Source organism: Vibrio comitans, from assembly GCA_024346835.1.
Lineage (GTDB): Bacteria > Pseudomonadota > Gammaproteobacteria > Enterobacterales > Vibrionaceae > Vibrio > Vibrio comitans.
This window is the reverse complement of record AP024867.1, coordinates 115,343-230,685: the sequence shown is the minus strand read 5'-3', so window position 1 is coordinate 230,685 and position 115,343 is coordinate 115,343. Positions and strand designations below refer to the sequence as shown.

Annotated in this window: 98 protein-coding genes, 1 pseudogene and 1 riboswitch (2 of these 100 running past the window's edge); of the genes and pseudogenes, 57 read left to right on the top strand and 42 right to left on the bottom strand. The window is 43.5% G+C overall.

What is annotated here, in order from left to right:
• The 10 genes from OCU46_RS14865 to OCU46_RS14820 all read left to right on the top strand — a co-directional run.
• On the top strand, nt 1-2,800 hold the 3' portion of the coding sequence (locus tag OCU46_RS14865; RefSeq protein WP_141272841.1) for an efflux RND transporter permease subunit. Its footprint begins 293 nt before the window's first position; the window shows 2,800 of its 3,093 coding nt (coding positions 294-3,093); the start codon falls outside the window, past its left edge; the stop codon is at nt 2,798-2,800.
• Between the two features lie 138 nt (nt 2,801-2,938).
• Complete coding sequence (locus OCU46_RS14860; protein ID WP_141272843.1) at nt 2,939-4,486, top strand: arylsulfatase; 1,548 nt, start codon at nt 2,939-2,941, stop codon at nt 4,484-4,486.
• Between the two features lie 103 nt (nt 4,487-4,589).
• Nucleotides 4,590-6,857 (top strand): tetratricopeptide repeat protein, encoded by a 2,268-nt coding sequence (locus tag OCU46_RS14855; protein WP_141272845.1) that lies wholly within the window; start codon nt 4,590-4,592, stop codon nt 6,855-6,857.
• Between the two features lie 73 nt (nt 6,858-6,930).
• A complete protein-coding gene (locus OCU46_RS14850; RefSeq protein ID WP_141272847.1) occupies nt 6,931-7,929 on the top strand; it encodes an AAA family ATPase in 999 nt (332 codons plus the stop codon).
• Between the two features lie 21 nt (nt 7,930-7,950).
• Nucleotides 7,951-8,895, top strand: coding sequence for a DUF58 domain-containing protein (locus OCU46_RS14845; RefSeq protein WP_141272849.1), 945 nt, complete (start codon nt 7,951-7,953; stop codon nt 8,893-8,895).
• Nucleotides 8,892-9,440: a DUF4381 domain-containing protein gene (locus OCU46_RS14840; RefSeq protein ID WP_141272851.1), complete on the top strand. Its 549-nt coding sequence runs from the start codon at nt 8,892-8,894 to the stop codon at nt 9,438-9,440. The genes OCU46_RS14845 and OCU46_RS14840 overlap by 4 nt, the downstream gene beginning before the upstream one ends.
• Nucleotides 9,433-10,476 carry a vWA domain-containing protein gene (locus OCU46_RS14835; protein ID WP_141272853.1) on the top strand — a complete coding sequence of 348 codons (1,044 nt, stop codon included), beginning with the start codon at nt 9,433-9,435 and terminating at the stop codon, nt 10,474-10,476. The genes OCU46_RS14840 and OCU46_RS14835 overlap by 8 nt, the downstream gene beginning before the upstream one ends.
• Entirely contained in the window at nt 10,469-12,163 is a 1,695-nt protein-coding gene (locus OCU46_RS14830; RefSeq protein WP_141272855.1) for a VWA domain-containing protein, read from the top strand. The genes OCU46_RS14835 and OCU46_RS14830 overlap by 8 nt, the downstream gene beginning before the upstream one ends.
• Nucleotides 12,153-13,448 (top strand): BatD family protein, encoded by a 1,296-nt coding sequence (locus OCU46_RS14825; RefSeq protein WP_141272857.1) that lies wholly within the window; start codon nt 12,153-12,155, stop codon nt 13,446-13,448. Before OCU46_RS14830 ends, OCU46_RS14825 begins: the two co-directional genes overlap by 11 nt.
• Before the next feature lie 15 nt (nt 13,449-13,463).
• On the top strand, nt 13,464-14,372 hold the full coding sequence (locus OCU46_RS14820; protein ID WP_141272859.1) for a LysR family transcriptional regulator: 909 nt from the start codon (nt 13,464-13,466) through the stop codon (nt 14,370-14,372).
• A 76-nt stretch (nt 14,373-14,448) separates the two neighbouring features.
• Here the strand turns inward: OCU46_RS14820 and OCU46_RS14815 are convergent, their stop codons facing one another.
• Complete coding sequence (locus OCU46_RS14815; protein WP_141272861.1) at nt 14,449-14,769, bottom strand: hypothetical protein; 321 nt, start codon at nt 14,767-14,769, stop codon at nt 14,449-14,451.
• 202 nt (nt 14,770-14,971) lie between these two features.
• Nucleotides 14,972-15,070: riboswitch (TPP riboswitch) on the top strand.
• A 109-nt stretch (nt 15,071-15,179) separates the two neighbouring features.
• Between OCU46_RS14815 and thiC the strand changes: the two genes are divergently transcribed.
• Nucleotides 15,180-17,108, top strand: coding sequence for a phosphomethylpyrimidine synthase ThiC (thiC, locus tag OCU46_RS14810; RefSeq protein WP_141272863.1), 1,929 nt, complete (start codon nt 15,180-15,182; stop codon nt 17,106-17,108).
• Between the two features lie 65 nt (nt 17,109-17,173).
• On the opposite strand, the gene OCU46_RS14805 is transcribed toward thiC, so the two are convergent.
• Nucleotides 17,174-18,868 carry an alkaline phosphatase family protein gene (locus OCU46_RS14805; RefSeq protein ID WP_141272865.1) on the bottom strand — a complete coding sequence of 565 codons (1,695 nt, stop codon included), beginning with the start codon at nt 18,866-18,868 and terminating at the stop codon, nt 17,174-17,176.
• A 24-nt stretch (nt 18,869-18,892) separates the two neighbouring features.
• Entirely contained in the window at nt 18,893-19,678 is a 786-nt protein-coding gene (locus OCU46_RS14800) for a formylglycine-generating enzyme family protein (protein ID WP_141272867.1), read from the bottom strand.
• Between the two features lie 139 nt (nt 19,679-19,817).
• On the opposite strand from OCU46_RS14800, the gene OCU46_RS14795 reads away from it, so the two are divergent.
• Nucleotides 19,818-21,149, top strand: a complete 1,332-nt coding sequence (locus tag OCU46_RS14795; RefSeq protein WP_141272869.1) for an anaerobic sulfatase maturase — start codon at nt 19,818-19,820, stop codon at nt 21,147-21,149.
• The gene (locus tag OCU46_RS14790; RefSeq protein ID WP_141272871.1) at nt 21,149-22,147 is read left to right on the top strand and encodes a tetratricopeptide repeat protein; all 999 of its coding nucleotides are present in this window, start codon (nt 21,149-21,151) and stop codon (nt 22,145-22,147) included. Before OCU46_RS14795 ends, OCU46_RS14790 begins: the two co-directional genes overlap by 1 nt.
• On the opposite strand, the gene OCU46_RS14785 is transcribed toward OCU46_RS14790, so the two are convergent.
• The 4 genes from OCU46_RS14785 to OCU46_RS14770 form a co-directional block, all read right to left on the bottom strand.
• On the bottom strand, nt 22,106-22,402 hold the full coding sequence (locus OCU46_RS14785) for a hypothetical protein (RefSeq protein ID WP_141272872.1): 297 nt from the start codon (nt 22,400-22,402) through the stop codon (nt 22,106-22,108). The two genes, OCU46_RS14790 and OCU46_RS14785, sit on opposite strands and share 42 nt — an antisense overlap.
• Nucleotides 22,403-22,537: 135 nt before the next feature.
• Nucleotides 22,538-23,740, bottom strand: a complete 1,203-nt coding sequence (locus OCU46_RS14780) for an MFS transporter (RefSeq protein ID WP_141272874.1) — start codon at nt 23,738-23,740, stop codon at nt 22,538-22,540.
• Between the two features lie 272 nt (nt 23,741-24,012).
• Complete coding sequence (locus OCU46_RS14775) at nt 24,013-24,627, bottom strand: hypothetical protein (protein ID WP_141272876.1); 615 nt, start codon at nt 24,625-24,627, stop codon at nt 24,013-24,015.
• A 195-nt stretch (nt 24,628-24,822) separates the two neighbouring features.
• Nucleotides 24,823-25,542 carry an SDR family oxidoreductase gene (locus OCU46_RS14770; protein ID WP_141272878.1) on the bottom strand — a complete coding sequence of 240 codons (720 nt, stop codon included), beginning with the start codon at nt 25,540-25,542 and terminating at the stop codon, nt 24,823-24,825.
• A gap of 143 nt (nt 25,543-25,685) precedes the next feature.
• On the opposite strand from OCU46_RS14770, the gene OCU46_RS14765 reads away from it, so the two are divergent.
• Genes OCU46_RS14765 through OCU46_RS14755 form a run of 3 tightly spaced genes read left to right on the top strand, consistent with a single transcriptional unit; the run spans nt 25,686 to nt 27,611 of the window.
• Nucleotides 25,686-26,132, top strand: coding sequence for a methyltransferase family protein (locus OCU46_RS14765; protein WP_141272880.1), 447 nt, complete (start codon nt 25,686-25,688; stop codon nt 26,130-26,132).
• A gap of 3 nt (nt 26,133-26,135) precedes the next feature.
• Complete coding sequence (locus tag OCU46_RS14760) at nt 26,136-27,059, top strand: LysR family transcriptional regulator (RefSeq protein ID WP_141272882.1); 924 nt, start codon at nt 26,136-26,138, stop codon at nt 27,057-27,059.
• Nucleotides 27,060-27,611: a DUF805 domain-containing protein gene (locus tag OCU46_RS14755; protein WP_141272884.1), complete on the top strand. Its 552-nt coding sequence runs from the start codon at nt 27,060-27,062 to the stop codon at nt 27,609-27,611.
• A 54-nt stretch (nt 27,612-27,665) separates the two neighbouring features.
• Here the strand turns inward: OCU46_RS14755 and OCU46_RS14750 are convergent, their stop codons facing one another.
• The 3 genes from OCU46_RS14750 to OCU46_RS14740 form a co-directional block, all read right to left on the bottom strand.
• Nucleotides 27,666-27,902, bottom strand: coding sequence for a hypothetical protein (locus tag OCU46_RS14750; RefSeq protein WP_141272886.1), 237 nt, complete (start codon nt 27,900-27,902; stop codon nt 27,666-27,668).
• Nucleotides 27,903-28,133: 231 nt separating this feature from the next.
• Nucleotides 28,134-29,162: an acyltransferase gene (locus OCU46_RS14745; protein ID WP_141272888.1), complete on the bottom strand. Its 1,029-nt coding sequence runs from the start codon at nt 29,160-29,162 to the stop codon at nt 28,134-28,136.
• 181 nt (nt 29,163-29,343) lie between these two features.
• On the bottom strand, nt 29,344-30,576 hold the full coding sequence (locus OCU46_RS14740; protein ID WP_141272889.1) for an L-lactate MFS transporter: 1,233 nt from the start codon (nt 30,574-30,576) through the stop codon (nt 29,344-29,346).
• A 548-nt stretch (nt 30,577-31,124) separates the two neighbouring features.
• On the opposite strand from OCU46_RS14740, the gene OCU46_RS14735 reads away from it, so the two are divergent.
• On the top strand, nt 31,125-31,481 hold the full coding sequence (locus OCU46_RS14735) for an NADH:ubiquinone oxidoreductase (protein ID WP_141272891.1): 357 nt from the start codon (nt 31,125-31,127) through the stop codon (nt 31,479-31,481).
• Nucleotides 31,482-31,616: 135 nt separating this feature from the next.
• Nucleotides 31,617-33,098: an NAD(P)H-hydrate dehydratase gene (locus OCU46_RS14730; RefSeq protein WP_141272893.1), complete on the top strand. Its 1,482-nt coding sequence runs from the start codon at nt 31,617-31,619 to the stop codon at nt 33,096-33,098.
• 54 nt (nt 33,099-33,152) lie between these two features.
• Here the strand turns inward: OCU46_RS14730 and ggt are convergent, their stop codons facing one another.
• The gene (ggt, locus tag OCU46_RS14725) at nt 33,153-34,889 is read right to left on the bottom strand and encodes a gamma-glutamyltransferase (protein ID WP_141272895.1); all 1,737 of its coding nucleotides are present in this window, start codon (nt 34,887-34,889) and stop codon (nt 33,153-33,155) included.
• A gap of 674 nt (nt 34,890-35,563) precedes the next feature.
• On the opposite strand from ggt, the gene OCU46_RS14720 reads away from it, so the two are divergent.
• Nucleotides 35,564-36,607: a GMP reductase gene (locus OCU46_RS14720; RefSeq protein WP_141272897.1), complete on the top strand. Its 1,044-nt coding sequence runs from the start codon at nt 35,564-35,566 to the stop codon at nt 36,605-36,607.
• 115 nt (nt 36,608-36,722) lie between these two features.
• Here OCU46_RS14720 and OCU46_RS14715 read toward each other — a convergent pair whose 3' ends face one another.
• The 3 genes from OCU46_RS14715 to OCU46_RS14705 form a co-directional block, all read right to left on the bottom strand.
• The gene (locus tag OCU46_RS14715) at nt 36,723-37,787 is read right to left on the bottom strand and encodes a phage integrase (RefSeq protein ID WP_141272899.1); all 1,065 of its coding nucleotides are present in this window, start codon (nt 37,785-37,787) and stop codon (nt 36,723-36,725) included.
• 128 nt (nt 37,788-37,915) lie between these two features.
• Nucleotides 37,916-38,128 carry a hypothetical protein gene (locus OCU46_RS14710; RefSeq protein ID WP_141272901.1) on the bottom strand — a complete coding sequence of 71 codons (213 nt, stop codon included), beginning with the start codon at nt 38,126-38,128 and terminating at the stop codon, nt 37,916-37,918.
• 1,411 nt (nt 38,129-39,539) lie between these two features.
• Complete coding sequence (locus OCU46_RS14705; RefSeq protein ID WP_141272903.1) at nt 39,540-40,457, bottom strand: helix-turn-helix domain-containing protein; 918 nt, start codon at nt 40,455-40,457, stop codon at nt 39,540-39,542.
• A 352-nt stretch (nt 40,458-40,809) separates the two neighbouring features.
• Between OCU46_RS14705 and OCU46_RS14700 the strand changes: the two genes are divergently transcribed.
• Together OCU46_RS14700 and OCU46_RS14695 are read left to right on the top strand one after the other, a co-directional pair.
• The gene (locus OCU46_RS14700) at nt 40,810-41,640 is read left to right on the top strand and encodes an oxidoreductase (protein WP_244311452.1); all 831 of its coding nucleotides are present in this window, start codon (nt 40,810-40,812) and stop codon (nt 41,638-41,640) included.
• Between the two features lie 44 nt (nt 41,641-41,684).
• On the top strand, nt 41,685-42,050 hold the full coding sequence (locus tag OCU46_RS14695) for a hypothetical protein (protein ID WP_141272907.1): 366 nt from the start codon (nt 41,685-41,687) through the stop codon (nt 42,048-42,050).
• A 388-nt stretch (nt 42,051-42,438) separates the two neighbouring features.
• Here the strand turns inward: OCU46_RS14695 and OCU46_RS14690 are convergent, their stop codons facing one another.
• A complete protein-coding gene (locus tag OCU46_RS14690) occupies nt 42,439-44,157 on the bottom strand; it encodes an amidohydrolase (RefSeq protein ID WP_141272909.1) in 1,719 nt (572 codons plus the stop codon).
• Nucleotides 44,158-44,482: 325 nt separating this feature from the next.
• On the opposite strand from OCU46_RS14690, the gene OCU46_RS14685 reads away from it, so the two are divergent.
• Complete coding sequence (locus tag OCU46_RS14685) at nt 44,483-45,298, top strand: hypothetical protein (protein ID WP_141272911.1); 816 nt, start codon at nt 44,483-44,485, stop codon at nt 45,296-45,298.
• A 127-nt stretch (nt 45,299-45,425) separates the two neighbouring features.
• On the opposite strand, the gene OCU46_RS14680 is transcribed toward OCU46_RS14685, so the two are convergent.
• The 3 genes from OCU46_RS14680 to OCU46_RS14670 all read right to left on the bottom strand — a co-directional run bounded on the left by OCU46_RS14680 (nt 45,426) and on the right by OCU46_RS14670 (nt 48,639).
• Nucleotides 45,426-46,763 carry an MATE family efflux transporter gene (locus OCU46_RS14680; protein WP_141272913.1) on the bottom strand — a complete coding sequence of 446 codons (1,338 nt, stop codon included), beginning with the start codon at nt 46,761-46,763 and terminating at the stop codon, nt 45,426-45,428.
• A gap of 849 nt (nt 46,764-47,612) precedes the next feature.
• The gene (locus tag OCU46_RS14675) at nt 47,613-48,053 is read right to left on the bottom strand and encodes a hypothetical protein (RefSeq protein ID WP_141272915.1); all 441 of its coding nucleotides are present in this window, start codon (nt 48,051-48,053) and stop codon (nt 47,613-47,615) included.
• A 16-nt stretch (nt 48,054-48,069) separates the two neighbouring features.
• Nucleotides 48,070-48,639 carry a hypothetical protein gene (locus OCU46_RS14670; protein WP_141272917.1) on the bottom strand — a complete coding sequence of 190 codons (570 nt, stop codon included), beginning with the start codon at nt 48,637-48,639 and terminating at the stop codon, nt 48,070-48,072.
• A 713-nt stretch (nt 48,640-49,352) separates the two neighbouring features.
• Between OCU46_RS14670 and OCU46_RS14665 the strand changes: the two genes are divergently transcribed.
• The 10 genes from OCU46_RS14665 to OCU46_RS14625 all read left to right on the top strand — a co-directional run bounded on the left by OCU46_RS14665 (nt 49,353) and on the right by OCU46_RS14625 (nt 56,801).
• On the top strand, nt 49,353-49,715 hold the full coding sequence (locus OCU46_RS14665) for a hypothetical protein (RefSeq protein WP_141272919.1): 363 nt from the start codon (nt 49,353-49,355) through the stop codon (nt 49,713-49,715).
• A 103-nt stretch (nt 49,716-49,818) separates the two neighbouring features.
• Nucleotides 49,819-50,142 carry a hypothetical protein gene (locus tag OCU46_RS14660; protein ID WP_141272921.1) on the top strand — a complete coding sequence of 108 codons (324 nt, stop codon included), beginning with the start codon at nt 49,819-49,821 and terminating at the stop codon, nt 50,140-50,142.
• A 721-nt stretch (nt 50,143-50,863) separates the two neighbouring features.
• Nucleotides 50,864-51,022, top strand: a complete 159-nt coding sequence (locus tag OCU46_RS20260) for a TRADD-N-associated membrane domain-containing protein (RefSeq protein WP_371858853.1) — start codon at nt 50,864-50,866, stop codon at nt 51,020-51,022.
• 2 nt (nt 51,023-51,024) lie between these two features.
• A complete protein-coding gene (locus tag OCU46_RS20255) occupies nt 51,025-51,177 on the top strand; it encodes a hypothetical protein (RefSeq protein ID WP_420918553.1) in 153 nt (50 codons plus the stop codon).
• A 589-nt stretch (nt 51,178-51,766) separates the two neighbouring features.
• A complete protein-coding gene (locus OCU46_RS14650) occupies nt 51,767-52,822 on the top strand; it encodes a lipase family protein (RefSeq protein WP_141272925.1) in 1,056 nt (351 codons plus the stop codon).
• A gap of 55 nt (nt 52,823-52,877) precedes the next feature.
• Nucleotides 52,878-53,531, top strand: coding sequence for a hypothetical protein (locus tag OCU46_RS14645; protein WP_141272926.1), 654 nt, complete (start codon nt 52,878-52,880; stop codon nt 53,529-53,531).
• Between the two features lies 1 nt (nt 53,532).
• Entirely contained in the window at nt 53,533-53,808 is a 276-nt protein-coding gene (locus OCU46_RS14640; RefSeq protein ID WP_141272928.1) for a hypothetical protein, read from the top strand.
• Between the two features lie 167 nt (nt 53,809-53,975).
• Nucleotides 53,976-54,719, top strand: a complete 744-nt coding sequence (locus tag OCU46_RS14635) for a hypothetical protein (RefSeq protein ID WP_141272930.1) — start codon at nt 53,976-53,978, stop codon at nt 54,717-54,719.
• Complete coding sequence (locus tag OCU46_RS14630; protein ID WP_141272932.1) at nt 54,716-55,726, top strand: hypothetical protein; 1,011 nt, start codon at nt 54,716-54,718, stop codon at nt 55,724-55,726. The genes OCU46_RS14635 and OCU46_RS14630 overlap by 4 nt, the downstream gene beginning before the upstream one ends.
• The gene (locus tag OCU46_RS14625) at nt 55,719-56,801 is read left to right on the top strand and encodes a S1 family peptidase (RefSeq protein ID WP_141272934.1); all 1,083 of its coding nucleotides are present in this window, start codon (nt 55,719-55,721) and stop codon (nt 56,799-56,801) included. The genes OCU46_RS14630 and OCU46_RS14625 overlap by 8 nt, the downstream gene beginning before the upstream one ends.
• A gap of 498 nt (nt 56,802-57,299) precedes the next feature.
• On the opposite strand, the gene OCU46_RS14620 is transcribed toward OCU46_RS14625, so the two are convergent.
• Together OCU46_RS14620 and OCU46_RS14615 are read right to left on the bottom strand one after the other, a co-directional pair.
• Entirely contained in the window at nt 57,300-57,758 is a 459-nt protein-coding gene (locus OCU46_RS14620) for a hypothetical protein (RefSeq protein ID WP_208733573.1), read from the bottom strand.
• 9 nt (nt 57,759-57,767) lie between these two features.
• Nucleotides 57,768-58,130: a hypothetical protein gene (locus tag OCU46_RS14615; RefSeq protein WP_141272936.1), complete on the bottom strand. Its 363-nt coding sequence runs from the start codon at nt 58,128-58,130 to the stop codon at nt 57,768-57,770.
• 518 nt (nt 58,131-58,648) lie between these two features.
• Between OCU46_RS14615 and OCU46_RS14610 the strand changes: the two genes are divergently transcribed.
• The 9 genes from OCU46_RS14610 (at nt 58,649) to OCU46_RS14570 (ending at nt 70,571) form a co-directional block, all read left to right on the top strand.
• Entirely contained in the window at nt 58,649-59,548 is a 900-nt protein-coding gene (locus OCU46_RS14610; RefSeq protein ID WP_141272938.1) for a LysR family transcriptional regulator, read from the top strand.
• 84 nt (nt 59,549-59,632) lie between these two features.
• The gene (locus OCU46_RS14605) at nt 59,633-60,712 is read left to right on the top strand and encodes an efflux RND transporter periplasmic adaptor subunit (protein WP_141272940.1); all 1,080 of its coding nucleotides are present in this window, start codon (nt 59,633-59,635) and stop codon (nt 60,710-60,712) included.
• Nucleotides 60,709-63,798: an efflux RND transporter permease subunit gene (locus OCU46_RS14600; RefSeq protein ID WP_141272942.1), complete on the top strand. Its 3,090-nt coding sequence runs from the start codon at nt 60,709-60,711 to the stop codon at nt 63,796-63,798. The genes OCU46_RS14605 and OCU46_RS14600 overlap by 4 nt, the downstream gene beginning before the upstream one ends.
• Nucleotides 63,785-65,233, top strand: coding sequence for an efflux transporter outer membrane subunit (locus tag OCU46_RS14595; protein ID WP_141272944.1), 1,449 nt, complete (start codon nt 63,785-63,787; stop codon nt 65,231-65,233). The genes OCU46_RS14600 and OCU46_RS14595 overlap by 14 nt, the downstream gene beginning before the upstream one ends.
• A gap of 113 nt (nt 65,234-65,346) precedes the next feature.
• Nucleotides 65,347-66,576, top strand: a complete 1,230-nt coding sequence (gene gltS / locus OCU46_RS14590) for a sodium/glutamate symporter (protein ID WP_141272946.1) — start codon at nt 65,347-65,349, stop codon at nt 66,574-66,576.
• Complete coding sequence (locus tag OCU46_RS14585) at nt 66,576-67,739, top strand: patatin-like phospholipase family protein (RefSeq protein WP_244311453.1); 1,164 nt, start codon at nt 66,576-66,578, stop codon at nt 67,737-67,739. Before gltS ends, OCU46_RS14585 begins: the two co-directional genes overlap by 1 nt.
• A gap of 723 nt (nt 67,740-68,462) precedes the next feature.
• On the top strand, nt 68,463-68,687 hold the full coding sequence (locus OCU46_RS14580) for a hypothetical protein (RefSeq protein ID WP_141272948.1): 225 nt from the start codon (nt 68,463-68,465) through the stop codon (nt 68,685-68,687).
• A gap of 276 nt (nt 68,688-68,963) precedes the next feature.
• Nucleotides 68,964-69,962, top strand: a complete 999-nt coding sequence (locus tag OCU46_RS14575) for a hypothetical protein (protein ID WP_141272950.1) — start codon at nt 68,964-68,966, stop codon at nt 69,960-69,962.
• Between the two features lie 417 nt (nt 69,963-70,379).
• Nucleotides 70,380-70,571 (top strand): hypothetical protein, encoded by a 192-nt coding sequence (locus OCU46_RS14570; protein ID WP_141272952.1) that lies wholly within the window; start codon nt 70,380-70,382, stop codon nt 70,569-70,571.
• Nucleotides 70,572-70,833: 262 nt separating this feature from the next.
• On the opposite strand, the gene OCU46_RS14565 is transcribed toward OCU46_RS14570, so the two are convergent.
• Nucleotides 70,834-71,610 carry a DeoR/GlpR family DNA-binding transcription regulator gene (locus OCU46_RS14565; RefSeq protein ID WP_141272954.1) on the bottom strand — a complete coding sequence of 259 codons (777 nt, stop codon included), beginning with the start codon at nt 71,608-71,610 and terminating at the stop codon, nt 70,834-70,836.
• 280 nt (nt 71,611-71,890) lie between these two features.
• On the opposite strand from OCU46_RS14565, the gene ltnD reads away from it, so the two are divergent.
• The 6 genes from ltnD (at nt 71,891) to OCU46_RS14535 (ending at nt 77,982) form a co-directional block, all read left to right on the top strand.
• Complete coding sequence (gene ltnD / locus OCU46_RS14560; RefSeq protein ID WP_141272956.1) at nt 71,891-72,799, top strand: L-threonate dehydrogenase; 909 nt, start codon at nt 71,891-71,893, stop codon at nt 72,797-72,799.
• Between the two features lie 25 nt (nt 72,800-72,824).
• Nucleotides 72,825-74,081, top strand: a complete 1,257-nt coding sequence (otnK, locus tag OCU46_RS14555; RefSeq protein ID WP_141272958.1) for a 3-oxo-tetronate kinase — start codon at nt 72,825-72,827, stop codon at nt 74,079-74,081.
• 11 nt (nt 74,082-74,092) lie between these two features.
• Complete coding sequence (gene otnC, locus OCU46_RS14550) at nt 74,093-74,740, top strand: 3-oxo-tetronate 4-phosphate decarboxylase (RefSeq protein ID WP_371858854.1); 648 nt, start codon at nt 74,093-74,095, stop codon at nt 74,738-74,740.
• Nucleotides 74,740-75,516: a 2-oxo-tetronate isomerase gene (otnI, locus tag OCU46_RS14545; protein WP_141272960.1), complete on the top strand. Its 777-nt coding sequence runs from the start codon at nt 74,740-74,742 to the stop codon at nt 75,514-75,516. Before otnC ends, otnI begins: the two co-directional genes overlap by 1 nt.
• Before the next feature lie 153 nt (nt 75,517-75,669).
• A complete protein-coding gene (locus OCU46_RS14540) occupies nt 75,670-77,124 on the top strand; it encodes a GntP family permease (protein ID WP_141272962.1) in 1,455 nt (484 codons plus the stop codon).
• A gap of 261 nt (nt 77,125-77,385) precedes the next feature.
• Nucleotides 77,386-77,982 carry a tyrosine-type recombinase/integrase gene (locus OCU46_RS14535; RefSeq protein ID WP_141272964.1) on the top strand — a complete coding sequence of 199 codons (597 nt, stop codon included), beginning with the start codon at nt 77,386-77,388 and terminating at the stop codon, nt 77,980-77,982.
• A gap of 260 nt (nt 77,983-78,242) precedes the next feature.
• Here the strand turns inward: OCU46_RS14535 and OCU46_RS14530 are convergent, their stop codons facing one another.
• Entirely contained in the window at nt 78,243-80,306 is a 2,064-nt protein-coding gene (locus OCU46_RS14530) for an autotransporter-associated beta strand repeat-containing protein (RefSeq protein ID WP_141272966.1), read from the bottom strand.
• 621 nt (nt 80,307-80,927) lie between these two features.
• Between OCU46_RS14530 and OCU46_RS14525 the strand changes: the two genes are divergently transcribed.
• Nucleotides 80,928-81,308: a hypothetical protein gene (locus OCU46_RS14525; RefSeq protein WP_337972465.1), complete on the top strand. Its 381-nt coding sequence runs from the start codon at nt 80,928-80,930 to the stop codon at nt 81,306-81,308.
• Between the two features lie 177 nt (nt 81,309-81,485).
• On the opposite strand, the gene OCU46_RS14520 is transcribed toward OCU46_RS14525, so the two are convergent.
• On the bottom strand, nt 81,486-81,662 hold the full coding sequence (locus OCU46_RS14520; RefSeq protein ID WP_167495433.1) for a hypothetical protein: 177 nt from the start codon (nt 81,660-81,662) through the stop codon (nt 81,486-81,488).
• 234 nt (nt 81,663-81,896) lie between these two features.
• Nucleotides 81,897-82,190, bottom strand: coding sequence for a hypothetical protein (locus tag OCU46_RS14515; protein ID WP_141272969.1), 294 nt, complete (start codon nt 82,188-82,190; stop codon nt 81,897-81,899).
• 1,144 nt (nt 82,191-83,334) lie between these two features.
• On the opposite strand from OCU46_RS14515, the gene OCU46_RS14510 reads away from it, so the two are divergent.
• Together OCU46_RS14510 and OCU46_RS14505 are read left to right on the top strand one after the other, a co-directional pair.
• Nucleotides 83,335-84,351, top strand: coding sequence for an integrase domain-containing protein (locus OCU46_RS14510; protein WP_337972464.1), 1,017 nt, complete (start codon nt 83,335-83,337; stop codon nt 84,349-84,351).
• A gap of 87 nt (nt 84,352-84,438) precedes the next feature.
• Nucleotides 84,439-84,759: a hypothetical protein gene (locus OCU46_RS14505; RefSeq protein WP_141268803.1), complete on the top strand. Its 321-nt coding sequence runs from the start codon at nt 84,439-84,441 to the stop codon at nt 84,757-84,759.
• A gap of 133 nt (nt 84,760-84,892) precedes the next feature.
• Here OCU46_RS14505 and OCU46_RS14500 read toward each other — a convergent pair whose 3' ends face one another.
• Complete coding sequence (locus tag OCU46_RS14500) at nt 84,893-85,231, bottom strand: hypothetical protein (protein ID WP_141268805.1); 339 nt, start codon at nt 85,229-85,231, stop codon at nt 84,893-84,895.
• Nucleotides 85,232-85,505: 274 nt separating this feature from the next.
• Here OCU46_RS14500 and OCU46_RS14495 point away from each other — a divergent pair.
• Nucleotides 85,506-85,754: pseudogene (locus tag OCU46_RS14495) on the top strand (IMP dehydrogenase); the annotation flags it as partial.
• Nucleotides 85,755-85,842: 88 nt separating this feature from the next.
• On the opposite strand, the gene OCU46_RS14490 reads toward OCU46_RS14495, so the two are convergent.
• Nucleotides 85,843-86,751, bottom strand: a complete 909-nt coding sequence (locus tag OCU46_RS14490) for a LysR family transcriptional regulator (RefSeq protein ID WP_141268807.1) — start codon at nt 86,749-86,751, stop codon at nt 85,843-85,845.
• 213 nt (nt 86,752-86,964) lie between these two features.
• Here OCU46_RS14490 and OCU46_RS14485 point away from each other — a divergent pair, with 213 nt between their 5' ends.
• Together OCU46_RS14485 and OCU46_RS14480 are read left to right on the top strand one after the other, a co-directional pair.
• Nucleotides 86,965-87,708 (top strand): hypothetical protein, encoded by a 744-nt coding sequence (locus OCU46_RS14485; RefSeq protein ID WP_141268809.1) that lies wholly within the window; start codon nt 86,965-86,967, stop codon nt 87,706-87,708.
• 220 nt (nt 87,709-87,928) lie between these two features.
• Nucleotides 87,929-89,479, top strand: coding sequence for an amidohydrolase family protein (locus OCU46_RS14480; RefSeq protein ID WP_141268811.1), 1,551 nt, complete (start codon nt 87,929-87,931; stop codon nt 89,477-89,479).
• A 63-nt stretch (nt 89,480-89,542) separates the two neighbouring features.
• Here OCU46_RS14480 and OCU46_RS14475 read toward each other — a convergent pair whose 3' ends face one another.
• The 5 genes from OCU46_RS14475 to OCU46_RS14455 form a co-directional block, all read right to left on the bottom strand.
• On the bottom strand, nt 89,543-90,460 hold the full coding sequence (locus OCU46_RS14475; RefSeq protein WP_141268813.1) for an amino acid ABC transporter permease: 918 nt from the start codon (nt 90,458-90,460) through the stop codon (nt 89,543-89,545).
• Nucleotides 90,461-90,528: 68 nt separating this feature from the next.
• Nucleotides 90,529-91,338, bottom strand: a complete 810-nt coding sequence (locus tag OCU46_RS14470) for a transporter substrate-binding domain-containing protein (protein ID WP_141268815.1) — start codon at nt 91,336-91,338, stop codon at nt 90,529-90,531.
• 12 nt (nt 91,339-91,350) lie between these two features.
• A complete protein-coding gene (locus OCU46_RS14465) occupies nt 91,351-92,148 on the bottom strand; it encodes an amino acid ABC transporter permease (RefSeq protein ID WP_141268817.1) in 798 nt (265 codons plus the stop codon).
• Nucleotides 92,148-92,894 (bottom strand): amino acid ABC transporter ATP-binding protein, encoded by a 747-nt coding sequence (locus OCU46_RS14460; protein WP_141268819.1) that lies wholly within the window; start codon nt 92,892-92,894, stop codon nt 92,148-92,150. The genes OCU46_RS14465 and OCU46_RS14460 overlap by 1 nt, the downstream gene beginning before the upstream one ends.
• A 101-nt stretch (nt 92,895-92,995) precedes the next feature.
• On the bottom strand, nt 92,996-93,934 hold the full coding sequence (locus OCU46_RS14455) for a LysR family transcriptional regulator (protein ID WP_141268821.1): 939 nt from the start codon (nt 93,932-93,934) through the stop codon (nt 92,996-92,998).
• Nucleotides 93,935-94,047: 113 nt separating this feature from the next.
• Between OCU46_RS14455 and OCU46_RS14450 the strand changes: the two genes are divergently transcribed.
• Complete coding sequence (locus OCU46_RS14450; RefSeq protein WP_141268823.1) at nt 94,048-95,541, top strand: DUF1254 domain-containing protein; 1,494 nt, start codon at nt 94,048-94,050, stop codon at nt 95,539-95,541.
• Between the two features lie 154 nt (nt 95,542-95,695).
• Nucleotides 95,696-97,402 (top strand): autotransporter assembly complex protein TamA, encoded by a 1,707-nt coding sequence (locus OCU46_RS14445; protein WP_141268825.1) that lies wholly within the window; start codon nt 95,696-95,698, stop codon nt 97,400-97,402.
• 76 nt (nt 97,403-97,478) lie between these two features.
• On the opposite strand, the gene OCU46_RS14440 is transcribed toward OCU46_RS14445, so the two are convergent.
• From OCU46_RS14440 to OCU46_RS14415, 6 genes are all read right to left on the bottom strand, one after another.
• Nucleotides 97,479-98,633 carry a winged helix-turn-helix domain-containing protein gene (locus OCU46_RS14440; RefSeq protein ID WP_141268827.1) on the bottom strand — a complete coding sequence of 385 codons (1,155 nt, stop codon included), beginning with the start codon at nt 98,631-98,633 and terminating at the stop codon, nt 97,479-97,481.
• A gap of 69 nt (nt 98,634-98,702) precedes the next feature.
• Complete coding sequence (locus OCU46_RS14435; RefSeq protein WP_141268829.1) at nt 98,703-99,146, bottom strand: hypothetical protein; 444 nt, start codon at nt 99,144-99,146, stop codon at nt 98,703-98,705.
• Nucleotides 99,147-99,215: 69 nt separating this feature from the next.
• Complete coding sequence (locus OCU46_RS14430; RefSeq protein ID WP_141268831.1) at nt 99,216-100,064, bottom strand: hypothetical protein; 849 nt, start codon at nt 100,062-100,064, stop codon at nt 99,216-99,218.
• Between the two features lie 110 nt (nt 100,065-100,174).
• Nucleotides 100,175-101,632 (bottom strand): phospholipase D family protein, encoded by a 1,458-nt coding sequence (locus OCU46_RS14425; protein WP_141268833.1) that lies wholly within the window; start codon nt 101,630-101,632, stop codon nt 100,175-100,177.
• Nucleotides 101,633-101,717: 85 nt separating this feature from the next.
• On the bottom strand, nt 101,718-103,835 hold the full coding sequence (locus OCU46_RS14420) for a carboxylesterase family protein (RefSeq protein ID WP_141268835.1): 2,118 nt from the start codon (nt 103,833-103,835) through the stop codon (nt 101,718-101,720).
• Nucleotides 103,836-104,053: 218 nt separating this feature from the next.
• The gene (locus OCU46_RS14415) at nt 104,054-105,697 is read right to left on the bottom strand and encodes a hypothetical protein (protein WP_141268837.1); all 1,644 of its coding nucleotides are present in this window, start codon (nt 105,695-105,697) and stop codon (nt 104,054-104,056) included.
• Between the two features lie 462 nt (nt 105,698-106,159).
• Here OCU46_RS14415 and OCU46_RS14410 point away from each other — a divergent pair, with 462 nt between their 5' ends.
• Nucleotides 106,160-107,335, top strand: a complete 1,176-nt coding sequence (locus OCU46_RS14410) for a patatin-like phospholipase family protein (protein ID WP_141268839.1) — start codon at nt 106,160-106,162, stop codon at nt 107,333-107,335.
• 83 nt (nt 107,336-107,418) lie between these two features.
• Here the strand turns inward: OCU46_RS14410 and OCU46_RS14405 are convergent, their stop codons facing one another.
• The 5 genes from OCU46_RS14405 to OCU46_RS14385 form a co-directional block, all read right to left on the bottom strand.
• Nucleotides 107,419-108,621 carry an ammonium transporter gene (locus tag OCU46_RS14405; protein WP_141268841.1) on the bottom strand — a complete coding sequence of 401 codons (1,203 nt, stop codon included), beginning with the start codon at nt 108,619-108,621 and terminating at the stop codon, nt 107,419-107,421.
• A 421-nt stretch (nt 108,622-109,042) separates the two neighbouring features.
• Nucleotides 109,043-110,797: a sodium:solute symporter family transporter gene (locus OCU46_RS14400; protein ID WP_141268843.1), complete on the bottom strand. Its 1,755-nt coding sequence runs from the start codon at nt 110,795-110,797 to the stop codon at nt 109,043-109,045.
• Between the two features lie 2,142 nt (nt 110,798-112,939).
• Nucleotides 112,940-113,563 (bottom strand): bifunctional 4-hydroxy-2-oxoglutarate aldolase/2-dehydro-3-deoxy-phosphogluconate aldolase, encoded by a 624-nt coding sequence (locus OCU46_RS14395; protein ID WP_141268845.1) that lies wholly within the window; start codon nt 113,561-113,563, stop codon nt 112,940-112,942.
• 47 nt (nt 113,564-113,610) lie between these two features.
• On the bottom strand, nt 113,611-114,534 hold the full coding sequence (gene kdgK / locus OCU46_RS14390) for a 2-dehydro-3-deoxygluconokinase (RefSeq protein ID WP_017027884.1): 924 nt from the start codon (nt 114,532-114,534) through the stop codon (nt 113,611-113,613).
• Nucleotides 114,535-114,566: 32 nt separating this feature from the next.
• Nucleotides 114,567-114,902: a cupin domain-containing protein gene (locus tag OCU46_RS14385; protein ID WP_102550128.1), complete on the bottom strand. Its 336-nt coding sequence runs from the start codon at nt 114,900-114,902 to the stop codon at nt 114,567-114,569.
• 318 nt (nt 114,903-115,220) lie between these two features.
• On the opposite strand from OCU46_RS14385, the gene OCU46_RS14380 reads away from it, so the two are divergent.
• Nucleotides 115,221-115,343: the start of a heparinase II/III domain-containing protein gene (locus tag OCU46_RS14380; protein WP_141268847.1), read on the top strand. The gene runs 2,034 nt beyond the window's last position; 123 of the gene's 2,157 nt are visible here — the first part of the coding sequence; it begins with the start codon at nt 115,221-115,223; its stop codon lies beyond the right edge, outside the window.

Genomic DNA, 115,343 nt, shown 5'->3' with positions numbered 1-115,343 from the left:
CTATGACATGATCCAGGCGGTCAGCGATGTGCGTGATGCTGTCAGTCGAGCGCGAGGCAGTTTACCCGATGATGTGGATGAACCGATTGTGCGTAAAAACAGCAGTGAGGGTGACCCCTTCATGTGGCTTAACCTTACAAGCACCAAACACGATCGCATTGAGCTGAGTGATTATGCTCAGCGAATACTAATCGAGCGCCTAAGCTTGGTGCCGGGTGTCAGTTCCATTAACACCTCTGGCGTAATAGAACGTGTGTTGTATGTGGAGATCAACCCAGAAGACCTTGCTGCACGCCAGTTAACTACGACAGATGTAGCGCAAGCATTGCGTGCGGAGAACCTACAGCTCCCTGCTGGATACGTGAAAAATGAATCATTGAATGTGGTGGTTCGCTTAGAACGTTTGTATCAAAAAGCCGAAGATTTTGAGCAACTGCAAATTGTCGAGAAAGACGGGCAGTCCGTATTGCTAAAGGACATTGCCAATGTCTACATTGGCGCGAAAAAAGAGACCACGACCTTTAAAGCCAACAATGTTGATAGCATGGGCTTAGGTATTGTGGCCATGTCTCAAGCAAATCCTTTAACGGTATCAGAGTCTGTTCTAGATGAACTTAAATCATTACAGCACTTTTTACCTGAAGGTGTGGAGCTACACGTTGACTACGATAGTACTGTTTTTATTCGTGAGGCCATTAAAGAAGTCTACATCACACTAGGGATCACGGCTGTATTGGTCACGGCAGTGCTTTACCTCTTTTTAGGTCGGCTATCGACGACGATTGTTCCAGCGATAACCGTACCGGTTTCTCTTATCTCTGCGTTTTCTGTGGCCTATTTGTGCGGTTACTCTATTAATCTAGTCACACTGATGGCCTTGATTCTGGCGATAGGTTTGGTGGTGGATGATGCCATCGTTGTCGTAGAGAACATAGTACGACATAGGCGAAACGGCGCGCCTGCTATGGTAGCGGCGTTTAAAGGAACCAAAGAGCTTAACTTTGCTGTAATTGCCACCACACTTGTGCTGATCATGACCTTCTTGCCTTTGATTTTCCTCGAAGGGAAGCTGGGCAACATGTTCGCAGAGTTTGCGGTAATCTTGTCTGCCGCAGTGGGCTTCTCATCTATCGCGGCACTGACTCTTGGACCTGTTCTCAGTGAGCTTTTATTCCGGAAAGAACTGGAAGAGCCGAATCGAGTGTGCTTGGCCGTAGACAAGGGTGTAAGTCGTATTCAAGTTACGTATCGCAACAGCTTAGAGTCGGTTCTAAAGTGGAAGACCTTCTCGTTGTTCGTGCTTCTTGTTTGCTCTGTGGGGCTCTATTTCGTCTATCAACAGCAACAACGAGCATTTGCTCCAGTAGAAGACCGAGGGGCGGTGAACGTTTATGTTGGCGGCATAGAAGCAACCAGCTATGAGCGGATGCTAAAAAGCATGGAGCAAATTAACGACCGCCTTATGCCACTTGCCTCAGAAGATGGCCCTGTGGCTTCGCTTAACTATTCGACCCCCGCTTTTGGCACATGGGCTGATCACCAAGGCTTCTTTATTATCAGGCTAAAACACTGGAATGATAGAGATGTGAATGCTACTGAGGTGGTCAATCATATTAAAGAGCTGACCCGTGATGTGACCGATGTTCAGGTGTTTCCCTACCAACCTGGTTTTGGCGGCGGAATGGGCGAGCCTGTGCAGTTTGTGTTGCAGGGGGAGGAGTATGATGTCATCTATGAGATAGCCAAAGAGCTAGAAAAATCTGCAGAATCCAGTGGCAAGATGGATGGTATTAAGCTTGATTATAACCCGACCACTCCAGAAATTTTACTGTCAGTAAACCGAGAAGTAGCTCGCGATCTGGGCGTCAGTGTGAACGAGATTGCATCCACTCTGGAAGTGTTACTTGGCGGCGCAACAGAAACCCGCTTTGAAGAGGCGGGTGAAGAATACGACGTCTACCTTAAGGCCAATGAAGCTCAATTTAACTCCGCAGCCGATTTGAGCAAGGTGTATCTTCGCTCAAACAGTGGAGAGCTAATCTCATTAGATATACTAGTGTCTGTTAATGATGTGGCTTCTGCGCGCGGCTTATTCCATTACCAACGTAAGAAATCTATTACCCTCAAAGCAAACTTAATAGATGGAGTGACACTCGGTGGCGCTCTGAATTATCTAGAGCAGCAAGCATCATCGTTATTACCGCCGGGCTATACCTACGATTACGCGGGAGAGTCAAAAGACTATTACGATAATCAACGTGAAGTATGGCTTATCTTTGCTCTTTCTTTGTTTGTCTCTTATTTAGTACTTGCTGCTCAATTCGAAAGCTTTGTGAGCCCTACGATTGTGATGTTAACGGTACCGATAGGCCTTTTGGGCGGGTTGATTGGTATTTTGCTGGCAGGGGATAGCTTTAACCTCTATTCCCAGTTGGGAATGCTCATGCTCATCGGCATGGCAACTAAAAACGGTATCTTGATTGTCGAGTTTGCCAATCAGTTAAGAGATCGTGGTCAAGACATTAAACAAGCGATTCTTAATGCTTCAGAGCAGCGTCTTCGCCCAATTGTAATGACAGCCATGACAACACTTCTAGGCTCTATTCCCATGCTTGTTGCTACAGGTGCAGGCTCAGAGACACGCTTTTCTGTGGGTATTGTTATCTTTAGCGGCATGTTGCTCACTACAGTAGTGACATTGTTTGTTATACCGAGTCTCTATCTTTGGATTGGAGGCTATAGTCACTCTCCAGAAGCTCGTGTTACTCAGGTTAACAATTTATTGGCGGAGCATACTTAAAAGAAAGATGCATCTTGTCGCATATGGTTGTTTTTTAGTCTATAACTCAATGGCTAAGCGTATAACTGATGTTGCTTACAGAACTCACTTTCGATCTTTACGATATTGAGTTCTAGGAATACACGACAAGGAGTTTCTATGAAGTCTTTTAAGGGTGCTAAATGCAGGTTAGCTATCTTAGCATCGGTACTGATGGGGGTATCAACGGCCACGGTTGCTGCTGAAAAACCCAATATTCTGGTTATTTGGGGGGACGATATTGGGCAATCCAATCTCAGTGCTTATACCTTTGGTTTAATGGGCTACAAAACACCAAATATTGACCGAATTGCCAAAGAGGGGATGATGTTCACCGATTATTACGGTGAGCAATCGTGCACCGCAGGTCGATCAACCTTCATTACTGGACAAAGCGTTCTTCGCACTGGGCTGAGTAAGGTGGGGTTGCCTGGGGCTGAACTCGGTTTACAAGCAGAAGACGTGACCATAGCCGAAGTGCTCAAACCTATGGGCTATGCCACAGGGCAATTTGGTAAGAATCACCTTGGCGATAAAGATGAGCATTTGCCAACAGCGCATGGTTTTGACGAATTCTTTGGCAATCTATACCACCTGAATGCCGAAGAAGAGCCTGAGAATATCGATTACCCTAAAGACCCTGAGTTTCGTAAGAAATTTGGCCCTCGTGGTGTTATTAAGTCTTATGCCGATGGCAAGATTGAAGATACTGGTCCACTAACCCGTAAGCGCATGGAAACGGTCGATGAGGAGACCCTTGCTGCCGCTATTGACTTCATGGGGCGCTCAGTTAAAGCCGATAAACCCTTCTTTGTATGGTGGAACGCCACCCGAATGCACTTTAGAACTCACGTGAAGCCAGAACTCGCTGGTTCTACCGGAATCAGTAACTATGCCGATGGTATGGTCGAGCATGATAACCATGTTGGGGAACTGCTTAAAGCGGTCGATGATCTTGGCATCACAGATAACACTATTGTGTTTTATTCAACGGATAATGGTCCACACATGAATACGTGGCCAGATGCGGGCTTAACGCCGTTCCGCGGAGAGAAAAACACCAACTGGGAAGGTGCTTATCGTGTTCCAGCAATGGTTCGCTGGCCAGGCAAGATAGAGCCCGGAAGTGTATCTAATGAAATTATGCACCACATGGACTGGCTGCCCACCTTCGCTGCCGCCGCAGGTGATGATGAAATCAAAGAGAAACTAGTTAAAGGGACTACTGTAGGTAGCACCAAGTACAAGGTTCATCTTGATGGCTATAACTTTTTGCCACACCTAACGGGTAAAGAAGAGCAAGGTCGCCGAGAAGAGATCTTCTACTTTACCGATGACGGTGACCTTGCCGCATTGCGTTACAACAAGTGGAAAGTGGTGTTCCTAGAGCAGCGTTCAACAGGAACCTTGAACATTTGGGCTGAACCGTTCACACCACTTCGAGTGCCAAAAATCTTCAATCTAAGAATGGACCCTTATGAGGTTGCGGATAGAACGTCGAACACCTACTACGACTGGATGCTGGATCGCGCCTTTATGTTGGTGCCTGCACAGGCCTATGTTGGCAAGTATTTGGCTACCTTCGAGGAATTCCCGCCTAGACAAAAAGCCGCAAGCTTTAGTTTGGATCAGGTAATGGAAAAACTGCAAACCCCTCAAAATAAGTAGATAGCTACAGCAATAATTGAAGACCAGAGCCAATTATTTGGTTCTGGTCTTTCTTTTTAAGCTATTGTTGTTACAAGGAAAATCCATTCTCTGTAAGGCGAATATGTTGCAACTATTTGGCAGGAAGCTAATTTTGTTCATCGCAATGATGGGAGGAGGTCTGGCTCTACCATCTGCGCAAGCTGTAGATTCAGGTTTTGTGGGAAGCAAGGCCTGCCTTGATTGTCATCAGCAAGAGTATCAACAGTGGCTAGGTTCTGATCATGAAATGGCAATGAAGCACGCGGATGAAGCGAGTGTATTGGGAGACTTCAATAATGCACGCTTTGAATTTGCTGGGGTAGAAAATCGCTTCTTCAAAAAGGACAAACAGTATTGGGTCAATATTCAAGGTGAGGATGGTCAATACCGTGACTATCAGATCAAATATACCTTCGGCCATGATCCTCTTCAGCAATACATGGTCGAGTTTGAGGATGGCCGCGTTCAGCTAATCCCATTTGCTTGGGACTCTCGCTCTAAGGAAGAGGGCGGTCAGCGCTGGTTTCATCTCTATCCAGACCTTACACCAACCGATGAGTTTTACTGGACGAACTCTGGGCAGAATTGGAATTTCATGTGTGCCGACTGTCATTCAACGAATCTAGAAAAGAACTACGATTCTCAGAAAGACACCTATGCTACCACTTGGTCTGAAATCAACGTTGGTTGTGAGGCTTGCCACGGGAAAGGTCAGGATCATATGACGTGGACAAATGGCGATAAATCCAGTCAGGCAGCGCATTTTGGCTTTGACCGCGACCTTTCAAAAGCAGTTAAGGAGTGGGTGTTTGAAGAAAACATGCCAGCACTGCAACCTAAGAGCATTCACCCTACCGATCAAATGACAATGTGTGCTCAATGCCACAGTCGTCGTACGCAACTGACAGAAAAAGAAGACCATGTACAGAGCACCTTACTCGATCGTTATCGATTGAGCCTGATTACTCCAGAGCTCTACCATGCTGACGGACAAATCTTTGATGAAGATTATGTCTATGGTTCGTTTCTTCAATCGAAGATGGCAGACAAAGGTGTGAGCTGTACTGACTGTCACAACCCACACACGGCGAAGCTTGAAATAGCAGAAGAGGCGGTGTGTAGCCAGTGTCATTTGCCAACGCAATTTTCGCCGAAAAATCATACTTTCCACGATAAAGACTCTGAAGCGTCTCAGTGTACGACCTGTCATATGCCAGAGACGACCTACATGCAGGTTGATCCAAGACGAGATCATAGCTGGCAGATCCCAAGACCAGATCTCAGCATTCACTTAGGTACGCCAAATGTGTGTACCTCCTGTCATGAAGACCAAAGCAATGAATGGGCATCAGAGTCTCTAGAAAAATGGTTCCCCAACTCTAAACATCGAAATCAGCAACACTTCGCTGTGGCATTTTATGCTGCAGAGATCGGTTATCAAGGCGCAGAGGATGCACTGGCTTATACAGCGCAAGATAGCACGCAAAGAGACATTATCCGCGCCTCCGCCACTAGTCGTTTAGCTCCATACCAAGGTAAAAATACCACTGTTGCGTTAGCAAGAGCGGTGAAACATGACAGTGAGTTAATTCGAGTCTCTGCGGTACAGGGATCGGCAGGCTTTGAGCCGAAGGATCGTTGGCAAATACTCGTGCCATTATTGGAAGATAAAGTGCTAGGGGTACGCACTGAAGCGGCAAGTGCGTTGGTGGTCTATTGGGCAGAGTTAAATCAGCAGCAAAAACAAGCGTTAGCTAAACCCCTACAAGAGTATATGGAGATACAAGAATTTAACTCTGACAGAGGGTTTGGGCGTACCAACTTAGGAAATGTCTATCGAGCACAGGGCAATTATGAACAGGCGATTAAAGCGTATAAGGGCGCAATAGCGGTTGAACCTTACTTTGCAAATAGCTATGTGAATCTTGCTGACCTTTATCGCGTACAAGGGCAAGAGCAGAAAGTGTTTTCGACCCTTGAGCAGGGCATAAAGGCACAACCAAAATCTGGTGCACTGCGCTACAGTGCAGCCTTATCGCTTCTGCGCCAAGGCAAGAATAGTCAAGCAACTCAGTACTTGCAGCAAGCCACAGAGGTTGAGCCTGAGAATGCGCAATATTGGTACCTGTACGGTTTGTCGTTGGAATCTACAAGTGTGCCACAAGCATCTCAAGCAATTGATAAGGCGTTTAGAATCAGTGGAAACCCGCAGCAGCTTTATGCTCGATGTGAAATGTTAGTGAAATACAGTAAAGAGCCAAGTATCGAGTTCCAAGCACGTCAGTGTATAGCTGAGCTTGAGAAATACGCGCCTGCACAGGTGATAAAAGGATTGCGAGCTAAGCTATAACGATGAATCAGTATAACCATTAGTTATGTTTATCTTGCGTAGAATAGAGATATTCGATGTTTGAGGATGATTTATGAGTGCGTCACAAGAAGCGGTTGCAGCGTTAATATCTCAGGTAGAGCAGTCTGTTGTTGGACAGCAACATGTTGTTGAATCTTTAGTCTTAGGCCTTTTAACTAATGGTCATGTATTACTAGAGGGGCTTCCCGGAACAGCAAAAACCCGCTCCGTAAAAGCGCTAGCAGATGCTCTTCATTCCTCCTTTGGTCGCATTCAATTTACACCCGATTTATTGCCTTCAGATGTCACTGGTACAGAAGTCTATCAAGATGTTGCAGATGGCACTGGAATGAGTAAGCCACAGCTTCACTTCCAGCCGGGCCCAATCTTCAACAGTATTGTACTGGCTGATGAAATTAACCGTGCTCCCGCCAAGGTTCAGGCAGCGCTCTTAGAAGCTATGGCTGAGGGGACGATTACGGTTGGTGATGAAACGCACCAATTACCTGATCTTTTCATGGTATTAGCGACCCAAAACCCAATCGAGCAAGAAGGCACTTACCCTTTGCCTGAGGCGCAAATGGATAGATTTATCTTAAAAGTCACCGTCGATTATCCTGACGATGATGCTGAGATGGACATCATGCGATTGGTACGCTCTGAAGAAACCTCAAGTAATACTGATTCACAGCAACAAGCTGTCACTTCTATTGACCCAATCCATGTGCTTAGGGCAAGAGAAGAAATAGCAAAGGTCGAGGTATCAGAGATAGCGGAGCGTTATATTGTTGCTCTTGTTATGGCTACGCGCCATCCTGACCGTTACCCTGAATCAAATCTATCGCGCTGGATTCAAGTAGGCTCAAGCCCTCGCGCAACTATAGCGCTGGATAAATGCTCGCGAGCTTATGCTTGGCTCAAAGGAAGAGACTATGTGCAGCCGGACGATGTTCGAGCTGTGGCTCATGGTGTGCTTGGGCATAGACATACTCAAAGTTACGACGCATTAGCAGAAGGGATTTCTGCACAGCAGATCATTGATGAGCTTCTTGATACCGTAGCCATTGGCTAATCGCTTTGCGGAGGTAAGGTTATGAAATCAGCTCAACGTGATGCCGATGATCCTCGAATCTATTGCCAATATGCGCGCTTAGTCCAACTGCAAGGGCAGGTCGGTTCGTTCTCTTTTTTGCCCCAACTAAAGGCTGGCACTATTTTATCTGGCCGTCACCAATCCCTGTTTCGAGGGCGCGGTTTAAATTTTGAAGAGTTGCGTCACTATCAAAAAGGCGATGACATTCGCAATCTTGATTGGAAGGTCACAATGCGCACCGGTAAGCCACACGTTAGGGCTTACACAGAAGAGAAAGATCGCAATGTTATCTTGTGTGTTGACCAGCGCTCCAGTTTGTTCTTTTCCTCTATCGAAGTAATGAAATCAGTGGTTGCTGCCGAGATTGCGGCTCTAAGTGCTTGGCGAGTGCTGAAAGACAGTGATCGTGTGGGCTTTATCATAGCTAGACCTGCGCACATTGATTGGTATAAGCCGCAGCGCAGTCGCTCACATTTACTACACCGCTTGAATTGCCTTGCCGAGGCCAATCAGTCTCTTAATGTTTCGTCGAAAGACGGCGAGTCTGCATCATTTAGTCAGTTGATTTCATTTGTTACCCGCGTCGCAACCAAAGGTTCGACGGTCATAGTACTCAGTGACTGGCATGGGGCTAAGGAGTCAGACTTAGATAGGCTTCAGCAACTTCAGATGCACAATGACGTGCTTACGGTGCTGATCTCTGATCAACTGGAACAAGAGCTTCCTTCTCGTTCTAGCTGGGTGATGGGAGATGGCACCCATCAGCTTAATATCAGTGAATCAGCAAAGCTTAAAAAAGCCAATCTCGGATTGAAGCAGCATCAAGAACTCAAGAAGAGCCAACTGGTGCGTTTGATGGCAGCAAGAGGATTACCTTTAATTCAGTTGGATACATCGGGCAATCACCTAGAGCAATTTAAGCGTGGTATGGGGGCACATCGATGACAGTTCATACCCCGCCGCAAAGCTACATGCTGCGAGATATTGTCGAGGTATCAGCAGCCCCGTCAGTCAGTTGGATGCCTCAAACTATCGGTTGGAAAGTTGTTGGCGTCATTGCGCTTGTCTGCATACTCGTTTGGGCATACAAAAGCTTTACGGTTTGGTGGAGCAACCGGTATCGAAGAGAAGCCATGGCGAGTCTAAATTTGATATTTGAGGCATGTAAAAGCGTGGAGTCGACGGATAGTGCCTATCGGCAACAGATCTCTCAAGATGTGTATGGCGTATTGAAGTTGGTGTTATCGGCGGTGAATCCGCAAACACCTTCGTTGTATGGACTGCCTTTTCTCCAATCTCTTGATGCTCAGACTCAGCCAATACACGATATTTTCGAAAGCAAATGGTCACACTGGCCAGATTCCCTGCTTGTGAAGCAAAATGCTCTTACTAAGGCGGAGCTACTTGATCTGATTGCTGATAGCCAAGGGTGGGTGAAGCAACACGCTGCATTAGCGAAAAACGTCCAAGGAGAGATGAGCGATGCTTGATTCATCTCTGGAGTTAGTGCATCCCTATTGGTTGTTGGCCTTGCCACTGCCACTGCTCGTGCACTGGTTAATACCTGCCTATCGTACTAAGCAGTCAGCGATTAAGGTGCCTTTTTTTGATGTTTTGTTAAAGGCCCTAGGAGAGTTACCCAGTGAGGGGGCAAGCCAACTACGCCCTTCATTGTGGCAGCGATGTATCCTGGTAATGTCATGGTGCTTGGTGATCTTTGCCTTGTGTAAACCGACGATTCTCGGTGAGCCTCAAACACGTGAACGCTTAGGGCGTGACGTAATGGTGGTGGTTGATTTGTCAGGCTCCATGGCTGAACAAGACTTTACCTCGCAAAGTGGGGACAAAATTTCTAGGCTCGATGCCGTCAAAGAGGTACTTGCAACATTCGTCGAATCGAGAAAAGGCGACCGACTGGGGCTTATCTTGTTTGGGGATGCCGCTTTTATTCAAACACCATTTACGGCAGATCAAGCGGTATGGCTTAACCTGCTTGTGCAAACTGACGTGGGTATGGCAGGGGCAAGTACCTATTTAGGTGATGCCATTGGTTTAGCTATCAAGGTATTTGAAAACAGCGCCAAAACTAGCACAGAACAAGCACGAGAGAAGGTGGCGATTGTACTGACCGATGGCAATGACACAGGAAGCTTTGTCGAGCCAATAGATGCTGCCAAGGTTGCCAGTGCGAAGGGGGTGAAGATCCATGTAATTGCCATTGGCGACCCTGCGACTGTGGGTGAACAGGCCCTTGATATGAAAACTATTGCCCGTATTGCCTCAGAAACCGGTGGTGAAGCTTTTGAGGCGTTAGATAGAGAAGCTTTAAACCGAGCTTATGAACAAATTGGAGAGCTTGAGCCGCAACTCTATGAAAGCTCGACCTATCGACCGAAAACCAGCGTACATGCTTATCCAATTATGCTGGTGGTAGTGCTGTACTTGATTGCCTTCATTGTCAGCACCGTTAAGCGAATGACGAGAGCGAGTACTAATGAGAATTCCAAGGAGAGAAGCGATGTTTGATTCTCTTTTGTGGCAACAAGTATTCACTCAATTCCACTTTATTAGACCGCTGTGGTTGCTTGCCCTTATTCCTTTAATGGCAGTGGTTTATCTGCGTTGGAAGCATGAGACAGTCGGCAGTTGGCAAAGCTTGTTGCCAAATCACCTAAGAAAGTCGTTGACGATTGGGGATATGGGGTGGCGAAAGCAACTGCCTCTGAAGTTGCTATTTATCTCTATGTTACTCGCCATTATTGTTTGCGCTGGACCCACTTGGCAAAGAGCACCATCCCCTTTTGGCGAAGATAAGGCTTCGTTACTGATTGCTTTGGATAATAGCGCCTCGATGCTAAATGAAGACTTGCCGCCAAGCCGGTTAGAACGCTCAAAGCAGAAGGTGCAGGATCTATTAACACTTCGTGGTGGCGGGCAAACGGGTTTAGTCGTGTTTTCAGGCACCGCTCATCTCGCCATGCCCTTAACCAAAGATAGCTCTGTATTTGCTCCTTTCTTAGCGGCGATAGAGCCCAGCATAATGCCTGTTGAGGGAAAAAAAGCAGACAGCATCATAGCGCTTATCGAAGAGCAATTAGCCACGGATAAAGCGGGAACCGTGCTACTGATTAGTGATGGTATTACGCCAAACAGTCTTGAGCCACTTGCTCAGTACTTTAATCAAAGCCGTCATCAATTGCTTGTACTGGCAGCGGGTAACCCGCAGGTGCAAAGCAGTAATCCAATGGATCTTAACTCGTTAAAGCAACTAGCGAGTGATAGTGGCGGGAGCGTAGAGGTGATATCCATTGATGATGCCGATATTCGTGCATTAAACCAGAAGATTGAACGGCACATGCAGCTTAACAATGAGTCAGCAATGCCTTGGCAAGACATGGGTTATTACTTGTTGGTGCCAATCTCTTTATTGCTGCTATTTTGGTTCAGAAAAGGATGGCTCGTTCAATGGACGCTACTGTTTTGTATCCTAACGCCGACTCTGATGATTAATGATGCTAATGCGTCTCTTGAGATGCACAAAGCAGAATCCACGGAAACTAACGCCGAAATAACGCGGTGGGACAGGGTTTCTCAAATGTGGGCTGATCTTTGGCTGACCCCAGATCAGCAAGGGCAGTGGCACTTTAATCGGCAAGATTACCTTGAGGCTGCGATTCATTTTCAAGATCCTCTTCGTAAGGGGATTGCTTATTACTATGCTGGTGAGTTTCAACTGGCGCATGCTCAATTCTTAAATGCAGATTCAGCGCAGGCACTGTTCTATGCAGGCAATGCGCTAGCTCGGCAGCGAGAGTACCTTAAAGCCAGAGATTTATTCGCTTATTTGCTAGAGCAAGATAAGTGGACGTTATCGGCAAAATTTTCCGAGGATGTGGAGCACAACTTGCAAGCAATGCAGGCTATCGTTGATGAGGTCAATCGACTTAGCGAGAGCCAAGCAGGTACCACAGATGGCCCTGAAGACTCAATGGAGTTGGGCGATAAACCACAAACAGGGGATGGCGCAGAAGACCAAGCTGTAGCGGCAATGATGTTGAAAGAGACGCTGAATGCAAATGAGATATTGGGCAGTGATGAACTTGCGGACAAATGGCTACGCAAAGTGGAGTCTGATCCTAAGTTTTTTCTAAGAGCCAAGTTTCAAATTGAGTTAATTAATCGTCAAAGCGAGGAGGTAAGTAATGCCAAGTAACTTATGGCGATTTATCCTGACCGCTTTTGCCTTCATCGTGTTTTCGGCAAGCAGTGTTGCCAATGAAATAACTCAGTTGCAGCGCAGTGGCGGCGTGCAGATAAAAAGTTGGCTCAGCAATCATCAAGATGAGAAACAAACGGAACAGGTCAGTATCAATGAGCAACTCACCCTGTATATCGAGGTATCGACACCTCGCTGGTTTACAGGAGGAACTCGAATTGGGGCCATTGAAATACCGGATGTAATCGCCAAGCAACGCTCGCAACTTGCGGTAAATTACGCAGAGAAGCGAAAGGGAACGACGTGGTCAGTGCAGTTGTGGGAGGTCAATCTATACCCGCAAAAGAGCGGAGAGTTTGTTATTCCGCCTCTTGCTGTGCAAGTTCAAGTGTCCGTTGAAAGTGGCGTGAATGTAAAAGGTAATCTCTACACAGACCCTCTGCGATTTACCGCTAGTCTGCCAAGCGGGCTGCTGACGGAAGAGACACCGTGGATCAATAGCCCGCAAGCCCAAATAAGCCAGCAATGGCAACAGTCTAATCAAGACTTGAAGGCAGGGGATACTATTACCCGCACCATCACCGTTCAGGCAACAGATACATTATCGGTGTTATTACCCCCAATAATGGCGTCTGACAGCGAAAATACGCGTAACCGCTATCAAGCGTATTCAAAGCCAGTGAGGTTATCGGACACGCAAAATCGCGGCCAATATCGGGCACAAAGGGTTGAGGAAGAGGTCTATGTATTGCAAACCGGAGGTGAGCTCACCTTCCCAGGTTATGTAATTTCTTGGTGGGATCCAAATCAACGCGAATTGCGCGAATTACAAATTGAGGGGCAGTCTTTCAAGGTATCTCACACCTTCTCGTCAATGTTACGCTACTATAAAGATAACTTGCTGATTACTCTGATTCTTTTCACTGTAATTCTCGGATTGTATTTAGGGTTAAAACGTTACTATAAGAGGCAACCCAAGCCTGCGTGGTGGCTGTTTATGCAAGAATTGCTCGGAGGAAATGAGCAACGAATCAGAGCCAGTTTATATGCTCGGTTGCGGTCTGAATCGGGTTATCTACAACTGAGTCAGTTGTCGCAGTCCGATGAATGGCAAATTCTGGCAACACAAATTCAAAATGAAAAGATCTTCTTTATTAAGGGATGTTTTCTATGGCGAAAAATAGCAAGCCTAGCTGCTCAACAAAATAAACAAAAGCCATCGCATTATCGCGCCTTACCGCAACTGGCAAGGTTAAATGAGCGCTATAAAGCACCTAAATAAACACTATAGGAACCTATGAAAAGTACGGAGCTTAATTTAATTCCTTTCTTTGTCGCGGTGTATGAAGAAAACAGTATGTCTAAAGCGGCGAGTCGTCTTGGAGTGAGCCAACCGGCCGTCAGTAAGGCGCTTAAACGTCTTAGGGAGATCTATGACGATCCTCTATTTCATAGAAGTCCATCAGGTGTTAAGCCCACGACCTTTGCTGAGGACATTTACCCAGCGTTATCAGCGTCATTTAAAAACTTTACATCGACGCTATCGGCAACTCGAGATTTTGATCCAAGGGTTTCTGAACGTATTTTTTCCATTGCCTGTATCACGACCATTGCTTATCAATTGATGCCTGAGCTTTTGATAAAGATTAAGTCAAAAGCGCCAAATATTGACCTTGAGGTACACCCGCTCTTTACTGAGGATCATGAAGCTGATTTGCGTTTGCAACGATACGATTTGGTGATTGATATGAGGCCTATAGAGAGAACTTCTCTCAAAATGGCAAAATTGGGTAGAGAGTCGATTACAGTGATCGCTCGAGAAGATCACCCTAGGTTATCAGGTGAAATAACATCTGAAGAATTTTTGAATGAGGGACACATCGCGGTATCACGCTGGAAAAGCAGAAGCGCGCTGTTGTCTAATCACCATTTTCAAGATTTGAACAAACGAAAGATAGTATATCGCTCACCGGGTGTGTTAGAGATGTTACCTGTTGTGTGTCAATCGGACTACGTTGCACTTTTTCCAGAGTCGGCAGTGGATACGATGGCAAAGCATTACCCAATTCAGAGGTTAGAAACCCCATTTCTAGATATTTCTGAAGATATTTGCATGCTGTGGCATCCAAGTAGGACAACCGAAAATGGCCATAAATGGCTGAGAAGCCAAGTGCAGTCAGTTTCAAAGGTGATTTTTAAAGAATAGGGCTAGGCTTAGCCTAGTATGGCCCGCTTGGTATTATCACTCCTTAACAATACCAAGAGAGTCATTAGTCTATGTGTTATAGGCTATGCCAGCGTTTACCCGCTTCGAATCCGACGAGCGACGACATACGTTCTAGGTATATCGATGGAGTGCACTGGGTATTTGCTTGTGTTTCTGTGAACTGATTGAAAAACGATTTATAAATCGTGAACATATCTTCGTTCGTACCAGAAAGACTTTCTTCTCTTGCGATCTTCCTTGCTTTTTGTGTCAGGTAGCTCTCAATTACGCTTGATTCGCCACGAAGCAAAGCGTGCTTGTTGATCCAGCCTAGTTCGCCATTAGCGATGTCAGCGTTAATAGAGCTTTTAAGCAATGATAGTTTGGATGTATCCATTGATGCATTCCTACTTAGTAGTTATCAAAAGAGCACTTTTTCAGCAATAGCGACTGAAAAAGAACGGCGCATCCTAAATCCAGAATGGTCAGTCGTCTACAAAATTCACACTAATTTACATTTATACCCATAAAGTAGTATGTAATTGATTGTGCTCGCGATTGTGTGACTTTTCTTAATTGGAAAGGGGTTGTATACTCGCAAACACTTGTCGGAGTGCCATAAGGCTGAGACCGTTAACTCGGGATCCGTTGAACCTGATCAGGCTAATACCTGCGAAGGGAACAAGAGTAGAGATCATACCACCACAGATCTCTATCCCCAGATCATAGCTCTATCTGAGTTATGGTCTTTCTTGTTGCATCCATCCGCCAAGCATTTGATAACCCTTAATTAATAGGAAAAATGCTATGTCGACACGTAAACAAGCTAGGCTAGACGCGAAACACTTTATCGATTCATTGTCTGTTGAGCCGTACCCTAACTCTACTAAGTCATATATTCAGGGAACTCGCCAAGATATTCAGGTGCCAGTCCGCGAAATTGCCCTTGCAGATAGTCTGGTAGGTGGCACTAAAGAAGCCCCTATATTTCAACCCAATGATCCCATTCATGTCTATGACACCTCAGGTGTTTATACTGACCCAAAGCACACCATTGACCTTTATAGCGGCTTGCCAAAGCTGAGAGAGCAATGGATAGAAGAGCGTTGTGATACTCAGTTACTAGACGATGTTAGCTCGGTTTACACCAAATCCCGCCTAGAAGATGACACTCTCGATGACTTACGTTACGGAAATCTTCCGCGTATTCGTCGAGCTAAAGATAACCAGTGTGTCACCCAGCTTCACTATGCACGACAAGGCATTATTACTCCTGAGATGGAGTACATCGCTATTCGAGAGAATATGGGTAGACAGAAGTTTGCCGATGAGCAATTAAACCATCAGCATCCGGGTCATAACTTCGGCGCCAACCTGCCTAAAGAAATTACCCCTGAATTTGTTCGCAAAGAAGTTGCCGAAGGTCGCGCGATTATCCCTTCTAATATTAACCACCCAGAAGCTGAGCCTATGATCATCGGGCGTAACTTTTTAGTGAAGGTGAACGCCAATATAGGAAACTCGTCGGTCAGTTCCTCTATTGAAGAGGAGGTTGAGAAGCTGGTGTGGTCTACACGCTGGGGCGCAGATACGGTGATGGACCTATCCACAGGACGAAACATCCATGAAACTCGCGAGTGGATACTACGAAATAGCCCAGTGCCTATTGGTACAGTCCCTATGTATCAAGCATTAGAAAAAGTGAATGGTATTGCAGAGAATCTTAACTGGGAGGTAATGAGAGATACCTTGATAGAGCAAGCTGAGCAAGGTGTGGATTACTTCACCATACATGCAGGCTTGTTGCTTCGTTACGTGCCGATGACGGCAAAACGCGTTACTGGTATTGTCTCTCGAGGTGGTTCAATTATTGCCAAATGGTGCTTAGCACACCATCAAGAAAGCTTTTTGTACACTCACTTTAGAGAGATCTGTGAAATTTGTGCCAAGTATGACGTGGCACTATCTCTAGGTGATGGACTGCGTCCGGGCTCGATTGCCGATGCCAACGATGAGGCTCAATTTGCTGAATTGCGCACACTTGGAGAGCTTACTAAGGTGGCTTGGGAATACGATGTTCAGGTAATCATCGAAGGTCCAGGACATGTGCCTATGCATATGATTCAAGAGAATATGCAGGAGCAACTTGAGCATTGTCATGAAGCGCCATTTTACACCCTAGGTCCACTGACTACCGATATTGCACCAGGCTATGATCATATTACATCTGGTATCGGAGCCGCTTTGATTGGCTGGTATGGCTGTGCAATGCTTTGTTATGTCACACCCAAAGAGCACTTGGGCTTGCCAAACAAGGAAGATGTGAAAACTGGTCTTATTACGTATAAACTTGCCGCTCACGCTGCCGATCTTGCAAAGGGACATCCTGGAGCGCAAATACGTGATAACGCCTTGTCTAAAGCGCGTTTTGAGTTCCGCTGGGAAGATCAGTTTAATCTTTCACTAGACCCTGATACCGCACGTGCTTTTCATGATGAAACCTTGCCACAAGAGTCAGGTAAGGTAGCTCACTTCTGCTCAATGTGCGGACCTAAGTTTTGTTCAATGAAGATCTCTCAGGAAGTTCGAGAGTACGCTAAGGATACAAAGCAGGTAGCCGAAGACCAAATGCTAGAAATAAAGATGCTGGATAACCCACTAGAGGGGATGCGCCAGAAATCGAAAGAGTTCCTAGATACGGGTGCAGAGCTATACCATCCTAAAGAAACCGTTTAATAAACAAAGGCTACTCCGCGTTATTTAGCTTGGAGTAGCCTGAACTCTTGTTTGCTAGTTTTAGGTTAGTCAGCGCTAACCACTTCTTTTAATACGTTACCTGTTGTGCCACTTGGAGGGGTAATACCTAATACATTCGATAACGTTGGCGCGATATCGTAGGGTGTAATGGCACGCTCAACTTTTTGTGCCTTGGTATTATATCCTGCAAAAATTACCGGAACATAAGTGTCGTAGCTCCAAGGAGAGCCGTGAGTTGAAGCTACGGTCAGGCCATCCATATCATTGATGTAGGTGCGAGGTGCAAATACAAGGTAGATATCTCCAGAGCGGTTAGGTTGATAATTGTTGCTCACTAACTGGTTAATGTGAGTGTTTGCCAAGCGACCTGCAGCCACATCTGAGCTCGTCACAGCATAAGCTACCCCTTCAATCTTCATCGCTTCTTCTGCAATCGCGGTTTGCAGATCAGAAAGGTTGATCTTGTTTTGTTTTACCACTTCGTGGTTTAGATAAACATAGGGCTGTGCATACAGCCTAAAGATCTCTTCACCCACACCAAACTCATCCTTAAGGCGTTGCTTTAGAGCGTCGGTAAGCAAAGTTTTCTTATCGAAGTAATTTGCACGTTTCAGACCTAAAGATGCCGCCACTGGGGAGGCTTCAGGAGCACCATGGTCTGCCGACAATACAACCAGAGTGTTGTCCAAGCCAACGTGATGGTCGATGTCTTCCAACAAGGCTTTTAAGGTGCGATCTAAACGGATCAGGTTATCTTCTGCCTCTAAACTTGATGGGCCGTACAGATGCAAAACGTAGTCATTGGAAGAGAAGCTGACCGCTAAGTAGTCGGTCACATCTCCAGAGCCTAACTTTTCTTGTTGAAGTAGGGTTCTAGCAAAGTCCGCAGTCAGTTCATCCCCGGCAGGGCTTACAGTTAACATGGTTGAGTAATACTTAAAGCTTGCAGGCCCATATGGGTGAGGGAAGGTTCTTTGGAAGCCTGCTAAATCAAACTTTTGCTCCTGCGATACTTCTTCTAACGTGTATTTGTCTCTGTCTAATGCCAGTTCCCAGCGCTTGCCAGAGTACTGTGCGGGAATATTCTTTTCGTTCCAACGTTCCACCCAAGCAGGATAAGAGTCGTAATAGTAGTCACTGGTTACAAAGTCAGAAGTCGCCTTTGAAAACCAAAATGCTTTGCCAGTATGTCCCGCTAACGAGATCGCGCCGCGATCTTTAATTGAAACGCCAAACACCTTAGATTTACCGCTATTTGAGATAGTGAGTTCATCGCTGAAGGTAGAGACCAGAATCGGGGTTGGAGAGCGGCCATCTTTAGTTGCAGCACGCTGAGTGGGGTCGATTTCTGTAGATTTATTCACATCAGCGCCACTGGTCAGCAGGCTGTAATCGCCATCTTCTACGTTATAGATCAAACGTTCGAGGCCTCGGTCATACCACACATTGCCGACCATGCCATGCACAGAAGGCGGCGCACCGGTAGCAAGAGATACGTGGCCTACAATAGTTTCTGTATTACCGTGTTGATAGTGAGCATTGGTGTAATACACACCTTGATCCATAAGGTAACGAAAACCGCCCTCCCCAAAGTTGTGTTTATATCTTTCTAATAAATCCCCACGTAAACCATCTACGGTGATCTGCAGCACAAGTTTCGGTTTGCTCTCAGCCGAAAAAGCAGGAGAGCTGATAAGGCCAAGACTGATAAGGCTTATCGCGCAGTAGCGTTTTATCATTAGGGTATTTGTCCTTGAGTTAAATTAGCGAGCGTCTCTAACTAGACGCAGTCCCATATCCGACATAATTATAGACTGGCTAGCAAAGTCTCTTCGGTAGTTTTCAGATTCATTGGCGGCATAGGAAAAACTACCCCCGCGAACAGACTTATGGGCAAGCCCAATATCGGTATCTTGTGCGTTGTTTGGGTTGAGTATTGGTGAATTGCGATAAAATGTGGCTTCATAGGCATCGATGGTAAATTCACCTACGTTGCCGGTCATGTCATATAGCCCCAACTCATTAGGTTTTTTCTGTCCTACACGATGCGCTCGGTTGTTGGCATTGCCTGCATGCCATGCGACATCATCGATGTTGTTGGAGCCACTATAAGTATATCCCTTCGAGTTATTGCCCCCACGCGCCGCAAATTCCCACTCCGCCTCGGTAGGCAGTCGGTACTTTTGACCTGTAATTTTATTGAGTTTTTCGATGAAGTAATTAGCTTGCTGCCAACTTAAGTTATTGACTGGGATTTGAGGGTCTTTGAAGAAGCTTCTTGAATGCCCCATGACCTCTTCAAACAAAGACTGTGTGACCTCGAATTTAGAAATATAAAAGCTATCTACACTCACTTGGTGCGCAGGTTGTTCTGAGGCATTGGCCTCATCGGAATCAGAACCCATGAGATAAGCGCCCCCAGCAACGAACACCATGTCGGCTTCGATCTGATTGGTGAGAGGGTGAGGTTCAAATAGTGAGCATCCTGTCATTGTTAACACTAGCGTCCATGCTAATAAAGGGCGAAAAGTCGTCAAACGCAGGTTCATATTTGGTCTCTGTCAAAAAATGAGACATTAGTTTAACAATGCGTCATTTTCCAAATGGTTATATGCGCAATAACAAGCCTTTGATATAACCAAAAGTTAAAATAGAGCTGTTTTTGGCATCCAAGATAACGGTATCGATATGTTGTTGACTCAAGGCCCACAATTTAACGGCAAACCTTCTAAGCGAATGCATGTAATGGCTAAGCCCATTGGTGCTGCGTGCAATATTGATTGCAACTACTGCTATTACCTAAGCAAGCAAGACCTGCTGGACTATAAAAAGGGCTGCTCCCCAGAGATGAGTGAGCACGATCTTGAGCAATATATTAAGCAGTATATCGAAGCTCAAAATACACCAGAGATCATTTTTTCATGGCAGGGTGGAGAACCGACATTATTGGGGCTCCCTTACTTTGAAAAGATCGTTGAACTGCAAAAAAAGTATCAGCCTGTTGGCGTAAGCATCTCAAACGATCTGCAAACCAATGGTACCTTGCTAACTGCTAAGTGGTGTCAGTTCTTAAAAGAGAATAACTTTTTGGTGGGCCTCAGTATTGATGGCCCAGCCATGTATCACGATGCCTACCGAACCAATAAAGCAGGGCGCGGTACGCACAAACAAGTTATGGAAGCGGTTAAACTGCTTCATGAATATCAGGTGAGCTTTGCTACGTTAACCTGTATCAACAACCTTACCAGTCGTAATCCTTTAGAGGTTTATCGATTCTTGCGCGACGAAGTAAAGTCGCCACAAATGCAGTTCATCCCGATTGTGGAACAAAAATCCTTTCGTGATACCGCCCCACAAACATGGCAAGACGATCTACAACCGCGTCAGGGTGATAAACGCCTTATCCCCGGTTCAAAAAACTCTGTTATGGAGTCTTGGTGCGTGTCGGATGAGGCATGGGGTAATTTTCTTATCGCTGTGTTTGATGAGTGGGCGAGTCGTGATGTCGGCAAGGTATTTGTTCAATATTTTGAAGCCTTTGTCGAGACCTGGATGGGACGCAGAAATCCACTATGCACACTAGGAGAGTTCTGTGGTAAAGGTTTGGCGATGGAGCCAACAGGCGATGTATTTGCTTGTGACCATTACGTTTATCCAGAATACAAAATTGGCAATATCCATGTTGATAAATTGGATGACCTAGCATTCTCGAGTAAACAACAGAGCTTTGGGTTTAATAAAACCAAGAGCCTGACAGAACAATGCAACAAGTGTGATTATAAGTTTGCTTGCTTTGGTGAGTGCCCAAAGAATCGCTTCATTCGCACCCGTTCAGGTGAGCCAGGATTGAATTATCTATGTGCTGGCTGGCACAAATTCTATAAGCATGCTGATCGCTCCATAGCACACATATTAAGGGTGATGGGTTACCCCGTAGCGCATGGCAAGTTTAGCGATAAAATAGTGCGAGAGGCGCTGTCTCAACCACAGCCAAACAATACTTTTGGTGCCAAATTTTGATGAGTAGAAGACTGAATATCCTAGTTGCTACAACCGCTATGGTAGTTTCTCTGCTGCTAGCTGCACCTTCTAGTGCTGCCAATCAAACAGCGGAGCAGTTGTCGTATATAGCGCAGGATAAAAGCAATAGCCGTTCTGAACGTATTGAGGCACTAGAGCAACTTGCTAGCTTTCCAAGTCAGAGTGCCCTTATCGCTGTTGCTCGGGGGCTCAAGGACAATCACCATGACATTCGGGAAGCCTCCGTTAGAGCAACGGCGCCATATCAATTGACTCATCGCTGGCGTCTACTATCGCCTTTGATGGACGATTTGGTGCTAGATGTAAGAATGGCGGTCGCTGAAAACCTAGTTGTTGATTACGTTGAAATGAATGCGGTTCAAAGGCGACAGTTTGATCCTTTATTCGATGACTGGGCTTCTACCTTGATTCTTGAAGATAGCGAAGCGTCTATGATGGCATTAGCCCAAGGCTATCTGTACATTCGTGACTATGACGTTGCGAGAAATGTCTATGGTAAATTGATAGAAGGTTCAGAGGGGGGAGTGGATGCATGGATTGGGATTGCTGAAAGCTATCGTCTTAATCAGCAAGATGAACAGGCATTAGCGGTTATCAATGAGGCGTTAATTGCTTACCCTAACGAGCCAAGCCTGTTGTACGCAAAGTCTTTGACGTTGGTGAGGCTGAACAAGCCACATCAGGCAGCACAGAGCATGAATAGTGCCGCTAAGATCGCAAAAACCAATAGCCAGTATTGGTATGTCAATGGCGTGCTTCAGGAGGCTTATGATAAACAACTGGCCTTGTCTTCATTAAAAAAGGCTTATCAAATATCAGGTCAGCCAGAGCAACTTTATGCAGTATGCGATTTTAAGATTCGTCACTCGGATAATAAAGCGGAGGTATGCCTGATGCAGTTAGAAAAAATCGCACCACCGCATGTTGTTGCCAACCTACGAAGCCGAATTGAGCAAAGGGACGTTGTTACGAATTAATGCTCGTTTAACGTTTTTGCACAGTTTCCCAAAGCGTCTAATGTCATCGAAGTTAGGCGCAGTGCCATCGGAGATATAGTGTTCCCAGTAGCTTAGCTCGGTATCGACTAGTTCCATGAGTTTTTTAGGGCAGCCAACACAATCAGTCCCCGTACCACAGACAAAGGTTTCATCTTCGTACAGAGGCAACTCGAGCTTCACTTGTTCGATAAGGTTATGCATTGCAGTGTGGCGATCAGGTTTGCGAGGGAGCATGGCTAATATTTGCGCGACTTAAAAGCTTATAATAATACAAATAACTAAGTTGTGTAGCGATATTTGCATAAAAAGGCCTGTACCCTCAGTTTGAAAGCACAGGCCTACAAGGCTAATTTCTGTTAAAGGTGGAAATTAAGCAGCTTCCGCTTGCGCAGCGCAATTATCATGTTCAACACGCTTGTCCAGTGCGCCGCTAAAGCGAGTTAACAGTAGAGCCACAATGACTACTGCACCGCCAATCCAAGGCGTATGCATCAAGCCAAGGCTTTCGTGAGCAACGATCATACCGCCGCCCCATGAACCCAGTGCAATACCTACGTTAAAAGCAGCAATATTAAGACCTGATGCTACATCAACAGCTTCTGGTGTATGTTTCTCTGCAAGGCTTACCACGTAAACTTGTAGACCAGGTACATTACCAAAAGCAAATGCTCCCCAAACCAAAATTGTCGCAACAGCCGCAATTGAGTTGTATGCGGTAAAGTTAAATACAAACAATACAGTGGCTAATCCCGAAAAGATCACGGTTAGCGCTTTTACAGGCCCCATCTTGTCAGCCATTTTACCGCCCCAGATGTTACCAATCGCCACTGATACGCCGTACACCAACATGATGATGCCGATGGCACTTGGGTTAAAGCCGGATACATCTTGCAAGATAGGAGCAAGGAAGGTAAACGCGGTAAACGTACCGCCGTAACCTAGCGCTGTAATCGCATACACCAGCAGTAGGCGGGGCTGAGTTAATACCTTTAACTGCGCTGATAGTTTTGCCGCTGGTGGTTGTTTTAGGTTGTTTGGTACAAGTAGAGCACTACCAATTAATGCGATAAGACCTAGTATTGCTACAATCAAAAACGTTGCCTGCCAGCCAAATGTTTGACCAATATAGGTTCCGAGAGGCACACCCGTCACCAGAGCAACGGTTAAACCCGTAAACATGATTGCGATAGCACTTGCGGCTTTCTCTTTAGAGACCAAACCTGTTGCGATAGTCGAACCGATGGAGAAGAACACCCCATGAGCAAGGCCCGTTAAGATGCGAGCAAGTATTAAGGTGTTGTAGCTCGGCGCCTGCCATGCCAAAAGGTTACCCGCGACAAAAAGGCTCATTACGGCAAGCAGTACTTTTTTGCGGTTCCACTTACCCGTAAGCGCGGTTAGCACTGGAGCACCAATCGCCACGCCAAGAGCGTAAAGACTAACAAGAAGTCCTGCGGAAGGAACCGACACGTTGAGGTCAGCAGCCATAGTAGGAATCAGCCCTACAATTACGAATTCTGTTGTTCCGATTGCGAACGCGCTTAGCGTTAACGCGAGTAATGCTAAAGGCATAATTCTTCTCTCTCTATGCTGATACGGTGTGTATCAATCGATGGAGTGGATTATTCAGCAAAACTGATTTGTGAAAAATAGTGTCTTTGACAAATTACTTTTGTGATTTTTGAAATAATCTTGAAGGGTAGAGCTTAGCGAGCCCAAACTTTGAGAGTTTTGGGCTCAATGAGAGTAACGGTCGAGATTGGAATTATGTAGCGAAAATGTGCGACTTTCTCGCATAGCAATAGCATTGCTAATAAAGTGGATTTTGTGAGTTGCCTAATTATTTAGAAATAAAATCTGGCTTGTGCAAAATAAGAGTGTCGATCTTGGTCAAATAGGTTTTGATAACGATACTCAAGTCCTAATCCCAAATTATGGCTAACTTTATACACGGCATTGATCTTTGCCTCGTGCATGCCTTCGTCTTCAAAGCCTAGGTAGTAACCATAGTTAGCTATTAGATCCCAGTTACCAAAGTTGTCAACAAAGGTGACACTTGGGCCATAGATGACGTCTTCTAAATGGCTTTTGCCTTCGTCTGATTTGTACTCTGCATACCAGTAGCCTATTTTTCCGCCAATATAGAAGTCGTAGTCTTTATTTTTCGTTAGGTTATAGTCTAAGCCTATTCTTGCTATATGTTCTTGATATTCATAGGTATCATTCTTGTCTTCAACCAGATTTCCATCGTATTGACCCGAATAAATTAGCCCATTCGCAATAGACTTCTGTGCATAAACACCCATGGTGGTACCTCGCTCTCTAACATCATCTACCTTGGTATGCTCTATGGTAGATCCTCCAATTGAAAGCGTTAAAAAGTCGGTGTTTGTCTTAGCATAGGCGTGGGAAGCAAGCAGTATGCTTGAACTAATAACAATCAGAATTTTGGTGCTCAAACTAATATCCTTGTGTACAAAATACGATGAATTTATCGCAAGAATATCGAATAAATAATAGAAATCTAGAACAAAAAATATAGGGGAAACAAGCGATTAGGAGAGGATGTTAACGGTGGGTGTCGGTAAGGAATGATAAGAATAAGCCCGAGAGGGTTAGCTAACAGAGCGCTAACATCTCGGGCTGGCTTTTCACTATGGCTGCTGTTTAGTCGGCGCTAGCGCAATCTCGCGAATACAGACGTTTTGAGGCTGTTGGAATGCGAACAGAACTGCGCGAGCTACGTCATCAGCGGCTAGTACGCCACCCATGTCTTCTTTCCATGAGTCGTAGCCGTCTTTGATCTCTTGAGACGAGGTGTGAGATAGAAGCTCAGTTTCTACAGCTCCAGGCGCGATAGTAGTGACACGAACGTTGTCGGCAGCCACTTCTTCACGAACATTCTCAGAAATCGCGTGTACAGCGAATTTAGTACCGCAGTATGCTGCGTGGTTAGGGAACGTTTTCTTACCTGCAATTGAACTTATATTGATGATAGTGCCGCTGTTGCGAGACTTCATTGGTGCAAGCACAGATTGCATACCGTTAAGTAGGCCTAGTACATTCACATCGAACATACGCTTCCATTCTTGTGCATCTTGGGTGTCGATTTGACCAAGAAGCATAGTACCTGCGTTGTTAACTAATCCGTCTACAGGGCCAAACTGCGCTTCTGCTTTTGCAATAGCAGCTTCAAATGAACCTTGGTTGGTAACATCCACTTTTTCACATAGTGTGTTTGGAAGTTGAAGGGCTTCAAGTTTCTCCACGCGACGTGCAAGAAGAAGAAGAGGGTGCCCTTCATCACTTAGACGACGTGCAATCGCTTCACCGATACCTGAACTTGCGCCAGTAACAACAATAAGTTTTTTCATCACTCTTCTCCGAATAGGGTTTGCAACACACATTGTGTCGATGGAGGCCATTTTAGTGGAGAACCTTTTGTTGATATATATCCCTTTAGGTAAAACACTGTTGCTATACTGCAACAATAAACTTGTTAACCGCAGAGGGTAGAATGCTGAATAATAAAATACCGCCACCGATAGTTATGCTGGTATGCGGAGGGGTGGGGGGCTACGTTGATAATTTTACTTTTACATCGAACCTATTGGTATGGCTGTTAGGAGTGGTTATTTTTGCTTCGGGCATATGGCTAGCTGTGGTTTCTATTGTGTCTTTTAAGCAGGCTAAGACGACTATCAACCCATTAGACCCTTCTCAAGCAAGCCTACTGGTTTCTCATGGCGTATTTAGATATAGCCGAAACCCAATGTATGTATCACTCGCTTTATTTTTAGTAGCTTGGTCGTGTGTATTGCTATCTATAGCCGCACTGGCTCTTTGTTTGGTGTTTGTAATGTACATAACGCAGTTTCAGATCAAGCCTGAAGAGCAGGTTTTGCAGGCGAAATTTGGTAAGCCGTATGACGAATATTGCCGCAAAGTAAAAAGATGGGTGTAGCCTATGTTAAATAAGATAAACCTAGCGGAGATTCGTTCTTTTGTATTAATTGCACAGTTAGGCAATTTCACGCGGGCTGCAGAGGCGCTTAAAGTATCACGCTCTCATATATCACGTCAGATGACACAGCTAGAGTCCGATCTTGGGGTTACCTTGCTAGTCAGAACCACTCGTACCTTAAAGCTGACTCTAGCCGGTCAAAAGCTTTTTGAGCAGTGCCAGACCTCCTTGAGTCATATTAACCAAGCATTGCTGTCGGCAATAGATGATGTGGAAGAGGTGAGAGGACACATTGCCATCAACTGTGTTGGTGGTGTACTTGGTGAAGATATATTGGTCCCTATGATCAACGAGTTTATGTCTCTCTACCCTGATGTACATGTGACTTTGGATTTTAGTAGTCATAGAGTTGATCTGATACAAGACGATTTTGATATCGCCTTTCGAATGGGAACATTGCAAGATGCTGGTTTTGTCGCTCGCAAGTTACTCGATATTGATATGGTTACGTTAGCCAGCCCCGTTTATTTAGAAAAACTCGACACTATTACTCATCCTAAAGAGCTGGAAAAACATCGCTGCTTGACGGGATCTGTGAATCGTTGGAGCTTCGTTCACAACGACAGTGCGGAAACCGTTGAGGTAAATATTAGTGGCAATTTACAGTGTAAAAATGGCCGTGCTTTGGTGAATGGGGCTCTGCTGGGTAATGGTGTTATTCGTGTGCCTTTGCTGTATTGCCAAACTGAAGTAGAAGACAAAAGATTACAACAAGTATTTTCCGATTGGCATATACCTAGTGTAGAATTTTCAATGATTTACCATAAAGACAGATTCAGACCCGCACGTTTGGTTAGGCTGATAGAATTTATTTACCATAAATTTGAATCACTGAGATCAGAACGTAGTGCTCGAAAAGGAAAATAAGTGAATAGCTATCAGATTTTGTATAAGAAGAATGTGGTGTTGGCCGTTAATCTCGGCAATAGCAATGCCTCAGAAGAAATAAAAAGCCTTAATGAACAAGGCTTTAAAATTTTCAGTCGTATCATACAGGCGGTATCTGAAGAGCGGGCTGTTGCTATCTACCGTGCAGAGAATCAATCGACACATAGCGAACATGACGTTAGCATTAAAAATGTGTTTTTATTCAAAACTAACCGCCTACGACGCCTTCCTTACCTTGGCTATTCCTTTTCAAGTTTTATGGTCGCGGCCTTAAGTATGTTTATGCTTACACATCAGGCGGGTAATTCAGGCAGTAACAGCGCACTATTGTTGCTGTTTCCGATCCTATTAGCTTTGTTTTGGTTCTCGATTGGCTTATCTGTCGCACGCTGGAAAAACTGTGGTCACAAAGGTTGGTATTACGCAGTCGCTTTGGTTGTCGCTATGCTCATAGATACCTTTTTGATGGGGATAGCAAGCACATTACTATGGTTATATTTATTGTTTAACCCACAATCAAACAAGATATAAGCGAATAAAAAAGGGGCAAGCGCCCCTTTCTTGTGTAACTACAAATTATTTTGATTAAGCAAGCAGGGATTTATCCGACTTCAGCAATCTTTCAAGTTGCGGCGTTAGGTTAGTTCTTTTAGACATAGTCAGTCTTCCCGCTTCGTAGAGTTCAACCAGCACACCGTTATTGCAGGTATTGCATTGACCCTCGCAATGCATCTCTTCAAGCAAGGTATCCATCTTGTAAGGGGATAACTTGAACCTTTCCACTTCACTGCCCTTATTGCAGTTATAAATTACGACTTCCATCTTCACTCCTTGAAGAATCACAACTATCTATATTGGTTACTATCGCTTATATTTTCACAGGTTTAAATAGAGATAGATCACACGTTAATACTTCTGGAGTGTATGTGTGAAAACGATCAATGAATGCAATACGAAGTGACAAATATTTGCGAGACAAATCAAATTAAGTGTTCAACTCATTTTGTTCAAATAGAACAAAACGAGTCATATGGCGGTATTAGAATGTGATCTCTATCTAAATAATACTCTTCTTAACGGTGTCTTCATCACTAGGTAAGTAAATAAAGCAGATATAACAATGGAACCCAACCAAACCAGCAGATCTCTTTTCCATAGTTCGAAACCTATAAACCCAGCTAAATTAGTAAGATAGATGACAAATAGCAGGTGGGAGACATAGATACCTAGAGTGAGATTAGCGACAGGTTGCACCCATTTACTATCCCCTAGGTTAGGATTTGCCAATAAGAAAAAGAAAAATCCCAAGGCCCAGATAGGGGTACCAAATAAGTAATCATGAATTCGGAAATCGACATCCCAATTGAGCAGATAATAAGCCTCAATAAAGTGAATAATCATACCTAACATTAATATTACTATTGCCTTTAGTGAGCTAATAGAAATATTTAATCGTCGAATCTCAAACCCTAAAATTATCATCAACAAGCTAAAGAAAGGTCCATTTCTTGTATAAAAAAGCGAGGGAATGTCCGTAACGTTAAAATAACTGCCTGCCAATACCCCATAGATAAATAATATTATGCTTAATGGTTTAAGCAGTTTTTGCAGGCGGGTTTTAAGGATAATAGCGATTGACCCAACGCCTATGGCAAGAGCAGGTAGATACCATAGGTGGACTAGGCCTCCCTGAAGAAGAGAGTTAAATGGCGTCAACGCCAAATAGTCCCAGTACAAAGTACGTTCAGCTACGTAGCCCTCAGTCATCACTGTCATTAAGTTAAACGGCATCAACAGGTAAATGATGCTCCAAACTAACCAAATTATCGTTAGAGGCTTTATATATGATAGTGCTGTGCCAATAGGATTTAGACTGAGCTTGGGCTGAAGCAAATAACCCGTTAGTAGGAAAAAATAGGGAACAGCAAAGCGACTAACTTGATTGATAAGATCCCCAAGCCAGGGTGTTACTTTATATAACGGATAAGCGACGAAGAGTTGGCTATGTATCGTGATGACAGCCAGTATAGCGATGATACGACCGAGCTCTAAACTTGGAATACGATGGTTGGTAGTGGACATAAACAGTATCTCAGGAAGTGACACTGGTTTGTATAACAGGCGTTAGAGTTCGTCTATCTGAACGATGAGGCTTTGCTTGGAACTATTAACCCTGTCGCAAATCTAGGCATTTTGAACGAAGAGTTTTAACAAAAACAAAACAGGCCCGCCAAAGCGAGCCTGTTAGAATCAATCGAGTAAATTAAGCAGCAGCAAGCTGTGCTGATTTCTCTTCGCTGATTGGGCGAGTCACTAGAGATAGCGCTACACACACACCCATCATTACAGCTGAGATAGTGTACGCTAGGCCGTAACCTTCGCCGTGAGTCATTGAGAAACCAACAACTGCAGCGCCGATTGCACCACCGATACCCCATGCAGTGTAAAGTACACCGTAGTTAGTACCGTAGTTCTTAAGACCGTAGAATTCAGCAGTGATAGATGGGAATACCGCTAGTAGCGTACCGTAACCTACAGCTGCAATCGCAGTACCTAGGATCAGAGTTGCTTCTGATTTGAAGGTTGCGAATAGAACCATGTTGATGCCTTGCAGAGCAAATGCGATGAACAATGTACGTAGACCACCAATCTTGTCAGATAGGATACCAGCACCGATACGACCGCCTGAGTTGAATACAGCTAGGATAGATGCAAGGTATACCGCGTTTGGTAGGTTCGCTTGAACACTTGCGATAGTTGTAATGTTACCAATGATCATAAGGCCAGTTGCAGAAGCAAATGCGTACATGATCCATAGAGAGTAGAACTGAGGTGTTTTCAGCATTACTTTCCAAGAGATGTCGTTGCTCTTCTTAACAGCAACAGGTGCTTTACCTGCTTTAACCTTAGGTGCTTCTGGTACGTAGTCTGCTGGTGGGTTGTTGATTGTTGCCGCTAGAGGCACAGCAATAACAAGTACACCAATACCTAGGATAAGGAAGCTTTGGTCAATACCGTAGTTTGTGATAAGCGCAGAAGTCAGTGGAGCAAGGTAAACCGCAGCTAGACCGAAGCCAGCAGCAATCAAACCGTTTACTAGGCCTTTCTTAGATGCGTGGAACCACTTCATCGCAGCAGGAGAAAGACATGCGTAACCGAAGCCGATACCAGCACCCGCTACAACACCGAATGTCATGCTAAGCATCGCAGGAGTAGTTGCAAAGCTTGAGGCAATCATACCTAAGCCTGTCATAGTAGCACCCAGCATAAGGATGTTACGTGGACCCATACGGTCCTGAAGAATACCAGCAACAAGAAGAGCGATAGAGAAAGTAACCGTTGCAATAGCGTATGGTTGAGAAGCGTCTGCCGCATTCCAGCCCATATCAGTAACTAGAGCTTTGTTAAATACACTCCATGCGTAAAGAATACCTAAACAAAGGTTGATACAGAATCCTGCAATTAGGATACGCATCGCTTTATCAATCTTTTTCATCGTTTGTTCTCGGTGCCGTGATGGCTAGGTTGATTATATTAATTGTCTGAAACGTTAAAAAACTTTTTAGGTTTATCAAAATTTCTAAGAACGAGATGCGCGAATTGTACACAAATTTTTTGTGATTTGAATCTCTTTTTGCGAAAAATGAAAAATAATTTTGCGCTTTTTTGCCGTTGATAGAAATTGAGAGATGGTTCGCAAATTTTGCAGTGTTTTTCGCAGGATAAAATACTGCTTTTTATCTATTTACCTGAAGAAATGTGATGCGTTAGGCGTCTATGAAAGAAAATTTACCTGTAGCAATTTATTAACAATTTAAACATCTGATTCGTTAATATGGTAGGAAAACGGTTATATGGAGCTAATTTGATTTAAAACAATGTTAAATTGTTATGTAGTTGTAAAATTGATGTGTATTTCAATGGTTTAGGTGAAAATTCGCTCAAAAAAACATCTTGCAAACGAGTGTTTTTCAGTCAAAATAAAGTGAAATCTAAGATTCCAAATTTGAAAGGACGCTTTACTAAGCTTTAGTGAGGTTACACATGAAAATATTTTTACTTTTACTTATCTCTGTTTCTGCTGGCGCCGCTTCTGCTGAGCACTTAACTTCTTTCCTTTATGGATTGAGTACAGCGTCTCTTGCTGTGGGTGTTTGCTTCTGGTTGGCTTTCCGTTCATCTCGTTGGCCACAACTTGCAGTGTTCCTTCTACTTACAGGTATGCTCTGCAAACTGGCTATTACCGTTGTTTCGACCATTGTGGGTGTTAACGCCGGACTTATTACTTCGCCGTTGATCTTCTCCCTTTCGTACCTATTTTTTGCGATCGCGACGACTTACGTATATTTCTACTTCAAAGATAAGAGCACAAATCGCAAGCTAGGCTTAAATCAAGCGTAATCCTTGGGGTTCGGAATCAATAACAGAAACCGCTGTCGCAAACGCACAGCGGTTTTTTTGTGCCTGTTTACTTTTAATCTCTAAACTTCACTATTCTTATCATAAACTTGGGCAATATATCGTGAGGCATCACTCATGTACCGTTTGTATTCTCCCCAGCAAATTAAACGAAGTGAACCAAAAGCGGCCGAACTAGCCGGAATTACCCTTTATCAATTGATGGAAAGGGCGGGGCTTGCGGCTTTTGAGCGCTTGCAGTCCATGCTGCCTAACGCTGGACGAATTTTGGTGTGTTGTGGTTCGGGCAATAATGGTGGTGATGGTTTTGTGGTTGCTCGGTTAGCCTTAGAGCTTGGCTATGAAGTCAATGTGTTTCAGCCGTCTTATTGTGAATCGAATACTGAAGATTCAGCTAAAGCGAAGCAAAAGTGGTTAAGTCATGGCACGATAATCTCTAGCAACATCGAAGAGTTAGCACATTACGACCTTATTGTGGATGGTTTGTTAGGAACGGGGTTAACTGGCGACGTTCGTGACAACCTTGCTGAGGTGATTAGAGCTCTCAATGATTCTAAACTTCCTATTCTCAGCCTTGATATCCCTTCAGGATTACATGCTGACACGGGTAAGATCTTGGGTGATGCTGTTGACGCTACCGCCACGGTTACCTTTATTGGCAATAAAAGAGGGCTAGTGACAGGGCAGTCCAGAGATACCGTTGGTGAACTCTATATCGCTGACCTTGGTGTTGAATCTGAGTTTAAAGGCTTAGAAACAGAGCTAGCTTGCATCTTTGATAAAAACGAAGCTCAAGGGCGATTACCTAGAAGAAAGCACACTTCTCATAAAGGCAATTGTGGTCGCACCTTGTTAGTTGGCGGTCATGAAGGAACCGGGGGGGCCATTATTATGGCAGCTCAGGCGAGTGCGCGCGTAGGTGCAGGCTTGATTAGCGTGATGGCTCATCAAGATACCGTTATTCCATTGCTTACTCGCCAACCTGAGGTGATGTCTATTACCGTGGGTAAAGAGGGTGATGACGAAAGGGTTATAGCAGGAATGCATTCTGCAACTGTGATTGCACTAGGACCGGGCTTGGGTACAGATGATTGGTCTAAGAGTCTGTTTAAGCTATGCATAGAACAAGCTAAGCCTAAGGTCATTGATGCTGATGGACTGAATCTTCTCGCCCAAAGCAACTCTTATCATAATTTAAGCGAAGGCATTTTAACACCGCATCCGGGCGAGGCCGCAAGGCTCTTAGGGTGTCCAGTTCAAGAAATCGAACAAGATCGATATACGGCAATCGAGAAGATCCAAGCAAAATATCAATGTGTAGTTCTACTTAAAGGTGCGGGTACGCTGATATGTGATGGTCAGATGACGTACGTGATTACTGCGGGCAATTCAGGCATGGCAAGCGGCGGAATGGGGGATGTGTTAACAGGAGTGATTGCCGGATTACTTTCTCAGGGATTAAAACCGATAGATGCTGCATGTTTGGGGGCGTGGTTGCACTCTACAGCGGCGGATAATATCGCTAGGCAGTCAGGTAAAATTGGCATGTTAGCTACCGACCTTTTGGCAGAGATTCGTTCCCTCATAAATCAATACTGAAAAAGGTCCACTGCCTTTATAGCAAAGAGCAGTGGACTAGAGCGTTTGCTAAAACTAGTCGCCTAACGATGTAGAGGCGCGTCTACGATCTGTTGCTCCATAAAGCTTACCATTGTTTACTTCAATCGCGTTTAAGCCGCTAACTACCGGAATGACATGAACCTCGTAGCCCATCTCAGTAAATTCAGGGACCAGTATTTCAGCATAGGTGCGCTTTTCAACCAAAAGACCTGTCGGGTTAGTTGGCTTGGTGCGGTCGATCTTAGTTCCGTACTGGATGTTAGGTAAGTCGATCGCGGACTGAGCGGATAGATCCCAATCGATCACACCTACGATAGTTTTGAGAACATATCCAGGGATCTGCGAACTACCAGGACTACCCACAACCAGTTTGAGGCTACCATTTGGCTCCATAACCATCAAAGGTGTTATTGCAGAGCGAGGCCGTTTTCCGGCCATAATTGAATTTTGAACGGCTTTGCCTTCAATCTCTGGAACTGAAGAAAAATTTGCCATCTGAGCATTGAGAAGTACTCCATCCACCATCACTCCTGAGCCCATACCTGTGCCGACAGTACTGGTCATGGCAATAGCATTGCCCTCTGCATCGACAATGGAAATATGACCGGTATCTTGGCTCTCAAATCCTTCAACATTGGCTAGACTCTTTTGACTGATATCCCCTGGTTTTACTTCGCTTTGGCTCATGGAGCCTTGCTTAGGAATCAGCTTGCCACGCTCAGCAAGATAGTTTTGATCAAGGAGTTTCTCCACAGGAGCAGATACATAGCTAGGGTCTCCGGCATAGGCGATGCGGTCTTCTTTCGCTAACCTCATTGCCTCCGTCATTAGCCTCCATGGCTCTGCCTCTGTGTGATGCATTTCATTGATTTTATACGGCTCTAGCATCTCCAATGTTTGTGCAACTAACACCCCTCCGGAGGCTGGATAACCAAAAGAAACGATATCGTGGCCACGATACGTAGATTGAACAATATCTCGCTCTACCATTTGGTAATTATTAAAATCTTTCATGCTGAGCTTGTGTTGATCATCACCGAGCCTTGCATTGACGGTCTCTACTATGTGCTCGCCCAGAGGACCGTTATACATATAGCTATCACCGTGCTTAGCAATGAGCTTTAAGGTGTTGGCTAAATCTGGATTAGTGATCATAGAGCCTGTGGGCTTGATATCATCACCGATCCAATACAGTGCATTGAGTTCGGGATCACTTTCTAAGCGAGATTGCTCGCGTACCAGAATATCGTAGGTATAGCTATTCATGGCATAACCATTCTGGGCATAGTCGATAGCGGGTTCGACCAGCTCCGCCCACTCGAGTTTTCCGTGTTTTTGATGTGTTGAATAAAGCAGCTTTAAAGTGCCGGGAATCGCCACCGAGCGAGGGCCTAAAATGTCATTTCTAGGAATAGCTTTGCCGTCCTCATTTAGGAACATATCAGGAGTAGCGCTAGAAGGAGCGGTATCACGCCCGTCATAGGCGATAAATGAGTTGGTAGTTTTGTCGTAATATAAAGCAAATGTGCCACCACCAATTCCAGTCATATCCGGTTCAACAACGGACATAACCATTTGCATGGCCACCATGGCATCGATGGCATTTCCACCTTGTTTTAAGATTGAATAACCCGTGCTAGTGACATACTGATTGGTGGCACTAACCATAAATTGCTCGCCTGTAGCATCTGGCGCAGTGGGTAAAGGATAAGGAATAGCTAAGGCAGTAGTGGAGAGGGTAGAAAGAAGGAAAACAATTCGACGTTGCATTAAGACCTCTATAACTATGAATATTTAGCATTGCTAATACTAGACCGAGGTATACCATTCTGCCTGAATAGTTATGTAAGGGAAATGTAAGTAACTATTATATTTTCTTTATTTATCAGTGTTATAGGTAGTATGAATAAATTGCCACCTTCCCATAAACTGAGGTGATGCTAGCTTTCAAAATTCTAAGTCTTGCAGACTCTACGTTGATACTGACTGCGAATTACTTTTGAACCGCCAACAGCGACAAAGCATCAATAGTTTGAATTTATGCACGCAAAAAACACATTTTTGACAAAAAAACGCAATAGAAAGAGTGTGGTTATAGGCGGAAAATACGTGCTTTTATAGTAAGAAAGTGAGCTATATCACCAAATCAAGGCGTAGTAAGAGACGTTTAACTGAGAAGGTCGAGAGTTGAGGTTTTTTAAGTTGTTGATTTATAGAGATAAGTGAGATTAGGCAAGGCGCAGATTTGCAAGTTTCAAGATAGTAGCACAAAAAAAAATGAATAATCAGTCTTGCGACAAAATTATCTGGCTCTATAATGCTGAAAACCGGAGCGTCTGCCAACGCTCCGGTTTTTTTGTGTCCGAAGAATGGTCAACGCTTCTGCCAAAGCACGACCTGCATTGTAATTGGCACATCATCTATTGAATCAAGGAAATGCAACAATGCGTATCGAACAAGAACTTAAGTTAGGCTTTAAAGATGTACTATTCCGCCCTAAGCGTTCTACTCTAAAAAGTCGTTCTCAAGTAAATTTAACCCGCGATTTTACATTCAAGCATAGTGGTCGTCAATGGTCTGGTGTTCCTGTAATTGCAGCAAACATGGACTCTGTAGCAAGCTTCGAAATGGCTGCAGCGCTAGCTGAACATGATGTAATGACAGCTGTTCACAAACACTACACTGTTGAGCAGTGGGCAGAGTTTGCAAACACAGCGGATAAGAAAACGCTAAACAACGTATTTGTTTCTACTGGTACTTCTGATGCTGAGTTTGAAAAAACTAAGCAAATCATGGCACTTAGCGAAGAGTTTACCTTCATCTGTATCGATATCGCGAACGGTTACTCTGAACACCTTGTTGAGTATGTACAACGCGTACGTGCTGAATTCCCTAACAAGGTTATCTCTGCAGGCAACGTAGTGACTGGCGATATGGTTGAAGAACTAATCCTAGCTGGTGCAGACATCGTTAAAGTAGGCATCGGCCCAGGTTCTGTATGTACTACTCGCGTTAAAACAGGTGTTGGTTACCCACAACTTTCTGCAATCATCGAATGTGCAGACGCTGCACACGGCCTTGGTGGTCGCATCATCGGTGACGGCGGCTGTGCATGTGCGGGTGACGTTTCTAAAGCATTTGGCGGCGGCGCTGACTTCGTTATGCTTGGCGGCATGCTAGCAGGTCACACTGAGTCTGGCGGCGAAGTAGTCGAGCAAGACGGCAAGCAATTCATGAAGTTCTACGGAATGTCTTCAGAATCAGCGATGGCGAAGCACTCTGGTGGTGTTGCAAAATACCGCGCAGCTGAAGGAAAAACCGTACTATTGCCATACCGTGGTAGCGTTCATAACACCATCTCTGACATCCTAGGTGGCGTACGTTCAACTTGTACATACGTAGGCGCAGCGCAGCTTAAAGAGCTGACGAAGCGTACAACGTTCATCCGTGTACAAGAGCAAGAGAACAACGTGTTCGGTAAAGAGTAAATCTTGAATACTTCGGAAATTCCGAGCTAAAAAGAGCCGCTTTAGCGGCTCTTTTTTTTGGTTAAAATTGGCAAGTGTCGGCAAAGTGTCGGCAGGGAAATGGAAATTTCGAGGCTTACAGATTAGAAATAGGGTTGAAAGTAATAGCATCTGTTAAATGATCGGGAGCAAAATGTGCGTAGCGCATGGTCATTGTAATATCAGAATGTCCAAGGATATCTCTGAGAACTAAAATGCTGCCGCCGTTCATCATAAAGTGACTTGCAAATGTGTGTCTCAATACATGTGTTGCTTGTCCTCTCGGGAGACCAAGAGCCAGCTTGTTGTTTAGAATGTAACGAAAAGAGTGATAACAATCTTCTTCAAACAAATGCGCTGATGTTCCTTCACTTATCAGTTGATAGACCTCTTCTGAGATAGGGATGGAGCGATTTTTTTTACTTTTGGTTTTAATGAAACTAACCATGAAGGTTTTTTTTCCAGAATTCTTATCCACAGATACTTTTAATTGAGTTCGTTTTAATTTTGCTGCTTCGTTCCATCGAGCACCGGTCGACAAGCATACGACCATAATTTTATACATGTCTGTTAGTTTATGTACTTGTACATGCTCAATTAACTCTATTAATTGATCGTCGGTGAGATACCCCATCTCGGTTTCGTGTTCTTTAAAAGGTTTTATCCCGTCTAAAGGATTTGGTCCGTGCCATTCTCCAAGTTCGCTCATTTTATTAAATATCCCTTTGAATCGGCGCAGCTCAGAGTTGAGCGTAGAAACGCTAGGTGCACCTTTATTCCAACGGTCATCTGTAAAAATAATCTCGCCGCGCTGACGCTTTGCGCGGAAATCAGCAAATAGTTTGGCATTAAAGGTACTTGCAGTGGGGTTCCCCATAGCATGTGCCATCTTTATCATTTTGCTGTAAATCGGCCCCTCATTCGCGAGTGTTGAACCATACAAACTGTGCCATGTATGAACAATTTCATTGAGTTGACGACGTTCAGATTTATTGGCGAGCGAGGTTTTTCCATTTACTTGCTCAAGTAAGTACTTTTCATATTGAACGGCCTCACCTTTGGTTGCAAAACGTTTCCTTACCCGCTTTTTATCTCTACCATAGGGATATGCATCTAGAAGCCATGGCTTCTGCTTATTATCTCCGACTTTTTTTATGGTCATAATCTATTTCTACGCGTATTTGAATGTTGAAATTTTGTAATTTGGCTAGAGTTTCTCTTATTACTGTAAATACTGGTGTTTACGAACGAAAACTTCAGAGCATCAATGCTTTATAAGAAGGTCGTTTATTAACCCAACTTTTCTAATGCTTCTCTAGCGGCAATTTCTCTCATCGCTACCATATTAACCAAAGGTTTCTCGCCTGGACGGTCTTTGGTTTTAATGATGATTTTTCCACGACGTGCGTAATCTTTGACTGTGTTGAGGGGCATACCTGTTTGCAAGCTGTATACCTCAAAGGTTACGAATGGGACTGATGTATCTATTTGATGACTTAACATGATTGATCTCTTAAATCAGTTTGTTGAATTTATAGTGATAGGGTACCTCACCGAAGCTTTTGCTAAAGTCAGCGCTTAGCAAGCTGGTGCTTTTACATATTTGAGTGTGAAATTACACATATAGTGGTCAGGGCATAAAAACTATCTATATGGAGTGCTTTTGGTGTATTCAAGATTGAAGCATATTTTACGAAAGGTTTGAGTGCTTGCCTTAGACCTTGCGAGTTAGTTCTCAAATATCACTTTGAGGGTATTTAATGGATACCCAATTCACTAGAAATTTACCTCTCTATATAGGATTTCTGGTGTATTAATGGTGTGTATGAACTAGGTGGGTACTACTGTACTGGCATAGTGAATTTGGCCACTGCACTTTATGTCCAGAGACGTTTTGGTGGTATTAGGGCTAACTCAAAAATGTCCAAAAATGAGTTTAGAGCGAGAGACTTAAGTCTTCGAATTGGCGTCGATTCTTCTCTTTCAAGTCCTGCGATAAATTTAACTACTCAATGGACAAATTTATAGTGCTATGTAGGATAGGTACTTGTGTGATTACGCTTCGGTAGAGACTTATTTGCAAAAGAGCCCTATTGAGGAAAGAGTCAATGATTATTGCAACGACCTATATGCAAAAGGCGAGAAAGTTAGCGTTCGTATGACTTAGGTCCCCTTCAATGAATTTCAAAGTTCTTCAACAGCTCATAAATGCTACTGAAACTGGCCATGGAGAATACCAAGTTGTCAGCTGATAACCTTAGATGAAGAAAAAATTATTTTGAAAGTAACCGCTTAAACCCGATGACTAACAATGCGTGAATGGGTGTAAATATCATGGTTAACATATAAACTCTGAGGGCTTCAGGAGATAATAAGCCATTTGAGAAGCTACCTTCGGAAACTCCCACCCCTACCATGATTAATGCACAAGTCAGTAGGCTTTCTTTTACCATTTTGTCCATAAACTCAGCCAATTTGGTACCTCTTGATTCTAAAAATTAACCACTGTTTATTTTTTAGCGATGACAACTGTTACACCCATCACTAACGGAGATCCGAACACCTCCAGTAGCTAGAGCACCCTATGTTCCAGCCCCCATTATCGGAGCCAGCCCACCAGAAACAGCACTACCGACAAAGCCAACCGTAATAGTGTAATAATTGGTGTTTCAATATGATAATGATAACTACTATCATTATATATCACTGTTAATATTGATTTTCTTGCTAATGACGCTTCTGTGACTGCAACCTAAAAAAACGTCTACCCGAGATATAGGTTAGAGGTTAATCAACGTTTTTCGTACTTTGCTAAATTAGTAATATCACTGACAAGCTTCTGCCCCAAAGTGAGCCAGATAGACATTTCCTAACCATTAGAATTCATATTGCATATTACTCTCAAGCTGCACTATTAATGGCGGGCATTCTGTAATCGATACTCTGAAGGAGTCACCCCAACTTTGTTTTTGAATAGTCTGGAAAAATATTGTGGGTATTCAAAGCCTAAACTGTAGGCAATGGTCGCCACGGAATCCTTACTAGAGAGTAAGCGATCTTTTGACTTATCAATCAGAGCATAATGAATCCAATCCTTCGTTGTTTTACCTGTTTCAGCTTTCAGGGCATCGCTTAGGTATCGACTGGTCATATTCATGCTTTGCGCCAGCTCTTCTACTTCAGGGATTGTGGCAGATTCTTGAATGATAGCGTCTAAGCGAGCCTCTAAAAGCTTTGAAAACCGATCGTATATTGAGGTGTCAGCCTCTTTACGCATCATAAATTGGCGGTGGTAATAGCGATTGGCGTACATCAATAAGGTACTGATTTGCGATAAAATGAGCTCTTTACTAAAGGCATCTAGGCTCATGTTGTTTTCTGCCTCAAGCGCATCAAACATCGCGACCATATGTTGCTCTTCTTTTGGTGAAAGGTGTAGAGCCTCGTTAACCGAATAATTGAAAAATTGATATTGCTTAAGTTCGTCTTGCAGCTTGTGACCACGGATATAATCGGGGTGAAAGCAGATGGTGCGAGCAACGGAGTCAATGATTATACCGCTGGCGGTCAGCTCTTGACCGGGAGCAATAAACAGCACTGTCCCATTTGAACAATCGTATTGGGTACGGCCGTACATGACTTCGCCTGACGTGATGTGTTTGAACGATATCGCGTAGAAGCTGGTGGTGAGTGAAATGCTCTCACCGCTGAGTAATTGATTGTCATCACTGTTTGGATCTAGTTTCATTACATCAACTAAAGGGCGCTCTGGTGGGCGTATACCAAGAACAGCATTGAGTTGTTTAATGGTATCAAAGTGGAATTTTTTCATTGTTTAACCTTATCGCTGATCCTCTAGCGGCATCTACCTCGCTCTGATTCATATTATGGTTTAGTTGAACAGAAAGTTCAGTGCACAAATTGACGTGAAGTGTATACAAAACTTCGGAGCGGTTCGATTCGTTATTTCGTATACAATTCTTGCAGTTTTGTGCACTGCTACTTTTGGTCATGTCTCTTATGATTGCTCTATCGATTACGAAGCCCTTCGAATGTAACTGCATTGTGCTCAAGGCCTTGTTTCGAAATAGCTAAACCATCATAAAATATGAGGAATAAAGTTCATGGCAAGTAAACCTTGGAGTGCTGACGACATACCTACTCAAAAAGGCAGGATTTCAGTTGTGACTGGATCAACCAGCGGGATCGGCAAGGAAACTGCTAAGGTGCTAGCGCAAAAACAATCGACGGTAGTACTTGCGGTTAGAAATGTATCAAAAGGTGAGAAGGTAGCAGCGGAAATTCGAGCAAACTATCCTGACACCGACATTTCGGTTATGCAGTTGGACCTTTCCAGTCTTAGCTCAATTCAAGCGTTTAGTTCACAGCTTTTAGCAACTTTCGACAGACTTGATTTACTGGTCAACAACGCAGGAGTAGCGTGCCCCTATGCCAAGACTGATGACGGATTTGAAATTCTGATGGGGACGAATCATCTAGGTCACTTTGCATTGGTCGGCCATCTACTCGAGACTCTCAAGAAAACACCAAACTCCCGTGTGGTGGTAGTTTCTGCTGGCGCACATAAGGCGTCGAAGATCGATTTGGATGATCTGAACTGGGAAAAGCGAAAATACAGTAACTTTACGGCGTACGCAGATAGCAAACTGGCGAATCTCTACTTTGCCTATGAGCTGAAAAGACGGCTTGAATCAGAAGGTGACAACCCTATGGTTACAGCAGCTCATCCGGGATGGACGACATCGGAACTTCAGCGTGGCGTGGTGAAATTCTTAAATATCTTTTTCGGCCAGAGTAAAGAAATGGGAGCACTACCAACACTACGAGCTGCAATAGACGAAAGTGCATCTTCGGGTGATTTCTTCGGCCCGCAGGATTTCTTTGAACTACATGGCGCACCCATTAAGGTAGAATCAAGCAAGCAGTCACATGATGTCGATGTTGCCCGAAAGCTTTGGACGCTATCTGAAGAACTAACAGGAATAAAATATTAAACGATAATACAGGAGCATTGCGTTAAGTACGTTTAAGGATATTTATGGACAGTAAAATAGTTTTACAGGTGGTGGGTGTTATCATTTTATTACTAGGGGGGATACTGAGCTATAACCCTGAGCTAGTTAGTAATAAACCCATCCCTGAGGATGCCTTCCAAGCTGTTGAAAGAAGAGTCCGGTGGGGCTTTCTAATGGGGACAGGCATGCTGCTCATCTTTCATCATCAAATTACCCCATATCTGTTTACTGTTGCTGCACTCGGTATGACATTAACATTAGGGGCGCTAATTTCGCGCGTAATGGGTATTTTCCTTGATGGTTCCGTACCAAGGCATTGGATGTGGGTTGCTGTTGAGCTAGTAATGGTCATTGGTTTCGGAATTTGGTATGCGAAGCAACACACATAATCAGTTGATTTTCCATATCTAAACTAATTCATTGATTGCTAAATTAGCAATGTCACTGACACAGAAATGTCCAAAAACGTTTTACAGAACTAAGCTTTGGGACAAAAGAGAGATAAAGATGTGTGATTGGGCTAGCGCTAACTCGGAAATGCCTCAACCTTTCTAGTTAAACCTAACAATAACGTGAAACTGGTAAGCTAATGGGATACATTTTTTATCATAATACTGCCGATAAAAATCACGTCTTACCGTTGAACTGCTGGTGGAGGGTTAAATCATTGGGCGCATTCAATGCTGCTTTTTATACGAAGACAACGCTCATTATACAATGAGCGTTGTTAAAGCAGCTTAGTTTGATAAGAACCGGCTTGATAGATGTGTCTGTTCGTTATTGCTGGTAGACATTCACACCATTTTTGTAGGTTTTAACGACCTTAATTTGATTGATTTTTTCAGGTGAAATGGTCAATGGGTTGTCGGTTAAAATGACCAAATCTGCAATTTTGCCAAGCTCAAGGGTCCCTTTGGTATCGTCTTCAAAGTATTGATAAGCCGCGTTTTTTGTTACAGAGGCTAAAGCCTCGTAAGGCGTTGCCTTTTGCGCGTCCCCAAGTGTTTGCCCAGAACGAGTCACCCGATTTACTGTGTTATAAATTAAGCGAATTATATCAGGGTCGACAACAGGCGAATCGTTGTGAGTGGTATATGGAATCTCGAAATTAGAAGCGGATCGAGTTGGACTGATTCGTTGTGCGCGTTCAAGGCCGAACACTTCGTCTCGGTGCCAATCCCCCCAAAAGTAGGTATGGGCAGAGAAGAATGAGGGTATCATATTGTATTCAACCATCCGCTTAAGTTGGTCGTCTCGGGATGTTTGTGAGTGAATAGACACAGGGCGAATAGATTCAAAATCATCTGATTCCACTGTAATGCCATCTAAAGTATCCAATAACATATCAACGGAAGCATCGCCATTGGTATGGATGATAAACTGTGTACCAGAGTCTAAGTAACCTCGTAGTTTTTGCTCTAAAAATGTTTTGGTTAGCGTTGAATATCCGACATAATCGTTCGATTCTCCCGCTGGTGGGTTGAGGTACGGCTGGGTCATGAACGCGGTTTTACCTTGTGGAGAGCCATCCAATATCATTTTCACACCCGCGATACGAAAATTATTGGTGTATTCTCGAGAGGTTTCGTAACCTTCAATCCCTAGTATCGTATAAGCATCCCAAGTTGGGTAAGCTGCGATATCAAGATAAAGAACATCATTGTTTCCCAGTGATTCGTATAGACGAACAGATGCAGGCGAGGCGGCTCCGTCTTGAATCGTGGTAATCCCAAAACTAGCATAATACTCTTGCGCTAAATTGAACGCCTCAATCGTACTTTCAGGTGTTTGAGGTGCAGATTCCAGCCCGCCCATCGCCAGATACATGGCAGTTTCTTCGAGCACGCCATTAGGTATATTTGTCCCTTCAACACGGACAATTTTGCCTCCTTCTGGGTCAATGGTGCTCTCATCAATTTCAAGCAATTCAAGCGCTTTACTATTAACAACGGCTAGGTGGAACGATACGTGGACAATGACTATTGGAACTTCAGTACTGACTTGATCTAAGTCGTACCTTGTTGGGTGTGTCTGTTCTGCAAGAAGAGAGTCGTCATAACCTGTGCCAACCAGCCATTGCCCTTCAGCCAATTCTCTGTCCTCCCAAAACTCTTGCATCGATTGGACGAGCAATGGAATAGAGTCACTTTCTCCAACAGGAGAAGGAGCGAGGTTAGCGTAATTGATACTTTGTGCAACCATGGAAAAATGGCCATGAGCATCGATAAATCCGGGAACGATAGTTTGGTTGTCGAGGTTAATTAGTTCGACATCAGAGGCGCTATAGTTAGAAACGGGTACATTAAGACCAACAATTTTCCCTTCTTTCACAGCGAGTGATGATGCGGTTGTCTCATTGCTGTCCATAGTGATTATCTGACCGTTATAGAAAACCGTATCGGCATCGACGGGGGTACCTTTGTTACTTGAGCCATTACATGCGACCAAACTGAAAGCACATAATAGTGAGGTAGGGATTGTGAATTGCCTCTTCATTGAACACTCCAACTTATTGATTAATTACGTAATAACGTTACTTGTAAAACCTGAGGAAACTTAGTACCAGTTGAGGAGATTTGTTGTGACACAATTGCACTTTAAAGGGGTAAAAAGGATAGGGTTTGTAGTGCTTTCGCTAGATGTTTTTGTCGAGATTGAAAGCTTATGATCTGCTCCGGCAATACTGGACTCTTGAATAAGTAAGTTTTGCCCCATTTCAATCTAGCCATGTTCATAATGCATATCGCGTGTTCAAGTATTGCCATAGCCAAACTAATGCGATAAACATAAGTTAGTTTCTGGCTTGGTAAAGGGTTTTAGTATGACAACGGGTAACAAAGTCGTTCCATCTACTAATTTGCAAGACCTATCCGAAAAAAAGATAGATAAAGATCTAATATCGCCTCTAGACGAATCGTCAGAAGATAAAATATTTGCCCTAGTCGAAGGAGCTTGCTCCTTGGTTCCAATGGGGTCAGTAGTACTTAATCGACTTACAGAAAACCCTGTTGAAAAAAGGAGAAATGAGTGGCGAGCTCAGGTAACCACTGCAATAAATGAGCTTATCGAAAGCAACAGCCTAAGCTTGTCTGCCTTCCTGGATTCCGAAGAAAACTTTTCACTACTTATTCAAGCATGCCAATTTGCTATCAAAACACACCAAGAGGTAAAGCTTCAAGCTCTAAAACACTGCTTGCTCAATGGCCTAATCAAAAATGATTCATATGATAAAACGCACCACTTCATGTCTTTAGTGGATGAGTTTGGTCTTATACATATTGAGATTTTATCACTGGTCAACAATCCTATTGCGTGGATTGAAAAACATGGGAACATACCTCTGGACGCCCACAATTGTAGTCCTGCTGCGGTTGTTCCAAGAGCATACTCCAAATACTGCGATGAATATGATTGGTGCCGCTCTGCATGGCTAAAGCTAGAACAAAATCAATTGGTATATGGAAAGTACGGTTCACCAGTTAGTGATGAGCAGTATTATGTACAACCTAAAAGCAACACAAAGCAACAGCAACGAGGGTTGAAGTCTTCCACGAGTTTGTTGGGGCGAGAGTTTATTTCATACATTTCAAGAGTTGATACATCGAGTTTTGCTTATAAGAGTGATTTGAAGAGTTAGGTAAAGAGTAGTGCAACTTACAAATGCCTCGTTGTGACTTATCCTCCATTGAAACCGCTTCTTTAACGCGACGAGCCATTATAAAAAATGGGGAGCGCTTCTTAGAAAATATGCTCCCCAATGATGATTAGCCAACGGCACTGTACATTGTTGCCATCTTCGATTGGGCTCGTAAGCGTTTAAACCGAGTTATAAACACCGCTGCATCAATGACATTGGCGAGTGCTATCACAGTGAATAGCCAGATGACGTCTAATCCGAGATGAGCAATCACTGAACTCGGAATGACAATATTTAGCCATAGTAATACGACCTTAATTATGGCTGTTTTGGATACGTCGCCAAGACCTCTTAATGACGCGGTATATACGAACTGTAGCCCTAATGGAATTTGAGCTAAACCGATAATCCGTATATAGGTTGCGGCGTCATTGATGACGCTGAGCTCATTGGTAAAGAGGCTGGCGAACGATTCTGGGATGATAGCCATCAGTCCGCCTACGCCTCCCATGAATAGACACGTTAGCGTCGCAGTGACAGAGGTAACACTATCAATATCTCTTGATCTGTTTGCGCCGACAAATCGACTAACGAGAGTAGCAGCCGCGGCAGCAGTCCCAAGTCCAGGTAAGAAAGCTATGCTCTCAACTCTATACCCAATTTGAAAGCCTGCCGCGGCTGAGGCGGCATAGCTGTTAATGAGAGAGATGATAAACAGCCAGCTTATCTGGAATGTGAAGTTTTCGACAACAGAAGGAACGCCAAGTTTAAGGATGTCCTTCAGATGTGTGAGAGAATGCCTTAGTTGTATCACATGCGTAAAAGACTGCTTTATTACAATTAAATAGAGAGCGACATTAAAGCTCGTCGCAACAATCGTTCCTAATGCTGCCCCTTTAATTCCCATAGCGGGTGCGCCAGCGTTGCCAAAGATGAACAGGTAATTGAAAACAACGTTCAGCCCTAGACTCGCTATTTTTATTTTCATCGGCAGCTTGCTGTTGCCCGTTGAAACAAAATAGGTAAATAGTAAAACATCAAGATAGATGAAAATGGATCCCGCTACTAACGTACCAAAGTACAAATCGCCAAGTACAGCGACTTCAGCCGTTGTGTGGAATAGCAAATACAAATCAGCGACAAACGGGATCGCCAATGTACCGATAAGGTATAAGGGCAAAGCGATGAGAAACATCCCGCCGAGGACATTAGCAGCGCATTGTTCTCGTTTCGCGCCAGTAAGACGAGCGACAAGTATGCCTCCGCCGGTGGCAAATAGGTTATCTAAAACACCGATTGAGCCAGCGAGTAACACTAAGCCCATACCAACAGCCGTTAGCTCGGCACTACCTAGCTGACCTATCATGAAAAGATCGATAAGGATCATTGCCATATCAAGAAATAGCTTTAATGATACAGGGATCGCAATTGTTAAAATTTGCTTTGAAAGTGATTGAGAAGTCATTAACTAAACTACATACACGGTAGCGTATGTCTCCATATAGAGATGGAGGCTAGTATCAAGGAGTAGAATGTTGAATGGTATGCTCCCAGCACTAGCCGCAGTGTTTCGCGGCCGACAAGGGACACGAATACGTTAGTTACAAGTACCGTTGAGCGCAGATCTAGCTATAGTTGCTAAATCAGTTAGTTACGCTGAGCGGCGGATTCTATCCGCTGAGGCAAAAATACGAAATTTCCATTTTACTAAATAAGTCATGATGGCCTCCTTTTAGTAATTAACGATCCGTTTAAGTTTCTGAAAATAATAAATTTTTTCTACTATGTCAAACTAATATCTGGCTTCTAAGTTTATCCAATTTGTTTAAGGCTTTTCAAACGCGGCCTATCATTGAGAGGTAGCGCTCGTCATTTTTGGATACTAAAAGTTATCCGAAGGATGGAGATTGCTTGAAGCTTGTAACAAGGTTTTGCCCCAAAACGTGCTAGCAACAGGTAAGAAATCCTTACTCGTTGATTCATTTCTGTCCCTTCGTGAATTTCACTGAGGAAAATATCCCAGATGTTTCTAATATGTATTGATTTCCAGTTAAGGGTAAAGATATTGCGCAGCAGATCACTCGCTATGTGGGGATGGTTTCAAGAATACTGAACTCTGTACTAAATCAAGTAAACACAGCTAAGAGGAGGAAAGTAAATCATCATAACCTCCTTTGACTTTTTATTTTCCCTTTCTCAGTTAATAACCCCAAGAGCAACTCTGAAACCCAATTCCTATTTACGACAAAAGGGATACTGGCTTCCACCAATCCCCCTAACTGCTAAATTCAATATATGTGTATACATTTACAATCTATTGTACAGATGACCGAACTGCGTTTTGAAAACCTTCTGCACTTACTTCCCAACCATCAATCACAACACTATTTTGCTTCCAGAGCCTTGCCATTACCCACTTGCCAGCTTCACCTTCAATATATGTCGCTATATTATTCCCACTACAAAATGAAGTAGCAGGAATATTAATCCCTTCAACTTCTATCGGAGATGAATCAGTAACATCAGGATACTTCTGGCATATAGATTTTGCAGAAGATGACTCTGTTATATAAACTATACTTCCCTCTATCATAAAAAACCGTGCCTTTCCTATCTCTCCTGTTCGCATTTCTTGTTGGAGTGTTTCAGTTAAAGTTACAGTGTTAGGCTCATAACTAACCCATTTTGAATAAGCAGGTATACTCAGAGACGATGCAATCAGCATAAGTACGAAAATTAGGATATTTTTATACATTAATAATCCCCAAAATCTAATACTGTGTTGTTGCTGTCGTTATACAATTACCATCATAATCCCACTCGATACATTCTGTAATTGCTTTACCTTTATACATTTCAGCTCTTTCTTCTTCAGTTTCAATTGCTAGGTCAGCTGCCACACCTACGATAGCTCCTGTCAAACTCAAGAGTGGGTAGCTCCAACCGTCATCACTATCATCTGCGACTTCAACCTTTTCCGCTTTAGAATAATCTCTAGGCCCAAAATCACTCGTAGGAAAATAGGACTTATTATCACAAATTAGATTCTCATTTTCTGTATATGTGAATTGCTCGTTAGCACAACTTTTGGGAAGCTCATATGTTTTACCGCTCTCTGTATTAAAAAATGAGTAAGTATCATTTCCAGAGATAGAAATGTATGATGTCTCATTACATATTAAATTGCCATTAGGCGCATATGAAAATTGTTCATTGGCACATTCTTTTGGCAACTCATATATTTTCCCACTCTCAGGATTAGTGTATTGATATATGTCATTTGACCAAGATGGAAATGATATGCCAAATATTACCATTGGAAATATAATTCGTTTTATCACTATTCTTACCTTACAAACCAACTCACAACCTCGGAATTAGTCCTAGAAATCAAGTAAAGTCAACTATCACTCCATTTAGTTAACCACAAAGGGATTATTGCTTAATATATCAACAGGTGCGAAATTGATTATTCTGATAACTGATATCAGCTATGGTAATAAGCTAGCTAAAAGCTATGTAAGACTTAGTTCCTCAAGTGTTACCTCGATTGTCCCTGATTTAATTTAATAACTGCGACATTTATGGAAACGTGACAGTAAACATCAGACTAGTGTCACTCGCTACTCTCGATATTCCGAAGCCATTAATCTTGATAACTCTAACAAGCTTCTGTCCAAAACCTTCTTAGCGGGACATTTAGTAACTCGTAATCAGGCTCGCTCGGGGACAGAAGCGTCTTAGGATTACCAAAAGATCTGGAAAAATATATGGCTACTGTAGCAATTTTTGGATTCTCTAGGAAAAAGTGTTTGGGATGAACGCTAGTGGAAACACTTTTGCTCGCCCTGATTCGCCTTTCGTTAAATTAGAAATTCTACCCTATCTTGGCTACTGGCATTACAGGTCTGGTGATCATATGGACATGCACGTTGCAGGTTATTGAAACGGTACTGCGAGTAATGGTGACCCAGTTTATGAAGTCGAAGTGCAACTACCTGGAATGCCTAACGGAGATTGTGCGTAAAGCAATCAACGGTTCGATAATTTTCGAATGGAGTTAGAAAGCGACTATGCTTGGAAATATGGTGGAGATGTTGAATTAGTTTTACTAAATGTATCTCTAGATGGTCGTGGACGGATAGATATTGATTACTCATCCGTAATTTCATGTAGACTGGAAGAAATGAAGTCTGACAAAGCTATACCAAGGGTAGAAGTGTTCTTTGAGTCGCTATTTCGATATGCAGAGTCGGCTAATGATACTGATCCAACATGGGGATTTATTGATAATAAAGGGGTTAACCTTGCGGGGTCAGCTCTGAAAAAGTCGGTTCTCTCACTATTGCCAAAGGAAATTGCTTCACTTTATCAGGCGGCAGAGCATTTTACCGTCCGAGATTTTGGGAATGGTTAAATGGTCTTTGGCAAGTTTTTTATGGTAATAGTGTCTAACAAACCAACGCAGCGGACAAGCCGCTGGATGCGACGTTATAAGCCTGTAAAAACAAGGAGAATTCATGGACAAGGCAATTATAGGAATCTTATCTGCAATTGTTGGAGCTTTTGTTGCAGGAGTTTTGGGTTGGAACTTCTTAAGTGAGCAAATAGTACAAAAAATTGATACTCGCTTAAAAGAACATGGATATGAAATCCCTTATAAAAAAACCAACCAAAGTTTAATCTTTGGCAACAAACATGTAAGCCAAGCAAGTTCGTATGATGCAGAACAGAATTTTAATTGTCCGCAGAATATGGTTTTAACAGGTGTTAAAAGTATTCATTACAATTCAACCGAAGATAGAAGTTTTACTTTTACGTGCACGCTCCTGCGGGTTGAATAGGCTTATAATAAAGCGCTCAAGGGGACCAAAATATGGCGTGGCTTACGCCATTATAGCGACTATTTTGGTCCCTTAGCTAAGTGTTACTTTCTCATACATCAGCTAATTCGCCCCAAAACTTCTTAGCCCAACCGACCAACTGTTCTGTGAGCGCCACAATAGACCAAATTAATCTAATCCGTATTTATGGTACTTATTTTAGTTCTATTCCGAGAGTCTCTCTCAATTCACACAATTGATTGACATCAGTTGATGTTCTCTAATTTGTGCCAACAATATGAACGGAATGCAAACTCGAATAGATTCCGTCTAGTAAGTGCTATGCTCCTATAAATTGCTTAATAGGGACTCCTAACGCTTGGTAACTGTCATATCAAGCGGTCTTAGTGTCTAGGGCACAGATCTTTAGTCGGGCAGTATTGCGTTACCGTCCGTTGGCAAGGCGTTAGGCTGCCATACAATCCAGTGCTACATCTTATTTTTGACTATTCTATAGATCTAGAAAAATGAAAATACAGATTAATGACGATTTATTTGGGTTAGCTGTTGTTGGAGGCTTAATTTGGGCAATCGCATTCTTTATTGTCATACAATTTAAGCGTCTTACGAAGTCATACCGCTCTTATCGAGATAAAAAGCCGCTAAGAAAAATGAGGATCAAAGGGTTGAGCTAGCAATTGAGGCAGCCGCAGGACGAAAGGAAATCATCACCTTAGATAAGATGGAGGAGTATCATTCGGAGGTTATTACTCAAGCGAGAATTAGTTTTTGGTTCAGTATAATTTCTGCCGCCTTCGAATTTTGCATTATCGTGTATGCTTTTCTATCGTATTCATTTGAGAATCCTGATAAACCACTAATACAGTTTTTTCTGGCGTAGTAATTGAATCTGTATCAGCATTGTTTTTTGTTCAATATCGAAAGTCAAATGACTCTATGCGGGCTTTCTATCAAAAAATTCAGAAAGAACGCCTCATAGAGACTATCAATGACCAAGATCGGAGAGCGGATTTGATTTTAAAACTCATAAAATAATATTCAGAACCTGAGTCAAATGAATGAGGCTAACAGATAATTTAAGAGTTATTTATCACGCGTATAATTTTTGTTATGCGTTGGTTTTTTGCGTTGAATTACAATGTGGAAGCTTAGTCATTGAGAGCTTTACACCTTAATTGGGAATTATTTTCCAATACCCCACCTAATCAGTTATATCCTAATTAATTAATATAACCGACAAAATATTGTTCAAAGATGTGCTGGCGCATCAGTACTAACACGCCTTTATACAAAAACTTATAGCAAGGCATCTTGTAACTCAAAAATTCCACACAGTGTGTTTGCACCGCACGTGCTTCAAACAGAATTGTATATTTAAATATTAAAAGTGCTTTAACTAATGACAGTCAAAAAAAGATCAGGCTCTAAATTTTTCGTTTATCTACTCGTTAGCAACTGAGCTGCATGTAAATAGTATAGGTTTCATATCGAATTCCAGATTCAGTGATCAAGCTCAGTCTTTTTAGACTTGCTCTATTTAAGCTGTAGATATTGAGAGTCTGTGCAAAGAAAAAGACATACATCTGCACTAGTTTAAGGAATAGTATATTCAAGGAGTGGAGTAATGACAGATATTCATCAAGAAGGAACGGAAGAGTTACTCAAACGAAAAACACCTACCTACCGTCAAGCATATAGTGATCGTACTGCTTGGCTAATGTCATGTATGTCTGAACTTGCGTATAAACGTTTTAATGAGTTTATACCGGGGGTCGACCTTCAACAGTTTGTGGAAAAGGAGTTGTCGAAATTAGTCTCCGATAATTCTTCGAGCAAAGCCGCCAAGTTTATCTCTTTGGTACAAGGTTTGTCGTATGACCATCACGAGGAACTCAAAGAGCTCAATCACGATTTAACATACCTCAATGCAAAACTGATCAATACATTTGATAAGAATGGGACGCAGGCAATTTTGGTGCAAACTGATCAATTTTATGTACTGTCATTTCGAGGGACAGAAGCGACGAGTATCCGAGATATTAAATCGGATGCCAATGCCGTATTAACTAAATGTGATACCAAAGGGTTTATTCACACTGGCTTTAAGCAGGCGTATGAACAAGTTGAGAGCGATATCGAACTTGAATTGAAGAAGATTGAAGATCAAGGCAAACCAATACTCATTACAGGCCACAGCTTAGGTGGGGCAATTGCCACAATCGCAGCTAAAAAATTGAAGTTCAAAAGCGGTATTGCTGCGTGCTATACATTTGGTGCTCCGCGAGTCGGCGATCACGAATGGATATCAGAAGTCAAAACGCCATTGCATCGAGTTGTTAATGCGGCTGACTGCGTCACTATGCTACCACCAAATGGTGTAGCAATCGGGGCGCTTGCTATGTCAGTTGCTTGGATACCCAATATCGGCCCGAGAGTGAGTGAATGGTTGTCATCTAAGTTTGGGCGATACATACATGCCGGCAACATGCGATTCCTGTCAAATTGCAAGAGTGAACCGTATGACGATGTTCAACTGCTTTATCATGTTTCACTTTTTTACCGTCTAAAAGCCCTTTGGATCAAAGGTAGAGCCCCAAATAGTTTACTAAAAGATCACTCAATTACTGTCTATAGAAAAAAATTAAAGGTCGTTGCAGAGAAGCGTCAATCTATTGATTAGGGCGTGCTTTTCGCAGTGCTCTACGTTTTCCAGAGAGAAAAAGGGGTTACGTTCAATGAAAAAACTATTAGCCATATTGTTTGTCCTTGTGTCACTTACAGGTTGCACTACAAAGTTACCTGCTGAGATTGTGACGTTATCCAGCAGTATGGAGCAGCAGTTATTGAGCTCACAAAAATCGCATATCACTTTGGTTCAATCCTATTTCCAAGTGGTTAGGAAGCAACGTGAAGATTGGATTCAAACCGTGTGGCTCCAAGAGTATCTGAAAATCTTTATCAAAACCGGAAAGCTTGAAGAGACGGTTAAAGGAGAAGTGGTATGGGATCCGCTCAATAAGAAATTTGTCACCCCAAAATCGCCTTACCAGGAAGTTCAGAAATTTGACACTTTGATGGTTTGGACGACACAGGTTCAAAAGCAACTGGCAAAAAAAAGACTGGAATTGATTGCTCCGCTTGATAGCCAAGAGCAAGAGTTAATAGCTAAAGTCAATGCTGCATATGCTCAGTTGCTTGCAAATAATGCGACTATCACGGCTCATTTAGCGAGTGTTAAAGATGTTGAAGATGTGCAAACACGGCTATTGGACAATGCTGGGTTAGAAGGATTAAACGACGACATCACGAAAACGTTTAGTAAGATCTCAGAAGAGTCAAATAAGCTTAACCAGAAGCTGAGCGAAGCGAACAGTAAATTAGGAGACTGATATGGATGAGTTAGGCAACCAAGCTGCAGAACAAACAAATTTTTCACTATCAAGAGAGCAGGAAGCACTGTTAGTTAAAACAAGCGTAGACTTAGCTGCTCTCATCCCCATGATAAACGATGAGCAAGAACTGTTGGAGCTTAGAAATGTTATTCACGAATCAACGGCGCGAAATGAAAACTGCGCTCAATTAGTTGCTAGGCTTAGGGCTACAACACAAATTAGTCAAGAAGTGGTAAGTAAAGTAGTGCGTTTAATTAAGGGTGTCGTTGTTTAGCTGTAATGATTCAAACTTTATCTGACATTTATGGCTTTTTAAACGCAACACCTATGCTTTGTAGCTAAGAGCATCACCCCGCTAAACAGCTTGAGGCTGTTCTCCCAAAATAGGGGATCAGAGAGGTGATTACTGTGGCTGTTACGTTTTAAAGCGAGGACGAAGTGATGAAACCTATGTTAATACAACAAAAGAGAACCAGATACCTTTTACTGATAGCGTCTTGTTTAATCGTTATATTTACCAAGATTGCCTCGGCAACTGTCGATGTCGTATTACCTGAAAATGACCACGGTAACCGATGGGAAGGTGACGTTAACTATACAGTGAGCTCAAGCTTTCGAGTTATAGCGTGCCATATTGGTGTTGTACCGAACTTTAGCCCTAATGACGAATTAAACGTAATGTTTTACGTTCCCGATGAAGCGTTAGAGACACACGTTACCGCTCGACAGTTTAAGCGGAGTACTCAGCGATACGGTATGTTGGCTAAGCAGACGAATTGGGGAAATGGTTGGCAGGCATTTAACCATTGGAAAGTTTCAGATGTATTAGCACCCAAGTCTATTACCAACCAAACACTAGGTATACTTGTTTACCAAGATGATGGTAATTGTCTTCCAGCTGAAGTTGGCGTAAACGAGAATCGCCGTATATCTAATACCATTACTTATTATTTTCACACGCCCATCGATATTATAGAGATCAATTGGACGCTTTTAAGTGGTGATAAAGAGATAGATACGGGGTTGATTAAAGATATTTGGGGGCCTTATATTTTTTCAATCTCTTTTGAATTACCAAAAGAACATCAACTACAGGAGTTCAAGCTAATTGCAGCTATTGAGTGGCCCGATGGCAATAACATCTATACGTACCCGTTCGTACTACCGCAAAGGACTATGCAATGAGGTTCGTGCTTTCAAGGTTTCATTGGTTTATTATTTCTATCTTTCTTGCTGTTACCTTGATCAGTGTGCTTCTTACTCAAGTTATTGTCCCAGTGCATGTTAGAGGAACAATTACAACGGAATATGTTTCTTTTCAAGCGTTAGAAAGTGTACCAAATCTACTAGCGTTAAACCGGCAGTGTAGTAATCATGCTGTGGAAATTCGTGGGTATAGAGAAGCTGTCTTTCCAAAAGGTACGTATAGTTATAATGGTGTCGTTGTCGATAACCTTCAGCTACTACCGAACTCTTCACTCTCCATTTTAAGGTTTAAGCAAGCTTGTTTTAATGGAATAACCATAACCCCCAATGAGACCTATAGCCTTGAAGTAGCAAGGGAAAATTCTAGAATCAGCCGTAGGTCGCTTAACATATCTGTAACACAACGTGAAGCCACGTTTGACTTAACCATCCCACAGAAGAAAACAAAACTGTTAGTAAGAAATGGTTGTGTGGAAACATGTGATTATGAATCAAATCGACTAGACGATGACGAGATATTACTCTCACATACAAAACTACCTATTACATTTCATCCTAGTGAAGGCGGTATGGAAATAAAGGTTAGGTCCAAGACTGACCTCGAGTTAATTGAGCTTGATACCTTTGTAGTTAGTTCACTGTCATTTAATCAAGTTCAAGAAGGGCACCTGCGAGTTGGTGTCGTAGGTGGAAAAATCGAATCCATATACGATGGAAAGTCAGTGGAACTATACAGAAATGCAAACATCCAGTTAAAAGAAAATGATAAGTTTACTATAACAAACCTTTCTGTGAATTCTGGAAAAATAAAACTCGCTTTTGAAGGGGTAGCATCTTCTTTAATAGTTTCGGGAAGCAAAACTCAAGTAGTTCCAGATGCTTTAAATTATTTAAGTAGTAACAGTATGCTAATTTTACTTATAAATACTATTTTCGCTGTCAGTGCATTAGCCATCTCCATTCTAAAGGGAATAAATCATGAATAAGGTTCTCGTTAAGTTTTTTCTTATTATATTGTTTATGACTCCTAACCTATCCTTAGCAAACCTTTATTTACCAACTAAAGAGGAGCTCATTGAGAGTTACCTATTTAGAGTCCGAGGGAATGTAAAATCTCAAGAGTATGGTACTGCGATAGCCGTTCATAGTGAAAAAGGAGAGGTATTGTTGGTAACGGCTCTGCACACTTTAACCGACCGAAATAGTATTTCCGTATTTAATCACAATGGTATTGAATATCCAGCCAAATTATTGTTCGAGAGTGCACGCTATGATTTAGCTGTTGTGCGGGTGTCAGAAAATATTATCGAAAGCAATTCACCATTAGACCAGCCAATACCAATGTCTACAATGAGGGATGACTTTCTACGGTGTGATATACATGAAGAGTTAACAGCTATCGGGTTTCCTCAAGGTAAACCACATCTACGACATATAGAATCAAAACTACTTGCAACAAAGTTTAAAGGGCGTGAAGTCGGTGCTGAAATTGATGGAAAGTTTATTGAAGAAGGTATCTCTGGTGGCGTAGCGTTAAACACTAACAAGGAGTTGGCAGGTATTATTACTGAAGTTCACTCTAGTATGGGAATCGCAATGTTAGTTAAGGCGGGTTATCTTCGGGAATTCTTAGATGAGAACAGCGTTAATAACAACCTGATGGTTCATAACCCTCTACTCGGTGAGTGGAAATTAGTCTCTGGCTCTATCGATGATATAGTTTTAGCGCCAGTAACACATCAGGAAAACTTGAGATTAGCCAGTTCTGGCGTTGTATCAGGTATGGCTAGGGGTAGGTTCTGCCTTCGAGATACTAATAAGCTCATTTTTGAAGGAATGTCGGCTTTTTCTGGCGCAAGGATTCATTTAAAAGCAGATGCGACGTCTGATGTAACAACGCCGATTAGTTTTGGAAACTTGACATCATGCATTGCTTCTCGAGCCGCTCTATTCGATTTTTCCTCTACTTCAAATAAGGGGGCAGGATTTATGCTAACCCTAAAATGCCAGCAGGATGCTTTTTCAACAAGCTATAATTTTAGTTTTGTTCAGGTTGAATAAAACTTGCAAGCAGATCCTGCACACCGAGTTAAGCGACTTCCCATGTCTGTGTTATTCATGAATCGCTAATTTAGGGGATTCGCTGGCAAACTTTTGTCCAGAAATGAGCTAGTTCAGAAGAGGGGCTAAGAAGGTTCTGCCCCTAAACGTGTTTAGGCAGCAGTAAACTTCCATAAGAATAATTTAGTCATTAGGCTGTTGACTGAAATCAATACCGCTTACTTCGTGAAAAAACCACTACCCAAGTGACCAAAAGGCTGTTGGGTAAACTCTAGAACCTAATTGTGGAACAGCCTGTTTCGTAAATTATTGCTGACCCTTTTTGAGTTTTAAACCAATCACGCAAGTTGTGTCACGCACACTGCGTGATGAACTTACTTTTGCCTCAAAATGAGTTATAGCTGATGCGAAATCGACCGGTAAAGTTTTGGACTTAGGAAACTTCAGCTAATGGGGGGGTAAAAGGCAAGACCTGACCCCGATACTTGTTCGCAACCATTAGACATAAGCGATAAATCGACCTGCTACTAACACGCAAAGCCACAGTATTAACGACACAAAACCGACGAAGCGCTGCTGGTTGAACGGGACGGCATAACCCATACGCCAATGAAAGTTGACCGCATTTGCCACCGCGAAAGCGATGCACAGCAACTTGAACAGAAAAATACTTAGCGCGAAGTAATCACTTGGACCAGCCATAAAAAGCAACACACCTGAGATAACCGCAATAACGAAACCGCTAACGGCGACAGGAACGAGCACATGAGCAAGCTGTTCGAGTGTTATACGCCGCCACAGGCCGATGCGTTTTAAATCTAACGGGATGATCGCGCCTACTAACAGCGCGATACCAAGAACATGCAGGGTATTGATTACCGCATAACTCCAACGAGAAAACCGAACCCACTGGGCGACAGGCGTTAGCGCTAAGGCCTCGAGCCAGGCTTCCAACATCGCGCTGCTCTAATCACGGTTTGGATAAAGATCGTAGAGTACACCGTCAATCCAAATACGCTCCGCCTTCATTAATTTTTGTTCTATATCGGCTGAAGGTTCTCCCTCAATTTTTACTTCAACATCTTTGGCCAAATCACCAGGCATTAAACCAGCACGATCATTGCGGTAAGGTTGGCCAACTTCTACCGTCCAGATATCGTCTTCAGACTTTACCGTTAACTCCCCATGCGGGTTGCCCAGCTTAAGCTCGACGATAATGCCGGTTAGTTCAATGTTGTTACCCGTCGTCCAACGCCAGCCATGATGCGCCGACACGAAAGACACCAACACAAAAGATATAAGAGTAAAAAAGAAAGTACGCTTTAACATATTCCCTCCTAGGAGTGGGTCAACCGAAGTAATCCTGTAACAGGGCTAGAGTTAGTTAGTCACCTTTTGTTCCAGCGAACAATCAATAATTTTTTATTTATTAGCTGTAGTAGCTCAAGTCTGAGCCACTTTAAATTATAGCTAACAATCTTTGCCTCTTAACGTGGTGCTACCTCCTACTCACTCAGATTTAAGCCAATGCAGCAGACTTATGCGCAGGCGTACTTTCAAACGTACTTCTGTACAGCTCCTTTATAGCAGGCACTTCAGGCTCAGAAACGCCCATTGTGAGTTGCAACGGTATATGAGCGATTGCGTATCAATTGGCAGGTTAAATATGGTACTCGCTACACCTTGCTTCCTATATCTAAGGTGATGCGTTGCCTACTAATTTCCTAAGCCCATAACTTAAACATACTTAGAGTAGCACTTATATGTATTGATCTGGTTAGTCGTTGTTGAAAATAACCTGTGCTAGCATGCACTTATAGGTTCAAGTCGATGGGGAATAATTAGCAATGCGAACCGAAAATTTAGAATTGTTCATTCGAGTGGTTGATTTGGGTAGTTTTGCTGCTGTAGCAAAGTTATTAGAACTACCCAGAGCCAATGTCAGTCGTCGCATTGCTGAACTAGAAGCAGAGCTAGGTATTATCCTATTCAATCGCTCTACTCGTCATTTGAGTTTGACCCCGTTAGGGCAACAATTTTATAAAGACACCTCGCGAGTAGTGGATGCGTGGACCCTAGCACTGAACAACTTAACAGCCGCCACTAACGCGCCAAGTGGTTGCGTCAAACTTGGTATGCCACCAAGTAATGACATCCGCATACTCTCTTTGATAGCTGAGTTTCAATCAAGATTCCCTGATATCGAAGTTGAGCTTCATTACACCCACAACGGTTATCAAGATTTTCATCGTGTTGGTCTGGACATCGCTCTTCACTATGGTGAGGTAGGTGCGTCAGACTTAATTGCGAAGAAAGTTGCCACTTCGACCAAAAAAATCATCGCAAGCCCAGGCTTTATCGAGCGTTACGGTCCTCCTAATGTTCTTCAAGATCTATCTGTGATGCCGTGTGCCTGCTATCGCTGGCCAAGTGGTGAGGTGGAAGACCTTTGGGAGACAAACACGGGTCGCGTGAAAGTAAACCGTAAAATAGTGACAAATAACTATGATACTCTCCTCAAAGCCATCATCGATGGTATGGGGGTAGGTTATGTTCCTGCTTTATTGGCTCAATCTGCACTAAAGAACAACGAAATAGTACAAATTCTGCCGGGTGAAGAGCTAGAGGCTTCTGATGCGTATATTGTCTATCCTAAACGTGATGGCTTAACTCTTGCGCATCAATTACTCGTCGACTACCTAAATCTCGAAATACCCAAGCTTATATCTTCGTCACGTTTTTCATGACATTAAAACTGGTTTTGTCCGTCTAATCATAACAGCCTTGTTCTTATAAACTCACCTCGATTTGAATAATTGAGGTGTTTTTAAATGAACTATCAGGTTTGCAGTCGTGTTGCTTTGGGTGGGCTGCTTTTATTACTCGTTGGATGTCAGGCTGAAACTGATGTTCGTGAAAAAGAGCTAAGGCCAGTTCAAGTACTGAGCGTTGCTCAACCCCAGAATACAACATTGAGAAGCTTTGTTGGCGTTGTTGAGTCACAGCAAGAAGCTGCTGTATCTTTTCGTGTTCCTGGGGTGATTCAGCACACGAATGTGGTAGTGGGTGATTTCGTTGAGAAGGGGCAAGTACTGGCTAGGCTTGATCCCCACGATTACGAAGTCAATATTGCCGAGCTTGAAGCTAGATTATCGGAGGCAGTGTCTGCACAGCGTTTGTCCACGATAGAGTTTGAACGTGCAAAATCAGCACAACAAGCCGATGCAATAGCTGATGTTGATCTAGATAGAGCGCGAAGTGCCCTCGAGCGCGCAAGTGCTTCAGTAGAAATTATTCAAAGAAACATTCAGAAGGGTCAAGATGCTCTGGGTTACACCTATCTAATCGCGCCTTTTAGTGGCGTGGTGGCGACAAAAAATAGAGAAACATTCGAACAAGTGTCGCCAGGTGAACCTGTATTTCAGCTTCATCAACCTCAGTTATTGCAAGTTTCTATTGATGTACCAGAGCGCTTGATCGGTCATTTTGAACGTTTGCAAGAAGCGACAGTGTGGAATCAGCGTTTGAACATCCAAGCCCCTGCTATCGTGACTGAAATCGCGACCAAGCCAGACTTATTAAAACGTACTTTCCCAGTTAAGTTAGCGTTGGATTCTGACTATGGCGAATTGTTGCCTGGTCAAACGGTTGATGTCTCCATCGTCAAAGGAGTTGCGGCCGAAGGTGTTTGCCTTCCTTATTCTTCAATCGTTGAATACGAAGGACAACCAAGCTTATTTATCGCCCGTGAGAGCGAAGCGCACTCTATTCCTGTAGAGCATGTTGAGATGAATTCAAAACAGGTTTGTGTTGTTGCAGGTTTGCAAAAAGGTGACCAAGTCATTGTGTCTGGAGCAGATTACCTTGTTGAGGGCCAGAAGTTAGGTGAGCTTCAGGAGATGGCGAGATGAAGATAATAGAGTTACTGCTTCGTCAAAGAACGTTTATTGGCTTTTTTGCTGTACTTTGTGTCTTTGCCGGCCTTGCCTCTTATATGCAAATGGGCAAATTGGAAGACCCCGAGTTTACAGTAAAAACCGCAGTGGTAGTTACTCTCTATCCGGGTGCGACAGCGGATGAGGTGGAAAATCATGTTACTGACAATGTAGAAATAGAACTGCAAACATTAGAGAACTTATATCAGATACGCTCTTTGTCTAGGCCTGGCGTATCGATGATCTTTGTCGACTTAAAATCAGATCTTAATAATGCACAATTGCCACAAGAGTGGGATCTTCTGCGTCGAAAAGTGACAGATGTGAAGACCAAACTCCCGGCAACGGCGCAAATAAGCATTGTTCAAGATGAGTTTTCTGAAGTCTATGGGATGCTTTTTTCTGTCACAGGCAAGAATATTGAGAACAGCCAATTAAGAGAGTACGCAAAAGAATTTCAACGAAGAATTAATGACGTAGATGGTATCCGAAAAGTTGAGCTACATGGAGTGACTCAGCCCGTTGTTAATATCGATATTGATAAAGACCGTCTTGTAGCTCTAGAACTGTCTCCAATGCAACTCATATCGCAAATTCAGGCGCAAGATGCTCGCTTAAACGCGGGGTCAATCGCTATTGAGGGAGAAAGGCTGCGATTAGAGCACCCGAGTGCGCTGCACACAATTAGAGATATTGAGAATATAGCGATTCAAGGCCGCATCGGCTTTGATGGTAATCGTGTTGTCATGCGTCTATCCGATATCGCAACTATCTCACTTGATGACAAAAAACCTTCATCAAACTTAGCACGCTATAACGGAGACAACGCCATTGTTGTGGCTGTGAGCCCCAGCAGTGGTGTTAATGTTGTTTCTTTGGGAGATCAATTAACCGATCTAATTGAAGAGTTTGAACGAGAACTGCCTTTAGGTATTAGCGTAGACACTATTGCTTTTCAGCCTGATGAAGTGAACGAGGCGGTGAATGACTTTTTAGTGAACCTGTTGCAGAGCCTACTTATCGTCGTTGTGACATTGTGGTTCTTCATGGGCGCTAAGAGTTCAGCGATTGTGGGTATCAGCTTAGTGATGTCTATCTTGTTGACGCTGAGCTACATGAACGTCGCTGGGATTGACTTACAGCGTGTATCCCTTGGATCATTTATTCTGGCGCTAGGGATACTGGTTGATAACGCCATTGTTATTACTGACTTATTCAAAGTGAAGTGCCGACAGGGACTAGAGCCAGTGAAAGCGGCAGCATCTGCGGTTAAAGAAATGGCGATACCTCTACTTGGCGCAACAGTAATTGCCATTATGGGTGTACTTCCTGTGTTGCTTGCAACAACAGAGGTTGCCGAGTTTTCAATCTCGGTATGGCAAGTGATGTGCTCGTCGCTGCTGTTCTCATGGCTTATTGCGATGACGCTAACTCCGGTGATGTGTTTATGGTGGCTGAAACCTGAGGCAGACAAAGACAATGCAGGTAACGAGAGTAAAGGTGGTGCGTTTTCTAATATTTATCGAAAAGCACTGACATCGGTTATTCGTAAGCCACAGAAAGTGCTATTGGTGCTGACGCCTCTAGTCGTTGCAACTTTAGTGGCACTGCCACATGTCAACGTGAACTTTATGCCAAGTTCGACTCGACCTATTGTGTTCTTGGATTACTGGCTACCCAATGGTGCGAACCTTGATCAAACATCAAGTGATTTGAAGAAGATAGAAAGCTGGTTACTTGAGCAGCCAGAAGTAAAAGATATTTCAACATTTGTTGGTGCAAGCGCTCCACGCTTTTCTATGACAGTAGAGCCTGAGCCAGATGACCCAGCTTATGGCCAAGTACTGATCAATACCAAAGATCATGGCGCGATTGAAGGATTGGTTGAACGAGGTGACAAGTGGTTGGCGGAGAATTTTCCGAATGCAGAGCCACGCTTCCGTCCTTTAAAAATGGCAACGGCTGATAAATTCAGTATCGAAGCACGCTTTATCGGTCCTGATCCTGTTGTGCTTAGAGGCTTAGTCGAGGAAGCGAAACTGATAATGAATGAGCATTCAAACACTAAGTATGTGAGAGATGACTGGCGAAGACCGAGTAAGAAAATCACTCCACAGATTAATTTGGAAGAAGCGCGTTTAGCTGGAATTCATCGTAGTGATATTGGTGCTGTATTAAGAGCGATTGATGAAGGGTTGCCCGTGGCCTCAATGCATCTGAACAATCGCCAGGTACCGATTAACCTGCGAGTGAGCAATGTGGATCTAGAAACGTTACCGAGCTTGCCTGTTCAGTCACAACTAGGCAGTTACAGTGTGCCACTAGGTCAAGTGGTAGATAGTTTTGAGCTAGGGTATGAGCAGAGCATTATCTATCGTCGAGATAGGCTCCCAGTCATTACAGCTCAAGCCGATGTGTTCGGCGAGACTGCTTCAGAAGTGCGTAAGCAACTAGAACAGCAGTTAGAAGCTATAGAGCTTCCGCGAGGCTATCGAATGGTTTGGGGAGGAGAGTATTACGATGAACACCGTGTTGTTAAGGATGTATTTGATCAGCTACCAACCGCGAGCGTCATCATGATCATTATTATGGTTGCACTGTTTAACAGCTTGAAACAGCCAGCGATTATTCTGTTTACCGTTCCCTTAGCCGCGACAGGCGCAACATTTGCTCTGTTAGGTTTTGGCAAGCCGTTTGGCTTTATGGCACTAACGGGTGCGATTTGTTTGAGTGGCATGATCATTAAAAATGGCATTGTGTTAATGGATCAAATTGGCTTGGAGCTTAAGAAAGGGGTCGCTTTAGATAAAGCGATTGAAGATGCAACATTAAATAGAACGCTTGCCATTTCAATGAGTGCTTTAACAACGGCGCTTGGGATGATTCCGTTACTTAATGACGCGTTATTTGACCAAATGGCAGCGACTATTATCGGTGGTCTCATAGTGGCAACGATTTTGTCTTTGTTTGTTATGCCTGCTTTGTACAGCTTTGTTTTTCGCAAGCAAGAGCAGCTTAATGGCACACCAGTAACAGAGGAGAGCAAGCATGTTGCCTGTTAGATCGCTCATGGTTATGAGTATTTTGGCGAGCGTAGTGGGCTGTTCAATGACACCTGAAGTACCGCAAGATTACGTTAACTTTAACCAAACCTATTTATACGATGGAGAAAATATTGAGACTGGAGGCGAAGTCGATACGAACTGGTGGGAAGCGTTTGATGATCCGTTATTAAGTGACTTGGTACAAAAGGCGCAGCATCAGAATATTTCACTAAAAGTTGCTGCTGAAAATATCACTATGGCTCAGGCATACCACAGTGCAGTGAGTTCGTTGAAAGTCCCGAGCATTGATGTTGGTTTTGGGTATGGGCACATTGGCCTTAGTGAAAATGAAGCGTTTACAGGTCAACTTATAGGTGCATCAGTGATGGGACGTGATCTTGTAGATAGTTCCGCGGGGAACTTTCTAACCGGTGTGTCGGTATCTTGGGAGGCGGACTTATTTGGTAGAGTTTCAGCAATGAGTGATGCTGCTGAAGTTCGAGCCAGCCAAGCTGAACTGACTAAAGACGGCGTTACGATAGCGATCACCGCTGAGGTGCTGAGCAACTACTTTGAGATGCGCAGCGCGCAACAACGCCAGAATATTGTTCAGGTGTCGATTGAACGACAACACAAGTCACTGGCGCGCGTTGAACACTTACGAGAATCAGGGATCGCTTCGCATATAGAAGTGTCGCGCTCTCGAACCATGCTGGCGCAAACTCAAGCAATATTGCCACAACTGGAAACCGCCGAAAATGTTCATAAGCACCGCTTAGCAATATTGTTAGGTGAACATAATGCGGAGTTCTTCGAGTCTTTGAAGGCAACGGAAACATTCCCAAGTTTTACTGGGGTAGTTCCGATGGGATTACCGTCAGAATTACTACAACGTAGACCTGATGTGAAAAGTGCGGAGCTGGAGATATTGGCGCAAAACCATCAAGTGGGAAGTGCGGTTGCTGCCAAATACCCTAGCTTCTATTTGTCTGGCAGCCCAGGGCTTGTTGCACAGAACTTTGAGGACTTGTTCTCTTCTGATTCTTTGGCGTGGAGCGTAGGGGGTGGCATCAAGTGGAACCTATTTGATGGCGGACGAAAGGACGCGTTGTTGTCCATTCAAGAGGCGAATCTAGAAAGTGCTTTACTTCGATATCAAGGCAGTGTGAATACTGCGATCAGCGAAGTTGAAATATTGCTGAGTGCATACGATGACAGTCGCCAATATCACAAGCGAATTAGCGAAGCTCAAGAATATGGTGAGCAAGCTTATGTGCGGGCACAAGCTCTCTATCGTTCAGGTTTGATTAATCAAATAGAGTTAATTGATGCTCAGCGACAATTGTTACTTCTGGATGAGCAAGAATTGCTGGCCAGAGCTCAAACCGCTCAATTAGTGGTGCAGTTACACAAAGCGCTAGGTGGAAGCTGGAACGCACAAGAGAGTTCTTAGCCTCAATTATTACGTTTACTTTCTTCGAGTAAATACTTCTTCAATGCAATATAACCTCGCCAGACCTCTGGGGTTGGGGGGTTATTGCGCTCAAAAATTAGGGTAAATATGAGATGGACATTGCTGGCGACCAGATTTTAATCGGGTCTTTCCTTACATTTACATTAGGCATTATTGTTCTTTTTATTGGCAGGAGGCTGACAAAAGCGTGGGCTCCACTCGCTCATTTTAATATTCCAGAGCCAGTCAGTGGCGGCTTACTTTTATCGATCACTATCGCTCTGATTTTCTTTGTCACAGGTAAAGAAATCAGCTTCGACCTTGTTAGCCGTGATGTCTTGTTGGTGTATTTTTTCACCACTATAGGTATTAATGCTAGCTTGCAGGATCTCTTGAAAGGAGGGAAGCCTCTGCTCATTCTCTTGGCGATCACGATCTCTTATATGTTTGTCCAAAATTATGTGGGTATTGGTGTCGCTAGCCTATTTAGCTTGCCGGAACAGGTAGGATTACTTGGTGGCAGTGTATCGCTAATTGGCGGTCATGGGACTGCAATAGCTTGGGCTCCACGTATTAGCGAGAGCTATGGAATAGCGAATGCGATGGAAATCGGTATCGCGTGTGCCACATTCGGTCTGATCCTGGCGAGCTTAATGGGTGGGCCAATTGCTCAGTTCTTGATTAAGCGCCACAAATTATCGCCTAGTACAAACGAACCATTGGATGTTGGGATCAAAGAAAATAATACAGATGAGCCAGTCACAGCAATGGGTTTTCTAGATGCGGTTCTGGCTATTCATGTGTGTATTATTTTGGGTGCGGTCTTGAATGAGTCTTTAGAAGCAGTAGGGCTGCAACTCCCATTGTTCGTCACTTGTTTATTTTCCGGGATTATAGTGACCAATTTGGTACCAAGTTCATTGCCAACAGTGACAGGTACAAAGTGGCCGTCTCGACAGCCTGCAGTTGCCCTTATCTCAGAAATTGCTTTAGGAACTTTCCTTGCAATGTCGCTAATGAGTATGCAACTGTGGACGCTAATCGATTTGGCTGGTCCAATATTTGCTATTTTGGGTGCGCAGTTCATCGTGGCGGTTTTAATCACCTTGTTTGTTGTGTTTCCATCAATGGGCAAAAATTATGATGCTGCAGTGATATGTGCCGGTTTTGGTGGAATATCCCTAGGTTCTACACCGACAGCAATGGCGAACATGTCTGCGGTGGCTTCTCGGTATGGTAACTCGCACTTAGCGTTTGTCGTGGTACCTCTGGTATGCGCATTTTTTATCGACTTAGCAAATGCACTGTTGATCCCTTGGCTACTCGCTGGAGGATGGATGTGATGAAAAGGCGAGTACCAACACTGATTGTTTTGTGTTCTGCATTATTGGTTTCAGCATGCAGCCAAACGCCCGAGCGGCAGGCTCACCCTAAAAGTGAGACGCTGATGCCACTTAATATTACCAATGCTCGATTTTGGGATGGTGATAACTTGAACAGTTCAGATTACGACTTTCATGGAGAGTATGAAAAGCTTGTCAGTAATAAGGCAGAGGGCGAGCCTATTAACTATTTAGCACTTTCGGGAGGCGGCGTTAATGGTGCATTTTCTGCTGGGATACTCAACGCATGGAGCGAGACAGGTGAAAGGCCAGAGTTTGATCTGATAAGTGGTATTTCAACAGGAGCAATTGTGTCGGTCTTTGCTTATTTAGGCGAAGACTATGATGAAGCATTACGAAATTATTATACGCAAACGTCTATGGATGAGATGTTCAAAAAGAATGCGCTATTTAGTATTGGCACAAGAAATGCGTTTGTTGATGTATCTGGTTTTGAAGGGAAGGTGCGAGCAGAAGTTGATATGCAAATGATGCAGGCTCTCGCTGCCGAACGTGCTAAAGGTCGAATTCTCATTGTAGGCACTACAAGCTTAGATAATGAAAAACTGGCACTTTGGGATATTGGACTAATCGCAAAAGAAGGTAGCCCAGAAGCGATGGCTTTGATTCAAGATATAATTATTGCAAGTAGCTCAATTCCTGGCCTCTTTCCTGCAAAATTGATTTCAATAAGTGATGGCGTTAACCATTATGATGAAGTTCATGTTGATGGGGGAATATCAAGACAAGTTTTTGCAACACCTCAATGGATGAGAACCAGCTTGGCTGAAGATGGTTTCGAACAGAACATTTTCGTTATTCGTAATGGTAGGCTAAAGCCTACATTTCGTAGTATCGATTATGATCTTGCCGATATTTCGGTAAGATCAATCTCATCGTTAACTCGAAACCAAGGTGTGGGTGATGTGGAGCACATCTATCACTTTTCAAAGCAGAATGATATTGGCTTTCATCTAGCATTTATTGACTCTGATTTTGAGTATTTCGCAGACCATGCGGATACTTTGCAATATATGCGTCTGTTATACGACTATGGCTACCGATCCTTCAACAAAGATCAGTTATGGCATAGCCTGCCACCGAGCGTGCAGCCACTGCTCTAGGTTTAAAGTAAAGCCGCTTCTAATCAGGTAGCCAAGTTATTTGGCTACCTGATTAGAAGCGGTTTGGTAGCGCCTGTATCTTTAGTCACTCGCAATAGTTTAGCTAATCTATAACACTCTATTTAATTAGTATTTTTGACGCACTTTTGCTTGTCTAGGAGTTAGTTAATATGGCTAGCTCAGTTCTGCCCCATTTCGTGTTTTACGTGCGAGGGTGCTTTGCTTCCAGAAAGTGGCGCCTCAATCAATGTAGTTAAACCCACTATAAGATAGTGGGTCGAGCAATTAATTTAGTTACTATAAAAATCAATTCATTCAGATGCTTAACGTAGTTGATAAGAGTTACCGCCCATATAACCTTAAAGTCCATCACATCAAAAGCGTAATTTCGCCCATTTGTCGTACACATATTTTGCTCGTAAATGCTGTTACGTCGCTATTCACCACAATTCAACACTACATGGTGAATTGTGGCGAACTTTCGGCATATTCCTCTAATATCACGTAGGTATTCAGGTTGTGTTGAGGAAAGGACTAAACCAGAAATATCCAGAGACGTGTGACGAGGTTAAAGCTAGCTCACCTTTGCCCAGAGATGCGTACTAACGTCCCATATTCCAGCCAATTAAAAGATGAACAAACGCCATACTTCTGTTCATTCTTTAAATACTTCATAGGTATATTATCAGCCCAACAGAAACACACAGTAACAGGGCAATCGGAATGAAAGTAGCTATTCGCACACTAGAGGCAAGAGTTAACAGAGCACTCCAGAAAGATGGTCTTGAGCTTCGCAAATCACACCCGCAATCGAAGTGGATTGGCGAGAACGGCAGGTATTACATCATCTGCCAGTTCACCAACGGCATCGAGTCAAATCACGTAGATATCGAGGCTTTGGCCAGAGAGATGGGCAAGCTTCACGATAATGACGAGGTAATTTACTGATATGCCTAGACACCTAACGAATGCTCTGATTTGCGGCACGACATTGCAGAACTAAAGCAGCAGAACGACAGGCTAGTCGGTGAAAACAGCTGACTTTGGGAAAAGGTAAGCACAGCAAAATACGGCTATTAACTGACGCCCACTCTATATTGGCTATCAATTGTCTTTGCTATCCCCGTTGCTCCGCTCTGATGGGAAAAGATAAGAAGTTTCTTCGAAATTGCTTAGCTGAAAAACGAATTTTCTATTTTTAATACACAACATTCAGGTCCGAAAATGAAAAAAATTATCTTACTAGCAGTCTCGGCATCGGTTTTGTTTGGCTGTGGTGGCAGTGATTCGACACCAACACCAGTCTCGGCAAAACTTCCACCAGCACAGACCGAGCAAATCAATCAACTTATTGATCAGAAATCGCCTAGCGGTCGAACTGTAGTTGATGCAACTCAGACGCCTATGCAAGAGCTTAGCGAGCGTGTGAACAAGCTTGAGAGCGCTTTGTTGTGTGTTCAATCCACCGTCTACACCAACAATGGCTACTACAACCCAGAAACTGGCCTATGCACGCCAATAGCAGTTGACCAGGGAACACCAGAAAAGCTTGAGCAACTTAATCCAGATGAGATTTATCCGTATGGTTTTGGCTATCAACAGCTTGAGAAAGACGGCGTTCTTCAACAGGTACCGTTCCCTGATGTCGTTCCACTAGAGTTTGCCCAAGATGTGCAGGTGTACGAAATCAACGATGGATCTATGCACTGGAAAGTCCGACAAGATGGTGGTAATTTCGCGCTAACTCAGTGGGACGGTAATGCCCAGCAATTTAGCACTGACGAAATCATATTCCTGAGCGTTAAAGGGTCATATGTCTGGGGCAGCGAGGCTAAAGGAGAGGTTACTTTCACTGACCATAGCCAGTATTCGATTGACTACGGCTACGGCGAGGGGGAGAAAATCGAGGGGCAAGAAAGCCAAGAGGTGTTTAACTCTGAAAAAGTTGGAGTTCAATTCGTTTTTGGCGACCAAGTTGTTGAAGGCTACAACGCGATCGATGAAGACCTGCAATACCATGGCGATGAAAATTACACGGTTGGCCGCTGGGCGATTAAAGCCGTCGGGACACACCGCGACATATTCGTTGAATTTGCCGACGGCAAGCTAAAAGGGATTAGCTTTTACGAGGAAGATGATTACACCCACGAGCGTACCAATTCGGCTGAGTCCTATGGCGAATGGACGGACGCTAAGCAGAGCATTTTCAATGAAGAACTGTAGTAAAAAGATAACTCTGTTGTTGGCGCAGGTAATTCTATCCTCGCCAGCGATGGCAAGCTACAAGAGGTACAAAGGTGGCTCGACGACGCAGTGCGTTTATAGCCATATTGTTCACCGAAAAAACTGTACGAACGTTAAATAATCAGGGACGACCTGTCGCACCATCGTAAAATAATTGAGAAATCGCAAGTAACGATGAACTAAGCCGGAGCTCCCCCAAGTAAGGTTTTTTTAATACGTATGAGGCAGGTTTTGTCGCTTATTCCCCTTGCCTGGTGCGCAGTGTGATTGAATCAGGTTCAACCGCAACTATGCTGCAAGTTAAGGCTGGTATCGAAAAGAATATCGGAACTATGCCAAAGGGCTTTGTCAAGATTGCTATTGTATCGACACGGTCGCGCATCCATTGAGGCGAGGGTGAGGTGGCTTTGCCTGATTGAGGTTACTCCAGACCTAGATGAGTCTACGCCCCTGCAACACAGTAATATAAAACGCCAACTCTACGCAGGGGCAAAGGCTAGGCAGGGTATGCGGACTAACTTAGACATCGTGGAAAATTTGACGCAAGGCGAAGATGCAGGGAGAAGCCGAGACAAAGCAGTCGCATAATTGTGTTATTGAAGTTATGCGAAAGGTTAGAGTGTTCTACAGATCGTAACTTGGAATTGTCCAAAAGTGAGTTAGCGCCAGCAGATCGGCTAACAAGGATCTTCATTGCAGCGGTTTGGAATAGAAATTTGGTAGACGAGCTGTCTTAATGATTTCTATTCCAATGATTTAGTTCAGAAATGCAAATTACGCTCCCTACAACTTTATGTTAATCGTACAAAAGCCCATAAGGTTATACTTTATAAATTTAGAGCTACTTGGATTAAGGTGATTCAATGGGATAGCTCTTATATACATCTAATCCTTTATCCAATAATTCATTAGTTGTAACTTCAGATAGATTTTCATCAGTGATAATGCCATCTAACTGTTCGAGATCTAAAGCATGAAAACTTGCAATGCGGCCGTACTTAGTTGAGTCAGAGATGAGGTAACTAACTTGTGCAGAATTAGCTATTGCTTGCTTAACCAATACCTTGTTTTCATTGGGTGTCGATAGTCCTTTCATACTCCATGAAGAAGAGGAGATAAAGGCTATATCAATATTCATCCCATTAAGAAATTCTGCGACTTTACCTCCGAGGGTCGATTGATTTTCACGGTCGATCTTGCCACCTGTGTGGTAAAGCTCACATTGGCTGTGATTCATTAGAAAGGCTGCGATAGAAAAGTCGTTAGTGATAACAAGAAGATCATCGCGATCTACAATCTGACGTACTATCTCCAATGAAGTCGTACCTGCATCAAGGTAAATCGTCGCATCTTCCTTGATCAATGTGGCAGCAATTTTGCCGATATGTGCTTTCTCATTAGCTTGCTGTTCCACTTTTGCATCATGAGATAACTCTACATGTAATGCTTGCGCCAGTTGAACACCCCCAGAGACAGAGATGACCTTACCTGAAGATTCAAGCTTCACAATATCTCGACGAATAGTCATGTGTGATACACCAAGATGGTCGGTCAAATCTGAAATGCTTAACACCTCTTGATGTGAGAGTAGAGATAAAATGGTTCTTTGGCGTTCTGCTGGGATCATAGTTTCGCTTCTATCTTCTTGTTTTTTAACATCCTACCAATCTTTTTTGGGTTTGTGAATATCTGTGAATTTATGTTCATAAATGGAGTCTAGTTTACTTTTACCTCTAGTTTTATCTTTTTTACCCGCCTTTAAAGGGGGTAAATATCTCTGTATGTTAATTTTTGTGAAAAGTGTGACTTTAAACCAAGTATCGATATGAGCATTCACATATAATCACAACCAGAAAACAAGAATTAACAACATTAAGTTCAATATTTATTAAGAAGGCATTGTAGCTATGAGTGAAATCCAATCTGTCGGTGTTATTGGTTTAGGTTCTATGGGTATGGGGGCAGCGAAGTCATGCGTGCGTGCAGGCCTTGATGTATATGGTTTTGACCTTAACCCTCAAGCTCTTGAAGAACTAGGTTCATTTGGCGCCAAAGCAGTATCAACCAATGCGGTTGAGTTTGCAGATGAGTTAGATTCTGTTCTTGTTCTAGTTGTGAACGCAGCACAAGTTAATACCGTGCTCTTTAAAACGGGTTTGGCTGCGGCACTCAAACCCAACACGCCTGTGATGGTTTCAGCGACTATCTCGGCTGAAGATGCAAAACAGATTGAGGCGAAACTGGCTGAACACAACTTAGTGATGCTAGACGCTCCTGTTTCTGGTGGTGCGGTTAAAGCGGAATCAGGTGAAATGACCATCATGGCATCTGGTAAGCAAAGTACTTTTGATGCACTTGAACTGGTGCTGAAAGCAACAGCTGCAAAGGTGTACAACATTGGTGAAGAGGTTGGTCTTGGGGCAACAGTTAAGATCATCCACCAACTATTAGCAGGTGTTCATATTGCTGCGGGTGCAGAAGCAATGGCATTAGCAGCACGTGCCAATATCCCTCTAGATCTGATGTATGACGTTGTGACTAACGCTGCGGGTAATTCATGGATGTTTGAGAATCGCATGAAGCATGTGGTTGATGGTGACTACTCGCCAAAATCTATGGTCGACATTTTTGTGAAAGACCTAAATCTTGTGTCTGATACAGCGAAAGACCTGAAGTTCCCACTTCCTCTATCAAGTGCGGCTCTCAACATGTTTGTTAGTGCAAGCAATGCTGGTTTTGGTCAGGAAGATGACAGTGCAGTTATCAAGATTTTTGATGGCATAGAGCTTCCTGGTGTGGATAGCAAACAAAAATAAGCGCACGTAAAGCGGAGGAGAAATTATGTTATTAGGTGTTATCGCAGACGATTTTACTGGCGCAACAGATATTGCAGGTTTTCTAGTAGAAAACGGAATGCGCACAGTCCAGCTTAACGGCATTCCAAAAGAAGAGATAGATGTAAACGCAGATGCAGTAGTAATCAGTCTTAAGTCTCGCTCTTGTCCTGTGGACGAAGCAATCAATGATTCAGTAGCTGCACTTAAGTGGCTACAAGTTAACGGCTGTCAGCAGTTCTATTTTAAGTATTGCTCTACTTTTGACAGCACAGCAGAAGGTAACATTGGCCCTGTGACTGATGCACTTTTAGCGGAGCTAGATGAAGAATTCACAATAGTATGCCCAGCACTGCCAGTAAATGGTCGCACGGTTTACAACGGTCACCTGTTTGTTTTCCAAGACCTGTTAAGTGATTCAGGTATGCGTAACCATCCTGTTACGCCAATGATTGATTCTAGTCTGATTCGTATGATGGATGCGCAATCTCAGGGCACATCTGGCTTGATTAACTTCCAAGTCATTGAACGAGGTTCTCAAGCTGTAACAGAATGCTTTGAAGAACTTAAATTACAAGGCAATCGCTACGCAGTGGTAGATGCATTTAATGCAGATCATCTTGTCACGCTTGGTCAAGCAGCCAAATCGCTAAAACTTGTTACTGGCGGCTCGGGTCTAGCGTCGGGCATTGCAAGGAACTGGGTTGAGCATCTTGAAGATCAAAGTGATGCAAAGCAAGCGGGTAGTCCGGCAAAAGCACCAACGGTAGTGTTCTCTGGCTCGTGTTCGGTAATGACCAATCGACAAGTGGCAGTCTACAAAGAAAAAGCACCGCATTTTGCTATCGATGTTAACGCCTGCCTTACAAACGAAGAGTACTCAAACCAAGTGTTTGATTGGGTGATGACTAACATTGGAAGTGAGTTTGCTCCGTTGGTTTACGCAACTGCAGATGCAACTGCACTGAAAGCAATTCAACAAGAGTTTGGCGCACAAGCATCAAGCCACGCGGTTGAGCAATTCTTTAGAAAGCTCGCTATCAAACTTGAGCAACACGGCGTGAAAAACTTTATCGTTGCAGGTGGTGAAACCTCTGGCGTTGTGACTCAAAGTCTAGCGGTGAAAGGCTTCCATATCGGTCCTCAGATTGCACCAGGTGTACCTTGGGTGAAATCGGTAGAAGGCGATCTTTCTCTGGCATTGAAATCTGGCAATTTCGGCGATGAAAATTTCTTTGCCAAAGCGCAGTCATTCTTTGCATAGGTAGGATTGTGATGAGTATAGATTCAATGACAGAGCAACAATTGAGAGAGCAAATGGTCACTATGGCACGCTCTATGTTTGAACGCGGCTATGCGACAGGCGGAGCAGGCAATTTATCCTTAAAACTGCCAAATGGTCTTTTTTTGGCTACACCAACGGGATCATCTTTTGGCCGGCTGGTGGCAAATGAACTCTCAGTAGTCGATATCGAAGGTAATCATATTTCGGGTAAGAAACCATCGAAGGAAGCGGCATTTCACTTGGCGATTTATCGGAATAATGCAGAGTGTAACGCGATTGTTCATCTGCACTCGACCTATCTTACTGCGCTGTCGTGCCTTGAAGGTTTAGACCGTGAGAACGCTATCAAAGCCTTCACTCCTTACTATGTTATGCGTATTGGTGAGTTGCCGGTAATTCCTTACCTGCGCCCAGGTGATCCGCAAATTGCAGAAGAGCTCGCACAGCGTGCGGGAGATTACCGTGCCTTTCTACTCGCCAATCATGGTCCAGTGATTACTGGTTCGGATTTTGAAGATGCAGTAGACAATGCGGAAGAACTAGAAGAGACAGCGAAACTGGCGTTCATTCTTAAAGGCAGCAATATTCGCTACCTAACGGATGCCGAGGTTCAAGACTTAATAGGGAGAGGTAAATAATGGCTAAATTTGCAGCAAACCTAACCATGTTATTCACAGAAGTTCCGTTTCTAGAACGATTCGAGAAAGCGCACCAAGCGGGCTTTAAAGCGGTGGAATATCTATTCCCATACGCATTTGAAGCGCAAGTGTTGGCAAATAAAATGGAACAGTTCGGCTTTGAACAAGCGTTGTTCAACATGCCTCCAGGTGACTGGGATGCGGGTGAACGTGGCTTCGCTGCTATTCCCGGTCGTGAGGAGGAATTCAAGGCAAGTGTTGAAACAGCATTGATGTACGCCAAAGCGCTGAACTGCAAAAAGGTTCACGCAATGTCTGGCATTGTTGATGCAGGTTTCACTCGCGAACAACATACCGCAACTTTTATCTCAAACATCCGTTACGCTGCAGATAAATTTGCAGAGGAGGGAATCGAGTTGTTGATTGAGCCTCTGAATAATCGTGATGTTCCAAACTACTTCGTTGCTCACCAGCGCGAGGCGGTGGAATTGATTAAGCAAGTAGATCGCCCAAACGTGAAATTACAGCTCGATCTATACCACGCACAAATTATGGATGGTGACTTAAGCACATTGATTCGTGATGTTGCGCGCTACACGGGACATATCCAAATCGCTTCAGTACCCGAAAGACATGAACCATCTGAAGGTGAGTTGAATTACCCACACTTATTCAATGTATTGGATGATTCTGGCTACCAAGGTTGGATTGGTTGTGAGTACAACCCTAGAAACACAACAGAACAAGGGCTTAGCTGGGTAAAGACATACCTGTAAATCGAGAACCGATATTTTAAAGCCGAAAGGCTTACCTCTAGAAATACGTGATTTAACAAAGAGTAAATCGCTTACATAAAAAGTGCTGTGGGTACCTATTTATAACGCCCACATGCACTCACCCTACATAATAAAGAACAAAAGGACACCAAAATGGACGGAGCATTGATAGGCATTGTAATTGGTATTATTGCCATGATGGGAATGATCGTGAAAACACGTATCCCAGTAGCACTTGCAATGGTTATTTCGAGCATCATCATGGGGTTATTCGCAGGAATGGCACCAGTAGAACTGATTAATGCAATTAAAGCGGGCTTTGGCGGCGTACTTGGAGGCATAGGTCTAATCATCGCATTTGGCGTGATCATGGGCGCGTGTTTTGAACGCTCTGGCGCAGCGGTTCGTATGGCGAAAACTTTCGTGAAACTTTGTGGTAAAGGCCGTGAAGATCTCGCACTTGGCTTTACTGGCGTTATTGTTGCGATTCCAGTATTTTGTGATTCTGCGTATATCATTTTGCACTCTCTTGTTCGCGCAATTTCACGAGATACAGGTAAGTCAGCAGTAGGTCTAGGTGTAACGTTAGCACTTGGTTTGCTTATTACCCATGCGCTTGTGCCACCTACACCTGGCCCAGTAGCAGTAGCAGGTATCCTTGGCGTAGACCTAGGTACGTACATGCTGTGGGGGTTAATGGTATCAATTCCTATGATGCTTCTATCGATGATTTACATCCGCCGCGTAGGTAACGAGTATTACCGTGTGCCAAATGGTGAATCTTGGATCACCAATCATGCGGATTGGGCAAATCTTGAGAAAGTTGAAGCAACTGACGACAAAGATCTACCAAGCAACTTCTTATCATTTGGTCCAATCCTTGTACCAATCGCACTAATTCTAATCAATACTCTGATAGGTAAAGGTGATACTGCACTTCATACAACATTATCTCTACTTGGTAATCCAGTAGTAGCAGTAGGTCTTGGTGTTCTGATGGCACTGTATGGTCTAACTCGTCACATCGAGCGTAAAGACATGGTTGGTTCAATGGATGACGCCTTGTCTACTACGGGTCTAATACTAGTAGTTACAGGTTGTGGTGGTGCAATGGGTGCGGTACTTAAAGCATCGGGTGCTGGTCCACAGGTCGCGGAAGCAATCGCAAGCAGCGGCATTCCACCACTACTAGTGCCATTGGCTATCGCTTCTATGTTGCGTTTGATTCAAGGCTCTGCAACCGCATCTATGATGGTAGCTGCGACCATGGCTCTGCCTCTAGTTGAAACATTAGGTCTAGACCCGGTCTTTGTCGCACTTGCGTGTGCGGTTGGCCCAGTTGGCTTCTCTCACTTAAACGACTCTTACTTCCACATAATCAACCGTACGTTAGGTATCACAGAGCTAACGGATCAGCTGAAGATTTGGTCAGTAACATCAACGGTCGCATGGGCAATCGGTGCTTCACTTATCATGGCACTTAACCTAATGTTTGGTAAAGGCGGTACAATTATTGATCCATTAATTCCAATCGCTGTTCTTGTAGCTGTAGTCATTTGGGTAAAGTCTAAAGATAAAACCGCTACGAAAAAGCTTATCGCTAACTAAAGTCCTTAAACTTTAGTAAAAAAAGTGCCCCCTAATACTTGGAAAGCCAATTATTAGGGGGCTTTTTAGGTTCAATTAGAGCCTTGGGTACAAGTCTTTTCAATACCAAGCGCATTCATAGATCATCAATTTAAAAATCTAACTCGCTTGTGTCCATCTCTCTTTTAGGCCCTCTAGACAGAATATCCTTCCGGACACACCTAACGTGATTAATGGCAGCCAAACTATATGTTGACCAATAACAATTACAAGGAGGTCAGCATGAGAAGTCCAACACTAAGGCGTAGCAGCGGGATAAAACGCCCGTTCAAGTTAGAAGAAATTTGGCGTATCAGGACTCGGCTTGAGATTGAAAACGATCTGATGCAACTTGCCTTACTAAATTTAGCCATTGACAGTAAGCTTCGGGCTAGCGATCTACTAAAATTAAATGTTTACGATGTTTCTTCGCAAGGAACAATTTATGAAAGAGTGCAGTGTGTTCAGCAAAAAACAGGGACCGATGTACACTATGAAATCACGCCAAAAACTCAGCAAAGTTTAAGTCGATGGATCTATGCAGCATCACTAGAAGCTAACAGCTTTCTTTTTCCTAGCGGTCGTCGAGAGGAACAGTCAATCAGTTACTCATACTATCGCTCAATAATTCGGAGTTGGGCTGTTAAGCTCGGCCTAAATGCGGATTACTATGGTACACACTCGATGCGCCGTACCAAAGCCACCCTAATTTATGCAAAAACAAAAAACATTAGGGCAGTACAGCTTTTACTCGGCCATTCGAAACTAGATAACACAATTCGTTATCTAGGAGTAGAGCTGGAAGATGCTCTTAGGCTCTCAGAGCAAACAGATTGCTAGTAGACATACTACAGGCTTTTCGTATCTGAAAAGCCTTTGCCTCAAAACGTGTTTGTCATTTTTAAGCTACCTAAAGACTGTTGGCTAGAATAGCCTAATCTTCGTCGCGGCTTCTTAAATAAACAAAGCTACACGAAGTTAATGCTGATTTTTCTGGTTGCTTTCTCATTATGCAGGGAAGTTGAAAATAGAGTGGCGAATACATAACTAATGTACGGGAGGTAAAGGGCTGCCTAATGGCAACCCTGCATAGCTACTTATTATAAAACCGTAACTTGAACACCTTTTTCTGTGTAAGACAATTCTACATTTCGGCTACCCGCATCCACTTCAGTAAACTCGCCAGAGCGACGTTTAGCAGTAATTAAGTTGATAGTTTGCCCGGCGGAAATACTATCTGCAATATGAAGCTCAAGTTTACCTTCCTCGATGTAGAGAGTTTCAGCAACTTCAACCGATACTTCATTATTGTCAATGTTGACGATTAAGCTACCGTCTTGCTGCGTAAAGCTACCGCCAATCTTTAGACCATCAATCGAAGAAACAAGAAGAAGTCCATCGACAATGTAAACGTCACCTTGACCCAAGGCAGATGAGCTTGATGCCTCTAGAGTGCCATCTTTAAGCACAGTGCCACCAGTGTAGCTGTTATCACCGATCAGATTAAGGTGGCCTGTCCCTGATTTGGTAAGCTTGCCTAAACCATCAATATCATTCCGCCAAGTATCTTTGGCATTAAAGCGACCTGCACTTGCACTCATGGTCACATCGACATCTTTAACAAAGCTGCCAAAGCCATCGGCAGCCATTACTAAGTCAAGACGCCCCCAACCGTTGGTGTCATCTAAGATAGGGTAACCAGAGTCGATAGATGTAGTGTAAAGAACAGCTCGGCGTTGCTCGTCAGACAGGTAAGGAAGTCGTGTTTCAAGTAAACGCTCAGCCCCTTTTGGTACGATAGCCTCCTGACCCGCTAAGCTAAGGTCTTGTTCAAAACCATAGGTCATGCGCTCACGGTAAGTTTTCTTGTTTAGCTCATGATCTGCGTAACGGTTGTTGTCACCAACCACAGTGATTGCATACTCACCGTCAACAAAGCCAACTTCATCTTCAACGTGGCGATGTGCGTAATCAAAAAGTTCATAGCCTTCTTCACGTGCCATATTGCCAAAGTATACGCCCGCATGGTTGTATGCTTGTTGAGCGTTTGTATAAACGTCATCTTGAGCAAGTGCACCCGCAACAATTGCTTGGAAGTGAATTCTAGCACCTATGACATCAACAGGAGAGTGCATACCTGTTAGAACGCGATTTTCACCCATTTGTGAACCACGAGTAATAAACTCTGCAAAGCGTTCTGGCATTGCGTATGCGTAGCCCATCGCCGCAAGGTAACCTGCATTAGTGTGACCGCTTGGGTAACCACCATCTTTGCGTCGGTTACCGTGATCTTCGGTTACTGGATCATTGCCATGATGACGACCAGCACAGTAGATACCTGGTAGCACTTCTACATCACTTGTATATGTGTCATATATGCGTGCTTCAACACTACCATCTTGCTGTATACACTCATGCTCAACAGTACCTAAATAGTCAACTTGACCTACAGAGTCCATACGCCAAGGTCGAGGTGTTGAATAAATATACTTTGATGGGTTAGTCGATGCGTTTGCATCTCGAAAATCGCGAACAAGCTTAACAACACTGCCAAGCTCTTTTGATTCATCACCAGTGTAATCACCACCATCGTTTGCGACAGCAAAGAAGTTATCGTTTTCTAGAATATCTTTGACAGTAGGCACATCGATATCAACATAAGCATCTGAAGCATCGAGATAGGCTTGAGTTAATGGACCAAAGCCATCTATTACGCTGTAGTTTTTGCTACGTCTATCATCGGTATAGCTCTCGATAGCTTGCTCTAACGTACGGTTTGTTGTTACATCAACAACATATTGAATGTTGTGAGCCCAAACGTCATGGTCGAGGATGGTTTCGTCGAAAGTTTCAGGGCCGTCGCCATTTGCATTATTCTGCCACCCGTCAACGCCAGCATGCCAGATTTTGTTCATACCACTTAGTATATGAGTAAGTGGATTATGGTCGATATCATAACGATATGGGTCGTTTGAGTTGTTAGGCGCATTCTCAACCATAGGTAGAGGGTAGGCAACGCCTGGAACTGGAACGGTCAGTTCATAGCCTACACCTGAAGGGAGTGAGGGTTTCGCGATGGTTGTGTCTGAGCTAGACCTGCTATTACAGCCAGCTAATACACTAGCAATAGCTAAGGACAATACGGATAATTTCTTGATTTTCATTGATAGTTCTTTTGTATTTTTAAGTTATAGGCTTGGACTCGCAATTGAGCTTGAGTCGAATAATGGATTACATTGCAATGCAGGAACCGAATCATACGTATCAATTAAGATATGATTTGTACTTTTAAGTTACAGTTTGGTTAATGTTGCCGGGTCGCTGGGTTACCAGGAGGCAATAATTCGCTTTTTTGCATACGGTCAGATAGACGGTAAATTGAAAAGTCAGCTTAATAATTAGCTGACTTAGCCACTTGAAAGGAAGCAACTAGAGTCGGTTGAGTTTACTATTTACACCCATCGAGTGGTGCAGCGGATAAGGGTATTTGGCCAGTCATATTCATTGTGGTCGTAATACCCGAAGTAATCCCAAAGCCAGAATTCTTTATGGGTAGTAACTCATAAATGTCTAGAAACGTGTTAAACCTCTTGGTTCTCCAGTGCTCTTAAAAATTGTATTTGTAGAATCCAGCAAAACATGAGGGCGATAACTAGAGTGACGGTGAACTGACTATCTATGATGAGTAGAGCGTTGCTTAGCAGTGGTGAACATAATCTTATTTAGCGACTATTTTTGTCTTTTTACCGGATAGACTTGGGGTGTGTTTGGTATTAAGTGAGAGTATGAAGATGGAACGAATCTATGAGCCTGAAGGATGGTGCATTCTCAAGGTTGAAATCCCAGGGCAGTCACATTTTTATCAGGTTTTTGGCAGTTGGGTGGGTGGTTTTGCTGACCCAGATAAATGGAGACTCAGCTCGGGTGCAGACGACTTAGACTCTACCTTTATGGAAGGTGACATCTGTGTATTTCCACAAAGCAGTGGCAGTATTTACCATCTAGCGCTTATTGCTCACAAACAACACAACTTTTATGCTCAAGGTGTGTTGAATCACTTGATTGAACAGCAAACTGATAGCGCACTGGGTGCACGTGTTTCAATCATTGACCTAGAGACGCAAGATGGTCGAATCAAGGTGCCTCTTGAAGAAGTAGAATCTTGATTTGAGAAAAAACACTGCTTTATGTAGTTGATTGCCAGACCTACTGTTTAATCTGACTGAGTATCGGACTGATGATGAACTCCACATAGCCTAAAAAAGCCTACCAGTGTATATCTGGTAGGCTTTTGTTCACTCTCGATGAACGTGAAATGTGAAGTTCGACGTTAAGTCAGCGTTCTAGTTTGAACGTACAATCGATGGTCCCTCTTTCTTACCGTTACTTAAACCATGTTCTTGATAAAACTTTACTCGTAATTCACGCACTCGTTCTCTTAGTTCTTCAGTTCCTTCCTCAATGTAGCGTATCTTGTTTTCAAGGGCGTCTATGAGGAGGAGCAGTTCGATTTTTGTCATGATATCTACCTTATTTTTTATTCAATCACAGTACGTAGCCCTGAAGTGGGCGACACATGAGGTAAGGCAAATTTGAAGTCATGATTTTAGTGTTGGCCGGCAAAAAGTATATAGGCTTGTCATAAGCGTCTCTTCGAGAGTCCATAAACTGAGAAAGTGTATTGGGCAATGCTCCACCCACTGCGTCCAAATAAAAATTCACGCAAAAGCGATGCCTCTGCGTGAATTTTTGTTTTACCAGTGGCGCATTACTTGGCGCTCAGCTTCAAACATCTTGTTGAAGTACAGAGCCCATCGATATGCTGCTCGCCCCTCCTCAACGCTAGATACGTTTTCGATACTGAACTCATACCCCATTCGATGACTCATCAATTGGTACATGATGTCTTTCGTGACGTATCCACTTTGCCAGTTCGGTGCCATTACTTGGTGTAAATGATACTGAACCTTTTTCAGTGTTTGTTGCGTAGTGCCATTATCTGATGTGCTGGCATGCTCAGGCGTGGTTGCCTGTGTATTTTGATTCATTGTGATATCCCTACCTGTGGTTAAACGAAGTGAATGTGCTGCGATTTGCAGTCATAAGAGGTAGGGAGAGTTGAAGTGAAAGATGAGAGAGTCAGTGTTTAATTGTGTACTCACATAGAGCTGTTTCTTTAATCGTATATGTTTGAAAAAGAAAAAAGCGTAACGCTCTATTGTGAGGTAATGACTGTGCCTATTTCAGGGAAAGGCGATGCAGAAGTGAAAAGCGAGTGTCACTCACAAGATAGTCCCATCCTTCTGCGTCGCCATTCACCTCTTAAAATAGGCAGTGTTAGTTCTGTCTTGTTATGAGCCACTTCATTTCGGAGTGGCTTTTCTTTTTTCGAATATGACGCAATGGAAAACGTTGTTTTTCTTTTCAAAGACACTCAGCGATACTAGTCATCATCTCGCGCGATAAAACCTCAACACAATCTTTTTGGACACGAATTTTTCCTACTCTCAGTGATGGTGCAAGAGTGCACATTGAAATGCGAATAACGCACAAGCCAAGTGGCAAAGTAGGGAACTCTGAGCGAAAAAATAAAACTAACAGAAAATTTTTGATTGATGTGAGTGGGCGAGTCTGTAATGACGAGCCAGATGTGCAATAGGCAGGGAGTCAACACTTCGTCTAATTACTGACAAGAAATTAGACGAAGTGCCATAGCGGGCCTCAGCCCTTATACTGCAAGCACGCACTGACATGACGAGAAAAAGTTTTCGGAAGTGACGGCACGTAAACAGAGACTTGGAGCGATGATAAGCAGCAATAGCTTGGCGTTATTATCGCAATGCCACCAAGAGAGAGTTCGTTAACTTCACAGGACATAGCACATAGACAGAGGATGCAATAAGCCGTTTGTTGATGCCAACAACACTGTCTATCTAACCGAGGCTGCAACACTGCCCACGACCTTAAAGTAGAAGGGAGCGGTTACCCCATCACTGAATGAGCATGCAATAAGGCCACAGACTCCCAAAGGGAGAAGCATTCAGTTTTAAACAGGCGTAAATCATTTATCGATACAGAAGTGAAACTCTTCTGCGCATCAACCGCTATGTTGAACCTTAAAAAACTGCAAACAGACAACCTACTAGGATTGAGCTGACACTAGTTAAACGAACAGTGAATAGGAGTTTAACTATGCGTAAAACCAAATACAGCGGGCACCGTTTAAGTGGTGTTCGGAACTTTACCAAGCCTAACTTTGGATTGGGTTCGAGACAGATAGACAAATGCTTGATTAACGCCTCACTTGAGCAGCTCGGTGGGGTGAAAAACAATACACACTTAGCAAGGCTCCCTGCCTGCCGCGCGTTCTCAGCTTTTCTAAAAGAAAATACTGACATTAAACGTCTTAAGCAGATTGAGAAAACTCATGTACTGCAATTTGGTGAGCATCTCCGAGAGCGCTTTGAATCCGAATCCACTTTCAGCTCTGCCTCTGCCAGAGATTATCTAAGCCACGTGAATGTTTGCTTAGCTCAGGCAAGGGGCGACGAGGCTGTCAAAGTATTGGCAACCAAAGAGTTGGATTACCCCTCTAAAACGGGCATAGCCACCGTTGACGGTTCTACGAGCTCAGCGGAGCATCACTATATCGTATCCAATGCGAGTGAACCGGTTGCCGTATTGGCCCAACTGCAACGCGCTTTTGGTTTGCGAATGCGAGAAGCGTCCTTATTGGATTGCAATAAGGCTTTAGAGCAGATGCAGGTAAATGCTGAAATAGTGATTGAGCGTGGCACTAAAGGTGGACAACCACGCAATGTGCCTTGTGATACAACCAGCCAACGAAAGGCATTAGAGCGAGGCGCGAAGCTCCAATATCAAACCGGACATGACAACCTCACACCGACTTCTATGAGCTTCAAAGCGTTTCAAACGGCGGTATGGCGAGAGCACCAAAGCATTGATTGTGGGTATCGTACGCACGGTGAGCGTAAACACTATGCGTGTGAGTATTACAAGCAACATATGGGTGCTCTACCTCCTGTAAAGGCCCAAGTTGAGCATGGAAAGGCCCATCATCGCTATCTCGCAGAGGCGCTTAATATCAGCGTAACTGACGCTACGAAGCGTGATAAAGAGGTGCGACTGGCCCTTTCTAAGCTTCTAGGACATCACCGCCTGAGCATCAGCAATGCGTATGTAGGGTAAGCGTGTCTGCACAAACAAAAACCGTGACCTTTTGCCGGGTGCTTAGCGTTTTATGTACCTCTTCATTTAATCAATGAGGAAGGAAGTATGAACTCAAACACGGTGCGGCAGATACACGCGGTGATGCGTCACTACAAAAAGCCTGGAATTGCTTATCGGCAAAAACAGGTCAAGCGACTGATAGAGATATTCGATGATGTGTTTAAGCATGAGAAGAACCTAGGAGAGCAATTAGAGCGAGTTGGGCGCAAGCATTTGATTGGTTACTGGCGCCGAACCGAGCATGAGTCACCGACGGTTCGTAAAGAAAAGTATCGAGTGCTGGTCTATTTTGTCGAGCAGGCCAATTTGTCAATCAAGGTTCCGATGCCAAAACCAACGGGTGAAGTGAGAGCGGAAATCGCTTAAACATGGAAAACGAGCTTATACATTATATGTGTAAGCTCATTTTTTGTTGCCCTGTACTCGTAGTTTCGATAACACGGTACTGGTGTTATACGAATAACATATTTCGTGTGTTACATACCTACGTTGGAGGACGTTATAGCATTTTGGTTTTTTTGTAGCGATGCCGAATTGATCTCAATACTGCATAATTTCTACCAGTATCATCTATGCAGAGAGATGTCACTTGAAACGTCTGTACTGTGAATCCGAAAATAACATCGATAGTTCTAGATGAGATATCTATTGATTGAACTACCAAGCCATAGTTGGCAAAACTGAATAAAATACTCACCATATAGTCTGCAACATCGACGTTATTTTTCGTGTTTATACTCTTATTTAAAGGTAGCAGAGACGTAAATAACCCATGAGTTGTATCACTCATGGTATTGTTCATGGTTAGTATTGGGATATCTTTAGCTATTGCAGGCATAGAAAGTTCCTTTTCTTTTCTGTAAATGTTCACAGATAGATAAATAGTAAATTTATATTATCAGGTGGAGGTGCGAGCTAAAGCGATTGTCTATAGTGGCATTTTTCCTGCTTTGGTACTTAATTCGAGCGACCATAAAATGTCGGCAAAAATGTCGGCAGAGTTCATTTTGATCCATTTCATACCATCACTATTCAATGACTTACGTATTTTTTGTTTTGTTGCATAATGCATTAAATTATTGATAAATATAAAATTTATGATTTGCCTGATTTTCTACGGCATGTCTTCAGAATCAGCGATGGCGAAGCACTCTGGTGGTGTTGCAAAATACCGCGCAGCTGAAGGAAAAACCGTACTATTGCCATACCGTGGTAGCGTTCATAACACCATCTCTGACATCCTAGGTGGCGTACGCTCAACCTGTACATACGTAGGTGCAGCACAGCTTAAAGAGCTAACGAAGCGTACAACGTTTATCCGTGTACAAGAGCAAGAGAACAACGTATTCGGTAAAGAGTAGATCTACTAAGTCATGCTTGATTAGAAGTAGGAAGAGCCGCTAATAAGCGGCTCTTTTTTTACATGAAGCTTTGTTGTTATCGGTAGTGTTAACTCTGCAGGGTATTAAAATGGGCAATGTACTCTTCAACGGCCGACATTATGGAGCTTTTCACATCGATCACTTGCTTGGAATGAGGGTTCCATAGAGCAAATGAAAACTTGATGCCATTTTTCAGTTGGTCAACATCTAAAGCTTGAAGGTTATCAGTGATGTATTGTGACTCTGTGAGTACTTTAGGAAGCCATGCCCAGCCAAGATCATCTTGAATCATTTTAATAATAAGCGCTAATTGCTCTATCTCATCATGTTTGGCAGAGAGTAAAAGCATTTCATTAAAGCCTTCTTCAGAGAGGGATTTAAGCATGAATTGGCGACTTGTACGCAGTGCATTTAGCACGTCAGATGCAGGAAGCTTGGAAAGCTCTCCCCCTTTTTTCACAAAAGGTAAGAACTCCATATGACCCAAGAAGGTAGAGTCTACGCTATAGATGCCTTTTCCTTTGGTGATCATTACTAGGCCAAAATGTATTTCGCCTTCGCGCATTCCTTGTTCAATCTCTGCTTTGTTTCTGACTATGAAGTTCACGGTCAGATTCGGAAAGTCTTCAGCCAGCTTGGCTCTGATTGATGAAAGCAGCCTATGTGGGGTGACACTCGGGTAAGCAAAGGTGACTTCTTCTAATCCCCCATAGGAAAGGCTCAAGGCGATTTTGTCGAATACTCGTGATTGTTCCAGAGCGATCTTCGCATAGTGATAGAGCAACTTGCCTTCTTTGGTAGGTTCAACTGTGCGACCGATACGCTCAAACAATTCAACAGCAAGTATGTCTTCGAGGTTAACGATCACCTGTCCCGTGGTCGAACGATGTTTGTTTAGGCTTGCCGCAGCCTTACTGAATGAACGCTCTTCGTAGACGGCAACGAATGCCTGTAATTGCTCAATGCTGAAATTCATCCCTTTCTCTCTGTCATTATGTCTTTTTTAAATCTATCAGATCTTTTTATCCCCTGCTGTTTATCGGTCGATAAAGTGACGAAAGTCTTTGGTCGGGTTTGATCCGCCCTACGTAATTAAAGACTTTTAGTATTCGAAATCAAAATACCTGAGCACCGAGAAGCCGATTTGCATCTGCTTCTTTTAAACAACTTTACATTACTCAGGTATATAATGACTAAGCTAACTCATATTTCCGCATCGATACTTTCTTTAATTTTTGCTCATTCTGCATTGGCTGAAGAATCCTCTCCCAATCCATCCGATCTTACAGAAACAAGCACTTCAGCTTTTTTTGGTATCAATAATCAAGGTTCCGTTAAAGGCTCTATCTCTTCTGATTTTAATTATAAGAGCAATCAAACCGGTATGTTGACCATTGAAGGTACCATGACCCAAGAGGGTAAATACTCCGACAGTCGAATACAGTATTTTCATGTGTTCTCTTTGAAGGATCAACTTGTTCCTCGGGCAGCAATGTCAATAGATATCATTGATAACGCAATGTTTACCTCTGCATCGGTAGGGGGCGTTGCAGCGCTGAACGTCGGTGTGGAGGGATTGCAGATTTTTCCTCGAGTTGGTTTACTGGCAGGGGAATATTCAGAAGACTCAATGAACCACTTTAAGGCTAAAGATGATAGCGCATTGGGTGTATCTGGCGCGCTTTATATGATGTACACCGTTGGTAATGATGGGACCTATATTGGTGCTTGGCCTGAGTATAATTACTTAAATGGCGATATTGAAACCTCACTATTAAAATCGACCTTGATGATCGCGACACCATTTTCAGATGATAAGACGCGCTGGGGTCAATTACGACTCGATAATACATCTGGTAGCATGAAGTCTGGCTCAAATAGTATAGAGTTCGACGATACTGTAGTGTGGGCAAATTATAAATTTTACTTCTAGGCACTCTTTTACCCTTGCTCAAAACGGCGCTAATAGCGTCGTTTTTTTTATTTGTTCTCCCCAAAAACGTTTGTGATGGTAGTCGGAGTCTTTGTATAACGGTTTTTGGGCGGATGACATCCGGCATAAGCAATTAACGGCAATTCCTGCAATGAAACACAATGTATGTAACAGAGCGTACAGCGCTCTCAACTTACTTATGTTAATGAGGAACTTCTCAATGAACACATTTAAACGTACTAGCTTGGCACTGTTGGTTGCCTTTTCACCGAGTGTTTTTGCTTACGACTTGGTTATCTTAAATGGGCGCGTGATGGATCCAGAAACCGGGTTTGACAAGATTGCTAACGTTGCCGTAGAAGATGGAAAGATTGCCAAGATCACCAATGATGCCATTGATGGAGACAAGGTCATTAATGCAGAAGGACTGGTAGTCTCTCCTGGCTTTATAGATACACATTCCCATGTGGTTGCTATTCCTGTGATGCAAAAGCTTCATCTTCGAAATGGTGTAACAACACCTTTGGCGTTAGAGGTGGGAGCCTATCCAGTAGACAATTGGTACCAGAAGCTAGAAGGACGCTCTCAGGTAAACTTTGGCGCTAGCGTATCTTCTGCTGGAATCCGCACTAAGATATTAAACCAAGACTACAACAGTCGTACAGGCACTTTGATTAACGATTTGTTTGACCAATCTGAAACTAAGGCTTCAGGTGTGAGCGGTGTAGCCTTAACTGATATCGCATCAAGAGATCAGATAGAGCAGATCACTGAGCTTGTCGATTCTGAGCTTAAATCTGGTGGTTTGGGTATTGGAGTTCCTGTGGGCTATATGTCAAAAGCGACCACTACGATTGAAACCAAAGAGTGGCAACGTCTGGCAGGAGAGTATGGTGTTTCAACCTATCTTCATGGCCGATTCTCAAGTCAGCTTCCACCGACATCTGGGCTATTAAGTATTGAGGAGATGCTATCAAGCGTTGCCATCTATGGTGGGGGTTCTTTGATTCAACATATGCATCAGCAGACACTAGATGAAACTCCAGTGGCCTTAAAGATGTTGGATGACGCTAGAGAAAAGGGCATGAAGGTCGCTGCAGAAATTTATCCCTACAACTACGGAGCAACAATTGTAGCAGCCGATTATCTTGCACCTGAAAACTATGAGCGCAATATGGGGCGTAGTTACTCAGATATTATCGAAACCGAGACAATGAAGCCTTTGACTAAGGAGCGTTACGAGCAATTAATGCAAGAAAACCCATCGGCGAGTGTTACTTTTACTGGATCAACTGACGAAGATCTCAAACGTGCTTTAGTGCATGAATCAACAATCATTGGTAGTGATGCATTTCCATTGATGAAGTCAAACGGAATGATGGCTTATAGCTGGAATACATCTTATGAAGGATTACAAGGTCACCCAAGAGCTGCGGGCACACAAGCGCGGGTGCTGAAAATGGTGCGTGAAGATAACCTGATGCCACTGATGTCAGCGATTTCTAAGATGTCTTATATGCCAGCTGAATTTCTAAGAGAAAATGGTGTTGAGCAAATGGCCAACAAAGGGCGCATTCAAGTTGGCGCGGACGCGGATATTACTTTGGTTGACCCGCAAACAGTACAAGATAACTCAACGCTAAAAGAACCGGGCTTGCCATCTACAGGTATCCCTTATGTTGTGGTCAACGGTACGGTTGTTGTTGAAGACTCGAAAGTATTAAAGGGTGTGTATCCAGGACAAGCTATCCGCAATAGTATCTCAAAATAACGGTTATCAAATTAATGAACAGGCCACTAATCAGTGGCCTGTTTTGCGTTTAATAAGCGACAGCTATAAATAAGCTCTAGAGCGCTTTTCGATTAGATTAAACAGGCGCGATAGTGCAAAGCACAAGCAGAAATAAACAGAGCCAACAATCAACCAAATCTCAAAAATTAATCCTGAGGAGTTGGCCATTTCAGTACCTACGAAAGTCATCTCTTGTATGGATATCAAAGACACTATAGAGGTGTCCTTCACTAGTGAAATAGCTTGTCCAGCTAATGGAGGGGTAATCGCTGTGAGTACTTGCGGGCCTATAACAAATCGGTATTTATCGAGAGCGGATAAGCCTAGAGAGTCCGCCGCCTCCCATTGCCCTTTGGGTATGCTCTCTAGTCCAGCTCGTATTACTTCTGCGATGTAGGCTGATGACAATAAGCCAATGCAAATCACACCTGAGGCTAGGTTCTCCCATAAGTTGGCTGGTCCAAATAGAAACTGCTGAACTGCATTTAGATCTCCATTGTGCTCACGAAGTAGGCCTTGTAGGCCAAGTAGCGGGATAAGCTGATTGGAGATAAAGAAGTAAAAAATGAACACAAACACCAATGGTGGAATGTTGCGAACGAGTTGAATAAACAGCAGTGCGGGCGTTCTGAATACCGCGAGTTTTGAATGTCTAGCAACCCCAAGTAGCGTGCCGAAGGACAGTGCTAGTACCATGCTCCAGAGACTAAGGCGCAGTGTTGCCACTAGACCTTGAAAGAAATAGGGGATTTTACCCTCTGAAGGGGGAATAAAAATCAAACTAAAGGCATCGGCCCATCGCCATTGATAGTTGATGCCAACAGCGGATCGGTAATACAACCAAGTGATGAATACACTAATAATTGCCAGCAATATGCCGTCCAATAGGTTTAGACGTTGATACCAATAGCGTTTAGAAGCGATTGGTTTAGCGATAACTGGTGTGCTGGTATTACTCACGTTATTCCTATTTTGGTTGAGAGTGGTCTGTGGTCAAAAATAAGCACAGACCATCATTAGTGGTGCCTTTACTGACCCTGAGCAATCTGGTCTTGCCAATCAAGGGTCGAGAACCAGTATTCGTAGCGCTCTTCTAGCCAACCATCTTCAGTGCGAGCTTTGATCCACTCGTTAAAGAACTCTGCCTTATCTGTTTCGCCTAAACGCACCGCAAAGGCCTCGTTGCCTTTTGATAGGCGCTCAGTAAATGGAATAAACAGTGAGTCCGAATTTTTAATGGCTTCATGCTCTGGTTTTGGGCTAGATGCAATCACTGCATGTGCGTTGCCATTTAATACCTCTTGGAATGCTTGAGCATCATCATCAAACTGAAGCACTTTAGCCTTAGGGAAGGTTTCGCGAGCTACTTGAACCGTGAAAGCGCCACGGCGAGCGGCAATTTTCACGCGGCGAGAGTCAAAGTCAGAAATCTTATTAAAGCCTTCTGCGAGTTCTTTGCTTGCGGCTAATTGCACACCTGAATGTGAGTAAGGGTCAGTGAATAAGACGCTCTTGGAGCGAGCTTCGGTAATCGACAGGCCACCGATAATCACATCAAACTTTTGTGATAATAGTGAAGGGATAATGCCATCCCATGCTGTCGGAACAAACTCCACCTTCCAACCAGAGTCGGCGGCTAGGCGCTTAGCAACATCGATTTCAAACCCGATGAGGTCGCCTTGTTTATTGCGCATGGCCCAAGGTACAAACGTCGACATGCCGACTCGTAAGGTGCCTCTATCGTTGATCTTGTCTAGATTGGGTGTTTCAGAGGCTAACGCAGGCAGACTGACTGCGAGTGCAAGTAGTGCTGTAATAGCGGTTTTAAATAGCTTCATGCTGAATAATCCTTATTGGGTTCGCCAGTTGGCTCCAAGCTTGTGCTCAAACCAAGCGGCAATGGCAGAAAGTGAAAGGGTGAGAGCGAGATAAATGATGGCCACAGAGAACCAAATCTCAAAGGGCATCGCGGTTTCAGAAACAATGTTTCTGGCTTCAGTTGTTAGATCAAACACTGCCATAACACTAACAATTGAAGAGTTTTTGATGAGGGAGATCACCTCGTTGGTTAAGGGAGGTAATGTTCTTTGAATAACTTGAGGGAGGATGACATCCCAAAAAGTGTAGGTTCGGGATAAGCCAAGCGAACGGGCCGCTTCAAATTGGCCTTTATCAATGCTGTTAAGCCCTGCGCGGAATATCTCTGCAGTATAGGCGCCTTGGAAAAGGGCCAGTGCTAATATTGCGGTACTGAATCTATCCAGTCCGATGACCGGGCCAAATACGAAATACAAAAGGTAGATTTGAACCAAAAGTGGGGTGTTACGGATAAGTTCAACATAGCCTGTTGCTAGTGTCCTACCTACGACAGAGTTTGAGTTCTTCAGAAGTGCAGTCACTAAGCCTATTGCTAGTGTCGCAACCAGAGAAATCAAAGAGATCTGTATCGTGACCAGTAGTCCTTCTAGCAGTTCTGCAGGCCACCATTCACCGTCTTCATAGAAGGCAATATAATCAGGGACTCTATCCCATTGCCAGTTATAGCCCATGGCTTGCGCACCGGAATCCAATATCCAAGCAACAGCCATAGCTAGCACAATGATTTGCACTATGGCAGAGAGGGTAGGTTTAACAATACGGCCAAGCATCAGTAGCTTAAGATCTGCTTGAGAAAAGATTGAGTGCGTTCGTGCTGAGGATTCTCAAACAGCGCCTGTGGGCTGTTTGATTCCACTATTTGGCCTTCATCCATAAAAATAACTCGGTCAGCGACTTTTTTTGCAAAGCCCATTTCATGGGTTACGCAAACCATGGTGATTCCCTCTTTCGCGAGATCTACCATCACATCGAGCACCTCGTTGATCATCTCAGGATCAAGGGCTGAAGTGGGTTCATCAAATAGCAATAGCTCCGGCTTCATGCATAAAGAGCGGGCGATAGCGACACGTTGCTGTTGCCCTCCTGAGAGCTGAACCGGATATTTATGTGCTTGCTCTTGAATATGCACACGTTCTAGATAGTGCATAGCGAGCTTTTCTGCTTCTTGCGTACTTTTCTTCAGCGTGCGAATTGGCGCAAGAGTGAGGTTTTCTAGAACGGTCAGATGCGGGAATAGGTGGAAGTGTTGGAAAACCATACCTACCTGACCAGGATTTTTAAACTGACCGGGTAGTGAATGATTGAGCACTGTTAGCTCACCGCTATCAAAAGGCTCTAGCTGATTGATGCAGCGAATCAGAGTTGACTTGCCTGAGCCAGATGGGCCACAGACAACGACGATCTCACCTTTGTGGATAGTTAAATTGATGTCCTTTAGGGCGTGGAAGTCGCCATACCACTTATTAAGTGATTGAAAGTTAACCATTCCTTGTCTGTTGTTCAAACTATTATTCATTGTTAGTAAAGGTCTAAATTACCTTATCAATTTAGAGATTCTATTGCACATGAATTTCAAGGTATTGAGAGCTATAAAGAGGTTCTAGTACAAAACTTTCCTCACATAATCTCTATAACTAACTCTTTGAATAGCTTATAGAACCACTGATGAGCTTGACTGGTTTCATGCCTGCTATGGTAAATCAGAAACATGGGAACATGGTATTTCTCGTGTTCTTTCAGAGAATAAATTTCTATGAATTCTTCGTTGAAACCAGCCATCTTCTTTAGGCTATTTGAGCCAAACAAAACAGAATCGGTGGCTTTAGTGATTTCCAGAAGGGTTAGAGTTTGCGAGCTTCGTAGCTTAGGCTTGTTTTGCGTTTGCAATAGGTCCTGATAGACCTGGGTAATTGGAGAGCGAAATGAGAGTTGCCTGTCATCTTCAATCGTCATGCCTATCAATGAATAACTCAGTATTTCCTCTATGCTAGGTTGCGAGTGTTTACTAAGAGGATGCCCCTTTCTTACATAGAGTACGGGGTAGAGGCTTCCGAGCTTTTCTGAGTGGTACTTGGGATCATGTGTAGGCTCATAGTGGATTACGTAATCGAGTTTATTGGCATCCATGAGTTGGAACGGGTTGGCCTTGGTGGGGGTTTCTTCTATCGACACCAATGGCGCTTGTCGTGATAGCTGGACATATAACTTAGGTATCAGACTCGAACCAATAAACGTAGGCAGAGACAGAGAGAAAGTGTCGTCACACCGCTTTGCATCAAACTCATTAGATTCGAACAATTGCAGCAGTGATGGCAGTAATTGATTGAGTTCTTTTTCAAGCTCAAGGGCCTTACGTGTCGGGATCAAGCCTTTGGCGTTTCGTGTAAATAAAGGGTCATCGAAGGCTTCTCGTAAACGCTTTAATGAGCGACTGACGGCAGATTGAGTGAGATAAATCTCTTCGGCCACTCGTGATACGTTTCTTTCCTTGAGCAATAGATCGAGTATCACCAATAAATTGAGATCTACCCTAGTTAAAGCTTTTGATTTATCCATAGTATTATTATTTTAAATCATAGTTACACTTGATTATTAGTAATTAGACGCAAAAAGCAAGTTTGAATAAGATGGCCCCATACAGTGAACAAGTTACCAATTGAGGGTAAAGCATGAACAAGATAACCAAAGCAATGATAATCACGACGGCAAGTTTGACTGGCATCTCTATGGCATCTGCGGCGACGTACGAAGCCAAAGTTCCAGCAAGTATTATTACTCCAGATCAAGTTGAGTCTGAATACTTGGGTGAATTGAGCTATACGGATGGCGCTCCAAGCTCAGAGACCACTTTGAAAGCGAATCGATTTGTCGATGTTGCTGATGCGGTTCGTGTGTTTCTCTCTGGTATCCCTGTTGCGTCGATTCAAGGTTTGCTGGCTGGACACGAAAGTATCGGCATGGTGCCAAACCAAACTATCGCTATTTCTGAGCAGTTGCTTAATGCAAAAAGCCTATGGCTAACAGCGAACACCACAACACCTTACGTAACCAGTGAGATTGATGTTAAGAATGGTCCAGTCGTACTGGAAGTGGGTACACCGATTCTAGGCCTGCTAGATGATGCGGCATTTAAGTTTGTATCTCGCGTTGGGGTGACTCATCCTGAAGATCAGGGTAAAGGCGGCAAATACTTTATCTACCACAGCTCTTATACCGGTGATATACCAGAGGGCATGATTCCAGTTGAAACGGACGGTTATCAGCATTGGTTGCTTGTTCGTATTATTACCACTCCAGACAATGTGACAGCAGACGTGCAAAAGCTTAAGGATACGATGAAGTTATATCCTTACGGCTCAGAGCCTAAGACTGAGTTTATGAATATTTCAGGTATTCAATACAACACGGTTCACGCAATGGATGAGTCTTTCTATGATGAGATTAATACCCTTATTCAATATGAGCCTGCCGAAGTGTTTGACGACGAGTGGCTATCTTTAGCTAAGCGAGTAGGTATCGAAAAAGGCAAGCCATTTGAGCCTAACTCATACCAGCAAGAAGTCTTCAAAGAAGCTGCGAAGATAGCAACAGCGGAAGCTCGCTCATACTATTACGCACCGACCGAAGAGCAAATGGTTTACGATGACCGCAACTGGTTCACACCATTGATTTCGGGCCACGAGTTTAAAGACGATAACGGTGTTGTAGATACCGAAATGCGCGCAACGTTCCACTTTATGGCGACGGGCATTACCCCTGATATGGTAGCGTCTACTCCGGGTCAAGGTTCGGACTACTTGCTAGCAACTATTGATAGTGAAGGTCAGATCCTAGATGGCAGTAAACATTACACTGTAACGTTACCTGCGGATGCACCAGCAACTAAATTCTGGTCATTTATGATTTATGATAATCAAACGCGTTCAATGCTAGAGACAGACCAAGTTAAAGCGGGCATTGATGGATTAACCAAAGGTGTGAAAAAGAATGCTGATGGATCGATTACGATTCACTTCGCTCCAGAAGCGCCAAAAGGTGCGGAAGGAAACTGGGTGCAAACGACTGAGGGTAAAGGATTCAACCTTATCTTCCGTATGTATGGACCAACAGAGACTTGGTTTGATAAATCTTGGAAACCAACGGATGTGACACTGGTTAAATAGTTAGATTCGATAATCTAGCAAACGCTAAATCAGCATAAAGGCTCTAACGTAAGTTAGGGCCTTTGTTGTTTGTAGGACTGCATACGTCATCCTTGATTAACGACCTTTTACCTTAGCGGGTAGAGTGTCTTTTTTCTTAGGTTGAGAGGGCAGTGTGATTAAATTAACGCAGCGAATTGCAGTGTTGTTAGCGATCATTTCTTTTGCCTCTCACAGTGCTTCCCCTAGCAAAGTCACCATCACGGGTTTATCCGAACCTTTAGAAAATAACCTCAGTTACTATTTGGATTCTTTAGGTACCGAATCAATTACCAAAATGGGGAATGTAAAACTCACCAAACTGGTCAATGAGGCGTTAAATCCCTTTGGTTATTATCACCCGACTGCGGAGTTAACGCGTGTGGATGATAAAGAGATCAAACTACAAGTGTCATTAGGTCCGGTAACCACCATTAAAGAGTCAGATATTGTCGTATCGGGCCCTGCATCTCGAAACCCGGAACTAGTGGCAATGATGAAGAGCAGTAATCTTAAGCCAGGGCAAACTTTGCAGCATCAAGAATACGACGAATTAAAGAGTCGAATTCAGTCTTTCGCTTTGAGCCATGGTTATCTTGATGGCCAGTTTACAATGACGCGATTAGAAGTGATCCCAAGTGACAATCAAGCCAACATTCGCATTCATTTCGACAGTGGCGAACAGTATTATTTTGGGAATACCCGCATTTCAAATAACCAAATAGAAGAAGTTCGCTTAGCTACCTTGAGAGACTTTGAGCAAGGTGATCCTTTTGATGTCGTTAAACTGAGCGAGTATCAAGTGTCATTGTCTGAAACGGGGTGGTTTAGCGCCATTGATGTCCACCCAGATTATGCTGCAACTACCAATAGCTTGGAGGTGCCTGTTGAGGTGTCAGTCGCCCCGCGGTCTAAAAATGTCGTTGAAGTCGGCGGCGGTTATTCTACCGATATGGGGCTAAGAGGTTCATTAAGTTGGGCTCAGCCCTGGTATAACGTGCGAGGGCACAGTTTTAAGAGCGCTGTGAGTATTTCAGAGCCAGAGCAATCTTTGTTATTAGGCTACAAAATCCCGACTCAAGATATCCTAAATGATTATTACGGCATTAAGTTTGAAACGACGCATTTGGATTACTTAGATACCTTGAGTCTTTCCAGCGATCTTACCTTCGAAAAGCATTGGAAACTGGACAATGATTGGCAGAGCACCGTCTACGTCAAGTTTTTGTATGAGGACTATCAGCAGGCGATGGATGAGGGTTTATCTCGCCTACTAATGCCCGGTATTTCTTTTTCTTATATGGATAAGCAGCAAGATAAAAAGCGTATTAAGCACAAGCATATTTACGCTATTGAGTACTCTGATTCTAGAGTGGTGTCAGACACTCAAATACTGCGCCTAACCGGAGAAACAGCTTTATCTTGGAGTATCAACGACTATCAAAGGCTAAATTTTAGGGTCAGTATGGGAGCGAATATTTCAGATGATCTTTCAGAGATCCCCTCATCACTGCGTTTCTTTGCTGGTGGAGATGGTAGTCTACGAGGGTATGACTATGAATCGATTTCACCCGTAGATGAAAATGGAGAACTGACGGGTGCACCCTACATGCTCAGTTCCGGGCTTGAATATCAGCATCGCATATTTGATACGTTCTGGATTGGCGGATTTGTAGATATTGGCGATGCGTTTGAATCCCAGTTTGATGCAAAAATGGGTACGGGCGTTAGTGTTATTTGGGAATCGAGCATTGTGCCGATTAAACTAGATGTGGCCCATGGTTTGGATGCCGACAAGGGTGATCAATGGAAGGTTTATTTATCGCTCGGGGCACAATTCTAGGCGAAAGACGTTTAATGCCAAGCAGACTAGACAGTGGATATTAACTTCTATTTCACTGACCACTCAAAGAGTGGCATTAGATGAGTACTGAGCGCTTAACTATGTGAAACCTTTGACAGTGATTAAACTGAGCAAATGCATTGAGCTCTTTCGAGAGAGCCTCATTAAAGGTGTCACTGTGTTTAAGTGCTTTTTCTATGAATAGGTGGCTAATTTGCAATGTAGAGCTGGGCTTATCGACTCGACAATCGGCTCTGCCCACCAACTGCCCTGCCCAAAGAATTGGCAGGCAAAAATAACCGAACTTTCGCTTGGCAGCGGGAACGTAGCACTCTAATTGATAGTCAAAACTAAACAGTTGGGCAATTCGTTTCCTTTGAATAAGTACATTGTCAAAGGGTGATAGGAGGTGAGCCCTGTTTCTATAGAGTCTTTTGTTGAGTAAATCGAGTGAGTGGGGCGTGGTGTAAAACTTTTGTTCCGCCACCGATACCAGTTCAATTTGCTTCGATTCTAAGAGCTCAATGAGTGATTGTTGGATTAACGCCTTGGACCCCTTCAACAGATAGGACATTTCCAAAAGAGTGCCAATGCCGTGCGCTTTTAAATAATTCAAGATGAGAAACTTCCCGTACTCTTGATCTGTGGGTACTGAAGTGTCCACGTTTTCGGGTAGAACCCGCTCTGTAAGGTCATACACCTTGTGAAAGTTACGTCGCTCGACGATCATCAAGTCACCTTGCATGTACAAAAGCTCTAATGCCTGTTTAGTGGGTTTGCTTTCCCATCCTGTGCGTTTTAATACCTTTGATTCAAAATCTTTGGCCATTAAAGGCCCTTCATTTTTTATCTTATCCAGCACACTATTCATCAGTGCTTGATCTTTTTTGTACCAATGCTTTTGCTGTCCCGATTTGAAGGTGTGCTTGCGAGGTAGCGTATAGCGAAAGTTCTTCATTGGCAGATAAGACGCAGCATGAGACCAGTATTCAAACAGATCTTTATTGGCTACGAGTTGTTCTAGGTGTGCGGGTTGGTATTGAGCGTTACGGCTCCAAAGAACATGGTGGTGGGCGCGTTGAACCACTGAAATGGTATCTATCTGTACATACCCAAGTTGTTCGACCGACTCAAGTGTACTGCTGATAACGCCTCTTCTAGGCGCTGGAGAGCAAAGGCCTTGAGAAAGCAGTGCTATCTTTTGTGCTTCGGGTATGGATAGGTGGACCATAGTGAAGAGATGTTATCCGTTTGATTTAAATCTATTTCAGTATACGCCGAGATAGCTCAACGCAAAGGATTAGCGAATATCGGTAATGACACGGCCATCTTGGAGCTTTTCATCCAACTCAGCGCTATCAAGCATTTGTCCTAGAGGAGAGTGAGGAGTAATTACAACGACACCATGCTCAAGCTTATAGCCACCGCAAATAGGTAAAAACCAACAAACCATTTTATTGTCGATAGTCACCAATGCGCCAATATCTATTTCTTCATCTTCAGTAAAATCACGAAACACCATAGAAGTCAGTTGGTTAATCATAGCGTCGCAATCTGCTACCCGCTGTGATTGACCGTGAGCTAAATATGCCGCTTCTAACCCTACAGTGTCGTATTGAGTTTCGGCGACACTTTGCTCATGTGTAGCAGCATCGTGAGCGCTTTCAGCTGCCTTGAGGGCGATTTGTCGCTGAGTATGTAAGGTTTGAAGTAGGCTTTGGCGTAATTGCTCTTTATCGATCATAGTGTTTATTTTATTGACGAAACATAGTGATAGCGAATCTTAAAGCATAGTATGGCTTACATACAGTGATTAAAATCGGTAAGCCATTTTTAGCATGGGGCCAAAGAATTGATAGTCCACTTTAAGTCTAGTGTGTTCTGCTTCATACCCTACGCCTAAATCATAGTAGTTAAACGATGCCGTTACGCTGAAGTTGTCGGTAACGTAATAGCGCGCGGCCATTTCTAGTTCATACATCCAACCTGAAATTTCATCGTACTCTAGATAAAAAGCATGAACATGACTTTTAAGCAAAATATCATCACGTATTTTGTGCTCTACCAAAAAGCCAAGATTAGGCAGTGGAGCCGTAATTCCGCTATCAAATCCTTCTGCGACTAGAGTTGCTTCTGACGACACATTTTCATGAGCTTCAACATCGATTTCTCCTCGCATACCAAGCTCGAGACGAGTGACATGAAAGCCAGCTAGAAAATGGATATCCAAGTGTTCAGAATTGTAAAAGCGATAACCATAACCAAGGCGCATAATATCAATGTTGAGTGTTGTGAGAAGATCCGCTTCACCCCCAATGGTATAGGTGTGACCATCCAGTGTTAGTTGAAATGGGCGTGCCACATAGTCTTGATATCCGTTGCGATGCAATCGTCGCCAATCAAGATATATTTGATGGTTGTTGTTAAAGCGATACTCCAAGTTTAAGTAGGGCAGAACATCATCATGGGGAAGGTTCAGCTCTGATTCAAAGTTAAGGTCAACGTATTCTTCGTGAATAGGGTCATAGACCTCGATATCGGTGCTGGTCTTGGAGAAAAAAGCACCTATTTCGATCTCAAAACTTCCCGCAACAGTCGCCGGTACAAATAGAAACGCCCATAATAAAATAAACAACCGACTGGAACATAAGATGCTCTTCACCGCCTATCACCTCTAAATCCAAAACTAAAATCAGTGCCTTTGCCTATAGAGCACGTGTTCAAAGGCGTGCAACCTCTTTGAGGCCGCACTTAATTCAGTGATAAAAGAACCTAAAGCTCTGACTCGCTATTCATCTTTCTGAATATCCAATTGGTCGCTTTATGAATGCTGCTGTAGTTTGGATTCTTAGTGGTAACCGTGTCGCCAGAGAACCAAACAGGCTTCATCTCTTTATTCAGTCCTACCTGCCAATACAGCTCGCTCTTTTTGCTTAATAAATAGTGTTCGATTTGCTTGGCAAACTTAGGGCTATGAACAAATACACCAAATTCGATATTTAGGTTGTCTGAGCGTGGGTCAAAGTTGGATGAACCAATGTAGGTCAGCTTGCTATCTAAAATGACGGTCTTATTGTGATAGTAAGTGTCGGCATGGTAGTAGTGATCTTCGTTGATCGCATCGTCTTTGTATTCCAATAGATTGACCCCTTTTTTCAACAGTTCAGTGCGATGTTCTTCGTAGTATGCTGGTATGAAGCCAGAATCATTGGATGCAGATGAGTTGGTGATCAGGGTAACGTCTGTATTGTTGCTAGTTAGCCTGTCTATAGTTCTAAATTCGCCATCAGACGGCACTATGTATGGCGTTGAGATAACGGCTGTTTTAGCACTATCTAGATGCTCACTAATGGTTCGCTCTGCACGAGTACGGAAGTAAGGCTTGTTATCGTGCAATTTGTGCAGTGAATCAAATACGGGCGTCACCTCAACAGGGATTGCATTCGGCTGTTGTAGTCGGCTGATACTGCGCTCGATAACAGCCAATACTTCTGGATTCTTTTTAGTGGATTTGGCATACGCATTGCCAAATTGACGGTAGTCCGAACCTTTCTTTACATAGATCAGCTCATTAATTGGGGTAACGTATTCGCTTGCCCAAAGTGACTCATAGTTGTTAGCGAACGGCTTGATGATGTCACCGGTGAATAGGGTATCCATGTCAAAGAAGTTGGCGTCTTTACTGAACCCAAAATACTCGTCGCCAATGTTGCGACCGCCAAGGATCATTGAGTAGTGATCAACGTTAAAGTATTTTTCATGTAGACGGTTATCGAGTTTTTTTTGATTACCTGCGAAGTCGAATGCACGACCAATCCACCCCATTTTTCTTGAGTTGAATGGGTTGAAGATTCTAATCTGTATATTGTCGTGCTCGTTAAGCTCGGCTAGCCATTTCTCGTTGAAGACTAATAGATCATCAAGGGTTATACGCACCTGCACGCCACGATCAGCCGCTTGTTTTAATTCATCAAGTAACATTAAACCTAGGGTGTTTTTGTCCCAAGAAAAGTAGGTCATATCGATCGAACTTGTTGCATTGCGTACAAGAGCAACTCGACGAGCAAAGGCTTCATCAGCGGTTGGAATTAGGTAAGCCTCTGCTTGATACTCATTGGTTTTCCAACTGGCTTCGAAGTTTTCTTCTACTTCTGGAAAGGGTTGGGCACATCCTGTGACCAAAGCAATTAGCATGACTGTGCATGCCGTTTTGAATTTGCTTAGTGTCATTGTTAACCTGCATTAAATCATCGAATTTGGATATAGAAACGGCCAGCAAGCTGGCCGTTGAAGTTGGATGGTTGTTGAGTGTGATTTAGTTTAGATACCACTGCCAAGGCATTAGGCCTTGCTCTTCTAGACCCGTTAGGCGGCCTTCACGCAGTTTAGGATCCATGCCAGGGTTGGTCACATAGTCCCAATCATAGGTTGTGCTCTCACTAAAGCCTTGAGATTCGATAACAAGCACATTGTCAGTAGCGTCGCTGTACTGATAGTTCGTGAACAGTTCTTCACTAAACCACAGTCGAGACATTTCGTTCATCATTGCTTTCTCGTTGCTGGTTGGATGAATCTCACTGCCGTCAAAACGAACTGCTTTGTTAAACACGAACGGCAATTCTGAACCGTTACACGCACCGCTGATGCAACCAATGGTCTTGAATAGATCGATGATTGAAAGCTCATCGTATTCGCCCGTTTCTTCATTTAGTCCTGTTTTAAAGTTCCACATGTTGAAGCTCGGTTTTTTGTCAAAGCGATATAAAGTTGCTGACATATCATTTTCAGGTATAGCGGGTGCAAAGTTTGTAGCCATATAACGGTTTGGTCCGTTGAACAATGTGTCATTAAGTAACATCTTAAACTGACTCATATTGGCAATTGCGCCACCTAGTTCAGCTTCTGAGTTAGGATAGAAATCAGTGAGATTAAGTATATCTTGGACTTGTTCATGACCAGCAATCGCAACGTCTTCACCATTAGCTAAACGCTCAGTTTCCTCTTGAGAGGCTGCACCATAAAATAGGTTAGTAACCGCGCTATAGGCAGTCATCGGCATTTCCGGCTCATTAGAGAGATCGTCCGCAGTGAGGCTGCTGAGTTTATCTTTCACTTTCTGCACATTGTTTTCGTCTTCTAGCCAATTAACCAGTGCAAGTGCCATTTGGGTTGAATCTTTTTCTTCCAGTAATTCAGGTTCACTGTTAAAGATAATGTCAATAATAATGGGTGCTAAAAATGTGGCGCTAAATAGCATACCAAAACTGTTAGCTTCATGTGCGTTACTACCAAGAACGCTTGGTACGCTTAACCCTGATTGGATTGGTGATTCAGCGTGTTCAATACAAACAGTTTTATAGAATGGCGGCAGCAAACTACCTTGATCTTCTAGCTTATCACAGCTTATATAAGGCGAAAATGGCATCAGATGTGACATCGGTGTATTGTCAGTAGAGGCAAAAGGATTAAGGTTAATTGACCCAGATACCCAATTTATTAACTGACTAATACCATCTAATGCTGATTGTTGCGAAGCCATTATGTCTGCAATTGGAGTCTCTGCATCAAAATCTTCTTTACGAGCTTTAGCTACTTCGTAGCTAGGGTACTCAAACCCGTACGGGTTACTTTGCATGATGGCGCGCTGGAAGTATTGTCCAGATATACGTTCATCCTGCTGCAGAAAACCAATAGACATCGCGCCTGAGCCTTGCCCCATAACTGTTACGTTTCCGGTATCACCACCAAACTTGTCTATATTGAGGTGAACCCATTCAAGCGCGTTTTTTTGGTCGCTAATGCCGTAGTTACCATCTTCATACTCATCTTCATCTTCGTTAGCAGCTTCACGCCACATAGTACCGAGTTGCCCTAAGCGGTAATTCAAGCTGACATAAATAAATGGTTTGCCGTCATCGCTACCTTGAGCAACAACAGTGTCGCCATGGACTAAGGCTTCTGAACCAGAGCCGTATTCGAAATCACCACCGTGAATGAATACATAAACAGGCAACTCAGCGCCAGCTTCCACATTGGCTGGACGCCAGATATTCAGATTCAAACAGTCTTCACTTTGTTCTTGTACTGTTGCACGAACCTGCATACATGCAGCACCAAAATCAGTTGCGTCTACAACTTCATCTAGCTCTTTAGTCATGCTGTGTACGAAGCGAGTTTGAGTGGCATATTCAATGCCTTTAAAGCTTTCAATACTAACGAGTTTTTCTTTACCGTCAGTTGCTGTAATAACGACAGATTCTTTTGATGCACTAACAATAGAGTCGCCAATGTTTCGTTCGATTGTCTCAGTTGGTAGCGGCTTTAGTGGCTCGTCTTCAATCGGAAACGGTACGGTAGGATCTACGTCCGTATAACACGCAGATAGCGTAGTGCTGATTGCGATAGCCAGAAGAGAACGGTGTAATAAAGTCATAATTTTTCCACATTCAATATTCAGTTTGGTGTACTTGTTTAAAAGCAACGCCGCGTTATAAACAATCGAATTTGGCGCTCTCTGTTTTGCGCTATTCGAACTACTGTTTCTTGGGCGTTATAGTACTGTGTGATTTCTAATCAATTGAATCGCATATGTCGGATGAAACCCTACGTTGCATACAGCAAACTAAGCTAGCTGTATGCAAGCAGCGTAAGTTAGAAGCGATACCCAAAGTTCAATGTCATCGAGTCGCGTGTTTCACCTTTGTTGTATAGAAGAGACATTTGGTAGTGCTTACCAAACTGTTTATTGACGCCCACTAGCGCGGCCCATTCATTCAGTTCTACACCTACATCGTAATCAAACTCAATGTCGCCGGTAATTACTCGACCTTGCATGCGTGATTTTAAGCCTTGGTATTCCGCACCGACGAAGAACTGAGCGCGGTAATCTACAAGTTGGTAACCCAGCATAGGCTGTACCGTGATTAGTCCATCACCCCAACTGCTGCTGCCTTCCATACGTGTGGTTGAATATGTACCAGTGACAGAAGCGAAGAATTCTTTGTAACCTACAGATAAAGTTGTACCGATTCCGACTAGGTCATACTTCAAGTTAAGTGGAACGTTTAGCCTTCCTGGCTGACAAATTGCGGTTAGAGCATCACAAAACTCGTCACCTAATCCAGGCGCTTTGTTGTTCAGCATTTCTTGGATTTTTTCGCCAGCAGCGCCTGTGTATCCAGCATCAACGTTGGCATCAACGTTGATCTTTCCGACGTAACCAAACATGTTCCAGAAAGGCAGGATGTTAACGTCACCACGTAATGTAAGAACTTCAGCATTTACATTGGCAAACGTGTCCGTTGGGTCGAAAAAGTCATTTAGACGGATACCTCCGATTACGAAATCGTTAGTCGGGATGTTCATATCTTGATTTCGGTAGGCCATCGAAATACCAAAAGGCAAAGGTAAATCGATACCTTGACGCGCCACCATATCGCCCATTAATGGGAAGGTACGGTTGACTTCGACACGTTCTTCGATAAGGCGAGGGTCAGAAGCTTCGGTTAAACGAGCTTCGTCGATGATGTTAACTCCTTCCTCATCGTAAAGCGCAATAGGTACGATAGATTCAACAATGCGTACTGGCTTCTTGCGCTTTTTGCCATTCATCTCAACGCTTTTTTCAATCATGATCAGCTTGCCAGATTCTAATTGCTGGAAAGTGATTACTTGGCGGTACTCTTCAATGGAGTAACCGTCCAATTTAAAAGGAGTGGTATTACTGATCTGCATTGTTTGAGGTTTTCCATCTGAGATCAGCACTTCGACGCTCATAAAGCGGAAATAGGCGATATCCTGAGGCAAACCGTATTTTGAATAGTTGAAAGAGACATTCACGTCACCGTTATCGAGTTCAGTTGCTCGTACTGACGCAGGGTCGTAGCTCTGTGCCCAGTTACGAAGACGGTATTGAGTACGTGTACTTTTCTCGATTTCTTCAATCGCATCTACGTGATCATCAAGTTGACTGCGTTCATGCTTGATACGCAGGTCAATATTGCCTTTTTGGTCAGTACTTTTTACTAAATATACCGATGATTTTCTTTCTTCATCACCTAAGTATATTGTGCGATCTATTTGTTCTACGAGGTGTTCGCCCATATCTAATGAGCTGATACCTAGCTTTGGTAGATCGTCATCAATACCGTAATGCTTAAAGATTTGTTTACCTTTAAGTTCAGGCTGAAATTGGGAGTTTTCTTCTGCTAATACATTAAAAGAGCAGCTTAATATGATTGGTGCAACGACGGTTGATAATGAGCGCTTAGCCGTCTGTTTAATTATATGGATCATCTATTGTTCACTTTTACTTGTCAGAACCTCAAACCTATGAGCATTCAGAAATTTAAACTTTCATCGAACGACCTTTGCTCGATGGAATGACAAGCCCACTCACTAGTTGTGAAACTAGGAAAACCGTATGGGTAGTTGCCGTTAAAATTGCTGTGGAGCGGATATTAGAGATAAATCAAAGTTTGTAGGAATCACTTATGTAGGACGCCACCCTCCAAAAGGAAAAACCCATGGAAAGTAATAAAGAGGGAATAATTAGAAAGGGTATTTTGGAATAGAAATAATTTCTGAAAAATAGTTCAGAGGTAATGGCTAAGTGAAGGTAATGATATTTCATTGTAGGGTGACGTCCTACACAGGCGATTACGGCAACTTGCAGCGTTCATTTATTATTCGCGGCAGTTAAGTCATCGCAGTCAATTTGCTGGTGGCTCTTATATCGACAACCTTTAGAGGCTTGCCATGGCACGTAAATTAAACATTTTTTCTGTTGTATTGCTGTCTGTTTCTGTAGCAGCTTGTAGTACTCCTCACACCTTGGACAAGCGTGTTACTGAAGATAACTACAAGGAAGTCACATTAGATAGAAACGTAAAAATTGAAGAACCGTTGAGATTCTGGGCATCTGAGAAGCCCGAGTTTCTTTACAATCAGGATACGCAAAGCACCCCAATTACAGTGCAAGGTGATACATTGAACATCCTTGCCCTTTCAGGCGGCGGTGCAAACGGAGCCTTTGGCGCTGGTGTACTTATGGGACTGGCAGATAGAGGTGAGTTAAAAGACTATTCTGTGATTACTGGAATCAGCGCAGGCGCACTGATTGCACCTTTTGTATTTGTCGGTGGTGATGAAATTGCCCGCTTAGAAGACGTTATTCTAGGAATCAATGATAAAGAAGTCTTGGGTAAGAAGAACTTCCTAAACACTATTTTCAAAGATGCGTTTACTAATGGTGATAGCTTTATAGAGTTCATTGGTGAAGCGTACCCTGAAGAAATGATCGATAAAATGGCGCAGCAACATCGAAATGGCAAGCGCTTATTCATTGGCTCTACCCATTTGGATTCGGGTGAATTAATGGTTTGGAATTTAGGGGCTATTGCTAATAGCGATCTACCAAATAGAGTCGAGCTTGTGCATAAGGTTTTGGCAAGCAGTGCATCTATTCCTGGTGTATTTCCACCGCAGTTTTTTGATGTTCGTGATGATCAAACAGCATTAGAAGAAATGCATGTTGATGGCGGCTTAGCGGCTCAAGTGTTTTACAACCCATCAAACTTTGATTACCAGTTAATTTCTGATGCGCTTAACTTAGATCATCCGCCACAATTGGATGTAATACGAAATGGACTGCTTAAATCACCTTACAAACCAGTAAATGATAAAGGTGTAGCCTTGCTTACAAAAAGCCTTTCAGGTTTAACAATGATGCAGACTCGCGGTGATATTTATCGAATGAAGTATCTTAGTGAGGTTGATGGCTTGAATATGCAGTTTACTTATCTGGATCAAGACTTTTCTGAAGCTAAACAATCTAAAGACTTGTTTGACCTAGAGTATATGAAGGCAATTTATCAGTACGGTTATGACAAAGCTGTCACTGATGATTTATGGGAAACGGAGTTACCTCAATAATATAAAAACACCCTCTGAGCATTTGGTTATAACCAGTAGCAAAGAGGGTGTTCTAGTGCTTGTTTGTTTTACAACGCTATAGGTTACTTATCAGCGTTGGTTGCCCCAATCTTATGGATAGCAAGGTCTGCACCGATAAATTCATCTTCTTGGCTAAGACGTAAGCCAGAGATTTTGTTAACCAGTCCATATACGATGATACCACCAACAACAGCAACGATTACACCAGCTAAAGTACCGACTAGCTGAGACATAAAGCTCACACCGCCAAGACCACCTAGTGCCGGCAAGCCAAAGATACCTGCAGCAAGCGCGCCCCAAACGCCACACAAACCGTGCAGAGGCCAAACACCTAGTACGTCATCGATCTTTGTACTGCGTTGAAGGTGAGTAAATACCCAAACAAATAGTGCACCAGCCACACCGCCAACAACGAATGCGCCAACAGGGTGCATGAGATCAGAACCAGCACATACAGCGACTAAGCCTGCTAAAGGACCATTGTGAATAAAGCCTGGGTCATTTTTACCTACAATCAAGGCGACTAATGTACCACCTACCATAGCAGCCAAGCTGTTTACCGCGACCAAACCGTTAATGCCATCCAGTGTTTGTGCCGACATAACATTAAAGCCGAACCAGCCAACAGTAAGTACCCAAGCACCCAGCGCAAGGAATGGAATGTTAGAAGGAGCGAAAGCAATCCCAGGCTTTCTGCCTTGACGTGTACCTAGTAAATAGATCGCTACTAGAGCTAGCCATCCACCCATGCCATGCACCACAACGGAGCCTGCAAAGTCATGGAACTCTGCACCAAACTGGTTATTCAACCAATCTTGGAAACCAAAGTTACCATTCCATATTACGCCTTCGAAGAATGGATACACAAAAGCCACAATTAATGCTGAAGAAAGCAAGAATGGGCGGAACTTAGCTCGCTCTGCAATACCACCAGAAACAATCGCTGGGATTGCTGCCGCGAAGGTAAGCAAGAAGAAGAACTTAACCAGTTCATAACCGTTGTTTTCTGTGAGTGTTTCTACACTCACGAAGAAGTGCTGACCGTATGCTATTTGATAGCCGATAGCAAAGTAGGCTACAGCAGCAAGGGCGAAATCCGCCATGATCTTAACTAGTGCATTTACTTGGTTCTTATGGCGAACCGTACCAACTTCCAAAAAAGCAAAACCGGCATGCATGGCTAAAACCATGATAGCGCCAAGAAGAATAAATAAAGTGTCTGCGCTTTGTGCTATGGCATCGATTGCCTGACTAATGTTGTCCATAAAATAGTTCCAAAGGTGTTTTGAGTTTCTGCACAGTTATTAGCAAGAACCGTTCCAACTTTGGTGCAATAAATAGGAAAAATGACAAACTAAATACAAAAAGGGTGCAAAGGCTGTGTTTAACGAGGTTTCGGAGGTTTTGGTTAAAGTCTGAGAAAGAGAATATTAAGAATGCTTGGTATTTAAAGTAGTGCCTATCTTGAAGGTCTGCATGTTTTTAGTGCGTAAATAGTTGTTGGTGCACATATATGGTGCGTCATGTTGGTGCAGGGAAGGGGAGCAAGCTGGTGCAGCGAAGAGAGCGAAACACACTAGTCATCCTAGATAGCACCTAGATTTACGGTTGAGTTTTAATTGGCAGATACAAAAAGCCCCAGCTAAATAGCCAGGGCTTCGAGTTAAAGCTTAATTATTGGGGGAATTAAGCTGCTTGTTTAACTGCACCAGTTTTAGATGCGTTAACAAGTAGGATACCAACACTTAGTACGATTGAACCACATAGTAGGAACAATAGTCGTCCAGTTGGCTCGTTCGGGATAAGAGCCATTGCTAGGATACCGAAACCAGCTGTGCTGATTAGCTTACCAAGCATTGAACGTTGTTTAGTATCTAGGTTTTGCTGCTCTTCACCTTCTGAAACTACAGGAGTGTTCCAGTTAACGAATAGCTGCTCAACTTCTGCTTCACGCTCTGGTGATAGGCCTTTGTACAGTAGAGTAGACGCGATGAAGAAACCACCGGTGAACACTACGTGTGCTGCCAAGCTTAGACCAACTTTCAGGTCAGCCCACTCACGTGCTGTTAGAGCGTGCTCTAGACCAAATACGTTTTGAATGTCGTCTGCAGTTAGTGCAATACCAAATACGTAAGAAACAATACCACCAACGATTAGTGTCGCCCAACCAGCCCAGTCTGGAGTCTTGCGAATCCACATACCTAGTAGGATAGGGATAAGCATTGGGAAGCCGATCAATGCACCGATGTTAAGTACGATGTCGAACAAGCTTAGGTGCTTCAGTGAGTTGATGAACAGACCGATGCCGATGATGATAATGCCCATAATCACTGTAGTGAACTTACTTACGGCTACTAGCTCTTTTTGCGACGCTTGTGGGCGAAGGATAGGGCTGTAGAAGTTCATTACAAAGATACCAGCGTTACGGTTAAGACCAGAGTCCATTGAAGACATAGTCGCCGCGAACATTGCTGACATAAGTAGGCCAACCATACCAGCAGGCATTACGTTTTGTACGAATGCTAGGTATGCTGCGTCACCTGCTTTGCTACCCATGCTTGCGTATTGTGCCGCAAAGTCAGGTTGGAAAGCTGCCATGTACCAAGGTGGTAGGAACCAGATTAGTGGACCAACAATCATAAGGATACAAGCTAGGCCTGCAGCTTTACGTGCGTTGTCACTATCTTTAGCACATAGGTAACGGTATGCGTTGATACTGTTGTTCATTACACCGAACTGCTTAACGAAGATGAACACAACCCAAAGGATGAAGATGCTCACGTAGTTAAGGTTGTTGCCCAGCATGAAGTCGCCTTGGAAGTTGTCTACGATGTTGCCTAGACCACCACCTGCAAAGTATGCAGCGATTGCACAAGTAATTGTAACAGCCATGATTACTAGCATCTGCATGAAGTCAGATGCAACAACCGCCCAAGAACCACCAGTAACAGCCATCAACATGAGAACTAAACCGGTAACTACGATGGTTGCTTCCATTGGGATGTTGAATACAGCAGCTACGAAGATAGCAAGACCGTTCAACCAAACACCAGCAGAAATCAAGCTGTCAGGCATACCTGCCCAAGTGAAGAACTGCTCTGAAGTTTTGCCGAAACGCTGACGAATTGCTTCGATAGCGGTTACTACACGAAGTTGACGGAACTTCGGAGCAAAATAGATGTAGTTCAAGAAATAACCAAATGCATTGGCTAGGAATAGGATAACAACGACGAAACCGTCGCTGAACGCGCGTCCTGCGGCTCCCGTAAACGTCCATGCTGAAAACTGTGTCATGAAGGCGGTTGCACCAACCATCCACCATAACATTTTACCGCCACCCCTGAAGTAGTCACTGGTAGATGTTGTGAACTTTCTAAACATCCAGCCAATGGCCATTAAGAAGAAGAAGTAGGCGAGAACAACAAAAGTATCAATAGTCATTTTTTTCAGCCTTAAAGGTCTTTAGATTAACTGCGAATAATATTAGCGTTATTCGTGATTTATTTGTACTACAATATGCACCTAACGTGATCTAGAGCACGTTTTGAGTGTAGGGTGCGTTATGGTGTATTTTTGTAGTAAAAACAATTGCTTATGTGTACTTTGAGTATTTACAATCCCATTATTGGTTACTTATGTACCAAATACGAAAGTACTTTAGTATTACAAAATGTAACCGGTATTTTGGCCTGCTAAACTCGATTTTATAAGTACCAAAAATAGTTTAGTAGTTAATAGGTTAGACCAATTCTGTGACTTTGCTCTAAAGATTGTTCACTAACGAATTTGGTAGAGGAACGGTGGTCTAGTGCAGCTTGTTTCTTTATCTAATCGAAGGAAATATGAGCAGCCATACCGTGTTCAGTTAAGTTTTAACTTCTGCCTAACGTATCGATTATAGTTACCTGTCATCTTAAGTTCGATTCATGACCATACTGGGCACAGGGTAGAGTCTATTTCGTTAATGATGAAGTTTCGCAGTACCCAAGATACTGGATAGCTATTACATAGCTTCCAGTATGACGATGTGTTGTTAGTTAGATTTATCTAGTGCGATACGTATATGTAACTAAGTGAGTGTATCCAGTTGTGTTACTTAGTCACTTTCTGCGTAAAGTCATTCTTCTCGACTCCAACCATGATGTTTAATTATCCGTCATCCTGAGCTCGACTCAGGATCTTAGCGTGCACGTAGTTTATTCTATTTCACTAACGATGAAGTTTCGAAGTACCCAAGATACTGGATAGCTATTGCATAGCTTCCAGTATGACGGTGTGTTGTTAGTTAGATTTATCTAGTGCGATGTGTATGTGTGGCTAGGTGAGTGTATTCTGTGGTGTTAGGTAGTTACTTTCTGCGTAAAGTCATTCGTCTCGATTCCAGTTATGAACTTAATTATTCGTCATCCTGAGCTCGACTCAGGATCTTAGAGTGCACGTAGTTGATTCTATGTCGCTAACAATGAAGTTTCGAAGTACCCAAGATACTGGATAGCTATTTCATAGCTTCCAGTATGACGGTGTGTTTGGGGCAGGTAGGTTTATCTAGTACGACGCGTATGTGTGGCTAGATGAGTGTATCGAGCTGTGTTAGGTAGTTACTTTCTGCGTAAAGTCATTCGTCTCGATTCCAACCATGATACTTAATTAAGCGTTATCCTGAGCTCGACTCAGGATCTTAGAGCGCACGTAGTTGACTCTATGTCGCCAACGAAGAAGCTCCGAAGTACCTAAGATACTGGATAGCTATTTCATAGCTTCCAGTATGACGATGTGTTGGGGCTAGGTAGGTTTATCTAGTGCGACGTGTATGCGTGGCTAGGTGAGTGTATCCGGTTGTGATAGGTGGTTACTTTCTCCGTAAAGTCATTCTTCTCGATTCCAACTATGATACTCAATAATCCGTCATCCTGAGCTCGACTCAGGATCTTAGCGTGCACGTAGTTGATTCTATTTCGCCAACGAAAAAGCTCCGAAGTACCTAAGATACTGGATAGCTATTGCATAGCTTCCAGTATGACGGTGTGTTTGGGCAGGTTTATCTAGTGCGGCGGGTGTGTGCGGCTAGGTGAGTGTATCCTGTTGTGTTAGGTAGTTACTTTCTGCGTAAAGCCATTTATTTCGATTCTAACCACAGCACTTAATTATTCGTCATCCTGAGCTTGACTCAGGATCTTAGAGCGCACAGAGGTGATTCTATGTCGCCAACGACGAAGTTTCGAAGTATCCAAGATACTGGATAGCTATTGCATAGCTTCCAGTATGACGGTGTGCGAGGTTAGGTGATTGTTTCATCTGTACTAGATAATTACTTTCTGCGTTAAGTCATTAGTATCGACTTGAACTGCGACACTCATTAATGCGTCATCCTGAGCTTGACTCAGGATCTTAGCGTGCACGTAGTTGATTCTATGTCGCAAACAATCAAGTTTCGAAGTACCCAAGATACTGGATAGCTATTGAATAGCTTCCAGTATGACGGTGTAGGGTTCGGTTGATGCACTGATTGGCTCTACACCACCTTCCTCCAGACACAAAAAAAGCGAGCCTAAGCTCGCTTTTTCAAATAATTGCAAAGCAATATTAGCTAACGTGAGCTACTGCGTCGCGAACTAGTGCACCTAGCTCGTCCCACTTGCCTTCGTCCATTAGCTTAGTTGGAACCATCCAAGTACCACCACATGCAAGAACTGCAGGGATGTCTAGGTACTCGTCAACGTTCTTAAGGCTAACACCGCCAGTAGGCATGAAGTTTACTGGGTAAACAGCAGTTAGTGCTTTAAGCATTGGAACGCCACCTGATGGTTCAGCTGGGAAGAATTTAAGAGTACGAAGACCCATTTCCATTGCTTGTTCTACTAGGCTTGGGTTGTTAACGCCAGGTACGATAGCAACGCCTTTGTCTAGGCAGTACTGAACTGTACGTGGGTTGAAACCAGGGCTTACGATGAAGTCAACGCCAGCGTCGATAGAAGCATCAACTTGCTCGTTAGTAAGAACAGTACCAGAACCGATTAGCATTTCTGGGAATTCGTTACGCATAACGCGGATAGCTTCGATTGCACACTCAGTACGTAGAGTGATTTCAGCACAAGGCATGCCGTTTTCAACTAGAGCGCGGCCTAGTGGAATTGCATCTTCAACGCGGTTGATAGCAATTACAGGAATCACTTTAAGGCTTGCTAGTTTTTCGTTCAAAGTTGTCATGTTTTTTCTCATCGAAATAATGTGTGAGTCTGCGTGAGCAGGACAATTTATAGAGACAGCTCAGGCATTGCTTCAGCAGGGATGATAGCACCCGCGTACTGAATTACTGTACCTGCAACAGCGTGACCGCTAGCCGCTGATTCAACAGCTGTGCCGCCACATAGACGTTTCGCTAGGAAACCTGCGCTGAAAGAGTCGCCAGCTGCAGTCGTATCAACGATGTTGTCGATCTGGTTAGCTGAAACGTAGTTTGCGCTTTCGCCTTCAACTACTAGACACTCTTTACCGCCACGCTTGATCACAAGCTCTTTAACGCCAGCGTTAGTTGTACGCTCGATGCATTGCTCAACGTTCTCGTCACCGTATAGGTCTTGCTCGTCGTCGAAAGTCAGAAGAGCTGTATCCGTGAAGCTTAACATCTTCAGGTACCACTTCTGAGCTTCTTCTTGGCTAGCCCATAGTTTTGGACGGTAGTTGTTGTCGAAGAATACTTTACCTTCGAAGTTCTCTAGGAACTTGAACAGCTCGTTGCGACCGTTTTCAGTCAAGATAGCTAGTGTGATACCACTTAGGTAAACAGCATCGTAGCCACTTAACGTGTCAACAAGAGAAGCTGACTCAGCTTGGTCAAACATGAACTTCGCTGCAGCGTCGTTACGCCAGTAGTGGAAGCTACGCTCGCCAGTGTCATCAGTTTCGATGTAGTAAAGACCTGGTTGCTTGTCTGAAAGACGTGCAATTAGGCTTGTATCGATGTTCTCAGACTCCCAGCTTTCTAGCATGTGAGCACTGAATGGGTCTTGGCCCAATGCTGTTACATAGCTAGTTTTGATACCGTGCTTGTGAGTCAAACGAGAAAGATACAGAGCCGTGTTCAGAGTATCACCACCGAATGCTTGCTTTAGAAGTTCACCTTTTTGCTGAAGTTCTACCATGCACTCGCCGATGATCGCAATGTTTAATGATTTCATATGCTTACCTAAGCTTAAATGTGCTTTAAAGATTACTTAAGGAAATCTTCACGTGCTGGAGAGAACAGGTCTAGAAGCTCACTGCCTTCTTCTAGAGCTACAGCGCCGTGTACAAAGTGCTTAGGAGCAATGTAAGCGTCGCCAGCAACAAGGATTTTCTTCTCGCCTTCGATTTCAGCTTCAAAGCTACCGCAAATTACGTAACCGATTTGGTCATGAATTTCGTGCGCGTGAGGGTGGCCGATTGCGCCTTTTTCAAAACGTACACGAACGCCCATTAGTTCGTCAGTGTAACCAACGATCTGACGGCTAAGGCCATCGCCTAGATCTTCCCAAGGCTGTTCTTTTGAAATGAAAAATGGATTCATGATGAGGTTCCTTAATGGTTTTGAGTTTTTACAAACTAAAAAATTAACTTTAACTATGCGTATAATAATGGATTATTTTTAATTGTCATACAATAAGTTTATAGTTGTGTGACATAGGTCAACTGTAAGCAAGTTTGTTCACCTACAATAACCGAGCAAAAGAGAGATATGGAAGTATAGGTAACAAACCGTTATTTTTTGAAATTGTTTATGTGACAGCATTCATTCTTTTTTGACCGCCACATAGGATTAAAGTTAATATTGTATTACTTTATGTGGGTTTACAATAATTCTCGTTAGTAGAGGAAGAACTACAAAATGACGACACAACCTATATTGCTTACTGCCGAAGAGATCAATGAACTTCGCAAGGAAGTTGGCCGTGATACCCTGATGGGCAAAACTATCGCCAAGAACGTTGCACAAGTTGAGCGTTTTATG

Excerpts from the sequence above, each read along its gene's own strand:
- OCU46_RS14860 (WP_141272843.1), top strand. The coding sequence starts at position 2,939 with ATGAAGTCTTTTAAGGGTGCTAAATGCAGGTTAGCTATCTTAGCATCG.
- OCU46_RS14855 (WP_141272845.1), top strand. The coding sequence starts at position 4,590 with ATGTTGCAACTATTTGGCAGGAAGCTAATTTTGTTCATCGCAATGATG.
- OCU46_RS14850 (WP_141272847.1), top strand. The coding sequence starts at position 6,931 with ATGAGTGCGTCACAAGAAGCGGTTGCAGCGTTAATATCTCAGGTAGAG.
- OCU46_RS14845 (WP_141272849.1), top strand. The coding sequence starts at position 7,951 with ATGAAATCAGCTCAACGTGATGCCGATGATCCTCGAATCTATTGCCAA.
- OCU46_RS14840 (WP_141272851.1), top strand. The coding sequence starts at position 8,892 with ATGACAGTTCATACCCCGCCGCAAAGCTACATGCTGCGAGATATTGTC.
- OCU46_RS14835 (WP_141272853.1), top strand. The coding sequence starts at position 9,433 with ATGCTTGATTCATCTCTGGAGTTAGTGCATCCCTATTGGTTGTTGGCC.
- OCU46_RS14830 (WP_141272855.1), top strand. The coding sequence starts at position 10,469 with ATGTTTGATTCTCTTTTGTGGCAACAAGTATTCACTCAATTCCACTTT.
- OCU46_RS14825 (WP_141272857.1), top strand. The coding sequence starts at position 12,153 with ATGCCAAGTAACTTATGGCGATTTATCCTGACCGCTTTTGCCTTCATC.
- OCU46_RS14820 (WP_141272859.1), top strand. The coding sequence starts at position 13,464 with ATGAAAAGTACGGAGCTTAATTTAATTCCTTTCTTTGTCGCGGTGTAT.
- OCU46_RS14815 (WP_141272861.1), bottom strand. The coding sequence starts at position 14,769 with ATGGATACATCCAAACTATCATTGCTTAAAAGCTCTATTAACGCTGAC.
- thiC (WP_141272863.1), top strand. The coding sequence starts at position 15,180 with ATGTCGACACGTAAACAAGCTAGGCTAGACGCGAAACACTTTATCGAT.
- OCU46_RS14805 (WP_141272865.1), bottom strand. The coding sequence starts at position 18,868 with ATGATAAAACGCTACTGCGCGATAAGCCTTATCAGTCTTGGCCTTATC.
- OCU46_RS14800 (WP_141272867.1), bottom strand. The coding sequence starts at position 19,678 with ATGAACCTGCGTTTGACGACTTTTCGCCCTTTATTAGCATGGACGCTA.
- OCU46_RS14795 (WP_141272869.1), top strand. The coding sequence starts at position 19,818 with ATGTTGTTGACTCAAGGCCCACAATTTAACGGCAAACCTTCTAAGCGA.
- OCU46_RS14790 (WP_141272871.1), top strand. The coding sequence starts at position 21,149 with ATGAGTAGAAGACTGAATATCCTAGTTGCTACAACCGCTATGGTAGTT.
- OCU46_RS14785 (WP_141272872.1), bottom strand. The coding sequence starts at position 22,402 with ATGCTCCCTCGCAAACCTGATCGCCACACTGCAATGCATAACCTTATC.
- OCU46_RS14780 (WP_141272874.1), bottom strand. The coding sequence starts at position 23,740 with ATGCCTTTAGCATTACTCGCGTTAACGCTAAGCGCGTTCGCAATCGGA.
- OCU46_RS14770 (WP_141272878.1), bottom strand. The coding sequence starts at position 25,542 with ATGAAAAAACTTATTGTTGTTACTGGCGCAAGTTCAGGTATCGGTGAA.
- OCU46_RS14765 (WP_141272880.1), top strand. The coding sequence starts at position 25,686 with ATGCTGAATAATAAAATACCGCCACCGATAGTTATGCTGGTATGCGGA.
- OCU46_RS14760 (WP_141272882.1), top strand. The coding sequence starts at position 26,136 with ATGTTAAATAAGATAAACCTAGCGGAGATTCGTTCTTTTGTATTAATT.
- OCU46_RS14750 (WP_141272886.1), bottom strand. The coding sequence starts at position 27,902 with ATGGAAGTCGTAATTTATAACTGCAATAAGGGCAGTGAAGTGGAAAGG.
- OCU46_RS14745 (WP_141272888.1), bottom strand. The coding sequence starts at position 29,162 with ATGTCCACTACCAACCATCGTATTCCAAGTTTAGAGCTCGGTCGTATC.
- OCU46_RS14740 (WP_141272889.1), bottom strand. The coding sequence starts at position 30,576 with ATGAAAAAGATTGATAAAGCGATGCGTATCCTAATTGCAGGATTCTGT.
- OCU46_RS14735 (WP_141272891.1), top strand. The coding sequence starts at position 31,125 with ATGAAAATATTTTTACTTTTACTTATCTCTGTTTCTGCTGGCGCCGCT.
- OCU46_RS14730 (WP_141272893.1), top strand. The coding sequence starts at position 31,617 with ATGTACCGTTTGTATTCTCCCCAGCAAATTAAACGAAGTGAACCAAAA.
- ggt (WP_141272895.1), bottom strand. The coding sequence starts at position 34,889 with ATGCAACGTCGAATTGTTTTCCTTCTTTCTACCCTCTCCACTACTGCC.
- OCU46_RS14720 (WP_141272897.1), top strand. The coding sequence starts at position 35,564 with ATGCGTATCGAACAAGAACTTAAGTTAGGCTTTAAAGATGTACTATTC.
- OCU46_RS14715 (WP_141272899.1), bottom strand. The coding sequence starts at position 37,787 with ATGACCATAAAAAAAGTCGGAGATAATAAGCAGAAGCCATGGCTTCTA.
- OCU46_RS14710 (WP_141272901.1), bottom strand. The coding sequence starts at position 38,128 with ATGTTAAGTCATCAAATAGATACATCAGTCCCATTCGTAACCTTTGAG.
- OCU46_RS14705 (WP_141272903.1), bottom strand. The coding sequence starts at position 40,457 with ATGAAAAAATTCCACTTTGATACCATTAAACAACTCAATGCTGTTCTT.
- OCU46_RS14695 (WP_141272907.1), top strand. The coding sequence starts at position 41,685 with ATGGACAGTAAAATAGTTTTACAGGTGGTGGGTGTTATCATTTTATTA.
- OCU46_RS14690 (WP_141272909.1), bottom strand. The coding sequence starts at position 44,157 with ATGAAGAGGCAATTCACAATCCCTACCTCACTATTATGTGCTTTCAGT.
- OCU46_RS14685 (WP_141272911.1), top strand. The coding sequence starts at position 44,483 with ATGACAACGGGTAACAAAGTCGTTCCATCTACTAATTTGCAAGACCTA.
- OCU46_RS14680 (WP_141272913.1), bottom strand. The coding sequence starts at position 46,763 with ATGACTTCTCAATCACTTTCAAAGCAAATTTTAACAATTGCGATCCCT.
- OCU46_RS14675 (WP_141272915.1), bottom strand. The coding sequence starts at position 48,053 with ATGTATAAAAATATCCTAATTTTCGTACTTATGCTGATTGCATCGTCT.
- OCU46_RS14665 (WP_141272919.1), top strand. The coding sequence starts at position 49,353 with ATGGAGTTAGAAAGCGACTATGCTTGGAAATATGGTGGAGATGTTGAA.
- OCU46_RS14660 (WP_141272921.1), top strand. The coding sequence starts at position 49,819 with ATGGACAAGGCAATTATAGGAATCTTATCTGCAATTGTTGGAGCTTTT.
- OCU46_RS20260 (WP_371858853.1), top strand. The coding sequence starts at position 50,864 with ATGGAGGAGTATCATTCGGAGGTTATTACTCAAGCGAGAATTAGTTTT.
- OCU46_RS14650 (WP_141272925.1), top strand. The coding sequence starts at position 51,767 with ATGACAGATATTCATCAAGAAGGAACGGAAGAGTTACTCAAACGAAAA.
- OCU46_RS14645 (WP_141272926.1), top strand. The coding sequence starts at position 52,878 with ATGAAAAAACTATTAGCCATATTGTTTGTCCTTGTGTCACTTACAGGT.
- OCU46_RS14640 (WP_141272928.1), top strand. The coding sequence starts at position 53,533 with ATGGATGAGTTAGGCAACCAAGCTGCAGAACAAACAAATTTTTCACTA.
- OCU46_RS14635 (WP_141272930.1), top strand. The coding sequence starts at position 53,976 with ATGAAACCTATGTTAATACAACAAAAGAGAACCAGATACCTTTTACTG.
- OCU46_RS14630 (WP_141272932.1), top strand. The coding sequence starts at position 54,716 with ATGAGGTTCGTGCTTTCAAGGTTTCATTGGTTTATTATTTCTATCTTT.
- OCU46_RS14625 (WP_141272934.1), top strand. The coding sequence starts at position 55,719 with ATGAATAAGGTTCTCGTTAAGTTTTTTCTTATTATATTGTTTATGACT.
- OCU46_RS14620 (WP_208733573.1), bottom strand. The coding sequence starts at position 57,758 with ATGTTGGAAGCCTGGCTCGAGGCCTTAGCGCTAACGCCTGTCGCCCAG.
- OCU46_RS14615 (WP_141272936.1), bottom strand. The coding sequence starts at position 58,130 with ATGTTAAAGCGTACTTTCTTTTTTACTCTTATATCTTTTGTGTTGGTG.
- OCU46_RS14610 (WP_141272938.1), top strand. The coding sequence starts at position 58,649 with ATGCGAACCGAAAATTTAGAATTGTTCATTCGAGTGGTTGATTTGGGT.
- OCU46_RS14605 (WP_141272940.1), top strand. The coding sequence starts at position 59,633 with ATGAACTATCAGGTTTGCAGTCGTGTTGCTTTGGGTGGGCTGCTTTTA.
- OCU46_RS14600 (WP_141272942.1), top strand. The coding sequence starts at position 60,709 with ATGAAGATAATAGAGTTACTGCTTCGTCAAAGAACGTTTATTGGCTTT.
- OCU46_RS14595 (WP_141272944.1), top strand. The coding sequence starts at position 63,785 with ATGTTGCCTGTTAGATCGCTCATGGTTATGAGTATTTTGGCGAGCGTA.
- gltS (WP_141272946.1), top strand. The coding sequence starts at position 65,347 with ATGGACATTGCTGGCGACCAGATTTTAATCGGGTCTTTCCTTACATTT.
- OCU46_RS14585 (WP_244311453.1), top strand. The coding sequence starts at position 66,576 with ATGAAAAGGCGAGTACCAACACTGATTGTTTTGTGTTCTGCATTATTG.
- OCU46_RS14580 (WP_141272948.1), top strand. The coding sequence starts at position 68,463 with ATGAAAGTAGCTATTCGCACACTAGAGGCAAGAGTTAACAGAGCACTC.
- OCU46_RS14575 (WP_141272950.1), top strand. The coding sequence starts at position 68,964 with ATGAAAAAAATTATCTTACTAGCAGTCTCGGCATCGGTTTTGTTTGGC.
- OCU46_RS14565 (WP_141272954.1), bottom strand. The coding sequence starts at position 71,610 with ATGATCCCAGCAGAACGCCAAAGAACCATTTTATCTCTACTCTCACAT.
- ltnD (WP_141272956.1), top strand. The coding sequence starts at position 71,891 with ATGAGTGAAATCCAATCTGTCGGTGTTATTGGTTTAGGTTCTATGGGT.
- otnK (WP_141272958.1), top strand. The coding sequence starts at position 72,825 with ATGTTATTAGGTGTTATCGCAGACGATTTTACTGGCGCAACAGATATT.
- otnC (WP_371858854.1), top strand. The coding sequence starts at position 74,093 with ATGAGTATAGATTCAATGACAGAGCAACAATTGAGAGAGCAAATGGTC.
- otnI (WP_141272960.1), top strand. The coding sequence starts at position 74,740 with ATGGCTAAATTTGCAGCAAACCTAACCATGTTATTCACAGAAGTTCCG.
- OCU46_RS14540 (WP_141272962.1), top strand. The coding sequence starts at position 75,670 with ATGGACGGAGCATTGATAGGCATTGTAATTGGTATTATTGCCATGATG.
- OCU46_RS14535 (WP_141272964.1), top strand. The coding sequence starts at position 77,386 with ATGAGAAGTCCAACACTAAGGCGTAGCAGCGGGATAAAACGCCCGTTC.
- OCU46_RS14530 (WP_141272966.1), bottom strand. The coding sequence starts at position 80,306 with ATGAAAATCAAGAAATTATCCGTATTGTCCTTAGCTATTGCTAGTGTA.
- OCU46_RS14525 (WP_337972465.1), top strand. The coding sequence starts at position 80,928 with ATGAAGATGGAACGAATCTATGAGCCTGAAGGATGGTGCATTCTCAAG.
- OCU46_RS14520 (WP_167495433.1), bottom strand. The coding sequence starts at position 81,662 with ATGACAAAAATCGAACTGCTCCTCCTCATAGACGCCCTTGAAAACAAG.
- OCU46_RS14515 (WP_141272969.1), bottom strand. The coding sequence starts at position 82,190 with ATGAATCAAAATACACAGGCAACCACGCCTGAGCATGCCAGCACATCA.
- OCU46_RS14510 (WP_337972464.1), top strand. The coding sequence starts at position 83,335 with ATGCGTAAAACCAAATACAGCGGGCACCGTTTAAGTGGTGTTCGGAAC.
- OCU46_RS14505 (WP_141268803.1), top strand. The coding sequence starts at position 84,439 with ATGAACTCAAACACGGTGCGGCAGATACACGCGGTGATGCGTCACTAC.
- OCU46_RS14500 (WP_141268805.1), bottom strand. The coding sequence starts at position 85,231 with ATGCCTGCAATAGCTAAAGATATCCCAATACTAACCATGAACAATACC.
- OCU46_RS14490 (WP_141268807.1), bottom strand. The coding sequence starts at position 86,751 with ATGAATTTCAGCATTGAGCAATTACAGGCATTCGTTGCCGTCTACGAA.
- OCU46_RS14485 (WP_141268809.1), top strand. The coding sequence starts at position 86,965 with ATGACTAAGCTAACTCATATTTCCGCATCGATACTTTCTTTAATTTTT.
- OCU46_RS14480 (WP_141268811.1), top strand. The coding sequence starts at position 87,929 with ATGAACACATTTAAACGTACTAGCTTGGCACTGTTGGTTGCCTTTTCA.
- OCU46_RS14470 (WP_141268815.1), bottom strand. The coding sequence starts at position 91,338 with ATGAAGCTATTTAAAACCGCTATTACAGCACTACTTGCACTCGCAGTC.
- OCU46_RS14465 (WP_141268817.1), bottom strand. The coding sequence starts at position 92,148 with ATGCTTGGCCGTATTGTTAAACCTACCCTCTCTGCCATAGTGCAAATC.
- OCU46_RS14460 (WP_141268819.1), bottom strand. The coding sequence starts at position 92,894 with ATGAATAATAGTTTGAACAACAGACAAGGAATGGTTAACTTTCAATCA.
- OCU46_RS14455 (WP_141268821.1), bottom strand. The coding sequence starts at position 93,934 with ATGGATAAATCAAAAGCTTTAACTAGGGTAGATCTCAATTTATTGGTG.
- OCU46_RS14450 (WP_141268823.1), top strand. The coding sequence starts at position 94,048 with ATGAACAAGATAACCAAAGCAATGATAATCACGACGGCAAGTTTGACT.
- OCU46_RS14440 (WP_141268827.1), bottom strand. The coding sequence starts at position 98,633 with ATGGTCCACCTATCCATACCCGAAGCACAAAAGATAGCACTGCTTTCT.
- OCU46_RS14435 (WP_141268829.1), bottom strand. The coding sequence starts at position 99,146 with ATGATCGATAAAGAGCAATTACGCCAAAGCCTACTTCAAACCTTACAT.
- OCU46_RS14425 (WP_141268833.1), bottom strand. The coding sequence starts at position 101,632 with ATGACACTAAGCAAATTCAAAACGGCATGCACAGTCATGCTAATTGCT.
- OCU46_RS14420 (WP_141268835.1), bottom strand. The coding sequence starts at position 103,835 with ATGACTTTATTACACCGTTCTCTTCTGGCTATCGCAATCAGCACTACG.
- OCU46_RS14415 (WP_141268837.1), bottom strand. The coding sequence starts at position 105,697 with ATGATCCATATAATTAAACAGACGGCTAAGCGCTCATTATCAACCGTC.
- OCU46_RS14410 (WP_141268839.1), top strand. The coding sequence starts at position 106,160 with ATGGCACGTAAATTAAACATTTTTTCTGTTGTATTGCTGTCTGTTTCT.
- OCU46_RS14405 (WP_141268841.1), bottom strand. The coding sequence starts at position 108,621 with ATGGACAACATTAGTCAGGCAATCGATGCCATAGCACAAAGCGCAGAC.
- OCU46_RS14400 (WP_141268843.1), bottom strand. The coding sequence starts at position 110,797 with ATGACTATTGATACTTTTGTTGTTCTCGCCTACTTCTTCTTCTTAATG.
- OCU46_RS14395 (WP_141268845.1), bottom strand. The coding sequence starts at position 113,563 with ATGACAACTTTGAACGAAAAACTAGCAAGCCTTAAAGTGATTCCTGTA.
- kdgK (WP_017027884.1), bottom strand. The coding sequence starts at position 114,534 with ATGAAATCATTAAACATTGCGATCATCGGCGAGTGCATGGTAGAACTT.
- OCU46_RS14385 (WP_102550128.1), bottom strand. The coding sequence starts at position 114,902 with ATGAATCCATTTTTCATTTCAAAAGAACAGCCTTGGGAAGATCTAGGC.